This window comes from Wenzhouxiangella indolica (genome assembly GCF_042310355.1).
Classification (GTDB): Bacteria; Pseudomonadota; Gammaproteobacteria; order Xanthomonadales; family Wenzhouxiangellaceae; genus Wenzhouxiangella.
Genome location: NZ_JBHJMR010000003.1, coordinates 1 through 115,343, shown reverse-complemented (window position 1 = coordinate 115,343; position 115,343 = coordinate 1). Strand labels below are relative to the sequence as shown.

At 64.8% G+C, this 115,343-nt stretch carries 92 protein-coding genes, 1 tRNA gene and 1 other RNA gene (1 of these 94 running past the window's edge); 33 read left to right on the top strand and 61 right to left on the bottom strand.

Translation table 11 applies throughout. The features are described 5' to 3' along the window. The 9 genes from ACDC67_RS05610 to dusA all read right to left on the bottom strand — a co-directional run. Positions 1-2,562, bottom strand: partial view of a bifunctional acetate--CoA ligase family protein/GNAT family N-acetyltransferase gene (locus tag ACDC67_RS05610; protein ID WP_376691337.1) — the 5' portion only. 108 nt of this gene lie to the left of the window's left edge; 2,562 of the gene's 2,670 nt are visible here — the first part of the coding sequence; it begins with the start codon at positions 2,560-2,562; its stop codon lies off the left edge, out of view. A 70-nt stretch (positions 2,563-2,632) separates the two neighbouring features. Then, a complete protein-coding gene (gene mazG / locus ACDC67_RS05605) occupies positions 2,633-3,436 on the bottom strand; it encodes a nucleoside triphosphate pyrophosphohydrolase (protein ID WP_376691336.1) in 804 nt (267 codons plus the stop codon). 56 nt (positions 3,437-3,492) lie between these two features. Then, positions 3,493-5,973, bottom strand: a complete 2,481-nt coding sequence (locus ACDC67_RS05600; protein ID WP_376691335.1) for a Mur ligase family protein — start codon at positions 5,971-5,973, stop codon at positions 3,493-3,495. 6 nt (positions 5,974-5,979) lie between these two features. Continuing rightward, positions 5,980-6,828, bottom strand: coding sequence for a methyltransferase domain-containing protein (locus tag ACDC67_RS05595; RefSeq protein ID WP_376691334.1), 849 nt, complete (start codon positions 6,826-6,828; stop codon positions 5,980-5,982). A gap of 47 nt (positions 6,829-6,875) precedes the next feature. Continuing rightward, positions 6,876-8,240, bottom strand: a complete 1,365-nt coding sequence (locus ACDC67_RS05590; protein WP_376691332.1) for an ATP-binding protein — start codon at positions 8,238-8,240, stop codon at positions 6,876-6,878. A gap of 9 nt (positions 8,241-8,249) precedes the next feature. Continuing rightward, positions 8,250-8,927, bottom strand: coding sequence for a response regulator transcription factor (locus ACDC67_RS05585; protein WP_376691331.1), 678 nt, complete (start codon positions 8,925-8,927; stop codon positions 8,250-8,252). Then, complete coding sequence (locus ACDC67_RS05580) at positions 8,928-9,161, bottom strand: PepSY domain-containing protein (RefSeq protein ID WP_376691329.1); 234 nt, start codon at positions 9,159-9,161, stop codon at positions 8,928-8,930. Positions 9,162-9,313: 152 nt separating this feature from the next. Further along, the gene (locus tag ACDC67_RS05575) at positions 9,314-10,231 is read right to left on the bottom strand and encodes an arginine deiminase-related protein (RefSeq protein WP_376691328.1); all 918 of its coding nucleotides are present in this window, start codon (positions 10,229-10,231) and stop codon (positions 9,314-9,316) included. Positions 10,232-10,316: 85 nt separating this feature from the next. Further along, entirely contained in the window at positions 10,317-11,321 is a 1,005-nt protein-coding gene (gene dusA, locus ACDC67_RS05570; RefSeq protein WP_376691326.1) for a tRNA dihydrouridine(20/20a) synthase DusA, read from the bottom strand. 126 nt (positions 11,322-11,447) lie between these two features. On the opposite strand from dusA, the gene ACDC67_RS05565 reads away from it, so the two are divergent. Beyond that, a complete protein-coding gene (locus ACDC67_RS05565; RefSeq protein ID WP_376691324.1) occupies positions 11,448-12,482 on the top strand; it encodes a GGDEF domain-containing protein in 1,035 nt (344 codons plus the stop codon). A gap of 20 nt (positions 12,483-12,502) precedes the next feature. Here ACDC67_RS05565 and rpiA read toward each other — a convergent pair whose 3' ends face one another. The 6 genes from rpiA to ACDC67_RS05535 form a co-directional block, all read right to left on the bottom strand. After that, positions 12,503-13,156 carry a ribose-5-phosphate isomerase RpiA gene (gene rpiA, locus ACDC67_RS05560; protein ID WP_376691322.1) on the bottom strand — a complete coding sequence of 218 codons (654 nt, stop codon included), beginning with the start codon at positions 13,154-13,156 and terminating at the stop codon, positions 12,503-12,505. Then, positions 13,153-13,614, bottom strand: a complete 462-nt coding sequence (locus tag ACDC67_RS05555; RefSeq protein WP_376691320.1) for an EVE domain-containing protein — start codon at positions 13,612-13,614, stop codon at positions 13,153-13,155. The genes rpiA and ACDC67_RS05555 overlap by 4 nt, the downstream gene beginning before the upstream one ends. Positions 13,615-14,009: 395 nt before the next feature. Next, positions 14,010-14,600: a 5-formyltetrahydrofolate cyclo-ligase gene (locus tag ACDC67_RS05550; RefSeq protein ID WP_376691318.1), complete on the bottom strand. Its 591-nt coding sequence runs from the start codon at positions 14,598-14,600 to the stop codon at positions 14,010-14,012. 39 nt (positions 14,601-14,639) lie between these two features. Further along, a non-coding RNA gene (ssrS, locus tag ACDC67_RS05545) (6S RNA) lies at positions 14,640-14,824 on the bottom strand. 13 nt (positions 14,825-14,837) lie between these two features. Then, complete coding sequence (locus ACDC67_RS05540) at positions 14,838-15,137, bottom strand: cell division protein ZapA (protein WP_376691317.1); 300 nt, start codon at positions 15,135-15,137, stop codon at positions 14,838-14,840. A 5-nt stretch (positions 15,138-15,142) separates the two neighbouring features. Then, on the bottom strand, positions 15,143-15,367 hold the full coding sequence (locus ACDC67_RS05535) for a TIGR02449 family protein (protein ID WP_376691315.1): 225 nt from the start codon (positions 15,365-15,367) through the stop codon (positions 15,143-15,145). Positions 15,368-15,492: 125 nt separating this feature from the next. On the opposite strand from ACDC67_RS05535, the gene ACDC67_RS05530 reads away from it, so the two are divergent. From ACDC67_RS05530 to ACDC67_RS05510, 5 genes are read left to right on the top strand one after another with little or no spacing between them, the layout of a single operon-like run. Next, positions 15,493-16,032: a UPF0149 family protein gene (locus tag ACDC67_RS05530; RefSeq protein WP_376691313.1), complete on the top strand. Its 540-nt coding sequence runs from the start codon at positions 15,493-15,495 to the stop codon at positions 16,030-16,032. A 14-nt stretch (positions 16,033-16,046) separates the two neighbouring features. Further along, positions 16,047-17,348: an aminopeptidase P N-terminal domain-containing protein gene (locus tag ACDC67_RS05525; RefSeq protein WP_376691312.1), complete on the top strand. Its 1,302-nt coding sequence runs from the start codon at positions 16,047-16,049 to the stop codon at positions 17,346-17,348. After that, complete coding sequence (locus tag ACDC67_RS05520; RefSeq protein WP_376691310.1) at positions 17,345-18,538, top strand: FAD-dependent oxidoreductase; 1,194 nt, start codon at positions 17,345-17,347, stop codon at positions 18,536-18,538. Before ACDC67_RS05525 ends, ACDC67_RS05520 begins: the two co-directional genes overlap by 4 nt. After that, positions 18,535-19,728 (top strand): FAD-dependent oxidoreductase, encoded by a 1,194-nt coding sequence (locus ACDC67_RS05515; protein WP_376691309.1) that lies wholly within the window; start codon positions 18,535-18,537, stop codon positions 19,726-19,728. The genes ACDC67_RS05520 and ACDC67_RS05515 overlap by 4 nt, the downstream gene beginning before the upstream one ends. Beyond that, on the top strand, positions 19,725-20,618 hold the full coding sequence (locus ACDC67_RS05510; RefSeq protein WP_376691307.1) for a DMT family transporter: 894 nt from the start codon (positions 19,725-19,727) through the stop codon (positions 20,616-20,618). Before ACDC67_RS05515 ends, ACDC67_RS05510 begins: the two co-directional genes overlap by 4 nt. Positions 20,619-20,634: 16 nt before the next feature. Here ACDC67_RS05510 and ACDC67_RS05505 read toward each other — a convergent pair whose 3' ends face one another. Together ACDC67_RS05505 and ung are read right to left on the bottom strand one after the other, a co-directional pair. Next, the gene (locus ACDC67_RS05505) at positions 20,635-21,456 is read right to left on the bottom strand and encodes a formylglycine-generating enzyme family protein (protein ID WP_376691635.1); all 822 of its coding nucleotides are present in this window, start codon (positions 21,454-21,456) and stop codon (positions 20,635-20,637) included. 217 nt (positions 21,457-21,673) lie between these two features. After that, the gene (ung, locus tag ACDC67_RS05500) at positions 21,674-22,360 is read right to left on the bottom strand and encodes a uracil-DNA glycosylase (protein ID WP_376691305.1); all 687 of its coding nucleotides are present in this window, start codon (positions 22,358-22,360) and stop codon (positions 21,674-21,676) included. A 144-nt stretch (positions 22,361-22,504) separates the two neighbouring features. Between ung and ACDC67_RS05495 the strand changes: the two genes are divergently transcribed. Further along, positions 22,505-23,533, top strand: coding sequence for an NAD(P)/FAD-dependent oxidoreductase (locus ACDC67_RS05495; protein ID WP_376691304.1), 1,029 nt, complete (start codon positions 22,505-22,507; stop codon positions 23,531-23,533). A 136-nt stretch (positions 23,534-23,669) separates the two neighbouring features. Here ACDC67_RS05495 and ACDC67_RS05490 read toward each other — a convergent pair whose 3' ends face one another. From ACDC67_RS05490 to ACDC67_RS05450, 9 genes are all read right to left on the bottom strand, one after another. Next, positions 23,670-24,239: a YceI family protein gene (locus tag ACDC67_RS05490; RefSeq protein WP_376691303.1), complete on the bottom strand. Its 570-nt coding sequence runs from the start codon at positions 24,237-24,239 to the stop codon at positions 23,670-23,672. Then, entirely contained in the window at positions 24,224-24,784 is a 561-nt protein-coding gene (locus tag ACDC67_RS05485) for a cytochrome b (RefSeq protein WP_376691302.1), read from the bottom strand. Before ACDC67_RS05485 ends, ACDC67_RS05490 begins: the two co-directional genes overlap by 16 nt. A 103-nt stretch (positions 24,785-24,887) precedes the next feature. Further along, entirely contained in the window at positions 24,888-25,778 is an 891-nt protein-coding gene (gene dapA / locus ACDC67_RS05480) for a 4-hydroxy-tetrahydrodipicolinate synthase (RefSeq protein ID WP_376691301.1), read from the bottom strand. Positions 25,779-25,899: 121 nt separating this feature from the next. Continuing rightward, the gene (locus ACDC67_RS05475) at positions 25,900-28,761 is read right to left on the bottom strand and encodes a M14 family zinc carboxypeptidase (RefSeq protein WP_376691299.1); all 2,862 of its coding nucleotides are present in this window, start codon (positions 28,759-28,761) and stop codon (positions 25,900-25,902) included. Positions 28,762-28,844: 83 nt separating this feature from the next. Further along, positions 28,845-29,234, bottom strand: coding sequence for a hypothetical protein (locus ACDC67_RS05470; protein ID WP_376691297.1), 390 nt, complete (start codon positions 29,232-29,234; stop codon positions 28,845-28,847). Continuing rightward, positions 29,234-31,048, bottom strand: a complete 1,815-nt coding sequence (locus ACDC67_RS05465; RefSeq protein WP_376691296.1) for a DNA methyltransferase — start codon at positions 31,046-31,048, stop codon at positions 29,234-29,236. Before ACDC67_RS05465 ends, ACDC67_RS05470 begins: the two co-directional genes overlap by 1 nt. A gap of 41 nt (positions 31,049-31,089) precedes the next feature. Further along, entirely contained in the window at positions 31,090-33,816 is a 2,727-nt protein-coding gene (locus ACDC67_RS05460) for a restriction endonuclease subunit R (protein ID WP_376691294.1), read from the bottom strand. Positions 33,817-34,034: 218 nt separating this feature from the next. Further along, positions 34,035-34,523 carry a type II toxin-antitoxin system YhaV family toxin gene (locus tag ACDC67_RS05455; protein ID WP_376691293.1) on the bottom strand — a complete coding sequence of 163 codons (489 nt, stop codon included), beginning with the start codon at positions 34,521-34,523 and terminating at the stop codon, positions 34,035-34,037. After that, positions 34,520-34,843, bottom strand: a complete 324-nt coding sequence (locus ACDC67_RS05450; protein WP_376691292.1) for a type II toxin-antitoxin system PrlF family antitoxin — start codon at positions 34,841-34,843, stop codon at positions 34,520-34,522. The genes ACDC67_RS05455 and ACDC67_RS05450 overlap by 4 nt, the downstream gene beginning before the upstream one ends. A 143-nt stretch (positions 34,844-34,986) precedes the next feature. On the opposite strand from ACDC67_RS05450, the gene ACDC67_RS05445 reads away from it, so the two are divergent. Both ACDC67_RS05445 and ACDC67_RS05440 read left to right on the top strand, forming a co-directional pair. Beyond that, positions 34,987-36,231, top strand: a complete 1,245-nt coding sequence (locus ACDC67_RS05445) for an aminotransferase class I/II-fold pyridoxal phosphate-dependent enzyme (protein WP_376691291.1) — start codon at positions 34,987-34,989, stop codon at positions 36,229-36,231. Between the two features lie 18 nt (positions 36,232-36,249). Then, positions 36,250-38,274, top strand: coding sequence for a M3 family metallopeptidase (locus ACDC67_RS05440; RefSeq protein ID WP_376691290.1), 2,025 nt, complete (start codon positions 36,250-36,252; stop codon positions 38,272-38,274). A gap of 1 nt (position 38,275) precedes the next feature. Here the strand turns inward: ACDC67_RS05440 and ACDC67_RS05435 are convergent, their stop codons facing one another. The 3 genes from ACDC67_RS05435 to ACDC67_RS05425 form a co-directional block, all read right to left on the bottom strand. Continuing rightward, entirely contained in the window at positions 38,276-39,172 is an 897-nt protein-coding gene (locus tag ACDC67_RS05435) for a diguanylate cyclase (RefSeq protein ID WP_376691288.1), read from the bottom strand. A 274-nt stretch (positions 39,173-39,446) separates the two neighbouring features. Beyond that, positions 39,447-41,471 carry a TonB-dependent receptor gene (locus ACDC67_RS05430; RefSeq protein WP_376691286.1) on the bottom strand — a complete coding sequence of 675 codons (2,025 nt, stop codon included), beginning with the start codon at positions 41,469-41,471 and terminating at the stop codon, positions 39,447-39,449. Then, positions 41,468-42,775, bottom strand: a complete 1,308-nt coding sequence (locus ACDC67_RS05425; protein WP_376691285.1) for an MFS transporter — start codon at positions 42,773-42,775, stop codon at positions 41,468-41,470. The genes ACDC67_RS05430 and ACDC67_RS05425 overlap by 4 nt, the downstream gene beginning before the upstream one ends. A gap of 118 nt (positions 42,776-42,893) precedes the next feature. Between ACDC67_RS05425 and ACDC67_RS05420 the strand changes: the two genes are divergently transcribed. The 3 genes from ACDC67_RS05420 to ACDC67_RS05410 are packed head-to-tail and all read left to right on the top strand — an operon-like array spanning position 42,894 to position 44,470. After that, the gene (locus tag ACDC67_RS05420) at positions 42,894-43,376 is read left to right on the top strand and encodes a YiiD C-terminal domain-containing protein (protein ID WP_376691283.1); all 483 of its coding nucleotides are present in this window, start codon (positions 42,894-42,896) and stop codon (positions 43,374-43,376) included. Continuing rightward, positions 43,369-43,782: a hypothetical protein gene (locus tag ACDC67_RS05415; RefSeq protein WP_376691282.1), complete on the top strand. Its 414-nt coding sequence runs from the start codon at positions 43,369-43,371 to the stop codon at positions 43,780-43,782. Before ACDC67_RS05420 ends, ACDC67_RS05415 begins: the two co-directional genes overlap by 8 nt. A 46-nt stretch (positions 43,783-43,828) precedes the next feature. Then, positions 43,829-44,470, top strand: coding sequence for a nucleotide-binding protein (locus ACDC67_RS05410; RefSeq protein ID WP_376691281.1), 642 nt, complete (start codon positions 43,829-43,831; stop codon positions 44,468-44,470). A gap of 85 nt (positions 44,471-44,555) precedes the next feature. Here ACDC67_RS05410 and panC read toward each other — a convergent pair whose 3' ends face one another. The 4 genes from panC to pcnB are packed head-to-tail and all read right to left on the bottom strand — an operon-like array spanning position 44,556 to position 48,024. After that, complete coding sequence (panC, locus tag ACDC67_RS05405; RefSeq protein ID WP_376691634.1) at positions 44,556-45,410, bottom strand: pantoate--beta-alanine ligase; 855 nt, start codon at positions 45,408-45,410, stop codon at positions 44,556-44,558. Next, a complete protein-coding gene (panB, locus tag ACDC67_RS05400; RefSeq protein ID WP_376691279.1) occupies positions 45,410-46,213 on the bottom strand; it encodes a 3-methyl-2-oxobutanoate hydroxymethyltransferase in 804 nt (267 codons plus the stop codon). Before panB ends, panC begins: the two co-directional genes overlap by 1 nt. Positions 46,214-46,225: 12 nt before the next feature. After that, a complete protein-coding gene (gene folK / locus ACDC67_RS05395) occupies positions 46,226-46,747 on the bottom strand; it encodes a 2-amino-4-hydroxy-6-hydroxymethyldihydropteridine diphosphokinase (RefSeq protein WP_376691277.1) in 522 nt (173 codons plus the stop codon). Further along, positions 46,744-48,024, bottom strand: a complete 1,281-nt coding sequence (gene pcnB / locus ACDC67_RS05390) for a polynucleotide adenylyltransferase PcnB (RefSeq protein WP_376691276.1) — start codon at positions 48,022-48,024, stop codon at positions 46,744-46,746. The genes folK and pcnB overlap by 4 nt, the downstream gene beginning before the upstream one ends. A 156-nt stretch (positions 48,025-48,180) precedes the next feature. On the opposite strand from pcnB, the gene fdxA reads away from it, so the two are divergent. Beyond that, entirely contained in the window at positions 48,181-48,504 is a 324-nt protein-coding gene (fdxA, locus tag ACDC67_RS05385; protein WP_376691275.1) for a ferredoxin FdxA, read from the top strand. A 13-nt stretch (positions 48,505-48,517) separates the two neighbouring features. Here the strand turns inward: fdxA and ACDC67_RS05380 are convergent, their stop codons facing one another. Then, complete coding sequence (locus ACDC67_RS05380) at positions 48,518-49,144, bottom strand: hypothetical protein (RefSeq protein ID WP_376691274.1); 627 nt, start codon at positions 49,142-49,144, stop codon at positions 48,518-48,520. Positions 49,145-49,491: 347 nt separating this feature from the next. Between ACDC67_RS05380 and ACDC67_RS05375 the strand changes: the two genes are divergently transcribed. The 6 genes from ACDC67_RS05375 to ACDC67_RS05350 all read left to right on the top strand — a co-directional run bounded on the left by ACDC67_RS05375 (position 49,492) and on the right by ACDC67_RS05350 (position 57,713). Beyond that, entirely contained in the window at positions 49,492-49,956 is a 465-nt protein-coding gene (locus ACDC67_RS05375) for a peroxiredoxin (protein WP_376691273.1), read from the top strand. Between the two features lie 33 nt (positions 49,957-49,989). Next, entirely contained in the window at positions 49,990-51,381 is a 1,392-nt protein-coding gene (locus tag ACDC67_RS05370) for a PhoH family protein (protein WP_376691271.1), read from the top strand. Between the two features lie 129 nt (positions 51,382-51,510). Further along, positions 51,511-52,857, top strand: coding sequence for a hypothetical protein (locus tag ACDC67_RS05365; RefSeq protein ID WP_376691269.1), 1,347 nt, complete (start codon positions 51,511-51,513; stop codon positions 52,855-52,857). Then, on the top strand, positions 52,854-53,873 hold the full coding sequence (locus ACDC67_RS05360; RefSeq protein ID WP_376691267.1) for a hypothetical protein: 1,020 nt from the start codon (positions 52,854-52,856) through the stop codon (positions 53,871-53,873). The genes ACDC67_RS05365 and ACDC67_RS05360 overlap by 4 nt, the downstream gene beginning before the upstream one ends. Further along, on the top strand, positions 53,857-55,932 hold the full coding sequence (locus ACDC67_RS05355) for a protein kinase domain-containing protein (protein WP_376691265.1): 2,076 nt from the start codon (positions 53,857-53,859) through the stop codon (positions 55,930-55,932). Before ACDC67_RS05360 ends, ACDC67_RS05355 begins: the two co-directional genes overlap by 17 nt. Before the next feature lie 107 nt (positions 55,933-56,039). Next, positions 56,040-57,713 carry an IPT/TIG domain-containing protein gene (locus tag ACDC67_RS05350; RefSeq protein ID WP_376691262.1) on the top strand — a complete coding sequence of 558 codons (1,674 nt, stop codon included), beginning with the start codon at positions 56,040-56,042 and terminating at the stop codon, positions 57,711-57,713. A gap of 53 nt (positions 57,714-57,766) precedes the next feature. Here the strand turns inward: ACDC67_RS05350 and ACDC67_RS05345 are convergent, their stop codons facing one another. Both ACDC67_RS05345 and ACDC67_RS05340 read right to left on the bottom strand, forming a co-directional pair. Further along, positions 57,767-58,522, bottom strand: coding sequence for an NRDE family protein (locus ACDC67_RS05345; protein WP_376691260.1), 756 nt, complete (start codon positions 58,520-58,522; stop codon positions 57,767-57,769). A 2-nt stretch (positions 58,523-58,524) separates the two neighbouring features. Further along, complete coding sequence (locus ACDC67_RS05340) at positions 58,525-59,433, bottom strand: radical SAM protein (RefSeq protein ID WP_376691258.1); 909 nt, start codon at positions 59,431-59,433, stop codon at positions 58,525-58,527. 148 nt (positions 59,434-59,581) lie between these two features. Here ACDC67_RS05340 and ACDC67_RS05335 point away from each other — a divergent pair, with 148 nt between their 5' ends. Further along, entirely contained in the window at positions 59,582-60,601 is a 1,020-nt protein-coding gene (locus ACDC67_RS05335; RefSeq protein ID WP_376691257.1) for a UPF0149 family protein, read from the top strand. Positions 60,602-60,621: 20 nt separating this feature from the next. Here ACDC67_RS05335 and ACDC67_RS05330 read toward each other — a convergent pair whose 3' ends face one another. Continuing rightward, positions 60,622-62,184: a glutamate synthase-related protein gene (locus ACDC67_RS05330; protein WP_376691255.1), complete on the bottom strand. Its 1,563-nt coding sequence runs from the start codon at positions 62,182-62,184 to the stop codon at positions 60,622-60,624. A 133-nt stretch (positions 62,185-62,317) separates the two neighbouring features. Between ACDC67_RS05330 and ACDC67_RS05325 the strand changes: the two genes are divergently transcribed. Next, the gene (locus ACDC67_RS05325; RefSeq protein ID WP_376691254.1) at positions 62,318-63,316 is read left to right on the top strand and encodes a UPF0149 family protein; all 999 of its coding nucleotides are present in this window, start codon (positions 62,318-62,320) and stop codon (positions 63,314-63,316) included. A 97-nt stretch (positions 63,317-63,413) separates the two neighbouring features. Here the strand turns inward: ACDC67_RS05325 and ACDC67_RS05320 are convergent, their stop codons facing one another. The 8 genes from ACDC67_RS05320 to ACDC67_RS05285 all read right to left on the bottom strand — a co-directional run bounded on the left by ACDC67_RS05320 (position 63,414) and on the right by ACDC67_RS05285 (position 80,194). Then, entirely contained in the window at positions 63,414-64,877 is a 1,464-nt protein-coding gene (locus ACDC67_RS05320) for a hypothetical protein (RefSeq protein WP_376691252.1), read from the bottom strand. A gap of 62 nt (positions 64,878-64,939) precedes the next feature. Then, a complete protein-coding gene (locus ACDC67_RS05315) occupies positions 64,940-67,909 on the bottom strand; it encodes a hypothetical protein (RefSeq protein WP_376691251.1) in 2,970 nt (989 codons plus the stop codon). A 240-nt stretch (positions 67,910-68,149) separates the two neighbouring features. Continuing rightward, positions 68,150-68,485, bottom strand: coding sequence for a hypothetical protein (locus tag ACDC67_RS05310; RefSeq protein ID WP_376691249.1), 336 nt, complete (start codon positions 68,483-68,485; stop codon positions 68,150-68,152). Between the two features lies 1 nt (position 68,486). Further along, positions 68,487-74,921 (bottom strand): NHL domain-containing protein, encoded by a 6,435-nt coding sequence (locus ACDC67_RS05305; protein ID WP_376691248.1) that lies wholly within the window; start codon positions 74,919-74,921, stop codon positions 68,487-68,489. A 215-nt stretch (positions 74,922-75,136) separates the two neighbouring features. Beyond that, complete coding sequence (locus ACDC67_RS05300) at positions 75,137-75,529, bottom strand: type II toxin-antitoxin system VapC family toxin (RefSeq protein ID WP_376691246.1); 393 nt, start codon at positions 75,527-75,529, stop codon at positions 75,137-75,139. Continuing rightward, the gene (locus ACDC67_RS05295; RefSeq protein ID WP_376691244.1) at positions 75,526-75,750 is read right to left on the bottom strand and encodes a plasmid mobilization protein; all 225 of its coding nucleotides are present in this window, start codon (positions 75,748-75,750) and stop codon (positions 75,526-75,528) included. The genes ACDC67_RS05300 and ACDC67_RS05295 overlap by 4 nt, the downstream gene beginning before the upstream one ends. 119 nt (positions 75,751-75,869) lie before the next feature. Continuing rightward, entirely contained in the window at positions 75,870-78,467 is a 2,598-nt protein-coding gene (gene clpB / locus ACDC67_RS05290) for an ATP-dependent chaperone ClpB (protein ID WP_376691632.1), read from the bottom strand. A gap of 299 nt (positions 78,468-78,766) precedes the next feature. Then, positions 78,767-80,194 carry an aldehyde dehydrogenase family protein gene (locus ACDC67_RS05285; protein ID WP_376691242.1) on the bottom strand — a complete coding sequence of 476 codons (1,428 nt, stop codon included), beginning with the start codon at positions 80,192-80,194 and terminating at the stop codon, positions 78,767-78,769. A 121-nt stretch (positions 80,195-80,315) separates the two neighbouring features. Between ACDC67_RS05285 and ACDC67_RS05280 the strand changes: the two genes are divergently transcribed. Next, a complete protein-coding gene (locus ACDC67_RS05280) occupies positions 80,316-80,879 on the top strand; it encodes a cob(I)yrinic acid a,c-diamide adenosyltransferase (RefSeq protein WP_376691240.1) in 564 nt (187 codons plus the stop codon). Next, positions 80,879-81,790, top strand: a complete 912-nt coding sequence (locus ACDC67_RS05275; RefSeq protein WP_376691238.1) for a histone deacetylase family protein — start codon at positions 80,879-80,881, stop codon at positions 81,788-81,790. The genes ACDC67_RS05280 and ACDC67_RS05275 overlap by 1 nt, the downstream gene beginning before the upstream one ends. Before the next feature lie 23 nt (positions 81,791-81,813). Here ACDC67_RS05275 and ACDC67_RS05270 read toward each other — a convergent pair. The 6 genes from ACDC67_RS05270 to ACDC67_RS05245 all read right to left on the bottom strand — a co-directional run bounded on the left by ACDC67_RS05270 (position 81,814) and on the right by ACDC67_RS05245 (position 87,228). Next, a tRNA-Gly gene (locus tag ACDC67_RS05270) sits at positions 81,814-81,887 on the bottom strand. A gap of 113 nt (positions 81,888-82,000) precedes the next feature. Then, positions 82,001-83,611, bottom strand: a complete 1,611-nt coding sequence (locus tag ACDC67_RS05265) for a BCCT family transporter (RefSeq protein ID WP_376691236.1) — start codon at positions 83,609-83,611, stop codon at positions 82,001-82,003. Positions 83,612-83,713: 102 nt separating this feature from the next. Beyond that, positions 83,714-85,090, bottom strand: coding sequence for a carbohydrate porin (locus tag ACDC67_RS05260; protein WP_376691234.1), 1,377 nt, complete (start codon positions 85,088-85,090; stop codon positions 83,714-83,716). A 219-nt stretch (positions 85,091-85,309) separates the two neighbouring features. Further along, positions 85,310-85,849 (bottom strand): gamma-glutamylcyclotransferase family protein, encoded by a 540-nt coding sequence (locus tag ACDC67_RS05255; protein ID WP_376691231.1) that lies wholly within the window; start codon positions 85,847-85,849, stop codon positions 85,310-85,312. Positions 85,850-85,854: 5 nt separating this feature from the next. Further along, positions 85,855-86,877 (bottom strand): deoxyguanosinetriphosphate triphosphohydrolase, encoded by a 1,023-nt coding sequence (locus ACDC67_RS05250; RefSeq protein ID WP_376691229.1) that lies wholly within the window; start codon positions 86,875-86,877, stop codon positions 85,855-85,857. Between the two features lie 9 nt (positions 86,878-86,886). Beyond that, positions 86,887-87,228 carry an arsenate reductase gene (locus ACDC67_RS05245; RefSeq protein ID WP_376691631.1) on the bottom strand — a complete coding sequence of 114 codons (342 nt, stop codon included), beginning with the start codon at positions 87,226-87,228 and terminating at the stop codon, positions 86,887-86,889. A 133-nt stretch (positions 87,229-87,361) separates the two neighbouring features. Here ACDC67_RS05245 and ACDC67_RS05240 point away from each other — a divergent pair, with 133 nt between their 5' ends. Both ACDC67_RS05240 and ACDC67_RS05235 read left to right on the top strand, forming a co-directional pair. Continuing rightward, the gene (locus tag ACDC67_RS05240) at positions 87,362-88,387 is read left to right on the top strand and encodes an efflux RND transporter periplasmic adaptor subunit (RefSeq protein ID WP_376691227.1); all 1,026 of its coding nucleotides are present in this window, start codon (positions 87,362-87,364) and stop codon (positions 88,385-88,387) included. A 17-nt stretch (positions 88,388-88,404) separates the two neighbouring features. Then, positions 88,405-91,620 carry an efflux RND transporter permease subunit gene (locus tag ACDC67_RS05235; RefSeq protein ID WP_376691225.1) on the top strand — a complete coding sequence of 1,072 codons (3,216 nt, stop codon included), beginning with the start codon at positions 88,405-88,407 and terminating at the stop codon, positions 91,618-91,620. On the opposite strand, the gene dapD is transcribed toward ACDC67_RS05235, so the two are convergent. The 4 genes from dapD to map form a co-directional block, all read right to left on the bottom strand. Beyond that, the gene (dapD, locus tag ACDC67_RS05230; RefSeq protein ID WP_376691223.1) at positions 91,603-92,436 is read right to left on the bottom strand and encodes a 2,3,4,5-tetrahydropyridine-2,6-dicarboxylate N-succinyltransferase; all 834 of its coding nucleotides are present in this window, start codon (positions 92,434-92,436) and stop codon (positions 91,603-91,605) included. The two genes, ACDC67_RS05235 and dapD, sit on opposite strands and share 18 nt — an antisense overlap. 53 nt (positions 92,437-92,489) lie before the next feature. Next, complete coding sequence (locus tag ACDC67_RS05225) at positions 92,490-92,993, bottom strand: hypothetical protein (protein WP_376691222.1); 504 nt, start codon at positions 92,991-92,993, stop codon at positions 92,490-92,492. Positions 92,994-93,126: 133 nt separating this feature from the next. Continuing rightward, positions 93,127-95,772: a [protein-PII] uridylyltransferase gene (gene glnD, locus ACDC67_RS05220; RefSeq protein ID WP_376691220.1), complete on the bottom strand. Its 2,646-nt coding sequence runs from the start codon at positions 95,770-95,772 to the stop codon at positions 93,127-93,129. Then, positions 95,769-96,542, bottom strand: coding sequence for a type I methionyl aminopeptidase (gene map, locus ACDC67_RS05215; protein WP_376691218.1), 774 nt, complete (start codon positions 96,540-96,542; stop codon positions 95,769-95,771). Before map ends, glnD begins: the two co-directional genes overlap by 4 nt. 178 nt (positions 96,543-96,720) lie before the next feature. Here map and ACDC67_RS05210 point away from each other — a divergent pair, with 178 nt between their 5' ends. From ACDC67_RS05210 to ACDC67_RS05200, 3 genes are all read left to right on the top strand, one after another. Further along, a complete protein-coding gene (locus ACDC67_RS05210; RefSeq protein ID WP_376691216.1) occupies positions 96,721-97,959 on the top strand; it encodes an efflux RND transporter periplasmic adaptor subunit in 1,239 nt (412 codons plus the stop codon). Continuing rightward, positions 97,956-101,117, top strand: coding sequence for an efflux RND transporter permease subunit (locus ACDC67_RS05205; protein ID WP_376691214.1), 3,162 nt, complete (start codon positions 97,956-97,958; stop codon positions 101,115-101,117). The genes ACDC67_RS05210 and ACDC67_RS05205 overlap by 4 nt, the downstream gene beginning before the upstream one ends. 153 nt (positions 101,118-101,270) lie before the next feature. Further along, positions 101,271-101,927, top strand: a complete 657-nt coding sequence (locus ACDC67_RS05200; RefSeq protein ID WP_376691212.1) for a DUF2959 domain-containing protein — start codon at positions 101,271-101,273, stop codon at positions 101,925-101,927. 77 nt (positions 101,928-102,004) lie between these two features. Here ACDC67_RS05200 and ACDC67_RS05195 read toward each other — a convergent pair whose 3' ends face one another. Further along, on the bottom strand, positions 102,005-102,649 hold the full coding sequence (locus ACDC67_RS05195) for a fatty acid hydroxylase family protein (protein WP_376691210.1): 645 nt from the start codon (positions 102,647-102,649) through the stop codon (positions 102,005-102,007). A gap of 243 nt (positions 102,650-102,892) precedes the next feature. Between ACDC67_RS05195 and ACDC67_RS05190 the strand changes: the two genes are divergently transcribed. From ACDC67_RS05190 to ACDC67_RS05170, 5 genes are all read left to right on the top strand, one after another. After that, complete coding sequence (locus tag ACDC67_RS05190; RefSeq protein ID WP_376691208.1) at positions 102,893-104,539, top strand: acetolactate synthase large subunit; 1,647 nt, start codon at positions 102,893-102,895, stop codon at positions 104,537-104,539. Positions 104,540-104,658: 119 nt separating this feature from the next. After that, on the top strand, positions 104,659-105,306 hold the full coding sequence (locus ACDC67_RS05185; protein ID WP_376691206.1) for an isochorismatase family protein: 648 nt from the start codon (positions 104,659-104,661) through the stop codon (positions 105,304-105,306). Then, complete coding sequence (pncB, locus tag ACDC67_RS05180; protein WP_376691204.1) at positions 105,303-106,472, top strand: nicotinate phosphoribosyltransferase; 1,170 nt, start codon at positions 105,303-105,305, stop codon at positions 106,470-106,472. The genes ACDC67_RS05185 and pncB overlap by 4 nt, the downstream gene beginning before the upstream one ends. A 58-nt stretch (positions 106,473-106,530) precedes the next feature. Beyond that, complete coding sequence (locus tag ACDC67_RS05175; protein WP_376691202.1) at positions 106,531-107,454, top strand: patatin-like phospholipase family protein; 924 nt, start codon at positions 106,531-106,533, stop codon at positions 107,452-107,454. 24 nt (positions 107,455-107,478) lie between these two features. Next, positions 107,479-107,775, top strand: coding sequence for a hypothetical protein (locus tag ACDC67_RS05170; protein WP_376691200.1), 297 nt, complete (start codon positions 107,479-107,481; stop codon positions 107,773-107,775). 968 nt (positions 107,776-108,743) lie between these two features. Here ACDC67_RS05170 and ACDC67_RS05165 read toward each other — a convergent pair. The 5 genes from ACDC67_RS05165 to ACDC67_RS05145 form a co-directional block, all read right to left on the bottom strand. Continuing rightward, complete coding sequence (locus ACDC67_RS05165) at positions 108,744-110,480, bottom strand: M28 family peptidase (RefSeq protein WP_376691198.1); 1,737 nt, start codon at positions 110,478-110,480, stop codon at positions 108,744-108,746. A 50-nt stretch (positions 110,481-110,530) separates the two neighbouring features. After that, positions 110,531-111,172 (bottom strand): response regulator, encoded by a 642-nt coding sequence (locus ACDC67_RS05160; protein WP_376691196.1) that lies wholly within the window; start codon positions 111,170-111,172, stop codon positions 110,531-110,533. After that, positions 111,169-112,353 (bottom strand): sensor histidine kinase, encoded by a 1,185-nt coding sequence (locus ACDC67_RS05155; RefSeq protein WP_376691194.1) that lies wholly within the window; start codon positions 112,351-112,353, stop codon positions 111,169-111,171. Before ACDC67_RS05155 ends, ACDC67_RS05160 begins: the two co-directional genes overlap by 4 nt. A 157-nt stretch (positions 112,354-112,510) precedes the next feature. Next, positions 112,511-113,788 (bottom strand): choice-of-anchor D domain-containing protein, encoded by a 1,278-nt coding sequence (locus tag ACDC67_RS05150; protein ID WP_376691192.1) that lies wholly within the window; start codon positions 113,786-113,788, stop codon positions 112,511-112,513. Positions 113,789-113,832: 44 nt separating this feature from the next. After that, a complete protein-coding gene (locus ACDC67_RS05145; RefSeq protein ID WP_376691191.1) occupies positions 113,833-114,660 on the bottom strand; it encodes a hypothetical protein in 828 nt (275 codons plus the stop codon). Between the last annotated feature and the right edge of the window lie 683 nt (positions 114,661-115,343).

Genomic DNA, 115,343 nt, shown 5'->3' with positions numbered 1-115,343 from the left:
CTGCAACACCTGCCCGACGACTTCACGCACACCGGTCTCGCGGCAGTGGCGAATCAGTCGCGACAGCAGGATGCGGCCCAGGCCGCGTCCCTTGATGTTCGAACGTACGACAACCGCGAACTCGGCCCGGTGCCCGACCGAATCAAGGGCAATGCGCGCAACGCCGAGCGTACGGCCATCCTCGTCGACGGCGATGAACGCCATTTCGCGCTCGTAATCGATCTGGGTGAAGCGGGCCAGTTGCGTGTGCTCGGGCTCGCGAATCACCCCGAAAAAGCGGAACCGGATGTCTTCGGCCGCCAGGCTGTTGAAGAAGTCGCGATGGGCCGGCTCGTCCTCGGGCCGGATCGGTCGCAGGGTGATCTCGCCGTCGGCAAAGGGCACGCGCTCGATCAGGTGGGTCGGATACGGCGCGATGGCCGGGCGGGTTCTCGGGCCGGCGTCGGCGCTTCTCAGCTGCACCCTTGCGTCCAGGGCGACCACGCCCTCGTCGTCGGCCAGCAGGGGATTGATGTCGATCGACTCGACCATGTCCAGATCGGTCATCAGGCGTGCAACGCGCACCAGCACATCGCAGACCAGGTCGGCCCGCGCCGCCGGGTGGCCGCGGTAGCCGGCCAGCAGCTTCGACACGCGGGTTCGATCGATCATCTGCCGCGCCAGGCTCATGTTCAGCGGCGGCAGCCCGATGATCGTGTCGCCGACGACCTCGACCGCCGTGCCACCGCTGCCGAAGAGCATGACCGGGCCGAAGACCGGATCGGTGCTGGCCCCGACGATCAATTCGACGCTGTCGGGCCGACGCAGCATCTTCTGCACCGAAAAACCGTCGAGCCGGGCGTGAGCCAGTTGCTCGACCCGTCTCGCGATACCGCCGGCGGCCTCGCGCACCGACTGCTCGGATTCGAGATCCAGCACCACGCCGCCGACATCGGACTTGTGCGTGATATCGGCCGAGATGACTTTCAGCGCCACCGGGAAGCCGATCTCCGCGGCCAGGCGGGCGGCCTCCTCGGGCGACCCGGCCCGGCGGGTCTCGACCGCCGGGATGCCGTAGGCGGCGAGCACGCACTTGGCCTCGACCTCGCTCAGCCAGGTGCGCGCTTCGCGCCGCGCGCGCTCGAGAATCACCGTCACCGACTCGGGATCCATGCGCGCGGAAGTCGGCATTTCCGGCGGCGTTTCCATCAGGGCGACCTGGTTGGCCCGGTACTCCTGCAGCGTCAGGAAGGCGGCCACGGCGTCGCCCGGCGACAGGAACCCGGGCAGGTCGGCGGCGGCGAAGGCCTCGTAGGCCTCGCGCGCGGACGCACCACCCAGCCAGCAGCCGAAAACGGGCTTGGCCAGTTTCGCGGCCTGCGGCGCCAGGGCCTCGGCGATCTCGCGACTGCCCGCCATCGCGGTGGGCGCGTGCACGATCAGCACGGCGTCGACTTCCGCCGCCTCGGCCAGAATCGCCAGGGCCGACTGGTAGCGCTGCGCGCTGGCGTCGCCGATGATGTCGACCGGGTTGCCGTGCGACCAGTTGCGCGGCAGCACCTCGTCGAGCCGCGCCAGGGTGTCGGCTTCGAGCTCGGCCAGCTCGCCGCCGTTGAGAACCAGCTCGTCGGTGGCGAGGATGCCCGGCCCACCGCCGTTGGTGAGAATGGCCAGGCGATTGCCGTCGTGCGGACGCACCCGGGCCAGGAATTCGGCCGCGCGGAACAGGTCCTCGATGCCGTACACGCGCAGCGCACCGGCGCGGCGGATGGCCGCGGCATAGACTTCATCGCGCCCGGCCAGCGCCCCGGTATGCGAGGCGGCGGCCTTCGCACCCGCGGGCGCGCGGCCGGACTTGACCACCACCAGCGGCTTGTTGCGCGAGGCCGCCCGCGCGGCCGACATGAACTTTCGCCCGTCGGTGAGCGCTTCCATGTAGAGCAGGATCGATCGCGTGCGGGCGTCCGAGCCCAGGTAGTCGATGACGTCGCCGTGGTCGACGTCCAGTCCGTTGCCGAGGGAGACGAAGGCGGAAAAGCCGATCTCGCGTTCGGCCGCCCAGTCGAGCACTGTCGTGGCCAGGGCGCCCGACTGCGTGACGAATGCCAGGCGCCCCGGAGCCGGCCGGCCCGGCGCGAAGCTGGCGTTGAGCCCTTGGCCCGGCACCATCAGCCCGACGCAATTGGGCCCCAGGAAGCGCAGCCCGTGGCGGCCGGCGTGCTCGAGCATTTCGGCGGCGAGATCGCGACCGGCGTCCGCGCTCGCCTCGTCGAAGCCGGCGGTGATGATCACCGCCGCGCGCGTACCAAACGCGCCGAGGTCTTCGATGAGGCCCGGCACGGTCTCCGGCGGCGTGCAGATCACGCCCAGGTCGGGCACTTCCGGCAGGTCCTTGGCTTTGCGGAACACCGCGCGCCCGGCAACCTCGCGATGCCGCCGGTTGACCGGGTAGAGACCGCCCTCGAACCCGCCGTCGAGCAGGTTGGCGAACACGGCCTGGCCGATGCTTCCCGGTCGATCGGAGGCGCCGAAGACCGCGACCGAACGCGGTCGGAACATCCGATCGAGATGGCGAATGGACATGCCCGGCTCCCAGGGTCAGGAATTGCAGTCGCCGGAGCAGATTAGCACGGCGGCTGGGGCGGACGGCCGCTCAGCCCTTCTTGCCCAGCCGGGCCTTGGCGGCTTCGTAGACGGCCTCGAGTTCGTCGTGGTCGAGATCGGCCAGGTCCACCGCCCGCTCCCGCGCCATCGCTTCCATGCCGCGAAATCGGCGTTCGAACTTCTGGTTGCAGCGCCGTAGCGCCGCGCCGGGGTCGACGTCGAGCTTGCGCGCCAGGTTGGTGATCACGAACAGCAAGTCGCCGATCTCTTCCTCGATGTTGTCGTCGTCGGCCTTGGCGAGCGCAGCCCGCAGCTCCTCGGCTTCCTCGTGCAGCTTGTCGAAGATCGGATCGGGCCCGGGCCAGTCGAACCCAACCCGGGCAGCGCGCTTTTGCAGCTTGACCGCGCGGCGAAGCGCCGGCAGCCCGCGCGAGACGCCGTCGAGTGCACTCTCGTCGGCCTGCCCCTTTTCCGCCCGCTCGGCGGCCTTGATCGCCTCCCAACTGGCGCTCTGCTGCTCAACGCTGTCGAAGGACGCGTCACCGAAGACGTGCGGGTGGCGGCGGACCAGCTTGTCGGAAATGGCCTCGGCGACATCGTCGAAGTCGAACAGCGACCGCTCCTCGGCCATGCGGGCGTGGAAGACCACCTGGAACAGCAGGTCGCCGAGCTCGTCGCGCAGGTCGTCGAAGTCCTCGCGCTCGATGGCGTCGGCCACTTCGTGCGCCTCCTCGACCGTGTAGGGGGCGATCGTGCGGAAGGTCTGCTCGACATCCCAGGGACAGCCGCGCTCGGGATCGCGCAGGCGCGCCATGATGTCGATCAGTCTCTCGATGGCGTTGCGTTCAGACATGATGGCGGCAGGATACCCGAAATCGCGAGCAACCCGTGGCGAGCGCAACGGGCCGTTCAGCCACCGGGCCAGTCGTTGATTAAGCGCCACAAAGCCTGCCGCCGCTTCCCGCCCACGATCACGACCAGGTCGCCCGGGCGGCCCATCCCGAGCGCCGCTTCCACGCCCTCCTCCTCGCTGCCTTCCACGCAAGTCACGGCACCCGGCGACACGCCGGCTGCAAGCAGGCCTTCGCGCAACAAACGCGGTCCGTCACCGGGGGCGCGATCGAATATCTTGCCGAAGTTCTTGCAGACGTAGTGGTCGAAGTGGCCCGCCGCCGCCCCGGCAGTCTCGCGAATGAAATCATCCTCGTTCTTGTTGTTGCATGAAAGGCAGACAATGCACCGGCCCGTGACCGAAAGCCGATCCACGAACTGGCCAAGCGCGCTGACGCCGTCGGGATTGTGGGCAAAGTCCACGCAGACGTCGAAGGGCAATTCCCGGAAGAAATTGAGCCGACCCGGCGTTGTCTCGAAGCCGGCCTGCAGCCCGCGCAGGCCGGCCGCAATCGTCTCGGCCGACTGATCCATCAGCCAGGCAACCATCGCGGCGCTGAGCGCGTTGGACACGTTGTGCCGGGCTGCGCCGTCGAACGCCATCGGGATATCGTCGACGGCAATCACCGCGACGCGGCGACCGCTGTCGCTGATCACCAACCACTCACGCCCATCGAGAAGCTCGACCGCGCCGACGGCGACCGCCCGCCCGAACAGCTCATGCAGTTCCGCAGCCGAGCGTGACATCGACACCATGCCGGACACACGCGCACCCAGCGGCTCGATCATGGCGCGGCATTGCTCGTCATCCGCGTTGAGAACGACCCGGCGGGCCCGCTCGAGGATGCTGCGCTTGAGCCGCGCCAGGTCCGCCACGCTGCGCAGACCCAGGAAGTCATTGAGATGGTCGGCGGTGACATTGAGGCATACAGCGACATCGCAGCGATCGAATCCAAGGCCCGCGCTGCCTGCACCGCCTCGCGTCGTTTCCAGCACCGCCACTTCCGTGGCGGGGTTGTCGAGCACGGTCAGGTGCCCGGGGAGAAAGCCGTCCTCGAACTCCGAGATCATGGTCCCGCCAACGTAGGAACCGTCGGAACAAGCCAGCCCGGTGGCGTGCCCCGCGGCGCTCATGATGCGCTCGAGCATGCGCGTGGTGGTTGTCTTGCCGTTGGTGCCGGTCACGGCAATCACGGGAATCCGGGCGCGGGCCGAATCCGGGAAGATCCAGTCGACGAATGCTCGCGCCGCTCGCTGCAGGTCGCTGTCACCGGCAGAGAAAACGCGATCGAGTTCGGGCGCGAGCTCGACGTCGATCACCGAGCCGGCACCATCGATGGAAGGACCGGGTTCCGGCTGGACGAGGGTCACCATCGCCAGGCCGACACCCAGCGACCGGGCCAGTTCGAGCGCCAGCCGCTGCGCATCGGCGTGACCGTCCACGCGCCGCCAGTGGTCACCATCCGCTTCGATTCGCTCGAATACCGCGATCGCGGTCTGTCCGGCAACAAGAACCCTGAGCGTCGTCCCCGCGAGCCAGGGCTGCACCAGCACTCGCGGACTGTACTGCAGCGCCCACCCCGCTTCCCGCACCACGGCTTCGCGATCGGCCAGCGGCCGTGCCCCTGCGGCCACGCGACCACGCTGGCTGGTTCGCAGACAGACCGGATAGCCGAGACGATCCGCCGCCCGGGCCGCCTTCAGCGTCGCCCCGAACCAGCTTCCATTCTCACCACCGGGCAGGGAAAAGCCTCGCGCCGCGAGCCATCCGAAAAGGGCCTCACGGTCGCGAACCAGCGCGAACACGTGCTGCGACCGGCTGACACAGAAGGTGCCGTCGACCGTGTGCTGGCGATGGCCGTAGCCGAGACGAAGCAGGCCGTTGGGCCGGATGCGAAAATCGCCTTCGACCGGGTGGAACGGTGGCCGGTCCATGCGCAGGCAGGGTATGCCGCACGATCGGGCCGCGTCGTGGATGGCCCGGGTATCGGCCGGCATGGCCGTCGCAACTGCCTGCGCCAGAAAGCGATCGATGCGTTCGGTCAGGGCCGAGAAGCGCCCTCCAGCCGGCGCCTCTGGATGGTCCTCGTCGAGGAAGGATTCCACGATGGCCTGCGCGATATCGGCGGCATCCCTGCCGACATCGGGCGCTTCGTATTCGAAGAAGACGCGAAAGGAGTCGTTCGCAGCAGCTGCCAGCACACCGACTTCCGCAACCGGATGACGGGCGGCTCGTTGCAGCGAAATGCAGAGCCCGGCGTAGACATGCCCCAGCAGCCCGACCTCGGTCCCGCTTCCGTCCACAGAATTCTCGTACGCTGCGACTTCTTCTGCCAGCGCCGGGTGAATGGATTGCAGGCGGCGGCTCAGGCGCGCGGCGGACCTGAAACCGGCAAGCCCTTGCCATTCAGCCGGCTCGAGCGCGAAAGCCTTTTCGATCACCGTCAGGTCGCTGCGCCGATTCGGTCCCGCATACGTCAGACAGCTGGTCTCACGCATGAACAATCAGCCTGGCGTACGCAGCAGCAAGCTGGGGCAACGATCGCCAAGCTCGTAATCGGGAACGTGACACTCGAGCTCTTCGAAGGTCTCTGCCAGCACCTCGCGCGCCTCCTCGAGGGTCGGAAAGGTGTAGCGGGCCGGGCTGTCGCGGTAGACCTCGATGGTGCGGATCGCGTCGAGCGACCAGCCCAGGCGAGCGGACAGGTCTTCGGCTGCCACTCCGGCTTGAGCCCAGCGACGCCAGATGTCGCGGACCGGAACGCCTTCATCCAGGTTGTCGTGAAGCGCCATGGCCAGGCGCCACTTGAACACGTGAAAACTGCCGATCGACCCGGCCGCAAGGTCATCGAACACGGCTGCGGGCGACTCGCGCTCGGGCGATTGGACAAACAGGCGGATCACGAAGCAGCCGCCGGGGCGAAGCACCCTGCAGAGCTCTCGACACAGGCGGCGGTGCGCCTCGACGTTCTCGAGCACCGTGAAACAGCCGTCGCCGACGACGCAGTCCAGGCTGTCGTCGCCAAGCGGCTGCTCCAGCCAGCTGGCGCACACCGGCATCATGGGCACGGCAGCCCGGCGCGGCAGAATTTCACGAATCATCGCGACGCTGCGATCGACCGGCAGGAGCCGGCTGCCTTGCGGCCACGCCATGCCGGCGAGTTCAGGGGTGACGCCCAGAAGCGCGTTCCGGATCGATCCGCCGCCGACAATCCGACACGCCCGATGCACCAGCTGTTCTGCAACCGCAACGTCTTCGCGATGCGGACGCAATGGCGGCCCGACACTGTCCCACTGCAGGGCGTGCCGGCGCCAATGGTCGCCGCTCGGCCCGGGGCTTTCGCCCGAATCCATTGAGCTGTCCGACTCCAATGCAGCCACCTCGGTGTCGATGTCTTCTGTCAACGTGGCGGAAGGATAACCCGGAAATTCGCGCCCCCGAGTTCGCTGCGCTCGAGCTCGAGCCGGCCGCCGTTGGCCTCGACCAGCTCGCGCACGATCGACAGGCCCAGGCCCTGTCCGTCGCGCCGCTCATCGCCGCGTTGCCCGCGCTGGAACAGGCGTTCGGCCTCCGCCGCCGCGATGCCGGGGCCGTTGTCCTCGATCTCGATGATCACGCCGTCGCGGCGCCGGCCCGGCTCGCCGGCCCGCACGCTCGCGCGCAGGCGGCCGTTGCCGTACTTGGCGGCATTCTCCATCAGGTTGCCGCAGACCTCCCACAGGTCGCGCTCGTCCATGTGGGCGACCCGGTCGGCCCCGCCGGAGACCTCGGCCCGGAGTTTCGAATCGACGTGCAGGCGCTCGAGCGATTCGGCCATGCGCTCGAGGATCGGGCGCACGGGCACGGCCGCCGGCAGGGCGCGCCGGGTCGAACGCTGCGCCCGTTCGAGCTGGCGGCGGATGATCTGCTCCATGTCGTCGAGGTGACGGGCCAGGTCCGAGGGCCGCGCCGGCTCGCTCGACTCCAGCCGCGCGCGCAGCACGGCCACCGGGGTCTTGAGGGCGTGCGCCAGGTCCGCCAGGGCCTCGGAGTAGCGCCGAGCGTTGTCGCGCTCGGCCGCCAGCAAGGTGTTGAGATTGTCCGTCAGCGGGCGAAGCTCGCGCGGATAGCGCCCCTCGATGCCCGCTCGCCGCCCCGATTCGATTTCGCTCACCTCGTGCGCCACGCGCCGCAGGGGTCGGAGGATGAGCAGTAGCAACACGACCTGCCCGATGATGACCAGCACGGCCGCCAGGCCCAGCCAGCGCCAGAGGTCGCCGCGGAATCCGGCCAGTTCCATGCGCAGGCGATTGGGGTCCTCGGCCGCCCAGATGGTCAGGTCGATGATATCCCCGCCGGGCATCTCCCAGCCCAGGCCGATGGCGAACACGTTCCAGCTGCCGTCTGCCTCGAGACCGCGGAACAGCTCGGCGTTGCGCTCGATCAGGCGGGCGTTGGGCTGCGGCTCGACCCCCATCAGCGAGGGCGAGCGCCACTCGCCTTCGGGCGTCATCGCGCCGCCGTGAAGGCTCGATCCGGGACGATTCAGCCGCGGCTCGGCGAGGGAATCCGACAGCCTCGGCTGCCCGTCGGCGTCGACTTCGATGGTCGACAGGATCAGGTACACCACCGCCTCGAGACGCTCGCGCATGTTCGCCTCGGCAGCGTTGGTGAATACGCGATCCATCGCCGCACCGACCGCGGCCAGCGCGATCAGCAGGGCCAGGCCGGCACCGACGAGCAGGCGAAGCAGCAGCGAGGGTGACCGGGCCGTGCGTTCAGCCACGCCCGGTCATCAATCGTCGTCGCGGCGAAAGCGGTAGCCGCGCCCGCGCAGGGTTTCGATGGGCTGCCAGCCGCCTTCGGGATCGAGCTTGCGGCGCAGCCTGCCGATGATCACCTCGATGACGTTGCTGTCGGGGTCGGCATCCTCGTCGTAGAGGTGTTCGTTGAGCTCCATCTTCGACACCACCTGGCCGGGATGGAGCATGAAGTACTCGAGCACCTTGTACTCGAAGCTGGTCAGATCCATCGACTCGCCGTCGAGCTCGACTTGCTGGCTGGAGAGATTGACCGTCAGCGGCCCGGTGCGCACTTCCGGCGCCGCGTGACCGGCCGAACGCCGCAACAGGGCGTTGACCCGCGCCATCAGCTCCTCGATGCGGAAAGGCTTGGTGACGTAGTCGTCGGCGCCGATCTCGAGCGCCTCGACCTTGTCCTGCCAGTCCGAGCGGGCGGTCAGGATCAGGATCGGGTACTTGAGTTCGCGCTCGCGCACCTGCCGGGCGATTTCCATGCCGCTCTCACCGGGCAAGCCCAGGTCGATGATGGCCAGGTCGATCGGGTACTCGATAGCGAAATGCAGCCCGTCGGTGCCGTCGGCGGCCAGGTCGACCGCATGGCCCTGGCGCTTGAGCGCACGGCCGAGCAATTCGCGCAGTTCGGTTTCGTCTTCGACCACCAGGATTCGCATTCAATCGTCCCCTGCCGGAACACGCACCGTGCGCACCACGCCGTCTTCGGTCACGATGCGGATGACGTGAATGCGCCGCCCGTCGCGCTCGACCGTCTGGGCCGAGACGACCTTGGCGTCGTACTGCTGCGCCACACGCCGCGCCGCCTCCTCGAGGGTGATCGCCCAGGCCGAAACCACCAGCGTGGCGGCCAGCGTGAGCGCGATCAGAAGCTGTTTGAGCAAACGGCACATGGCGGTTCTTCGGTTGATGACGCGACGATTCTAGCGCGGCGGGATAAATCGGTGCTGAACCCCGGATCGGGTTCCGGGTTCCGGGTTCCGGGTTCCGGGTTCCGGGTTCCGGGTTCCGGGTTCCGGGTGCCTGGTCTGGAAACCGGAAACCGTCAATATATTTCCGCCACACAACACCGCAGGCTGCCACCGGCCTTCTCGATCTCGTCGAGCTCGACGCCGTGAATCGTGAATCCCCATTCCTCCAGCCTGGCCAGCTTCTCCGGCGCCAGCGCGTCGACCGCGGTCTGGCTCATGAACAGGTCCGAGAAACTCAGGGCGATGACGTTGCCGGCGAAGGCTTCCTTTTCCTCGGTCGTGATCTCGAGCACGTGACCGGGGAAGGCCTCGGCAATCGCCCTGGGCACTTCGGGGTCGACAAAGGAGTCCGGGCAGATCACCAGCGCGCGCGAAGCGAGCACGGCCATGACCACGTTGGTGTGATACTCGTGCTCATTGAGATCGAACTGGAAGCTCAGAGCCAGATCGAAGGCGTCGTGCATCGCCTCGCAGCCGGCGGCGTCGACACGCTGCGTGATGCCGCAAAAGCCGATGCGGCGGGCCCGGTCGAGCACCAGCGCGCCGGTCAGCTCGGCGACCAGGTCGCGGCCGGACAGGTCGATCGTCTCGTAGTGCATCAAGTCGCTGAAAAAGGCGCGGATATCGGCCCGTTCGGCCTCGCGCTGGCGTTCGGGGTGGAACATCGCACCGACGATCAAGCGACCCGGCGAAGTGGCGAAGGTGTTGTTGGGAAACACATCGTCGGGGGTTTCCGGCTTGCCGGGAAAGCGCACCAGCGGGATGCCGCAGGCGGTAATGCGTTCACTCAGGGCGCGGTGCTGGTCGAGGGCCCGCTGCGGATCGACATCGACGGCAAGATCCATGTACTCGTTGTCGCGCGACGTTTCGGTCGACAGCCGGAATCCACTGGGCTCGACCAGGAAAACCGCGCGCGGCACGGCCGGGCCGTCGGCGATGAGCCAGCCGGCTTCGATCTGCTTTCTGAACTCTGCGGGGGTACGGACGATCACCTTGGAAAACTCTCTGATGGGAACGCGGGGCTGCACAATATGCGGCTCATGTCCCGACGCGTCAATAGCCGGTTTTCTTCCGACGTCAGACCGCCGCGACGCGCTGGGGCAAGGACGGAACCGCCTCCAGAAGCAGATCGGCGCTCGCGCCGTCGAGGTGCATGTTCTGGCTCAGGTGGCGGCGCCAGTGCCGGGCGCCGGGCTGGCCGTGGAACAGGCCGAGCATGTGACGGGCGACCTGGTTGAGGCGGCCGCCGGACTCGATATGCCGTCGGGCATAGTCGACCATCGCTTCGACCACCGCCTCGCGCGAGACCGCCGCCGGCCAGCCCAGGTCATGGCTCAACTCGGCCAGTAGCCAGGGATTCTGGTAGGCGGCGCGGCCCAGCATCACCCCGTCGACGTACTCGAGCTGGCGGTGCACGGAGGCCGCGTCGGTCAGGCCGCCGTTGAGGATCACGGTCAGATCGCCCCGGCGGGCCTTGAGCGCGTGCACGCGCTCGTGAACCAGCGGCGGGACCTCGCGGTTTTCCTTGGGGCTGAGCCCGGACAGCCAGGCCTTGCGGGCGTGGACGATGACCGTGTCGATCCCGCTTTCGGCCACCGAGTCGATGAAGTCGAACAGGAACTGGTCGCCCTCGAACTCGTCGACGCCGATGCGGGTCTTGACGGTCACCGGCAGATCGACCGCTTCGCGCATGGCCGCCAGGCAGTCGCGCACGAGCGCGGGCTCTTTCATCAGGCAGGCGCCGAATCGACCCTTCTGCACGCGATCGGAGGGGCAGCCCACGTTGAGGTTGATCTCGTCGTAGCCGAACTCGGCCCCGATGCGCGCCGAGCGCGCCAGCTCGTCTGGATCGCTGCCACCCAGCTGCAGGGCCACCGGATGCTCGGACGGATCGAATCCAAGCAGGCGATCGCGATCGCCGTGGATGACCGCACCAGTGGTGACCATCTCCGTGTACAGCAGCGCACGCGGCACCAGCAGGCGATGGAAGTACCGGCAGTGACGATCGGTCCAGTCCATCATCGGGGCGACGCTGAGCGTGTGGGGACCGCGCGGGGACAAGGCTTTCGGACTCATGCTCATGACAGGGCGGCATTGTAACCGGGCCGGCGACAACGAGCTTGCCGAGGATCGAGGCCTTGTGGCATATTTCAGAACATCATGATTTGAGAATCAGTCACATCGGGCTGGTTCACTCAGGGGGTCGACATGCCGTCTCGCGAGGAGCCCGAATCCGGACCACCGGAGCGACACCACCCGTCGCTGGAATGGCCCATCGGGATGGCCCGGCGCAGTATCGAGATGACGGTGATGAACTACTGCGGCGTCACCACCGTGATCGTCGTCGCCGGGTTCGTGTTCTATCGCTACTTCACCGGCGACACGGCCGGCGCGATGATCAACGCGGTCATCGTGGCCATGCTGGTTGCCGTGCTGCTTATGGGGCGCGTGGGGCGATTGCGACCGACCGCCCTGATCCTGTTCGGCTTCATCATCAGCCTGTCGTGCCTGCTCAGCGCCATGCTGGTCAGTCCCAACGGGCTTTTGTGGACCTTCCTGGTGTTGTGGGTCAATTTCCTGGTGCTGCCGCGCGCGGTCGCGATTGCCTGCAACCTGATCATCACGCTCACGCTCACCGCCAGTTTCAACCTGTTCGATTCACTGCTGCACCAGATCAGCTGGGCTACCGTCGCCGTGTTGATCTCCGGCTTCGGGCTGGTCTTCACCAACCAGCTGCGCGAGCAGCGACGCATGCTCTCTGAGCTGGCCACGCTCGACCCACTGACCGGCGCGGGCAACCGCCGGCTGATGCAGCACGACCTGGAAAAGGCGGTTGCCGAAAGACGCCGCAGTCGGCGATCGGCAACGCTGATGGTGCTCGACCTCGACCACTTCAAGCGCATCAACGACGAGCACGGGCACGAGGCCGGCGACCGGGTCTTGAAGCAGTTCGTGGATATCCTGCGCGAGGCCCTGCGCACGGAGGACGGGCTCTACCGCCTCGGCGGCGAGGAGTTCGTCATCTTCCTGCGCGAAATGGACGCCGGTTCCGCGCAAGCCAGCCTCGATGAACTGCACCGACGGCTCAGCGGCAAGGTCAATGGCCCGGACGGCCCGCTACGCTTCTCGGCCGGGGCCGCGGTGCTCAGGGATGGAGAGAACTGGTCGCGCTGGCTCGCGCGCGCCGACCAGGCGCTCTATGAGGCCAAGCGCGCCGGCCGCGACCGCTTGATCATCGCCTGAATGCCGGCGCCGGATCGACGTCAGCGGGTTTCGATGCCGTCCTCGGTGGCAACCAGCACCACGTCGGCACCCCGCTTGGCGAACAGACCACAGGTAACCACGCCGGGAATCTGGTTGATATCGCGCTCGACCGCGACCGGGTCGACCAGGTCGAGATTGCGCACGTCGAGAACCAGGTTGCCGTTGTCGGTGGTGAAGTCCTCTCGCAGCTCCGGCCGGCCGCCCATGCCGACCAGCTTGCGCGAGACAAGGGCACGGGCCATGGGAATGACCTCGACCGGCAGCGGAAACTCGCCCAGCACCTTGACGCACTTCGAGGCATCGACGATGCAGACGAACTTGCGGCTCGCCGCGGCAATGATCTTCTCGCGCGTGAGCGCACCACCGCCGCCCTTGACCAGGCGCTTGTGCTCGTCGACCTCGTCGGCCCCGTCGATGTAGAGCTCGATATCGCCGGAATGGTTGAGGTCGATCACGCGCACGCCGATTTCCTTCAGCCGCCGGGTCGTCTCTTCCGAGGACGATACCGCCGCCTCCAGTCGCTTGCCGGACGCGGACAGCTCATCGATGAAAGCGTTGACGGTGCTGCCCGTGCCCACGCCCAGGGTCATGCCGTCCTCGACGTATTCCAGGGCCGCGCGGGCGACTTCGATCTTGAGTCTTTGCTGGCTCATAGCTTTTCCATTCCAAGAATGTAGTCCCAGTGGCCCTTGTCGATGGGCATCACCGACAGGCGGTTGCCGCGCTTGATCAGCTGCAGCCCGTCGAGCGCATCGGCGTGATCCTTGATCTCGCGCAGCGACAGTGTGCGCTTGGTGTGGCGCTTGTACTTGATGTCGACGAGCATCCAGCGCGGATCGTCCGGATCGCTCTTGGGATCGTGGTATTTCGAATCCGGGTCGAACTGGGTCGGATCCGGATAGGGCTTGCTCGCCACCTCGGCGATACCGACAATGCCCGGCTCCTTGCAGTTGGAGTGGTAGAAGAAGATCTTGTCGCCCAGCTTCATGTCGTCGCGCATGAAGTTGCGCGCCTGGTAGTTGCGCACCCCGTCCCAGGGTTCGACACCGACGCGTTCGAGATCGTCGATGCCGAAGACGTCGGGCTCGGATTTCATCAGCCAATATTGCATAAGACCAAGGTTTCAGGGTTCAGGGTTCAGGTTTCAGGGTTCAGGAAAACAATACCTAGTGTACCCCGTCACTCATTCTGTAACTTATAGCGAGTCGGAAAGCGTTTAGCTGCAAGGCCTGTCTCGCAGGGAATGGTGGGGCCATTTTCAAGAGACAGAACGCCGCAGATGAACGCTTTCCGGCTCGCCCTTCGGGAGCGCGCCTGAACCGACATTGCGGCGTTGCGCCCCTTGTAAAGGGCCCCACCCTTCACTGCGGGTCGCGCCTTGCACTGTCGGCTCAGGCGCGCTCTATAAGTTACACAATGAGTGACGGGGTACACTAGTTTAATCCATGGTGCCGTGGGCGACTGTTCGGTACCCGCCACACGACGTTCATGCGCGTTCTAACCCGTTCAAAACCACCGCAGGCCGTCCTCGGTGACGATCCCGTCGAGCGGTACGTCCCACTCGTCCACGGGTAGGACTTCGACTTCCTGTACGGCGTAAGCCACACCGACCAGGCGCGGCAGCCGGCCGATGCGTTCGGACTGGAACGCGAAAGCGCGATCGTAAAAGCCCGCGCCCATGCCCAGGCGGGCGCCATTCGGCGCGAAACCGACCAGCGGCACCAGCACGAGCTCGAGCGCCGCCGCCGCGAGGTCTTCGCCGTCGACGGGCTCCGGGATGCCGTAACGATTGGGCGCCATCTCACCATCGGGCCGCCAGCGACGAAAATGCATCTGCCGCCCGCGAACCACCGGCAGGAAAACCTGGTGCCCGCTCCGGTGCAGCCAGTCAGCCACCGGCATGAGGTCGGCTTCACCGCCATGGGCCACGAAGGCCGCGATCCGCTGACTGCGGGTCTGCCGGCAGAGTCGTTCGATATTGCGCCCGATCGCGGCGTCAGCCGACTCGCGGGCGAGCGCGGGCAGCGCCTTTCGCCGCGCCACCAGGCGCCGGCGCAACTCGGCCTTGGTTTCTGGCTGGCCGTGCTGGGAATCCATCAACCGGGGAGAACCGAATCTGCGGTGGGAAAAGGAGTGGCGCTCTCCACCTGTGCCGCTGCAGGTCTGTGACCTTGAACCGAAGGTTCAGGTGGGTTGGCTCTTCCAGCCTTCAGGCAATTCGCCTAGGGCGGACTGCACACCAGCTGAAAAGTCGCCATCCCGAGGTCGATAAGTAGGGACAAGGCATATTACGTTCCTGCTGGCGAACACCGCAGAGAGCGCCTGCCATCCAGTCTAGTCCTGTGCCAGGGCCCGATCAAGTCGATCCGCCAAATCATTCACCCGGGCATCGACCTGGTCGCGGCGATCATGCATCTGCTGGCGCAACTTGAGCACTTCCTCGGCCAGGTTGAGCGCCGCCATGACGGCGATCTTGTCCATCGACGAGATCTTGCCGGAATCGCGAATCTCGCGCATCTGCTGGTCGAGAAACAGGGCCGACTCCATCAGGGTTCGGCGCTGATCGGGCGTGCACATCACACGGTATTCGCGGTCGACGATGCGAACCGTCACCGGTTCCGGGGACTGAGTCATGCGTTCTATCCTGCGTTTTCCAGCGCCTTGAGGCGCTCGATCATGGCTTCGACCCGGGTTCGGGCCTCCTCGTTGCGCTGCACCAACGTAGCGCGCTCGGCGACCAGCGACTCCTGCCTTGCAAGCAGGGAACTGTTCTCGTCTTCCAGTCGCTCCAGGCGCTCAACCATCTCCTTGATGCGCTGCTCCAGGCGATCGATGCTGCGGACAGTCTGCTCCAGCGAATTCATGCGGGTCCCCGTTTCGAAAACTATCAAGGGCTTAATCATAGAACTTGCCAAGCCGCTTCACAACTCTCCGGTTCCGGGAGCGGGCCGGTGATAAACTCACGCACTCATTCGCAGCACCCGAATTCATGACAAGCGAACAGGAATCCAAGCTGGCCTGGCTGCTGGCCGTGGCCGCCGACAGCGCGCCCGAATCCGTTGCCGAAACCCACGCCGTGGTGACCGGGCTTCTCTGCGGAAAGCCCGGCCAGGACGAGACCGAGCTGGCCACCCACCTGGCCGCCCTGCAGGTGGGCGACTGGACCTCCGAGCGCATCCTCGACCAGCTCGGCCCGGCCCTCAACCAGCTCAAGAGCGAGCTGGCCTCCGAGAGCATGGACTTTCAGCTGCTGCTGCCGACCGAGGATCGGCCGCTGCAAGAGCGCACGCGCTGCCTGGCGCACTGGTGCTCGGGTTTCCTGACCGGCTTCGGCGCCGCCAGCCCGACCATCCGTTCCGAGGAAGCCGGTGATGCCCTGCGCATGGTCGAGCAGATCGCGCGCGCGGATACCGACCCGGACTCCGACCAGGAGGCCGAGGAAGGCGCCTACACCGAGCTGGTGGAATTCGTGCGCGTGGCCATCCTGATGCTGCGCGAGGAATGCCGGTCCGGCGCCACGAAACACTGAATCGACGGGCGAAAATGATTCGAAACGAGGAGTTTTCCAGGCGCCGCCAGCGGTTGATGGAAGAAGCCGGCAAGGGCGCCCTGATCGTACTGGCCGCCGCGCCCGAGCGTTTGCGCAACGGCGACGCCTTCTACCCGTATCGCCAGGACAGCGATTTTCTCTACCTCACCGGCCTGGACGAGCCCGAGGCCGTCCTGGTGCTGCGCCCGGGCCGCGACAGCGGCGAGCAGATCCTGTTCCTGCGCGAACGCAACCCCGATCGCGAGCGCTGGGACGGTCCGCGCCTGGGCCTGGACGGCGCGGTCGAACAACTGGGCATGGACGACGCCTTCCCCATCGGCGACCTCGACGAGATCCTGCCGGGCATGATGGAAGGCTGCGAGCGCATCTACCACCTGGTCGGCAAGGACGTGCAGCTCGACCAGCGCATCATCGGCTGGCGCAACCGCCTGCGCGCCGAGCAGCGCGGCAGCCACGGCCCGGGCGAGATCGTCGCGCTCGAACCCCTGCTGCACGAGCAGCGCCTGATCAAGTCGCGCGAAGAGATCCGCTGCATGCAGCGCGCGGCCAGGGTCTCGGCGGCCGCGCTCATGCGCGCCATGCGCGCTTGCCTGCCCGGCATGAACGAAACCGAGCTGATGGCCGAGCTGCACTACGAATACACCCGCAACGCCTGCCCCGCCGCCTACCTGCCGATCGTCGCCGGCGGCGCGAACGCCTGCGTGCTGCACTACATCCGCAACGACCAGCCGCTGCCGAACGACGGCCTGGTGCTGATCGACGCCGGCTGCGAGTTCGCCGGCTATGCCGCCGACATCTCGCGCACTTTCCCGGTCAGCGGGCGCTTCAGCGCCGCGCAGCGCGATCTGTACGAGGTGGTGCTGGCCGCGCAGCACGCCGCCATCGACCAGGTTCGTCCCGGCAAGCCCTTCGAGGCCTTCCACGAGGCCGCCGTGGCCACGCTCACCCGCGGCCTGATCGACCTGGGCCTGCTCGGCGGCAGCCTGGACGAGAACATCGAACAAGGCCACTACCGCCGCTTCTACATGCACAAGACCGGCCACTGGCTGGGCCTGGACGTGCACGACGTGGGCGACTACCGCATCGACGAGCTCTCGCGCGTGCTCGAGAAGAACATGGTCACCACGGTCGAACCGGGCCTCTACATCGACGACGGCGAGGACATCCCCGGGCACTTCCGCAACATCGGCATCCGCATCGAGGACGATATCCGGGTCACCGATGACCGACCCGAGAACCTGACCTCGGCGGTACCGACCGACCCGGACGACATCGAGGCGCTCATGCGGTCATGAACGACTTCGACGTCATCATCGTCGGCGGCGGTCTGGCCGGATCCGCCCTGGCGCTCGGGCTGGCGCAGGCCGGTAATCGCGTCGCGCTCATAGAAGCCTTCGAGCCGAAGGCCGACGCGCGGCCGAGCTTCGACGACCGCACCCTGGTGGTCAACGCCGCGTCACTCAACATCCTCGCCAACCTGGGAATTCTCGACGACGAGCTGAGCACCTGCCCGCTGAAACACATCGAAATCAGCCGCGCCGGGGCGCCGGGTCACCTGGGCCTGCACTCGGCCGATCACGGCTGCGAGCGCTTCGGCGCGGTTATCGTCGCGCGCGAGCTGGGCAGCGGCATGCTGCGCCGGCTCGAATCGGCCGGCGGCATCGAATCCTTTTGCCCGGAGAAACTCGCGCATATCGAGGTGGATGAAGACCACGTCACGGTCGAACTCGACAGCGGCAAGCGGCTGAGCGGCCGGCTGCTGGTCGGCGCCGACGGCACGAATTCCACCGTCCGCCGCCTGGCCGGGATCGAGAGCCGTCGAGTCGACTACGGCCAGTCGGCCATGATCTTCAACGTCGGCTGCCCGAAGCGTCCGGCCGACACCGCCTGGGAGCGCTTCACGCCGGCCGGCCCGCTGGCCTTCCTGCCGCAGCCCGAAGACCGCCTGGGCGTGGTCTGGATCGACGACAGCGCGGCGGTCGATGCCGCGCTGGGCATGAACGACGACGAACTCATCACACGCCTCGAGGCGCGCAGCGGACGCACGCCCGGCGGCTTCACCACACCCGGCAAACGCGCGAGCTACCCACTGGCGCTCACCCGCACGCCACGGCCGATCGCCGCGCGCGTGGCCCTGGTCGGCAATGCCGCCAACACCGTGCATCCGGTTTCCGCCCAGGGCTTCAACCTGGGCTTGCGCGATGTCGCCGCCCTGGTCGATCACGCCGGCAAGGCCGAGGATCCGGGCCGGGCCGAGGTCCTGGACGCCTGGTTCGACGACCGCCGGGACGACCAGGCAGCCACCGTGCGCTATACCGACACCCTGGCGCGAGCCTTCTCCAACCCCTCGACGATCGTGCAGTTGGGCACCGGCCTGGGCCTTTTCGCGCACGCCGCGGTTCCCGCGCTTTCAAGGCGGCTGGTGCGCGCGGCCATGGGGTTCCGCGAGCCGGTCAGCTCGCTTGCACGGGAGAACGCACGATGAGGGTCGATCACGATATCGTCGTCGCCGGCGGCGGGGTTGCCGGGGCCACCGCCGCAGCCCTGCTCGCGCAGTCGGGCCACAGCGTGGCGCTCGTCGACCGCCGTCGGCCCGACGCGCCCGATCCGGATTCGGATTTCGACCCGCGCGTGGTGGCGATCGCGCCCGGCTCGGCCGCGGTGCTCGGCGCCGCGGGCGCCTGGCAGCGACTGCCCGAGGAACGCCTCGGCCCTTACGATCGCATGCAGGTCCACGCCGACGGCGGCGAGATCAAGTTCCGTGCCTCCGAGCACGGCCTGGGCCGGCTTGGCTGGATCGTCGAGGTGCCCTGGCTGCAGGCCTTTTGCTGGCAGGCGCTGGAAACAATGAACGACGTCGAGCTGATCGCCCCGGGCAGCGTCAGCGGCTTCAGCCAGCGAGACGACCACGTCCGCCTCGAGCTCGAGGGTGGCCAGTCGCTTCGATCGCGCCTGCTCATCGCCGCCGACGGCGCCCGCAGCCGCCTGCGGCGCATGGCCGGCATCGAGACCGACCTGTGGCACTACAACCAGCAGGCCCTGGTCACCCACATCGAGACGGAAAAGCCCAACGAAGGCCTGGCCTGGCAGCGCTTTACCGAATACGGCCCGCTCGCCCTGCTGCCGCTGGCCGACGGGCGCTCCTCGATCGTCTGGTCCCAGCCCGAACGACGCGTCCGGGAACTGATGGCGCTTGACGAAGCCGGCTTCCTGGCCGAACTCAACGCCTGCCAGGACAGCCCCTTCGGCGCGGCGAGCGCGGCGGCGAAACGCTATTCCTTCCCGCTGATCCGTCGCCAGGCCAAGCACCTGGTCAGCGAGCGCCTCGTCCTGCTCGGCGATGCCGCCCGCAACGTCCATCCCCTGGCCGGCCAGGGCCTCAACCTGGGCCTGATGGACGCCGCGGCACTGGCCGAAGTGCTGGCCGAATGGCGCGGCGAGGCCGACCCGGCGCGCGCCCTGGCCCACTACGAGCGCTGGCGCATCAGCGGCGGCAGCCTGGTCGCCGGCGGCATCCACGCCATCAACGAATTCACCCGCGCCGGATCCGGTCGCGCCCTGGCCGCCCTGGGCTTTTCCCTGGCCGGCAGGCTCTGGCCGCTGCGCGAGGCCTTCGTCGAGCACGCCTGCGGCCTCGACCGCGACAGCCCGAAGCTGGCGCGCAGCGCACGATGAGCGCGCCCTCGCCCCTCAAGGCGGCGCTGCTGGTACTCGCTGGCGCCATCATGCTCAGCTTCGCGGCGATCTTCGCGCGCCTGACCGGCATGCCGCCGACCACCTCGGGCTTCTACCGCATGGTCTTCGGCTGCCTGGCCTTCGCCGCCCTGCTCGCACTACGCCCGGAAATGCGCACCGGTTGGCGCGACAACTGGGCCGGCTCCTTCCTGATCGGCGCCTTCTTCGCCGCCGACATCTGGTTCTGGCACCGCGCCATCGACTACATCGGCCCGGGCCTGTCGACCCTGTTGGCCAACTTCCAGGTCTTCTTGCTGACCGCCATCGGCGTGATCTGGATGCGCGAGCGCGTCGGCTGGCGCTTTGCCACGGGCCTGGGGCTCGCCATGGGCGGCCTGTGGCTGCTGTTCGGCCGCGACTGGGCCAACCTGCCGCCGGATTACCGCATGGGCGTGATCCTCGGCCTGCTCACCGCCCTGGCCTACGCGCTCTACCTGCTCAGCCTCCGCGGCTTCCAGATCCGCCACGGCCATATCCGGCCCGAGGCGCGCCTGCTGCAGTCGACCTTTTTCTGCGCCCTGATCCTGGGGGCGGCCAACCTCGTCGAGGGCAACGGTTTCGCGATTCCGACCTGGCAGGCGCTGGCCGCCCTCGTCGGCCTGGGGCTCGTCTGCCAGGTGCTGGGCTGGCTGTCGATCACCCGTGGCATGCCCTTCCTGCCGGCCGGCCTGGTCGGCCTGCTGCTGCTCATCCAGCCGGCCTCATCGGTGCTGTGGGACTACATCATCTTCGGCCTCAGGCTGGACGCCTGGCAACTGACCGGCATCGTCCTGGCCCTGGTCGGCATCTACTTCGGCCTGCGCTCGGCATCAAGGCGGAAGCTGGGATAACGCGCGTGGTGGTCGTTCAGGGCAAGATCGATCTGACCACCCGGAATCCGGCCATTGGCGCGCCCACAGTCCGGGTTTCCGCTCGCACTCGGTGCGCGGACCGAACTTGCCGGTCTTCGTTGAGATAGGAACCGCCGCGAGCAACCAGGGCCTGGCAATCGCCCGCCATCCACGCGCTTCCGTCAGTTGGCGCTCCCTGATAGTCGTCATTCCAGCAATCGTCGACCCATTCCCACACGTTGCCATGCGTATCCTGCAAACCGAAGGCGTTGGGCGCAAAGCTGCCCACCGGCACGGTCTGCATACGATATTGTCCCGCGGCACATCCCTGGTCCATCTGAAGGCCATTGAAATTGGCCTGGTCGGTCGAGAGACATTCTCCCGTATTGAAACGACCGGACGAACCGGCGCGGGCAGCGTATTCCCATTCGGCCTCACTGGGCAGGCGATAACTCTGGCCCGTCCTGGCGCTCAACCAGGCCACGTATTCCTGAGCATCTTCCCAACTGACATTGATGACGGGACGTGCACCTCGGCCCCAGCCCTGATCATTCGGATCATGGGTACAGCCACCGTCGGCCAGGCAGGCATCCCATTCATCGAAGCTCACTTCTCGCTGGCCGATGGCGAAAGCGGGCACGTTGACGGCATGTACGGGCCGCTCCCAATCGTTGCCACCCGGCTCCGAGAACGGAGCACCCATCAGGAACTCGCCGGGCGGAACGCGCACCATCCTGGGGCAATCGGCGCAGTCCCGGAAAGACAGTTCGAAGTAGTCGCGAAAGATGGTCTCACCCGACGCAAGCGCTGCACCCAACAAGCCTGTCAACATGATCACGAGGCGCAAGGATGTCGCTCGCCTGCCACCTCGAATCTTTCCACCCACGTTTTTCACTGCACCACCTACTCGAACGAAACCGCGCCTGACGGAGGCCGCGAAAACAATACTAATGACCGCATGCCAGGGGCTCAACCAGAATCGACCGCGACCTACGCGATCCCAAGCCGCTCTTCCCTCTGCGGCCCTGCGTGAAGCCTGAAAGACGCTCAGCTTGCTAAAGACTCCAATCGATCGGCGCCACCGCACGGCTCTCGAGCCAGGCATTTGCCTTCGAGAAATGCCGGCAACCGAGAAATCCTCGGTGAGCCGACAGCGGCGAGGGATGCGGGGCTTTCAGCACGAGATGGCGCTGGCGGTCGATGCCGGCACCCTTTTTCTGCGCCTGGCTGCCCCAGAGCAGGAACACGACGTTTTCGCGGCGTTCGTTGACGGCCTGGACGACCGCGTCGGTGAACGACTCCCAGCCCTTGCCCTGGTGGGCGCCGGCGTTGCCCCGCTCGACGGTGAGCACGGCGTTGAGCAGCAGCACGCCGCGGTCGGCCCAGGCCTGCAGGCAGCCGTGGCGCGGCACGGGCAGGCCCAGGTCGGACTCGATTTCCTTGAAGATGTTGACCAGCGAGGGCGGCGGACGCACGCCCTGCTGCACCGAAAAACACAGCCCGTGCGCCTGCCCGGGCCCGTGGTAGGGGTCCTGGCCCAGGATCACCGCCTTGACCTTCGACAGGGGCGTGGAGTCGAGCGCGCTGAAGATCCGCGGCCCCGGCGGGTAGACGGTGGCGCCGGCGCGCTTGCGTTCCAGCAGGAAGGCGCGCAGGCGCTGCATGTAGTCGCGGTCGAACTCGGCGCCGATGGCTTCGAGCCATTCGGGGTGGAGCTGGATGTCGCGGTGCTGGTCGGGCATGGGGTTTGGGACTAGGGACTAGGGACTAGGGACTAGGGCGTCAGGATATCGCAACCAGCCAACCTTAAACCTGAGACCTCATCCTCGGCGGTTATCATAGGCCACCAAACCCAGAATTCACTGCACCACAACCCGGAGTCACCCATGGCAATCCAGACCGATGCGGTCATCGTCGGCGCAGGCCCGGTCGGCCTGTTCCAGGTCTTCGAACTCGGCCTGCTGGGCCTGAAGGCCGAGCTGGTCGACTCGCTGCCGCAGGTGGGCGGCCAGTGCGCCGAGCTCTACCCGGAAAAGCCGATCTACGACATTCCTGCCTGCCCGGAAATCGGCGCGCAGGAACTCATCGACAAGCTGATGCAGCAGATCAAGCCCTTCAACGCCGGGATCCACCTGGGCCAGCGCGTGGAGAAGTTCGAAAAGCGCGACGACGGCCGTTTCACCGTGGTCACCTCGGCCGGCACGGAATTCGACGCCGGCGCGGTCATCATCGCCGCCGGGCTGGGTGCCTTCCAGGCCCGGAAACTCAAGGCCAAGGGCATCGACGAGGTCAGCAGCGACCAGATCCACTACAAGGTGACCAACCGCGAGCACTTCCGCGGCAAGCGCCTGCTGATCCTCGGCGGTGGTGATTCGGCGCTGGACTGGACCATGGACCTGGCCGAGATTGCCGAGTCGGTGGAGCTGATCCACCGCCGACAGGAATACCGGGGCGCGGCCGCCTCGGTGGAGAAGGTGCGCGCGCTGGCCGCCGAGGGCAAGGTGCGCGAGCGCCAGGGCATCATCACCCAGGTCCACAGCGAGGACGGTCGCTTCACCGGCTTCGACCTGATGGATCTCGAGCGCAACAAGACCACGGTCGAGGGCGACGAAGTGCTGGTTTTCTGGGGCCTGGCGCCGGACCTCGGACCAATCGCGGACTGGGGCCTGGACCTGGAGAAGAAGCAGATCCCGGTCGACACCGAGAAATTCCAGACATCGATCGAGGGCGTGTTCTCCATCGGCGATGTCAACACCTACCCCGGCAAGAAGAAATTCATCCTGTCGGGCTTCCACGAAGCCGCCCTGGCGGCCTTCGGCGTACAGAAGCACGTCTACCCGGACGCGCGCCAGTTCGTGCAGTACACCACCACCTCGCCGATCATGCACAAGCGATTGGGGGTGGCTGACGAGTGAGATGACGCTTCCGGGAAGCGTCTCCTAGCTGGAACCAAAAAAATTCCAAATTCGAAGCACCAAGTACCAAACAAATTCGAATGACCGAAATCTCAATGACCTAAACAGGTCTCAGCCTGGTGTTGCTGATGGCTCTCTATCCTTTGGAGTACGGCTGGAGTTGCAGCTCGAACTCGAGGTCGACGCGGTTGCGGATGAAGTCGGTATCCTCAAAGTCCTCGTCACCGGTGCCGACATTCCAGTCGAGGCGCATGATTTCCGCACTGCCGGAGAGCACGGGCACATCTTCGTCCGACAGATTCAGGCGCACCGGCTGGCTGGCGCTGACGCCGCGCAGCTTCAACTCGCCCTCGGCGACCACGCCGTCACCGTCGGCGCTCACGTCATCGCTTTTCCAGGTCGCCTCGGGGAACTCCTCGACATGGAAGAAGTTCTCGCCGTGCAGTTCGCTGTCGCGCTGGCTGTCACCCGTATCGGCCGACGCCGTCTTGACGACGACCTCGATCCCGGCGGTGGTCAGATCGCGCTCGTCCATGCACAGGGTCACCGAGAACTCGCCGAAGGTCCCCGTGAAGCGATTGCCTTCGGCCACGCCGACGAACTTCAGCTCGCCGTCGTCCTGGTCGGCGCGAAAACAGTCCGCCAGGGCAAGGCCCGGCAACAACATCAGCAGCGTCAGCGCCGCGGTCTTCATTCCTTTCGCCATATCGGCAACATCCTCTTGAGTACGTCGTCCTTGAGCCAGAAGTGGTGCCGCAGTGCGGCCAGCGCGTGGCCGATGGCCACGATCGCCAGTGCATCGGTCAACCACTCGTGCATGTCTTCGAAAAAGTCTTCCAGTTCCCCGCTCTTCGCCACGATGCTGGGAAAGTCGATCGGACCCCACCAGTAGTCGCCGTAGCCGGCGGCCGAGGAGTACGCCCAGCCCGACAGCGGGATGGCGAAGATCAGGCCGTACAAAATCCAGTGACCCGCATGCGCGGCGAATCGTTCCCAGCGCGGCATATGCGAAGGCAGCGCCGGCGGCCGGTTGAAAAACCGCCACAGCAGACGGAGCACGGCAATCGCCAGGATCGTCATGCCGACGGTCTTGTGCTGCGTGATCAACTCCAGTCGCGCGCGCAGCCCGTCGACCTCGTCGATCCGCCAGGCCCAGATGTACTGGACGATGATCAGGGCCACGACCAGCCAGTGAAAGCCCTGGCTGACCAGTCCGTAGGCCCGTTCGGTGTTGCGAAGCGGCAGACTCACGTACGACTCCCTGCAAGCGTCACCGAAAGACTATAGCGCTGCCATGAAGTTCATGTCACCAGTCAGCCGCCCGCGCCCGAGGGCAAGCGGCTCCGGTCCGGGCTCAGACGAGCTGCATCGCCTGGAGGGTCGTGGCGAGCCGCCTCGCATTGGCCTCTTGCAAGGGCGCCAGCGGACTGCGCACGCCGCCGACGTCGAGGCCGCACAGGTTCATCGCCGCCTTGATCGGCACTGGGTTGGTCTCGATGAAGCTGGCCTTGAACAGGGGCAGCAGCTCGAAGTGAATGCGGCGGGCGGTATCGAAGTCGCCTTTGGCCGCAGCATTGACCAGCGCGACCATGCGCTCGGGCACCAGGTTGGAGACCACCGAGATGACGCCGTGGCCACCAACGCTCATCAGCGGCAGGGTGAGCGCGTCGTCGCCGGAGACCACCCAGAAGGGATCGTCGTGTCGGTGACAGATGCGGTCGATGACGTCGGTCATCTGGCCGATGTCGCCGGAGGCTTCCTTGACGGCGATGACGTTGGGAATCCTGGCGATCTCGGCCAGGGTCTCGGTCTCGACGTTGACCGCGGTCCGGCCCTTGATGTTGTAGACGATGATGGGCAGGTCGGTCGACTCGGCGATCTCGCGAAAATAGCGCTCCAGGCCGGCCTGGGAGGGCTTGTTGTAGTAGGGCGTGACCACGAGCACGCCGTCGGCGCCGGCTTCCTGCGCCTCGCGCGTGGTGCGGATCGCCTGCTGCGTGTTGTTCGAGCCCGTACCGGCCCAGACCTGCACGCGGCCGGCGGCCTGCTCGACCGTGCGACGGATGACTCCGTCGTGCTCGGCGTTGAACATCGTGGGTGATTCACCGGTGGTGCCCATCGGGACAAGGCCGGACACACCCGCGGCGATCTGTTTTTCGACCAGCTCGCCCAGCACGTCGTAGTTGACTTCGCCCGACTCGTCGAAGGGCGTGACCATTGCGGTGTAGACGCCTTTTACCTGCACGATTTCGCTCCGTTGCTGTTGTGGCCTGATGGGGCCGCCCAGATTAACGCCAGGCGGCCCACCCGTGTTCCTTCGGCAAGATTCGGCGCCCGGAGTTTCCCGAAAGCGACCGGCCCGTGGATCAAGGCAGCTCGACCGGCTGATCCGCGCCCAGCCCGGGCCCGTAGATCAGGGCGTTCTCGAGGATGCGCATGGCGCCCAGCTGGGCCGCCCGGAAGGCCGGCGGATGCGCGAACAGGATGACCTGCCCTTTCCCGACCGACTCGCGCGTGACCCCGGCGCCGTTGGCGATGCGCTCGCGCGCCTCCGGCCACAGCAGGCCGCCGGCGCGCACGCGCAGTTCCCGACCTTCCGGCACGGGCGACCAGCCCACCAGGCGGGCGGGCGCCTGGCCCGCTCGGCGAGCCTGTTCATCGGCCTCGGAATAGACGCCCAGGCGAAGCGGCGCCTCGGCCGGCGGCTTGCTCATCAGCACCGGCGAGTCGGAAAACAGTAGCGTGAGAAAGTCGCCGGATCCGGAAGCGAGCCAATGCTCGGTATCCACCCGCGCGGCGACCAGCGCGCCGGAGGGCATGAACTGCTGCTGCCAGGCTTCGCGGCGCTTGCGCTCCTCGGCATCCGCGGAAGACTCCTCGATATCCGCCCAGGGATAATCCGGCGCGGCATCGGCCGAATGCCCCCAGATATCGGCCGGCAGCGGATCGTTGACCGACAGCCATTCACGGTGCAATTCGTCCCGGTACTCGCTCAGATCCTCACCCACCACCTGCGCAAGCGTGCGCACCGAAACCAGCGGCTCGTCGCCGCTGGTCAGGGCCGCGGCCGAATTGCCCGAAGCGATCAGCGTGCCGCCGGATTTCACCCATTCTCCAAGTGCTTCCCGAAGGCCTTCCGGCAGCGACCCGCCCCAGCGCTCGGGCAGGTAGAGGGTGTTGTAGCGACGCAGGTCGGCACGCCCGACGCGCGACTCGTCCAGGTGGCTGTGGCGCAGGCCGAGGCGATGGTCGAGCAGGTACCAGACCGCGCCGAAATCGAGCATGTTGGTGCTGCCCCGGCCGATCAGCGCGATCTTCGGCTGCGCCAGAACCTGCCAGTAACCGCCGCCGAGGTCGGCCTTCTTGCCCGGCGCGCGACCGTGACCGACCGGTTCGACCGCCAGGCCGAGCTGCGAGGCCGTTTCGGCCACCTGTTCCTGCCAGTCGTCCCGATCGCGGTTGTCGTCGCGGGTAATGGCGATGGAGCCGACCGGCAGGGCCCGGCCGTCCAGTTCCGACTCGCGCGTGTTGGCGCGCACGTTCAGCCCCCGCTCGAGCAGGCGGGCGGCCAGGGCGAGGGTTCGATCGTCGTCGCCCGAGGCGACCAGCGCGATGGCCTCCGGCGCCGTTTGCGCTTCATCGACGACACGCTGCGGCTCGATCGGCTCGAGCGAACGGGTCAGGTGCTCGGGCACGCTCAGGGCTTCGAGATCGAACATCATCGGAATATTCCAGCCGGTGGTGTCGTAGATCGTGCTGCGACCCTTCTTGAGCACGTTCTTGCGCTCGGCCGTCAGTGCCGATTCGCTGATCTGCGGGTCGAACTCGAACATCGCCGCCACCAGCCGGGCTTCGGGCTGGCGGTTTCGGATCACGAGGCTGCCGGCCGGCAGGGTCACGTTGCGCCGCTGCCGCCCGAGCCGGTCGATGGCGCGCGAGACGCGCAGGTCTTCGCTCAGGCGGTGCGTCTCGATGCCCTGGATCGCGAGCAGTTCGAGCAGATCGTTCATGCGGCCCTGGTTGTCGCTGGGCAGGATGACGAAACTGCGACGGCCGTAGGGCGCCTGGTCGGAAACCAGGCCGGCCTTGTCCTCGGCGTAGGCGGCAAGCATTTCGCCGCGATGCGCGCGCAGGGTCTGCAGGTTGGCGAATGTCGACAGCACCTGGTGATGGACCGACTGCCGGTAGCTGAGCAGGTGCGTGGCCCGCTGCACGCCATCGTCGGCGATGCGCGCCTGCTCGTAGAGTATGCCGTGGGCCCCGCGCAGCGCCGCCCAGGCGTCGGAGTAGCCCGGAAACCAGTTCTCGTTCCACTCACCGGAATAGTAGGGATAGCCGAACCGGTCGAAGGCCGCGGCCTGATCGTCGGCGAATCGATTGCCCATGTCGCTGCCCTGGTGCGGCAGGTGCGGGTTGTAAGGTTCACGCGGGGGCGAGAACAGGAAGCTGTCCTGCGAGCCCATTTCGTGAATATCGACGAACAGCAGCGGCTTCCAGTCGATAACGTGCGGAATGCGCCCGCGGGTTTCGGGCTGGCGCGCGTAGAGCCAGTCGCGGTTGAGGTCGAACAGGTAGTGGTTACCCCGACCGTAGGGCCAGTAGCCGGTGTGCACCAGCGACTGGTCGTCGACATTGGGCTGCGCACCGCGCGACTGCTGCACGCCGTTGACGAAGCGCTCGCGCCCGTCGGGATTCATGTTGGGATCGACGATCACGACCAGGTCTTCCAGCAGCGCCGCGGTTTCTTCCGAGCGGTCCGCGGCCAGCTGATACAAGACTGCCAGGGAGGCGTCCGAGCCAGAGCTTTCGTTGCCGTGAATCGAATAACCGAACCAGCCGGTCGCGGGCAACTCATCGATCAGCCGGTCGCGCTCGTCCGATGATGACTGGCGCGGATCGGCCAGGCCCGCCATGCCCGCCTGGATGTCGTCGATGCGAGCGATGTTGTCCGGCGAGGAAACGACCAGGTAGACCAGCGTTCGGCCTTCGAAGGTCTGCCCGTATTCGACCAGCTCGACTCGATCCGAACGCTCTGCGACCAGGCAGGCATACTCCAGAATCTGGGACGAAGTGGCAATCTGCTGTCCCACCGGAAAACCGAGCACCGACGCGGGCAGCGGAATCGCCGGATCATGGTCCGCAGACTCGGGGAACAGGGACTGCGGATACTCGAGCCCGGCCAGCGGCGAGGGCGTGGGCTCAGGATACGGCGTTTGGGACTGCGCCACAGCCAACGTTGTTCCAGCAAACGCCAGAATGGCCATCAGCGGTGAAAATAAGGGCTTGGAGTGCATGTGGTGGTTGACCTGACTCAGGAAATCATCGGTTGGTGACTATAGCGAAGCTCGACCAGCTTTACGCGTCGCTTTTCAACATCGGGATCCAGCGCATTTACCAGCACAAATCGTAGCTCACCGCTTTCATCCGGATCATCCGTGTACTCGAACTCGGCGGGATACCATTCGTTGGACCTCAAGAGACGCAAAACGAAGGGCCCGACGTCAATCTCTCGAAGGCGATCCACATCATCTTCAGAGAGACAGCCGTGCTCAGCCGGTAACACACCGTGATCCTCAGAAATATCGAGCAACTTGAATACGGCTTCAAGATACCCCTCTGGGGCCCAGATCAAATCATCGGCCTGGTGCGCATTGCGCTGTTTCTGGTGCCAATGAATGGCATACACGGTTTCTGCCGCCATTATGCTTCGGAAGCCACAATCAGCTCCTCGCCGAGCATGTCGATGATCTTGACTGCGACCGTACTGCCTTTTTGGGGCGCCGGCAGCTCGTAACGCCCATCGACCAGATCCGTCTTTTTCTCGGGAATGTCGGACAGCGCAACGTTGAATACTTCGCCGTCGTAATCCGTATCGATCAGAATGCAGTCGACCACGGCGCGCCAGTCGTCGATGCGGGCACGGAAAACGCCGGACTCCATGTTCAGGCGCTGGACGATGGTCGGTGAGAAGACGTCCTCCAACGTGACCTCTATCATGTCACCTTTGCGTGAGACCGAAATACTGGCTTCAAGCGGCTCGTGCTTGATAAATCCGCCGTACTTACTATCAGTGCGCAGCTCGATAATGTGATAGCGATTGACCGGCCGATTGCGGTTGTGCTGGTCTACCCAGTGGCGAGCAGCCAACTCCATGCCTAGGGCTACCACGGTCACGTCGCGTTCTTCCTCAGGCCGGCGCTTGAGCTCGGCGTCGATGTCCTCCAGGTCCAGCGGCGAGAGCGGATGGTTGAAGGGAATGATCTTGACCAGCCGGTTGCCCAGGTGGCCGTCAAAGAAGCCGTCGGTGCGCGAGCGGGTAATGCCGATATGCTCGCAGGCCAGCGCCACGGCCTCGTTGTGCTGAATCTGCAGATCGTAATCATTGACCCGCCAGGTGGTGAACGAAAGCTGGGCCGGCCGAGGCGCGGCCTGATCGGTCTCATCCAGACTGGCCTGTAGAGGGTCGGCGGCGGCCTCGGCCTGCTGCCGCATCAACGACTGCAGGCGTTTGGCCGTCGTATGGATGGCGCCCTTGTTGATATCGCAACCGATCCAACGGCGACCGAGATTTTGTGCAGATACGGCGGTCGTTCCAGATCCGATAAAGCAATCAAGAATCAGATCGCTCGGACGAGTCAAAAGCCCTGCAATCCGATCAAGCAGCGCAACAGATTTCTGAGTGGGATAATAGGCTTTCTCCGGGTCATCGGGGCTGGTGATTTTTTGGACGTCATCCCACCAGTCATTTACAGGGGTGCCCTCGTCGCGAAGCTTCGCACCTTCCCCCTTAACTCGAGTCCTCCCTCGTTGCACCGTCCCTTCTGAATAGGGTCTAAAAACGGGCTTATAAGTCCAAATATCTGACTTTGAGTACCAGAAAAGACTATCATGCTTATGAGGGAGTTCAGTTTTTGGAATCCCTCCACCTGCATAGCCCCAAATGATTTCGTTGCGAAAATTCTGAGCACCGAAGACTTCGTCAAGCAAGCACCGCAAATGATGTGATTTAGCGTCATCGCAATGAAGAACTATTGATCCATCTTCTGACAAAAGCTCCTTCAATAGAAGGATGCGCTCATACATAAACTGCAAGTAGTTGTCATTGGCCCAGATATCGGTGTACTGCACCTGCTCGCCAAGCGTGTATTCTTCGCCTTCAATTTTCGATGTATCGAAATTGCCACGGAGCTGCACCTTACGCACATAGTCCGCCCCAGAGTCGAACGGCGGATCGATATAGATGAGCTTGACCTTTCCCCGAAAGCCGTTGGCCAGCAGATGGGCCAACACGTCCTTGTTGTCGCCGTGAAACAACAGGCCACCGCGCTCGTACTTGTCGGGCCAGTCGGACCAGTCAAGCTCGTCCAGGGCATCGTCGGGCGCTTCGGCCTGAAAGCGCTCCACGTGCTGGGCTGGCCAGGCAGTTACACGATCGAGCGGCTGCTTGCCCACCCACATCAGCATGGGCCGGCCCTTGGCTTTGCCGATCTTCAGTTCATTCTGCTTCTTGCTCATACCGTGTTGGCTCCACTTTCTTTCTGTCGTCGGTGACGCTACTACTGCTCGCTGACAAATCGCCGAGTTTCGTCCAGGGCATTAATCGCCAGGCCATCATCGGCAAAAATGACCTCGTAGTGCAGCACCCCTGGATTGAGATCCTGCCATTTTCTCAGGGCGACCGCCTTGCGTCCTTCGGCAGTTTGCGCCGCCTTTCCATTGCCGTGGCGCTCCAGATCACGGTTGACATCGGCCTTGAAACGGTCACTCTTGATCTCCACCACCAGGTGTTTGCCGTCCTTTCGCTGGATGACGAAGTCGGGGGTGTAGCGATGCCAGCGGCCATCTTCGCCCCGGTATTCGGCAAACAGATCGGTCTTGTTCGGATCGGTCAGTCCACCGGTAAACCAGACACCAGCGATGTTGTCCGCGTTCTCGCCCAATAGCGCGAGCACGCGCTCGAGATACTCGGATTCTGGCGCGGAGTCGAAATTGTAGCCCTCGTAGTGAAAGGAGCGCTCCCGCGCTCGCTCGGCGTCGGGCAGGTTCTCGGGCAATTTGTAAAGATGCGCCCGATCCTTGGCAAAACTGATGTGCGCGGTGTAGACGGGCCTTCCCCGCACTTGGTGTGTAGCGAAACCATCCGGTTTAACCAGCGCCAACGCCACGTCGAGCTCCTCCCACTCCTGTTCGTAGTCGCTGCACTGATTCTCGATCTGTCGCGACAGGGCTTCCAGGTGGTGCTCGGGCACGCCGTTTTCGTCGCGGTAAACCGCACGCAGCGCCTGCAGTACCCGGCCGGGCTTGAGGTGGTAGTTGGCTGCCAACTGGCTGGCGGCCGTGTAGCAGTCGATCAGCGGCGGCTCGGCCGAAACTTCATCGGCATTCGAATCGACCCGAGTCATGCGGGCAGCGCCGACTTTCGGCTGCGCAATCGTCCAGGTCTGCATGGTTGCTGCCGGCTGATAGGGCAAATCAGGCAGATCCAGCGCCAGGATCTGCGCGGCATCCTGAGCAGATTCCTTTCGCCGGTATCGCGCGATCTGCTTTTTGATATACACCGGCGGCATCTGCCACTTTCGCAGGGTGATTTCCTTGTGCACACGCTCGGCCTGGTTGCCTCCCAGCTCCTGAATGGTTGTGCCGTAGGTCTCCTGAAGCTGTTTCTCCAAAACCTTTCGGTTGTCCTGGGTGAGGTAGATGCGCGCCGGCTTTTCGTTCCCCGGCACCTGGCGCAGACAGCGCGTGGCTGCCTGAAGCACAAAGTTGTTGCTGGTCTTGAGCTTGCGCACCAGCGCGGTAGCAAACAGGCTGGGGCAATTCCAGCCCTCTGTGCCCATGTTGACCAACATCATGATCCGGTAGGGCGAGTCCGGGTCGTTGCCGACTCGAAAGAAGGCGTCACGCTGCTCTTTCGATGCGTTGGCGTGGACGGGAAGGACTACTGTCGGGTCGATACCCTTCAGCGCCAGGGCCGATTCAACGACCGGGCGAGCCTTGTCCATTACATCGGTCTGGGGAAAATACAGCGCGATGCGCGCCGGCGAACCGTCGTCGGCACGAACGGACCAGTAGTGATCGACAAAGTCATGAACGATGCGGGTTAGCAGATCATCAATGTCGTCGCCGTCCAGGTCAAAAACCTGAATATTATTTGCGACTTCCTTCAGGATGCCGTCTCGGATACCCTCTCCCAGGCCGTACCATACAACCACGTCGCGCAGCGGCTGGCGCTCGAAATAGGGTGTGCCGGTTGTGTTGACGACCACCTTCAGGCTGGTCTCCCGGGCCAGGTAGTCGACCGTCCTTCGAACTTTTTTGATGCCATCCGCCTTGAATTCGCGCTCGCCGGTATCGGGATCCTTAACCCACTTTCCGAGCAGCTTCTGACCGTAGGTGTGATGGGCTTCGTCGGAAAAGATTGCCAGGTTAGGCAGCGAGGCAATCGCCTGAAGTCGAAGATTGGCAATTTCCGCGTCGTGATCTTCGGTCTCGATCGGCAGGGCTAGCTGGCTGTCTGCCGCCTTGCGGCGGTTCGATTTCTGAATACGGATCTTCTCGGTATTGGTGACTACGACGTTGTAGCGGCTACCCCAGACCACGCCGGAGAGCTCTTTGTCGCCGTCGCGCGTAAAAGTCAGCTTCAGGGCGGCGGCGAAGGGCTTGTACATGCGCTCGGGAAGGATCCGATCGAAGGGAATGTCGGCAATCTCGCGCAGTGATTCGATAATGGTCTTGCCGGGTGCGAAAACCAGCGCATTTTGGACAAATGGCCCCTCGGGATACTCTTCGGCCATGGCAAATTCGGTTGCCACGATGGTGCCAATCAGTATGGTCTTGCCAGCCCCCATGGCCAGCGCGAGGATGTAGCTGGGGTAGTCCAGCGACAGAGTCTCGCGCAGGCTTTCGAGCTTGTGGGTGCGTACGAAGGCGTTATCGGTGGCGATTCGGTCCTGCAAGGCCTCAAAGTCGAAATCTACATCCGCGAATACTTCGGGAGATATGCCCATGGCCGCCAGACGATCATTGCGACTGTTATAGAGCTGCTCGTAAAGCTGCGGAATGCTGGGGGTATCCAGCACCACCCTGAGATACCAGTAAGTTTCGAGAGCGACGAGCTGTGCCTGGCGCAGATATCGCAGTTGCGGCTCGGGCCCATCAACCCAGGCGTAACGCAGAATCTCTGCGATGGTCGGCCAGGATTCCGACGGGTATCCCGCCTTTCGCCACTGCACGATCCGTTCGGCGAGTCGTTGGTGCAGATGTTCGATGGCTTTCTCCGGCATTGGTAGTCGGCTCCCAAATAGTGACCACTGCGGCCACCCTTGCAATAACTAATCTCGAAACCCGAGAATGATAGCCGTGGATTCAATGCGATTTATGACCGGCGCATGCTTTCCGCGCCGGGACCACGCCCCGGGCCCCTCAGATTGAGACCCCAAATCTAGCACGGCCATCTAGCAGATATTCCAGCGATCATTTACGTTGTGGGACAGCCTCCTGGTCAGAGCGCCGCCCGATCGCTGCGCATGAATTGCGCAGCTTTCAGCAGGCTATCCCAGTCATCCGGCGGGTTGCCGCCGTCGAGCATCTGGCGGAACACGCGGTAGGCGTCTTCGGCACTGTCATAGGCGCGGAGCGAACTCTCGTCGTTGACCCAGGCATAGACGATGAGCCTGCTCGAGGAGTGGAAACGAAAGAAAAGCCGATACTGCTGGAGAAATTTCGCCCGGAACCAGTGCTTGTAGTCCTTGCCAAGCGTTTTTCCCTGTCGATACTCGGGCCGCGCCGGGTCGGCAGGGATGACCTCGAAGGCCAGCTTGCGGATCGCTGCGAGCCGCTTGGTGACGTTCTTTCGCTTGTAGCCCGCGGGGTCCCTGGCGCGCAAGGCTTCGGCTTTTTCAGTCAGCGCCTCGAGCTGGCTCAGGAATAACGGGGGTGCGTAGAGGATCCAGCCATTGACGACCAGCGGCGCCGAATCGCGCCGACTCATTCGTCCTCATTCGAAAGCGGTGAATCCAGATCGATTTCGACTCCCTCGACCAGGCCATCGATGCGCCGGACCAGGTTCGGGTCCATTCCACGCAGCCGCTCCGGGTGGCGGGTCATGTCATCGGCCAGAAAGTCCAGGAAGGCACCAAGCGCCGGGTCATCATTGTCCCTGGAGCGAGTCAGCACGACCTCGCCGTTGGGCCGAACCTGGTAATGCAGGCGATCGCGCTTCTCCAGCGCAAGCGCCTTGCGCACATCGGCAGGCACGGTGGTCTGGTAGCGATCGGTCAAACGGGATTCGGCTTCGATGGTGCGGCTCATGACATTGCCTGATTGACTTGATGACTCGAAAATAATGCAAATGCATTGCCAATGCAAGTGCATTGTGGGGTGCCAGCATCGCTTGCGGGCCGACCGGTCTGAATTCGCCCGCCAGTCGCGGGCCGAAACGGTATGATTACGCCATGAAACCGTCATTCCAGACCGCCGGCCGGCTCGAGGCGGTGCGCTACGAGATTCGCGGCGCGCTGGCTCGCCGCGCGCGCGAGCTCGAACAGCAGGGCAACGACATCCTGCACCTGAACATCGGCAACCCCGGCGCCTTCGGCTTTCGCACCCCCGAGACCATGCGCCGCGCGGTCATCCGCAACCTGCCCTTTTCCGAGGGTTACGGTCCGCAAGCCGGCATCTTCCCGGCACGCGAGGCGGTCGCCATGCAGTTCCAGGCGCGTGGCCTGACAGAAACGCGCTACGACCAGGTGGTCATCGGCAACGGCGTGTCCGAACTGGTCGACCTGACCCTGCGTTCGCTGCTCGAACCCGGCGACGAGGTGCTGGTCCCCGCGCCCGACTACCCGCTGTGGACGGCCGCGGTGGTGCTCAACGGCGGCAAGGCGGTGCACTACCAGTGCCGGGAATCGGAGGGCTTCCTGCCCGACGTGGCGCGCATCGAAGAGCAGATCACGCCCAGGACGCGCGCCATCGTGGTGATCAACCCCAACAACCCGACCGGCGCGGTCTACCCGGAGGAAACGCTCCGGGCGCTGGCCGAGCTGGCCACCCGCCACGACCTGATCATCTTCTCTGACGAGATCTACGACAGCATCTGCTACGAGGATGCGCGCTTCGTGCCGATGGCGCCGCTGGCGCCCGAGACCCTGTGCGTGTCCTTCGGCGGCCTGTCGAAGGTCTACCGGGCCTGCGGCTGGCGCGTGGGCTGGGCGGTCTTCACCGGCGCGCTGGAGCGTGCCGAGGATTACATGCTGGCGGTCGAAAAGCTGGCCGCGCTCAGGCTCTCGGCCAATGTGCCCGGCCAGTGGGCGGTGCAGACCGCGCTCGGCGGTTACCAGTCCATCGCCGACCTGGTCGGCCGCGACGGCCGGCTGTTCGAGTCGCGCCAGGCCGTGATCGAAGCCTGCGACAAGAGCCGCTTCCTCGAACTGGTCAAACCGATGGGCGCCATGTACGCTTTCCCCTCGGTGCGCCCCGAGGTCTTCGGCGACTTCGACGATCATCGCTTCGCCGCCGAACTGCTCGAGCACAAGCACATCCTCATCGTGCCCGGCTCGAGCTTCAACATTCCCGAACGCAATCACTTCCGGATCACGCTCCTGCCCGAGGCCGAGCAGCTCACCGAGGCCTTCCAACGCATCGAGAACCTGCTCGAGGAACTGGCCGACGAGCCGCAGCGCATCCGGGCCGTCAGGTAGCACGAGATAAAGGACACCATGGACAACCCCCTTCTGGCCGGCGGACTGCCGGCCTTTTCCGAGATTCGACCCGAGCACGCGCTGCCCGCCGTTGAGCAGCGCCTGGATGAGTACCGAGCCGTGATCGAACAGATCGAAGCGCTCGGCGATGCCGTCGACTACGCCAGCGTGGTCGAGGCGGAGACCCTCGCGGACAACGCCCTGGCCAACACCTTCTCGACCGTTTCGCATCTGCACTCGGTCGTCAACACGCCCGAGTGGCGAGAAGCCTACGAGGCCTGCCTGGCGCCGATGACGCGCTTTGACACCGAGCGCGGGCACAACCGGAAGTTGTGGGCCGCCTACAAGGCCCTGGCCGGCCGCGAGGATTTCGCCGGGCAGGATGACGCCCTGCGGGCGACCGTCGAGCATGAACTGCGCGATTTCCACCTGGCCGGCGTCGACCTGCCCCGGGCCGAACGTGAACGCTTCGGCGAGATCAGCCTGCGCCTTTCGGAGCTGGGCAACCGTTTCGGCAACCACGTGCTCGATGCCACGGAGGCCTACAGCGAAACCTTCGACGACGTCGAGCAACTCGCCGGCCTGCCCGAGGCCGAACGGGAGCTGCTCGCCGGGATGGCACGCGATGCCGGCAAGGAAGGCTGGATGGCGAACCTCAGCTTCCCGGCCTTCCGCGCCATCATTACTTATGCCGACGATCGCAAGCTGCGCGAGCGCTTCCACCGCGCCTTCGCCACCCGCGCCTCGGAAACCGGTCCCCAGGGAGGCGAGTTCGACAACGGCCCGGTCATGCGCGAGATGCTGGCACTGCGCGATGAACAGGCGAAACTGCTCGGCTTCGAACACCATGCCGCGATGCGGCTTTCCACGCGCATGGCCGACTCGGCCGACGAGGTCGAATCCTTTCTCGACGACCTGGCCGAACGCGCCCGGCCGCAGGCGGCGAGGCAACTCGAGGAACTGACCGCGTTCGCCGCCAGGCACGGTGCCGATACACCGCTCGCGCCCTGGGACATCGCCTACTACAGCGAGAAACTGCGCGAGGACGCACTCGGCATCAACGAATCGATGCTCAAGCCCTGGTTCGAGCTCGAGCGCGTCTTCGACGGCCTGTTCACCACCGCCGGCGAACTGTTCGGGCTGCGCTTCGAAGCCGACGAGACGGTCGATACCTGGCATGAGGACGTGCACTTCTTCAACGTCTTCGGCGAAGACGGCCAGCGGCTCGCCGGCCTCTACCTCGACCTCTACAGCCGGCCGCGCAAGTCCGGCGGCGCCTGGATGGACGTGTGCCGGGCGCGCATGCGCGTCGGCGGTGTCGAGCAACTACCGATCGCCTACCTGACCTGCAACTTCGCGCCACCGGCGAAGGGGCGGCCCAGCCTGCTCACGCACGACGACGTGGTAACGATCTTTCACGAATTCGGGCACTGCCTGCACCACCTGCTCACGCGCATCGACCTGCCCGGCGTGGCCGGCATCAGCGGGGTGGAGTGGGACGCGGTGGAGCTGCCCAGCCAGCTGATGGAAGGCTGGGCCTGGGAAGGCGAATCGCTCGAACGCTACGCGCGACACGTGGAAACCGGCGAACCCCTGCCGCAGAAACTGATCGACGGGCTCAGGGCCGACCAGCAGTTCCAGGGCGCCATGGCGCTGGTGCGACAGATCGAGTTCGCCCTGACCGACCTGGCGCTGCACACCCGACCGGGCGACGATCCGATTGCACTGATGCGCGAAGTCCACGACCGCGTCGCGGTCCTGCCGATGCCGGAGTACAACCGTTTCCTGATGAGCTTCAGCCACCTGTTCGACGGCGGCTACGCGGCCGGCTACTACAGCTACCTGTGGGCCGAACAGCTGGCCCGCGACGCCTTCGAGTTGTTCCGGAAGAACGGCTTGTTCGACGCCGAGACCGGGCACCGGCTGGCGCGCGAAATCCTGCAGGTCGGTTCCAGCCGCCCCATGCAGACGTCCTGGGAAGCCTTCCGCGGGCGCGATCCGGCGCTGGAGTCGCTGCTGGCCGCCTACGGCATCGCCGCGTGATTCAGCACACGCGGTTGCGGCCCGAGGATTTGGCCTCGTAGAGCTGGCGATCGGCCGCCTGGAGCAGCTCGCTGATGCTCTGCATGCCGGCCTGCCAGGTCGCCACCCCGGCAGAGAGCGTGATGATGTGTTCCTCGTCGTCGATGCGGAATCCGGCCTCTTCGACCGTGGCACGGATCGCGTCGGCCAGCCGACGGGCCTCCTCCGCTTCGGCATCGGGCAGAATCAGCGCGAACTCCTCGCCGCCGATGCGCGCCAGCGTGTCGCTGCCGCGCACGCGCTCTCGCGCGATTGCGCTGAGCTGCCGCAGCACACCGTCGCCGGCCAGGTGCCCGTAGTCGTCGTTGATTTCCTTGAAGAAATCCAGGTCCAGAATCACCAGCGCGAGCCGATAGTCCGCATCTCGCTGTGCCCGCGAGGCTTCCTTCTCGAGCACGGCCATGGCGTGGCGCCGGTTGTACAGCCCGGTGAGCGTGTCCCGAATAGTGCTCTCGTGCAGTTCGGAATGGTAGCCGGCCTCGATGTTGCCCTCGTCGACGAACTTCAGCACCGACTGGCTGATGCGCAAGTGATCCCCGTCGCGCAAGACGGCGCGATCGATCTGCTTGTCGTTGAGCCAGGTGTGATTGGTCGAACCCAGGTCCTCGACCCAGTAGCGCCCGTTCTCGCGAAAGATGCGACAGTGTCGACGCGAGATGCTGCGATCCGAAATCTGGAAATCGGCATCGACGGATCGTCCGATCACCAGCGGATCCTCACCCGGAACGATGCGCGAGCCCAGGCGCGCACCACGGATGATCACCAGGCAGGCCTCGTGGCGCTCGTCCCCGGCGCGCGTGGTGCCGAGCAACACGGTCTCCCCGTCGGTCGGCGGCTGTCTGTCGGTATCCTTGCTCAAGTTCCGTGTCTCGGTGTCCTGCGTCCTGAAGTGCGGGGATCGACGACAACCGAACCTGCCGACATCGTCGACCCGTGTTGCCATTATGCATACCCATTCGGGCCGGAGTGCTTTTACGCTGCTGTTCCTGCCGGTGTGGACCTCGTCCCACGGCCAAGTGGAGCGGCCTCGAAGATGTCCGGAGCATCGAAAGCGGCGTCAGCACCCCGTTCCAGGCTGCCTCGGTCACCGACCAACTCCAGACCTCGCCGCCCATTCTGTAACTTGCAGCGAGTCAGTCCCCCGGCGTCCAGTCCAGCGACACGAAGAAACTGCGGCCGGCACCGGGAAAGTAACGATAGTTGCCGAAGGCGAAATCCGCGCGCTCGGCGTAGCGGCGGTCGAGCAGGTTGCGAACGCGCAGCCCGGCTCGCCAGTTCTCGTTCAGCGCATATTCGCTGGACAGGTGCAGCAGGGTGTGGCCACCGTAGCGACGGGTATTGGCTGCATCGAGCCAGTACTCGCCGGTGTGCTCGAGCGCCAGCTGTCCCTCGAACCGGGAGTTCGGACGCCAGGTCAGGTCGGCACTGGCCAGGCGGCGGGGGGCCGCCGGGACGGTCCGGCCGGACAGGATGCGCTCGCCGCCGAGATCGCGGTCGAAACGGTACCAGTGAACCGCGTAGCTGCCGCGCGCGGCCGCCACGAGCGTTTCGGTAATCGGATAGCGCAGCGATAGCTCGATGCCGCGATGCCCCGACTTGCCGTCGCTGACGTTGAAGCCCTCGCCATCGCGAAAGATGTAGTCACGCTTGTACTGGTAGAAGGCGACCACCTCCCAGTCCAGCGCGCCGCTGCCGCGGATCCCGAGCTCGAGGGCATCGAGCCGCTCGGACTCGAGGTCGGCAACGTCCTGGCCGCGCTGCAGGCGGTACAGTTCGGTCGCCTGCGGCGCCCGGAATCCGCTGGCCAGGCGCGCCCAGACCTGGCTGGCACCGACCGAACGGCTGAGCGTGAGTTCGGGCGCGGCCTCGAGAAAATCATCGCTGCGGTCGGCCGGGCGATTGTAGAGGCAGCCGCCGGGATCGCAGGGCTCGCCGTCCTCGGTGAGATTACCGACGGACATGCGATTGTCGTAGTCGTAGCGCACCCAGTCGGCGTGGATGCCGGCGCGCAGCGTCCAGCCGCCGTCGAACGCAAATCGCCGGGCGAGGTAGCCGCCCAGGCGCTGGCCGTCGACCACGTAATCGTAGTGCCGTCCGGCCGGGCGAATCCCCGCCACCGGCGGCGGCCCCTGCGCCGGACCGTCCTGGATCTGGGACAGATCGCCACGGAACAACTCGGCGTCAACCCCCCAGTCCCAGGCGTCGTCCGGGCTGCTGCGATCGTATTGCAGGCCGGCCGAAACCTGGCCGTTTCGCTCCAGCGGCTGGCCCGGCAGGAAATGCTGCAGAAAGTTCATGCGCGAGCGACGGGCGAAGCCGCTGAGACGGTGCTCCGTCCCGTCTCCGTCGAGCCACTCGCGCCGCGAGATCACGCGCACCGCGCTGGCCTGTCGATACGCTTCGGGGTTGAGGTTAGCGCGCCGCAGACCGGGGTCGGCGTAAGCCCGCTCACCCAGGATGTAACCGGCCGTGTCCTGATCGAGGCGGGCGGCGCTGATGATCGTCCGCCACTGCCCGCCTGCCACCGGAACGGCGTGCTGGAACGTAGCGAGCTGGTGTTCGTAGCCCTCGTCGACCCGGAAGCTGCCCGCGTCCGTAACCGCGAAATCGACGCCGATCGCACCGGCGCCCACTTCGCCGGTCAACTCGCCGGAGACCCGGTAGTAGTCGTTGCTGCCCGCCTCGAGTCGCACGCCGTTTACCGGGTCGATCAAGGGCGATCTGGGCGTGATATCGATCACGCCGTGCAATCCGCCGGAGGCATGGCCGATACCGCCGGGACCGCGCAGCACGCTGACCGCCTCGGCCTGCGCGAGATTGACCTCGAAAAGATTGTTGACGTTGCAGAAACCCGGCGGCCGGATCGGCACGCCCGCCTCGAGGATCAGTAGTGCACCGCAGCCACCGGCGCCCGACAGGATCGGTGAGCGAACGGCGGTGAGATGTTCCTGACCGCTGCCGCGCGTGACCCAGGTACCGGGCAGGCGCGAGAACAGCTCGGAAGGATGCGTGGGGCGCACGAGCTCGATCTCGGCCTCGCCCAGCGATCCGGTCGCCTGCGCTGCCTCCGGCGCGATGTCGCGGCCGCGAACTTCCAGCTTCGGCAATTGCTCGCCCTCGGCTGCCAGGGCGGCCGCAACGAGGAACTCGATCATCATGAAGCTTCAATCTCCTTTCGGCGCCAGCGCGCCAGCAGAACGAAGGTAACGGCTCCGCCCAGGGTCAGCGTGAAGGGGAACAGGAGCACGAAGCGGCCGAGACCGGTCCCCACGGCTTCGAGCAGCTGGTAGACGCTCACGCCCACCAGGGGCGCGAGCAGGCCACGAATGCCGGTCAGGGTGACATGGATGCCCATGTAGAGCGTCGATTGATCATCACTGGCGAAGTCGTTGTGCCCCAGGTTCCAGCCCAGCTTGCCGCCGGCAAACGCAGCGCCCAGGGCGAGCGCGCCGACCCAGAACAGCGGCTCGAGGCCGAACACGGTCGCCGTCACGAACAGCAGCAGTGCGAACACGAACATCCAGGCCTGGCGGGCGCGGTAGTCGAGAATATGCGCGGCATCGAGCCGCTTTGCCCAGATCGGCGTGAAGATCGACAGGGTCACCAGCGGCAGGGCCGTGGTGATGAGCACCTGTTCGAAGCGCCCGAAACCGAACTGCTCGTTGAGCAGCACCACCAGCAGTGCGATCACCATCAGGTTGCCGCTGCCGAAGGCGAACATGGTGAGCATGTAGCGCCGGTACCAGCGATCCTTCTTGAGGATATCGACGGCGGCCCGAAGCTGGCCGCCGCGGCGAACCCGACGCTGGTTGAGCTCCTCGCTCTGTATCCGCCGGCCCTGGCGCACGCGCGTGGCCAGGTAGCGCCAGGCCGCGAACAGACCGGTCAAACCGGCGAGCGGAAAGGTCACACGCCAGACTTCCGGCCACCAGTTCATCAGCAGGCCGGTAACGGCGGCTGTCGCCGAGATGATCAGCGAATAGATGATGGTGATCCAGCCCGTGATCCGGGCCCGCACCTGGCGCGGAAAATTGGCCCGCCAGATGGCCGCGCGCAGGGTGATCACGCCGGCCCAGGCCAGGCGGGCGGCGATCATCGTCAGCGTGATCATGACCAGCCCGACCGGGCTGGTCGGCGCCAGGGCCATCAGCACGAGAAAGACGCTGGTCGTGGCCATCAGGCTCGCGACCCAGGCCGGCTTGTTGCGCCCCTCGGCCAAACCGGAAATCCACAGGCTGACGATGTTGGCGAACGCCGGCGCTCCGGCGACCAGGGCGACGGCCAGGTTGACCCAGGCCGGGCTTGCAACCGCCGCGAACTGGGTCTTGACCACGATGCCGACCAGCCCGCCCTCGAGCGCACCCAGCGCCACGGCCATGGCCGCGTTGGTCCGCACCTCGCGCGGCATCAGTTTGCGGGCGACGTACGGAAGCGCGGCGGGTTCGCGAGCGGCGGGCGGCATGGGGGTATTTTACGGTTTCCGGTTTCCGGTTTCCGGTTTCCGGTTTACGGTTTACGGGCTCCGGTTTACGGGCTCTGGACCACATGCCATCCGCCATCGTGGAAGATAGAATGATCGCATGAACTCCGATATCGACGAAGCCGCCTGGCTGGAAAGCACCCTGACGACGGATATTCCCCTGGGCGGGGCGATGGCGTTGTCCGTCAGCCGCCTCGACAGCGAGGGCGTGGAATTGACCCTGCCGCTGGCGCCGAGCATCAACGACAAGGGCACCGCCTTCGGTGGTGCGCTGGCCAGCGCCATGATCCTGGCCGGCTGGTCGCTGCCGCGCCTGATCCTGCTGCGCGCCGGCATCGACGCCGACCTGGTCATCGGGCGCTGCGACATCCGCTTCCTCGCGCCCGTCAACCGGGCTTTCCAGGCGTTCTGCCCCTGGCCCGACGAACAGGCCGTCCGCGGCTTCCTCGACCGACTCGACGAGCGCGGCCGCGCCAGCCTGGTGCTCGAGCCGCAGCTGCGCCTCGATGGAGAGGTGGCGGCGACGCTCTCGGCGAAGTATGCTGCGCTCATGCGGGACAGGAAGCCACGGACCGATGCGTAAGTCATTGCTGCTGCTCATGGCGGCCCTGTTGCTGGCGGCGTGCGCCGGGGGCAACCAGGGGCAGCGGGAACGCCAGCAGACCATGGACCAGTGGCAGTCGCTGCTGCGCTGGAGCGAATATGGCGCGCTGGCCAACCACATCCACCCCGACTGGCTTGCCGACAACCCGATCCGCGACCTCGACCTGGAGCGCCTGCGCCAGTTTCGGGTTACCGAGTACCGGGTACAGCAGGTCACCAGCGACCCGGACGGAATGGCCGTCGAGCGGCAGGTCCGGATTCGCATGTATCATGTCCACACGGCACGCGAACGGGTCATCGAACATCGCGAGGTGTGGCGCTATGACGAACAGCGCGAACGGTGGCTGCTCCATTCGGGGCTCCCCGATCCGCGCCGCCGGACCTGACGGGGACACTGTTATCGGGTCGAACTGACAACGGAGGGCGCCAGTCATGCGAACCATCGCCATCGTCAACGCCAAGGGCGGCTGCGGCAAGACCACCATTGCCACATCGCTGGCCGCGGCACTGGCCTGGGAGGGTCACGCCGTCGCGCTCGGCGACATGGATCCCCAGCAGTCGGCCTCCGACTGGCTGTCACAGCGGCCGGAAGAGTACCCCGAGATCATCCCGGCCGAGCCGCACAAGGGGCAGCTGCGGGCGCCGGCCGAAGCGGACACCCTCGTTCTCGACACACCGGCTGCGGTCGCCGGCCATGAACTGGGCAACATCGTGCGCCGTTCGCAGACCCTCCTGGTCCCGGTCCTGCCCTCCCCGGTCGACATGCGCGCGGCCTGGCGATTCCTCAATCACCTGCTCGAACTCAAACCGGTCAAGAAGGGGCAGGTCCGCGTGGGACTGATCGCCAATCGCGTCAAGCCCCACACCATCATCTTCCGCGAACTGACGGGTTTTCTGGACGATTTCCGGGTACCGGTGGTCGGAAATCTTCGCGATACCATGAACTACGTGCGCGCCTTCGAACGCGGCCTGACCGTCTCCGACCTGCCGCCCTACCTCGCCTGGCCGGACTGGGAGCAGTGGGAGGACATCATGAGCTGGATTCGGAGCAAGAAGTCGGTGGGGAAGGGTTAGACGAAGGTTTCAGGTTTCAGGGTTCAGGTTTCAGGAAGAGCGGGTTCCGGGTTCCGTCTTGCAACCACACCCCACACTCTCCCGCTCACGCAGTAGCTGCCGCGGGCACCGGAATATTGTCGATCAGCCTGGCCTTGCCCAGCCACGCGGCGCCGAACACCCGGCTGGGTTCACCCGGCTTCGGCTCGCCGAGGTCCTTGGCCGAGTGCCATTCCAGGTAGTCCGGGCTGAAGCCGGCTGACTGCAGCTGCGCCAGTGCACGCTTCTTCAAGCGCTCGAAGTCCTCGCCGGCGATCAACCCGTCCGCCGTTTCACGGAGTACGCGACTCAGCGCGGGCGCGATGGCGCGCTGGCGGTGGTCGAGATACCCGTTGCGCGAACTCATGGCCAGGCCGTCTTCCTCGCGCACGATGGGCGCCCCGACAAGCGCGACCGGCAAGGAGAAATCCTGCGCCATCTGCCGGAGAATCAACAGCTGCTGAAAGTCCTTCTCGCCGAAGACGGCAACATCCGGCTGGACCTGGCTGAACAGCCGCAGAACCACGGTCGCCACCCCGTCGAAATGGCCCGGGCGGCTGCGGCCGCAAAGTCGGTCGGAGAGGACTTCGGGCACGCGCAGCATGAACGGCTGGTCGAGCGGATACATGGTCTCGACCGGCGGCGCCCAGACCAGGTCGCAGCCGACCGACGCCAGGGCCTCCAGGTCGGCTTCAAAGGTGCGCGGATAGGCCTCGAAGTCCTCGCCGGGGCCGAACTGCGTGGGGTTGACGAAGATCGACGCCACCGTGGCATCGCAATGCTTCCAGGCTTCCTCGAACAGGCTGAGATGGCCGCGATGAAGGTTGCCCATGGTGGGCACGAACCCGATCCGGCCAGCGCCGGCGCGCAAGTCAGCGACTGATCCGCGCAAACTCGACAGCGTCTCGATGACGCGCGGCATCACTGCCAGGTGTGTTCGTCGCCCGGGAAGCGACGTTCCCGCACGGCTGCGACATAGGCGGCGATCGCCTCGCGCACGCCGCCGGTGTCGGCCAGGAAGTCATGGACAAATTTCGGCGCGCGGCCCGGGGAAAGCCCCAGCATGTCGTAACTCACCAGCACCTGCCCGTCGACGTCCCGCCCGGCGCCGATGCCGATAACGGGAATGGCCAGCGACTGCGCCACTTCCCGCGCCAGCGTTGCCGGAACGCACTCGAGAACCAGCATGCCGGCGCCGGCCTCGGCCAGCGCCCGGGCATCGGCCTTGAGGCGCTCGGCCGGACCTGTCTCGCGGCCCTGCACACGATAGCCGCCGAGCTGGTGGACGTGCTGCGGCGTCAATCCGAGGTGCGCGCAGACCGGCACACCGTTGGCCACCAGCGCCGCCACGGTCTCGGCGTGGGCGCTGCCACCCTCGATCTTGACCATCTGCGCGCCGGCCCGCATGACCGCCGAGGCCGCCTTCATGGCGCTGCCGCGATCGTGATAACTCATGAACGGGAGATCGACCAGCAGCAGGGCCCGCTCCAGCCCGCGGCGCACGGCGCGCGTGTGGTAGACCATGTCGTCGACCGTCACCGGCAGGGTGGAATCGCGGCCCTGGATGACATTGCCGAGGGAATCTCCGACCAGCACACAGTCGACACCGGCAGCGTCGACCAGGCGCGCGAAGCTGGCGTCATAGGCGGTCAGCATGGTGATCACGCGGCCCTCGGCCTTCATGGCGGCCAGGGCGGGCAGCGTCACGGCACTGGCGGCGTTCATCAACGCATCTCCCTATTGATCTGGCGAAACTCGGTAGCCCGATTCCGGGCCCGGGCGCACACCCGAGCGCTCATTATCCTCCAGCGCGCCGAGCAATGCATCCACCCGGCCCTGTCCGGGCACGACGCGCTCCGGCGCCAGCTCGGCCAGTGGAATCAGAACGAAAGCGCGCTCGTGCAGGCGTGGATGCGGCACGACCAGGTCGTCGCGCTCGATGCGCTCGTCGCCGAAAAGCAGCAGATCGAGGTCGATGACGCGCGGCCCCCAGCGGGACCCGTCACGCGTTCGGCCCAGCGCGGACTCGATCGCCAGCAGGGCGCGCAGCAGCGCGTCGGCCGAAAGCGAGGTGCGAACGCAGGCGACGGCATTGATGAACTCCGGTTGATCGGTCTCGCCCCAGGGCGCTGTACGGTAGTAGCGAGAGACGCCGACCACGCGGCTGGACTCAATCTGATCGAGCCGTTCCAGCGCCGCATCTAGGGTCGCGACCCGATCACCGAGGTTGGATCCCAGCCCGACCCAGGCTCCGGTCAAGACGCGGCCTTCTTCTTTCGCCGACGCGGGCGACGTCGCTTGCCCCGCCCCTTGCCGGGCGCGGCCTGGGCCAGCTCGCGGCGTTCTTCACCGTCGACTTCCTGGAACGTCGTCCACCAGTCGGCCAGCTCCTGCAGATCCGGGTTCTCCAGCGCGCGCAGCAACAGAAAGTCGTAGGCCGCCCGGAACCGGCGCTCGGCGGCCAGGCGCTGGGCACGCTTGCCGCGGCGGTTCTCGAATCGCGGCTGCAGGCACCAGATTTCCTTCGCCATGCTGGAGAAGCGGCGATGGATGGCCACGCGCTCGGCCTGCGCCACGATCGCTTCCTCGCCGGCGATGGCCAGCGCCTCGACCGGCGGCACTTCCTCGGAAACCAGGACCTCGGCGCGTTCTTCGACGCGGCGCCACAGGAAGGCGGCGAACAGGAACGCCGGTGTGACCGGCTTGCCCTCGGCCACGCGCTGGTCGGTATTCTTGAGCGCCTGTTCGACCAGCACGGGCGGCTGGCTCGGGTCGTCGAAGAGCCTGGGAAACAGCGGCTCCCAGAGATTGAGCCGAACCAGCGCCTGGAAGGTATCCCAGGCCCGTCCACCCATGAACAGCTTGAGAATCTCGTCGAACAGGCGGGCGGGCGGAATGTCGTGCAGCAGATCGGCCATTTCCGGAATCGGGCCGGCCGTGGGCGGATCCAGCTCCAGGTCGAGCTTGACCTTGAAGCGCACCGCGCGCAGCAGACGCACGGGGTCTTCGCGGTAGCGGGTGACCGGGTCGCCGATCAGGCGCAGGCGCCGCTTGAGCAGGTCGTCATAGCCATCGACGTAGTCGCGGATCGTCGACGTCTCCGGGTCGTACATCAGCGCGTTGATGGTGAAGTCGCGCCGCTTGGCGTCTTCTTCCTCGCTGCCCCAGACGTTGTCGCGCACCAGCCGGCCCTGGTCGACCTCACGGTGCTCGTCATCCCCGCCCTCGCCGGTTCCGCGGAAGGTGGCGACCTCGATGATCTCGCGGCCGAAACGCACGTGCGCGAGCCGGAAACGCCGCCCGATCAGTCGCGCGTTGCGAAACACTGCCGCGACCTCATCGGGCGTGGCATCGGTCGCCACGTCGAAATCCTTGGGATCGTGACCCAGGACGAGATCGCGGATGCTGCCGCCAACGATATACGCGAGGTAGCCGGCTTCCTGCAGCCGCTCCACCACCTTGCGCGCGTTGGCGCTGACGCGCTCGGGCTGAATGCCGTGGCGTGATTCGGGAATGATGCTTGCCTTCTCAGACAATGGTCGGGTATCCGTATGGGGTTTTGTTATTGATGGCGCCTGCGGTCAATGGCAGGCGGCGCAACTGGTAAAATACAGTCTATCACCTGCCCGTCGTCCCTCCAGTCGATGCCGCGAGGACGGGCATCCCATCGCCAGCAAGCCGGAAGAGCCATCATGACCTTCGTCGTTACCGAGAACTGCATCAAGTGCAAGTACACCGACTGCGTTGAAGTCTGCCCCGTCGACTGCTTTCACGAGGGCCCGAACTTCCTGGTCATCGATCCCGAAGAGTGCATCGATTGCACTTTGTGCGAACCGGAATGCCCGGTCCAGGCCATCTATCCCGAAGACGACCTGCCGTCCGATCAAGTCGAGTTCCTGAAAATCAACGAGGAACTTTCGCGCGAGTGGCCGGTGATCTCCGAAATGAAGCCCGCGCCGGACGACGCCAAGGAATGGGAAGACGTTCCGGGCAAGATCAAGCACCTGGAGCGCTGAGCGACGCCGACCTTCAGCCCAGGCGTTCACGCAGGCGCGCCAGGACGAACTCGGCGCGATCCATTTCGACGACATCGCCGTCGTCATCGAGCAGCTCCACGCGCGTGACGCCGCCCTCGGCCTCCGAAGCCACCCGTGCGACGTACTCGCCGCTGTAGTCGATGGCCTCGGGCCGGCTCCAGAAAGTGATGCGGTCGAAAAAGCCCATATCCGGCCGGATCGGCTCGTGGCTGAAGCTGAAGCGGTAGCGACGCTCGGTCTCGTCGATCTGCCGCAGCTGCATTTCACCCCGGTCGAGGGAGAATCCCAGGCGCCGCCAGACGCTGTCGGGCTGATCTTCGACCGCCAGGTAAAGGCCTTTGCGGCCAAAGCGAATCTGCGAGCGCGAGCGTTCGGCGACCGAGCTCGGCTGAACCTCCGGCGGCCGCTCCTGTTGACCCTGGGCGGCGAGCTCCGGCAGCGAATAACCGGGCACGTCGTAGGTATCGCGCGTGGCCGGCTGATCGAGTCCGGGCGGCGCCTCGATGGGCGAGATCTCCTCGCTCGAGACGTAGACCGGATCGCGCTCCCGGTTGAAGCAGCCGCCCAGGAGCAGCGTCGCGGCGAGCAGAAGAACGAAAATGGTTCGGGTTCGAGTCATACCCCTTGAATCCGGTCAGAAATGGGAAACGATACCCGCCGTCTCATGCAGCGGCGGCGTGACAAACAGCCCCGCAGTTTAGGCAACATGTTGGCTCTCGTCCAGCGACGTCATGCCAGGCGGGTGGCGATTGATCAAGATTGTCTCAGTATTCAACGGTCTATTCGGCCTCGCTATGCCGATTGGCGCCCCGGTCAGCGGACAGCGCATCGACGAAGCGCCGGAATCTCTTGCGGACCCTCAGGGCCACAAGTATCCTGATTTCGTATCGATTGTAACCCATCGGCGACCCGCGTCGGGTCGACAATGCCTCACAAATGACTGATTAAACGAATATTTTACTTTTCATGAGCCCATCGAATATCACACTGACCTCTCCACCGCTGGAAGCCACCGGCGGCACCTCCATCCAGCTCGACGACTTCGTCGGCAAACCGGTCGTGGTTTATTTCTACCCGCGCGACAATACGCCAGGCTGCACCCGGGAAGGCGAATCCTTTCGCGATCATTTCGAGCAATTCGAGCAGCTCGGCTGCCGGATTCTCGGCGTCTCGCGCGATTCGCTCAAGAGCCACGAGAAGTTCGCCGAGAAGTTCGATTTCCCCTTTCCCCTGGTCGCCGACCCCGACGAGGTCCTGTGCCGGCACTTCGACGTGATCAAGGAAAAGAACATGTACGGCAAGAAAGTGATGGGCATCGAGCGCAGCACCTTCCTGTTCGACGCCAACGGAGCGCTGGTGCGCGAGTGGCGCAAGGTGCGCGTTCCGGGGCACGTCGAGGACGTCCTCGCAGCCGTGCGCGAACTGAACTGAACCCGCTTTTACCGACTTCGGAGATCAATTGCCATGGCGGAGCGCCCGCGCCTGTACATCCTCGACACCAACGTGCTGATGCACGACCCCACGGCGCTGTTTCGCTTCGCCGAACACGACATCTTCCTGCCCATGATCGTGCTCGAGGAACTCGACCGGGCCAAGAAGGGGGTTTCCGAGGTCGCGCGCAATGTCCGGCAGGTCAGTCGCTTCATCGGGCAGATGATGGGCAGCGAGAAGTCCCTCGACGAGGGCCTGGCGCTGACCGAACCCGACGGCCTGCGACTGAACGTCGGCACCGGCCGGCTGTACTTCCAGACCGAACCGCTCGGCAGCGGCGAAGAGCTCATCGGCGACCGCGGCCTGGCCGACAACGAAATCCTGCTGGCCGCGCTCACGCTCGAGCATCGCCACGATGAGCGGCAGGTAATCCTCGTTTCCAAGGACATCAACCTGCGCATCAAGGCGGCGATTCATGGCATCACCGCCGAGGACTATCACAATGATCGCGCCCTCGACGACCTGAGCCTGCTCTATTCCGGCGTTCGCGAGCTCGACAACCGCTTCTGGGAAGAACGAGACACGCGCGACTCCTGGACCCGGGAAGGACGCACCTTCTACCGCATCGGCCGCAGCGCCGATGACGAGTGGTATCCCAACCAGTGCCTCCGGCTCGACGACGACAACGGCCTGGAAGCCATCGTTCGGCAGGTCGAGGACGGGAGCGTGGTGCTCGAGGTCGCGCGCGACTTCTGCCGCTCCCAGCAAGGCGTGTGGGGTATTCATGCCCGCAACCCCGAGCAGAATTTCGCGCTCAACCTGCTGATGGACCCCGATATCGACTTCGTCACGCTGCTCGGCACGGCCGGCACCGGCAAGACCCTGCTGGCGCTTGCGGCCGGGCTGTCCCAGACGCTCGACGACAAGACTTACCGCGAGATCATCATGACCCGCGCCACCGTCTCGGTCGGCGAGGAAATCGGCTACCTTCCCGGCACCGAGGAAGAGAAGATGACGCCCTGGATGGGCGCATTGACCGACAACCTCGAGGTCCTGACCGAAACCGACACGGGCGCCGGCGACTGGGGACGCGCGGTCACCAACGAGCTGGTTGCCTCGCGGGTCAAGATCCGCTCGCTCAACTTCATGCGCGGTCGCACCTTTCTCAACCGCTACCTGATCATCGACGAGGCGCAGAACCTCACGCCCAAGCAGATGAAGACCCTGATCACCCGCGCCGGCCCGGGCACCAAGATCGTGTGTCTGGGCAACGTCGAGCAGATCGACACGCCCTACCTGACCGAGACCACCTCCGGGCTGACCTTCGCGGTGGATCGCTTCAAACACTGGCAGCACGCCGGCCACATCACGCTCAGACGCGGCGAACGTTCGCGCCTGGCCGATTTCGCCTCCGAACAACTTTGACCGCACGGCCCGGCAGGTCAAGGGCGGCAATCGACCAATGTTGTAGCATTGGACACTGATAAAGGTCGGTTCGACGGGCCGAAAGGCCTGACCGGGTCGATCACGAGGGACCGAACGGGGAGGTTCGCCATGCAACATATTCAGACTTCGCTCGGGCGCGTACCGCTGCTCGCAGCGCTGCTCACCGCCTCCGCGGCAGCTCCGGGCCAGGAGGCTTCTCCGGAATGGAACGCGGATTTCGGGATTGAGGCCAGGATGCACTACCGCGACAGCGAATCCACCCGTGTCCCGGTGAATTTCCCCTTCACCCCGGACATGCTGCCGCCCGGCGAATCACAAGGCTTCATGGAAACGGTCGAGCCCGGCGGGCACTTCGAAGTCTCGCTGGTGAGCTTCATCGCCAACATCGGCCACGGCGAGCGCTTTCTCGCCCACGCCAGGGTGGATTTCATCGACCGCCACGAACGCAACCCCACCTCCGGCGACCGGAAGGTCGACGTTGACCAGCTCTGGCTGCGCTGGGGACGAGAGATCATGCCGGCCCTGCCGGACGAGGGCTTCGACGGCTACCTGAAACTGGGCAAGTTCCAGAAGTTCGAGCGCCAGGACGACCGGCATCTCGAGAGCTACGGCCTGGTCTCGACCGCCTTCAACCGACTCGAAGACCTCGGCGCCGAGTTCGGCCTCGACCTGGGCGGCAACTTCTACCTGAAGGGTTCCATCACGCAGGGCAACCCGCTGTTCATCCGCGACCCCAACGCGCTGGCCGGCGACAACGGCATCGAAGCCCTGCTCGGACCCAACCCCGACCCCGAGCTCAAGACCGGGATCCCCATCCTCTACGATGCCGAGATCGAAGGCCTGGATTTCGACGGCGATCCCGAGCTGGGCGCCGCCGCCGGCTATCGCTGGGCGGACGACTCCGGCCAGCGCGCTTTCGACCTGATGCTCTTCGGCTACCGCGGGGAGCTCCAGGAGACCGCATCGCTCAAGGGCACCTTCTACGGCGGCGACCTGGACCTTCTGCGCGGCCCGGCCAACCAGTTTCCCTACCCGGGCCTGGACGGCGACGACCGCGAGGAATACGGCCTCAATGCGCGCGCCTACCTCGGCGATCTCTCGCTTTTCGGCCAGTACGTCGACCAGGAGCTCGCCGGCCTGCCGCGCAGCGGCGTGGAAATCGAAGCGGCCTGGTCGTTCGACCTGCCGCTGATCTGGGCCTACGACGGCCAGCAGATGTTCTCGCGCATCCAGCCGGCCATGCGTTTCTCGCGCCTGGACAACGATTTTGCCAATCCCGACGTCACCCCCTTCCCCAGCGGCGCCTGGGACTGGGAGAAGATCGATATCGGTGTGCGCCTGACCATCCTGCCCGGCCTGGACCTGACGGCGGAATACGCCGACAACCGCATGTTCGCCAGCGCGGGCACGATCGACAACGACGAGTGGCTGCTTACCCTGAGGTGGCGTCCGTGAGAAGAATCAGCGCCACCGCCCTTATCGCGATCGCCCTGGCGCTGTCTGCCTGTGTCCCGATGGAACCGCGCCCGGTGCCCGACGATCGGGAACCGACCGCGCCGGAACCCGCCGAAGACACGGGCGCTCCCGAGCCCACCCGGCCCGAGCAGCCCGAACCGCCACCTGCGCCCGAGCCGGAACCGGCCAGCCAGGACGAGTCCGTTGACCGGGAATCCGAGGCCGCACCGCCAGCCGAGGCTTCCGGAAAAGGTGACGAAGCGGTTGCGCCCGCAACGTCGAAGCCACCCGAACAACTCGAGCCCGACCCCGAACCCGCAACCGCTGAAGACAAGGCGCCATCGCAGCCGGATCCAGCGCCGGGGGAAGAGACGGCACAAGCGCGAACCGCGGCGGCAGCGCCGCAGCGAAACGACCTCGATGGCCGAATCCGGCTCGTGGGCGGCGATGCCGATGTCGACGAGGCCATGGTCTACTTCATCGCGCAGTCGCATGGCGACACGGCCGATGAAAAACCACCGCCCGACCCCGCCGAGATCGTCACCCGCGACAAGGAGCTGTCGCCGACCGTGCTGACGGTTTCGAGCGGGACGGAAGTCCGCTTCCCGAACGACGATCCCATCCTGCACAACCTGTTCTCGGTCTCTTCCGACAACGAGTTCGACCTCGGCGTTTACGGGCCCGGCGAATCCCCGTCGGTGCGGTTCGAGCAGCCCGGCGCGGTCAACATCTACTGCAACGTGCACCACGACATGCACGCCCATGTCCTGGTGGTCGACACGCCCTGGTACACGAGCGCCGACAGCGACGGTCGCTTCAGCCTGACCGGCCTGCCCGCGGGCGAGGGGGAACTGCGCATCTGGCATCGGCAGAGCGAAGCCTGGTCGCGCCCGATCAGGCTGCCCGTCGACGAACCCATCGAGGTCACGCTGGAGGTCAGCAAGCCCAGGCTGCCGCCGCATCGCGACAAGACCGGCCAACCCTACAATCGCCGAGACCGTGACCCCTACCGCTGAACGCAACGGGCTCTCACTGGGCGCGCGCCTGTTCCTGGCCTTCGGGCTGGTGCTGGCGCTCGCCGTCGGCGGCGCCATGGTGGTCACCCTGCAGGTGGTGCGCGACATCGCCGCCGACACGGTCGAGACCTCGCTGTCGAACAGCCAGTCGGTACAGCGCTACTTCAGGCAGTTTCGGGCCCGGCAGCTCGAACTGATCACCGAGCTGGTCTCGGCCGACCCCTACTTCGGCAGCTACGTCGACGAGGCGGTCAACGCCGACGACCCGGACCTGGCCGCGCGCTCGGTCGCCGACCTGTTGCAGTCGCGGCGCAACGAGTTCGGGATCGATATCGCGATGGTGCTCGACCCCTCCGGCAATGTGGTGGCGCGAACGGATCGCCCGCAGGCGCTGGCGGTCGATCTGTCCGGCAACCCGCTGGTCGCACGCGGGCTGGAGGAGCTGGGGCCGGTCAGCGGCCTGTGGTCGAGCGGTGACACCCTCTACCAGGCATCGGTCACGCCGATCGCGCGCGGTCGTACCGTCGCCGGCTTCCTGGTCGCCGGGCTGGCGCTCGACAACTCGCTGGCCAACGACGTCAAACGCGTCAGCGGCGCCGACGTGGCTTACCTGACCGCCGGAGATCGCATCCGCGTGGTCGCCACGACCCTGGACGTGCCGGCCACCGATCGCCTGGTGGACCAGATCGACGCCGACGGCGAGCTGGGCCGCGCTCTGCTCGAGACATCCGAGTCAGGTCGCACGTTTCGCATCGAGCTCGGAGACGACCGCTGGCTGGCCCAACTGTCGCCCCTGATCGACGCGCGCGGCGAAGCCTTCGGCACGACCGTGGCAATGACCTCCCTCGACCGTGAGCTGGCCGCCTACCAGAACATTCCGATCGTGGTTCTGATCACCGGCATCGTTGCCATTGTTGTCGCGCTTGTCCTCTCCTACGCGATATCGCAGCGCATTCTCCAGCCCGTGCGCCGCCTGACGACCGCGGCGGAAGCCGCGATGGACGGCAATTACCGTCACCAGGTCGCAACCGACGGCAGCGACGAGATCGGACGTCTCTCGCGCGCCTTCGACAGCCTGCTGAGCAGCCTGCGCGAGAAGCGCGACATGGAAGACTACATGGCCGATATGGCGCGCCACGCCCCATTGGAGGCGCACCGACAGAACAACGCCGAGCCGCACGAACAACCCGAAGGCCACGCCACCGAGCCGATGGCCGGCGCCACGCTGCCCGACTCACCGTCGGGCAAGCTGCGCCGCCACCTCGGCGAGCGCTACGAACTGCTCGCCGAGATCGGCAGCGGCGCCATGGGCGTGGTGTTCAAGGCTTACGACCAGAAACTCGACGAGATCGTCGCCATCAAGATGATCAAGCCGGGCAGCGTCGACGAGCAGAGCCTCGAGCGGCTCAAGAGCGAACTGAAGCTGGCGCGGCGCATCACGCACCCCAACGTGCTGCGCACCTACGATTTCGGCGAAGCGGGCGAGGCGCCCTACCTGTCGATGGAGTTCGTCAGCGGCCTGACCCTGCGCGAGCTGCTCGACCGCCGCGGGAAGCTGCCGTATGGCGCCGCGCTGAGAATCGCGCGGCAGCTTTGCGCGGGACTCGAAGCCGTGCACGAAGTCGGCGTCCTGCACCGCGACATCAAGCCCGGCAACGTCATGCTCGAGCACCGCGGCAACGCCAAGCTGATGGACTTCGGCATCTCGAGGCCGGCGCGCTCGGGCGAGGACACCTCGAGCGACCAGCTCAGCGGAACGCCCCACTACATGGCCCCGGAACAGATACAGGGCGGCCGTCTCGACGTGCGCACCGACATCTACTCGCTGGGCGTGGTCCTGGAGGAGCTTTTCACCGGCGGCATGCCCTTCAGCGGTGAAAGCGGCATGGAAATCGCGGTGGCACGGCTCCACCACAAACCGACGCCGCCGTCGCACTTCTGGCCCGCGATCCCCGAAGAGCTGGAGACGATCGTCCTGCGCTGCCTGGCCTTCAAGCCCGCAGACCGCTACCCCGACACCGCGTCGCTGGCGGCAGCGCTGGGCGAGCTCAGGGGTTAGTGCACCTCTAACCCCCCCACTTGACAAACCCCATCATTTTGTTGCACGCACCCGGGAACGGTGCTATAGAAGACTCTCGAGGGAATCGATAGCCACGGGAGTGGGTCATGTACAGAAAATTCATATTGGCCGGACTGGCCTGCGCGGGACTGGCGCTGGCCGCACCGATCGCGGCCCAGAAGAGCGCCGAAACAACGCTGGGCGGCGCGACCGGCACCATTACGGACGGTGCCGCCAGCTTCGAATTCACCGGGACAACCGACGCGGCCGGATTCAACGTCAATTTCACGGCGGGTGGTGACGACCAGGCATTTTCCTACGGCTTCTCCTACCGCCTGGATGGAGAAACGCAGGAATCCCAGCTGCAGGGACCATCGACGTCGGATTTCACGGGCGACACCGCCACGCTCAGCTGGACCGATTTCAACGGCACCGGCCTCGACGCGACGATGCAGCTGGTCATTTCCGAGCCCGCGGCCGGCGAGGCCATCCTCACGACCACGCTCAGCGTCGACAATCCCGGCGGCACCGATCGCACCCTGGACCTGTTCATCTACACCGACTTCGACGTCAACGCTTCCGCCGCTGGCGATTCGGCAACGCTGATCGCGTCTCCGGACCACATCAGCATCACGGAAACCGACACGGTCGAACACCGCGCCGGCGGTGCGGACGCTTACCAGGTGGCCGTGTGGCCGAACATTCGCAACCTGCTGTCGGACACCGCGGCCGACGACCTCGACAACAGCGGCCTTCCCTTCGGACCCGACGACTTCACCGGCGCGATGCAGTGGCAGGCGCTGGATCTGTTCGCCGGCGGCTCGACGACCGTTGAAACGATTTCGTCGATCAACGTCACCGCACCCGCGCCGGCCGACCCGGTCATCATTGGCGGCACGCCGCCGCCGACGGTCGACAGCATCGCGCCCAGTAGCGGCCCGGAAGCCGGCGGCACCGCCGTCACGATCACCGGCAGCGACTTTCAGAGCGGGGCCACCGTCGACATCGGCGGCAGCGCCTGCACCGGCGTGACCTTCATCGACGCCACCGAGCTGGACTGCACGACGCCGGCCGGCACCGGCACCGCCGACGTGGTCGTCACCAACCCCGACACCCAATCGGACACGCTCGCCGGCGGCTTTGAGTACGTCGCCGTACCGCCTCCGAGCATCGCCAGCATCACGCCCGCCAGCGGCCCGGAAGCCGGCGGCACCGCCGTCACGATCACCGGCAGCGACTTCCAGAGCGGGGCCACCGTCGACATCGGCGGCAGCGCCTGCGCCGGCGTCACCTTCATCGATGCCACCGAGCTGGACTGCACGACGCCGGCCGGCACCGGCACCGCCGACGTGGTCGTCACCAATCCCGACACGCAATCGGACACGCTCGCCGGCGGCTTTGAATACGTTGCCGTACCGCCTCCGAGCATCGCCAGCGTCACGCCCAACAGCGGCACGGAAGCGGGCGGCACCGACATCACCATCACCGGAAGTGGTTTCCAGAGCGGCGCCACGGTCACGATCGGCGGGGCGGCATGCGCCGGCATCGTCGTCGTCGACGACACCACCATCACCTGCACGACGCCACCCGGGGCGGAAGGTCCGGTCGACGTGGTGGTCGAGAATCCCGACGCGCAGATCAGCAGGCTGCAGGGCGGCTTCACCTACACGGGCGTCCCGGCCGAAACACTGTCGGTGCCGGTAGACACCCCTTGGGCACTGCTGCTGCTCGTGTTTATGTGCCTGTCCGGTGGGCTGCTCGTGCTCCGATTGCGGAGCTGATCAGGCAACACGCACGAGCGGGAAGCCGCCGGACATCCGGCGGCTTCTTGCGTTCAGGATCGCAGATCGAAGGCGAAAGCGACTTCTCCCATCGACCGGCCCGCGGCATCGAAGCGCCGCTCCGCGACTCGACTGCGCGCGCCCAGCGCCAGAATGGAAGTGCAGCGTGTTCCATAGCGTTCGCCGACGATGAACGGCGGCGAGAGGAATCGTTCCAGCTCGACGCCGACGCCTGTATCCGGCAACTGCTCCGGCGGCGCGGGCTCGCGGTCGTTCATCAGCTCGAAAAGTCGATCGGCGTCGACGGCCTCCGCGGACGCCAGACCGCCCAGGGCCTTGGACACTCGACGCGTTTTCGGCCAGGGCTCGTCGAGCAGGCCGTTCGACAGCGCGTGCACCCCCGGGGCAACGACCGCGGGCGAAGCGCGGGACGAGCCGTACCACAGCGTTGCGCGATCGCCGGCGAGCAGGTTGAAAGGGCCGTAGTCGGCGCGCCGGTCGTGCACCCGCCGAACGAAGGCCTCGGGCGCCAGATCGCCTGCGAGAAACTGCGAGGGCAGCTCACCGCGCGAGCGACGGGCGCCCTCGGACCGGGGATCCCGAAAATTGGTCACCGCCGCCCAGCGCCCATCGGGCCCGACCGCCAGCCAGGTGCCACCGGCGCGCTCGTCTCGTCCCGCCAGCGGCCCCTGCGGCCATCGCCACCAGCTCATCGAACGCGCCGGCCGCTCGTGGAACTCGTCACGGTTGGCGGCCAGCAGCAGGTGCCGCTCGCGGCCCGGGGTGAAGCTGAACGCAATCAGGCACATCGCTACAAGCCGCGGGCCCACTCCGGGCGCAGCGCGGCCCGGTCGGGGCTGCGGATCGCCTGCTCGAGCTGCTCGAGCAGGCGCGCCTTGTCGGTACCGAGGGTACCCTTGAGCACCAGCCAGTTGGAGGCGTGATCGGATCGGAAGACCGTGCGGTCGAGTTCGAGCGCTTCGAGAAATCGACGCATCTCCCGGAACAGCCCGACCTGGTCGAGCGGCTCCCACTCTGGATAGGACGCCCGAAACCGCTCCTCGCCCTGCGGAAAGCTCACGACCAGGGTCGCCAGGTATTCCGGTTGCGTGGCGTTGATCAGGCGCGCGGAGTTGTCGGCGTGACGGACACTGTGGACCCGTCCGCCAAGGCCGTTGAGAATCATCACCGAGCGCCGGATTCCGGCCGCACCCAGCTTGTCGAGGGCCGCGCGCATCGACTCGAAGGTCTCGCCCTTGTTGACGCGCTCGAGCACCGTCTCGTCGCCCGTTTCGGCGCCCAGGTAGGCCATGGCCAGCCCGGCCTCGCGCAGTTCGGTCAACTCCGCGACGGACTTGCGGCGCAGGTTGCGAGCCAGGCAGTAGCTCGAAACGCGCTCGACCCCGGGCATGTGCCTGGCCGTCGCCTCGAGAATGCGGAGTAGCCGGTGGGTGGGCAACACCAGCGCATCGCCATCGGCCAGGAAGACGCGCCGGACGCGGTCGCCGAACAGCTCGCCGCAGCGGCGGATCATTTCCAGCACTTCGGCCTCGTCGCGCGCCCAGAATTTCTTCTGCGGCGCCGTGTACATCTCGCAGAAACTGCACTTGTTCCACGAGCAGCCGTCGGTGACCGGCAGGATGAGCGAGTTGGCCTCGCTCGGCGGGCGAAACACCGGTTCGACGTAGCGGATCGGGTCGGTATGAGGCGAAGCAGACATGTGCGATTCAAACGGCAGGCGGACCTGACCGGATTGTAACCGTCAATCCGGAAGGCAAAGCGTTCGCGGCTGCATCCGGCGGTTTTCGCGCGTGACCACGCCCGGCATTGCATAATGAGCGAGAGTTTCCGAAAGGGCCGGTCATCCGATGTTCGACAACGCCAAGCGGCTTGAATACGATCCGCGCAGCGGCCCCGACCGCTCGGCCTGGCTGGCCGCACCGGAAGCCGAGCGAACGCTCGCCGTACGCCGGTGGCTCAAGCACAACGACATGCCCTTCCCCTGCTGCGCACCGCGCAGCGCCGACGAGTGGCGCGAGGTCGAGGACCAGCTGGCCTCGGGACTGCCGCCCGAGACCGCTCGCCTGATGGCGCGCCTGCGCGAGGCCGGAATCGATCGCGTGGTGGCGCTGTGGGCGATGGCGGAGGCGGTCGGCAGCCGTCAGTACGATGAGCTCGGGCGCGAGGCCAGGCGTTCCGGCCGGCCGGAGATATTCGACATCGAGCGCCTCTTCGATCAGGCCGACACGGCCATCCTGCCGGCCGCCTTCGAGGTTTCGGCGGGCGGATTCGGCCCGTCGCACCAGACCGTGATCGACTACTACCACCGCCACCATGATCCGGAGGGCGCGATGCCCTTCGCCGAGGCCGCGGGATTCTGCTTCGGCTGCGCTGCGTCGCCGAAATTCATTCGCAATCACACGCTCTACGAGCACATGTACGGCAACCGGGTGGCCGACTCGGCGCCGTTCTACCTGCCCGTCGCCGATGCCTACCGCGAGCTGTTCCGCTTCGTCTCCGACGCCGTGTTCGAGCAGGATGACCCGATCCCGCCGGCCGTGCGTCCACCCGCGGAACCGGAAGCCTGTTTCGACTTGGCCTTCGCAGGCTGGTGCCGGGGTTTCCTGGCAACGCAGCCGGTGGTCGCGCCGGGCTGGGAGTCGCATCTTTCCGGCCACCCCGACCTGCACGCCGAGTACCTGGAAACCATCGCCACCCTGAGCTTCTTCGCCGGGCGCGACCAGGCCCGGGCCATTCTGCGCGAGCGCGGCAACGGTGATGACCTGGCCGAGGCGGCCCGGCGGATGCACGCCGGACTGGCCGACGCCATACGGCGCCTGTTCCGCCTGGCACACCCGATCATGGAACGCGAAGACGGCACCGATTGAAGCGCCGCGGGCTCGGCGTTCTAAGAATCCGCGACGCCGCCGAACGCCACGCCGCTGAGCCGGGCCATGTCGCGCTTGAAAGTCGTCAGGTCCGCAGGTGAGAAGTCGGCGATGGCCGAATGTCCACAGGCTCTCGCCAGCATCGCCATCAGGTGCACCGAGGCATCGAAGAAGCGCGCCAGGCGCTCGGCACCCTGATCCACTTTCAAGCGCTTGCGCAGCTTCGGATCCTGCGTGGCCACGCCCGACGGGCAACGGTTGGTGTGACAGATGCGGGCGGCCACGCAACCGATCGCCTGGATGGCGGAATTGGCCAGCGCGACCCCGTCGGCACCCAGCGCGATCGCCTTGGCGAAGTCCTCGGGTGTACGCAGGCCACCGGTGACGATCAGGGTGACGTCGCGACCGCAGCGCTTGTCCATGTGACGCCGCGCCCGCGCCAGGGCCGGGATGGTCGGCACGCTGATGTGATCGCGGAAGATCGCCGGTGCCGCACCGGTACCGCCGCCGCGCCCGTCGAGAATGATGTAGTCCGCCCCGGCATCGAGCGCGAAATCGATGTCGTCCTCGATGTGGTTGGCCGAGAGCTTGAAGCCGACCGGGATGCCGCCGCTGCGCTCGCGCACCCTGTCGCCGAAACGGCGAAAATCCCGGGCGCTTCGCAACTCCTCGAAGGTCGCCGGGGATACCGCGTCCTTGCCTGCCTCGATACCGCGGGTTTCGGCAATCTTGTCGGTCACCTTGCTGCCGGGCAGGTGACCGCCGGTACCCGTCTTGGCCGCCTGACCGCCCTTGAAGTGAAAGGCCCGCACCTCGTCGAGCAGCGACTCGCGCCAGCCGAACATCGCCGAGGCGAGCTCCAGCAGGTAGCGCGAGTTGGCTTCGCGCTCCTCGTCCATCGACCCGCCCTCGCCCGAGCAGATACCGGTGCCGGCCATTTCCGCGCCGCGGGCCAGGGCAATCTTGGCCTCGGGCGACAGCGCGCCGAAGCTCATGTCGGAGACGAAAAGGGGAATGTCGAGCTCCAGCGGACGCTCGGCCTTCGGCCCGATGACCAGGCGCGTATCGACCACGGCCTCCTCTTCGAGCGGCTTGCGCGCAAGCTGCGCGGTGAGTATCTGGATGTCGTTCCAGTCGGGCAACTCGCTCCTGGGCACGCCCATGGCGACCGTCTCGCCGTGCGGCCCGGACTTCTCCAGACCGTGCCTGGCCATCTCGTGGATGCGTGCGACGGTCGGCTCCTCCGGCGTCGCCTCGGCTTCGGGCGCATTGTCCCCGTCACCCCCATCATCGTCGGAAGACTTCAGGGCATCCTCGGGCACGGGATCGCCGACTTCGACATCCAGTTTGGCGTGCGTACCGTCGCAAAGCGGCTGATCACCGGTAGCCTTGCAGCGGCAGAAATACAGTTCTTCATCCTTGTCCGCTTCGAATTCGACCGGCGTGATGCCCGTGCCTTCGTGCGAGCCGTCGCAGAACGGCTGGTTCTTCGAGCGCCCGCAGCGGCACCAGAAGTAGGTTTCGCCCTTTTCGACCTTGACGCCCTGGGGCGAAAGGGCGGCAACGACCGGTTGCTCCGACATGTCTGCTTCTCCTCTTTTTCTCCACTTTTCAAACTAGCATGCCGGGGTGAAGGAGGGCTTGGACACGGCCAGCTCCTCCCGGTATCGTTTCAGGAAAATCACTTCGTCCCGGCCGCAATCGCAAGGTAGAGCCATGCCCCGAATCGCCAAGCCCCTAGTCTATGATCCCTGCACGCCCCCGCCGGCCCAATGGCTGGCGGCCTCCGAGAGCGAACGCGAGCTTGCCGTGGCCGGCTGGCTGCAGGCGAACCGTGGCGGCCTGCCCTGCACGGCGCCCGGCGCGGGTCGCTGGCGGCAGGTCGAAGACCAGCTTGCCGCCGGCTATCCCCCGGAAACACGGCGCTTGTTCGATCGCATCCTGGCCTCGGGGGTGGCGCGCACGGTCGCGGTCTGGGCGTTGGCGGAAGTCGGGGGCTCGCGGGCATTCGAGCAGCTCAATCGGGTCGGGCGAAAGGCCGCCCCTGGCGAAGTCTTCGGCACCGAACGCCTGCTCGACGAGGACGACATCGCCATCCTGCCGGCGGCCTTCGAAGCCGGGCGGGCACGGATGTTCACCCCGGCGCACGAGGCGGTCATCGAGCACTACTGCCGCCACCACGCTGAGCCTTCGGCCATGAAGCTCGCCACCGCCGCCGGGTTCTGCTTCGGCTGCGCGGCCGCGCCCACGCTGGTGACCGGGTCCGTGCGCAGTGAATACCTTTTCGGCGGCTACCAGGCGCTCGATGCGCCCGCCTACCTGCCGGTCATCGACGCCTACCAGTCTCTGTGCGAGCGCGTCTCGGAAGCCCTGTTCGAGGGCGCCGACCCGATTCCCGCCTCCTGCAAGCCCGGGGCCGAAGCCGAAGACGGCCTCGAGCCGCCCTTCAGCGACTGGTGCCGCGGCCTGCTGAGCGCCCTACGCCTTCTGGAGCCCCAGTGGCGCAGGCATCTGGAGAAGCACCCGGAACTGCGTGCTGACTGGCAGGAAAGGGCCGCGATCCTGACCCGCTTTGCCGACCCGGAACCCGCGGGCCACAGCGCGCCCTCGGCGCTCCCGCACGAGGACATTCCGCTCGAAGCAACGATCCGCAACGCCACGCGCCGACTCCACCTCCTGGCCCATCCCATCCTGATGCAAACGCGATCACGATAGAACCAACTCCGCAACGCTCGATCACTCTGATGCTTGCCTCACGAATCAGGGCGCGTACAGCAATGGAACCCGATTGTGAAAACCAAAGCGTGACGGATCAACCATCCAGCAAGATTTGACGACCCGTGCGTGTCGTGAGCACGGTTTTCGAATTGCCGGAAGCGTCCGTTTGCACACTGACCGTTTTCACCAGCTCGCCCCCCGTGGCTTGCTGAAGTAGCGCCTGCTGCTGGGTGTCTTCCGCCACTTCGTAGCTGACGGTCGCCATCAATACGCTCGGGCCAGCAGGCAAATCGACCTCAGTCGAAGCGGTCGCCAAGGTCTCGTTGCCTGACAGCGCGTCGGAAATGTACTCGTTGAAGTCACCATAGGCGGGCGTGACGCGCACTGTCACGGTATTGCCGACGGGGATTCCGGTTGTCTCGAACTCAACGTCGACCGGGTTGGTTGTCGATTCGGGAAGCTGGATATCACCACTGCCCGTGGGTTGATCCGGCGCATCGACGCCGGCTACCGAAGCAATGCGCACGGTCGGCATCCCGGCGACAAACACCGGCCCGGGCTCGCCGAAGGTATAGGCGGGATCGGTTCCTGACGTACGGTCCATGGATTCAGCTTCAAGACGAATACGGCCGTCACCGCCAGCTCCACCCCGGGCATAGTTACTGTCGGGTCCCGAACTTCTCGCTCCACCGGAGGCCGTGATCGCACCTTCCCCCTCGATCACGCTGGCCATCAACTTGATGGCCCCGCCACTTCCACTGCCACCGGCACCCCCCGCGCCTTGACCATCGCTGGCCCCACCACTTCCGCCATTCGCGAGAATCTCGCCATCGACGGTAATCGTGCCCGATGAAGCAAGCAGAATGGCTCCACCGCCGGCGCCACCACCGCCTCCGATGTAGTTCAAATAACCCACGCCGCCAGCGCCTCCAGAGCCACCGACTAATGGCAGAAGCTCAGGTTGACCATAGCTATGACCGCGCTGTGAATAGCCGTCATCTTCGCATCTGCTCGAATAGTTGCCAGCAATTCCACCTTGGCTGCCAAAGCCACCACCAGAACCGCCACATGCGTACTCAGTGTTCTGCCCAGGATCATGTATCGTGCTCCTGCCAGCAGCTCCCGGGCCAAAGCCTGCTCCCGAAATATTCTCTTCGGGCGATGAACTGGCAGCACCGCCGCGCCCACCATCAAAGCCCCCTGGACCTCCCAGACCGGGCACACCGTCATCGCCGATATTCCCATCGCCGGCGGCACCGGATGCCGGGGCATCGCCACCGCTGACATCGATGATGCCACTGATGGTGACTGAACCGGAGGCGAGCATCACGACCGGCGTATTAGTTGTGTTGCGAGAAAATGTGACGACCACGCCCGGCGGAATGTTGACCGACGTGTAGTTGAGCACACCGTTCTCCGGAAGCTGCACCTCGGTGTTGACGGTCGGATTGAACGCACCATCCTCGCCGGTGCTGCCGCTATCAAATGCATGGGCCTGCCCACACACGGCCGCCAAAGCGAAAAGCAACGCGGTTGCCAATGGTTTGTGCTGACTCATGAGTCTGTCCTTTCTTGCGTCTGAATGCTTGAACATGATGAATATCCCTCCACTGGATACGGCTAGTCTCCGAGAATGTTGAGTGTGTTGGCCGACGTGGCCAGTGATGGCGTCACGCCGCCGGCGGCATGCACGCGAATGGCGCGCGGCCCGGACGAGGCAGCGGGATCGACCGTGACATTGACGATCACCTCCGTGCCGGCGGCATTGCCCTGGGGGTTGACGCCGAAGGTCAAACCGCTGGCCGGCTCGGCGCTCACCGCGGTAACACCGAAGAGGTTGTAGCCGCGGATGACCAGGCTGATCGTCTCACCCGGAATTGCCTGAATGGGTGCGACCGAGGTGATCGCCGGTTCGGTACCGACCACTTGCACGCGTGCGTCGGCCGGCCACGCAACCGGAATCGATTGATCGTTCTCGATGACTGAAACCCGTCGTGTCGTCTGGAGCGCATCGGGCTCGATCGTCACGGCCAGGCTGACATTGCTGCCGTCCGCTGCCGCACTCGGTCCCGCGATGGTGGCAATTCCCTCCGGGGGATCGAAGGCCACCGTCCCGACATTCTCGAGTCCCACGCCTTCAATCAGAATCTCGTGCTCGGCGTCGACCGGCAAATACTGCGGCTGCAGTGCCGTCACGACGGATCCCACCGTCGTGCCCAACAAGCTGGATCGGACGGCCCGGATCGGCGATTCCGGATCGATCGTCTCGGCCACTTCAACGCCCAGCAGTGGTGCAACCAATGACACTTCCAAGTCGTTCGACGGGGGCGTACTGACCATATCCACGCCGACCAGCGAAGAGACCAGCGGCGTTACCGTTGTATCGACTCCCGTAGCCAGGTTCACCGTATTGGCCGAAGTGGGCAAACCCGCAGTGGCACCGGCCGGCGTATGCACAACCAGCGCGCGTGGACCGACCTCGGCAGCCGCCGACGCCGAGACATCGACATCCACCCAGGCGCCATCGGCGGCGCTCTCCGGTACGCCGACTTCAACATCGTCGGGCGGCAGCAGCTCGACAGAAGCCGCGTCGTGAAGATTGCTGCCGCGAATCCGTAGTGACGTGGGGCCCGAATCGACCACCAGCAAAATCGGGGCGACGGAATCAATCTCCGGCATCTGTTCGGTGACGCGGAATCGATCATCATCGCCCCCCGACGACGGCACGATACCCTCTGCAGTCTCGACCACCAGGCGGCGCACCGTGCGCGGTGCATCGGCGGCAATGGCCACATCCATGCTCAGCGCGCTTCCGTCCGGGGTGCTGGACCAGGCGGATATCGTCAGGCCGGTGTCCGGCTCGAAACGCAGTTCCGTAGCTGCCTGCAAGCCGGAACCCGAGACGGTTAAGGTCACATTCGTACCGGCCCCGCCGGCGGCGGGAAAGATCCCGTCCATTACGGCGCCGAGCGTCACCCCGACTTCGGGGGAGCGCAAAGTTACAGATGATCCAGTGCCAGTGTCCCCGCCGTCGAGCACGATGCCGAGCAAGGGCGCGACTACGGGTGTGACCCGGCCGACCAGTTCGTCCACGACCTCGACGGTGTTGTAGGCCGAAGACGTCGCCTCGGAACTTCCCGCCGGTGATGTCACCACAACGGTGCGCGGCCCCAGAGGCGCATCGCCTGCCACGGCAAGGTCGATTCGAAGGCTGCGTCCATCGGCCGCAATCTCGGGCGTGGAGCCGACGGTCACGCCATCTGCCGGGACCAACTGAACGGTTTCGACTTCGCCCAGCAATCGGCCGCGCACGGCCAGTTCGACGTTCTGTTCGCCACGCACCAGATGCAGGGGAGAAACGGACTCCACCACCGGCACCGGATCGGTAATCCGCAGCCGATCCGAAGCGGAGTCAGCAGGCGGCAGAGTCTCACCACTGCCGGTCAATAGACGCAATCGACGCGAGCCCAGCTCGGCCTGTGCTGCCGCCTGGACCTCCAGGCTCAGACTTTTTCCGTCGGTCGCCGCGGATAGCACGCTCACGACAACATCTTCGGGCGGTAAGAGCTCGGCGCTGGCAACCTGGTCCAGACCAACGCCTGTCGCCGTCACACTCACGGGATCCCCACCACGAACGACATTCGACGGACTCAGACTTTCAAGAACCGGGCCGACATTGATACCTAAAAGCGGGGCGACCAGGGGCCCTCTACTCCCCGGTGTCACATCCGGGGTGCCGGGCATCACCACACCCAGCATCGACACAAATGGTCCGTACTCAATCAACCGCGGCGGCGACGGCGGCTCCCCGAGAGAAACCCCCACGGCCGGCGAGAAGAACTCGACACCACCGGGAGGAGGCTGCCAGGACTCGGTGACATAAACCGGCACAGAGCGATCGACGATTTCATCGCTTTCAATACGAAGCACGGTCGTCCCCAGGGCCGTGCCGTCCATCGTCACCGCAGCCTGTGGTTCGAGCTGTCCGGCTTCGATAACGACCGCCCCATGAGACACCTGGGCGACCGAAGGATCGACAACGGAAAGCTCAAAGACATGATCAATCACATCAGCAGAGTCGATGCCGATATTCAGCGCCACCTGGCCTCCGGGAGAGATGGCCGCCGGATCCGGCGATACCTGGAGCTCCGGCAAACGCGGATAGACTTCGACGCCCACAGTATCGCTGCCAAGCGACGTTGTCAGCGTCAAGGTGCGGGAACCAAGCGGCACGGACTCATCCGCCATCAACTCGAGGCTGACCCAACTCGCGCTGGACGTGACACTGGAAACAGAGAGTCCAGGATGATCCGCCTCAATCTGCGCCTGTCGCAGCCCACTACCATGAATCATAGCCGCCACCGCCGGCCCACGACGGACGATCGCGGGATTAATATGCGAGACCTCGGGCGGTGACTCATCAACCACAGTGATGATTCCAATGATACGACCCGAGTCGTTGTACTCATACTCGGTGAAATGACCGCTGCCCGATCGATCGTCGCCATCGGTCTGACCCGGAATCGCTGCCAAAACGAGAGAGGCAGCAACCCCAATACCCAACCATTGAATATATCTAACCAAAACCAAGCAATCCACTCAACGAAAAAGAGGCCAAGCCTACCCAGTTACTTCCCTAGGCCCGGGAGTCAAAAACTCACGTACATCCAACCATGCATCAACAATAGGCCAAATAATAAGAAATATGGCTTTCTTGTAACCTGAATACACATGGCTCGCTGCATGAGATATAACCCGATCATGCGGGCTGGGCAGGATCTTTTTTTCTCCCTCAGCATCAGGTATCAAAAATCACCAATACACGATAGCCTATCCCGACCGCCGCAGGCTTCTAGATCGAAACACTTCAATGAACAGCGCAACCAGAAGGATAACTGACAAAAATAACCACGCCAAAGCTTCGTACAAGGCATAGACTTTGAACTTTTCAAATGAACGCAGCAACTTCTCATGAACCTCTGCGGCAAGTCCCGACCAATACTCAAGTTCTCCTGAGAAATCTTCATTCGAAATACTATCCGGAACAAGGAGTTCCGAAACCTTCTGCTCGAGAGTGTATGTCTTAAAGGCACTCAATGAGTTGGCTACACCAAAGCAGCTAACAACCACACAAACACACAACAGCACACTGGTGAGCTTGGACATACTAAGGAACCGGGGCAAAGATCAATGCCACACAACCGGCTTCTATTGCGGCGGCCTTTGGCACGTCAATAAACGCTGCATTAGAAAAAAGTCCGCTGCGCCCAATATCTTCATTTACCATATCAGTCAACCTCTTTCGTTCACTGTAAAGAAATAGCCGTGTTTCTGTATCTGGACAGTTCTCCAGTCGCTCATCTATACGACTAATCTGATCTCTAAGGAGTTCTGTTCCTTCATAGAGTGCATTGATCTCATTTCTAGTGGAAAAATATGACCATGCGGCATTTGCAACTGTACAACCCAAGAACGTCCATCGCACCAGCCCGCGCTCATCCTGGTAGTTGACAGGATCGCTGATAACGTATCCGTACAGATTCGAGTCGCCCCCCACAAATTTAATCGGATCCTTTGTCATCCAGCGCCCCGCGTTTGGATCATAGTCCCTAGCCCCAAATCTGATTAGGCCGGCATCTTGATCATGTATCCCTCCGGCAAACGCAAACGGCTGAAACCCAGGGTTAGTATCATAGACAACACGCCCCCAAGCATCATACTTTTTCTCTTGCACGACCTGCCCAGTATTCACGTCTATCAGTTGCCTCACACTACCTACCTGATCGGTCAAGACTCGGTAAGTAGAGCTGCCCTTCTGAATCATAGTGGGTATATGACTGCCTTGTCTGTAAACAAATGTAGCCGTGACATTGCCGTCGCTATCGAGCTCGACAACCGGATTAATCTGATCTCGGTAGAGAAAGCTCTGAACGACCTCCCCATCGACTCGCTTTCCCAGCCGTCGACCGCTACCGTCAACGATGTATTCGATCTGTGTGCCGTCAGGCATAGCGACGGCCGTGAGATCGCCAAAAAGATTGTATGTGTATCGAGTTGTGCCGTCGGCGCAATGCTTGGCTTGTAGTTCGCCATTGGGCGTGTAGTCGAAGGTGCATTCGCCGTAACTTTGCATCCGGTCCTGGGCATCGTAGGTGCCTGTGACGGTCGTTCCCTCATCGGGGCGGTGCAGGCTCAGGCGATTGCCGTTGTCATCGTAGGTGTATTCCTCGTCGATTTCACCATCGATCCAGACGCGTTCCAGGCGGCCAGCGAGGTCGTAGTCGTACGCGTACTCGGTGGTGACGCCGTCGATGGTCTCGGTCTTGGTGGTGATGCGGCCGGCATCATCGCGCTCGTACTGTGTGACGAAATAGGGCTCGCCTTCGATCTCGACTTGATACTCCGTCGGCTCGCCGAATTGGTTGTAGCTCCAGTGATCATCGACCACGCCGGCACTGGTACCGGTCAGCAGACCGTTGTCGGGATCGCGATGAAGCTGCATGGACTGGCCGTCGGTCACGGCCTCAATCAGGAGCCCGTCGGCATCGTAGTGGTAGTCGGTCTCGGCGCCGGCCACGTCGAGGCCGATCAGCCGGAAGTCGTTGTCATAGTGGTAGTCGACCTGGCCTTCAACCGCGCCGGTATAGGTTTCGCGAGTGACGAGCGGGCCGTCGTAGGCATAGCCCAGCGCGACTTCGTTACCGCCGTCACCGTCCAGGACCGGGCGTGACAGGCTGGTCAAACGACCGGCGGCGTCGTAGTCGAAATTGAGGTCGATATTGCCCGGGACACTGTGAGTCGTAATATTGCCGTCGACGTCGAAAATCGATTGTGTGGCTGTGGGCTCGGAGTCGAGCTGGGGCGCCTCGTAGCGTGTCTCGCGATCCATCGGGTCATATTCGAAGGTGTGCTCGCTGTCCGAAGGCGTCGTCAGGGCCGTGACGTTGCCGTTGGGGTCGATCTCCAGGTCGATCTGGCGTTGATCGGGTAGCTCGACGGTATGGGGGCGACCGTCCTGGTCGGACTGCAAGGTGACCGTTCGTCCCAGCGGATCGGTCACGGTTTCCAGATACCCGTTGGCATCGTAGGTGAAACTGTGCGAGCGCTGCGTGTCGCCCTCCCCCTGCACGATGGCCGTCAAACGCCCACTGGCGTCGTATTCATACTCGACCGGCGTCAGGCCCGGTACCTCGGTGCGTACTGGACGGCGATACTCATCGACCTTCTGAACCCTGCCGCGTCCGGCCGGTGTCACCCGGGTGAAGGTACGCTCGACCTGGTCGTATTCCAGGGTGTACTCGCGCCCGTTGACAGCAACCGTCTCCGTCCAGCGCTCGATCTCCTCGGGAGCGACGGCTGTCGGCGGCAGGACGGACACATCCTTTTCGACGTTCAATTCGAGCCCCGACGGCGTCCTGACCGTGGTGGCGGCCTCGCGCATCACCTGCACGCCGAAACGCGGATCGGGCGCTTCGATCGTGGTCACTTCGGTGCCGTCGAACAGCGTGGCCACCTGGTCACCAGCCGCACCGATCCATGTTTCCGACTGGGCGCCGTCGGGGCGCTCGACCGTCCTGAGTTCCGAGCCGTCGGCGAACTTCTGCATGCCGTAGGTCGTGGTGCGGCCCAGTCGCGTCGTGAAATCGGTTTCCCACCAGGCACCGCCGCCGCGGCGGGTGATCGTCCAGCCGCCGCCGTCCGGGAAATCGTCGGCCACGAGCCGACCGTCGTCATCGTACTCGTAGTCCCAGCGATGACCGCGCGCGTTGGTCTTCGACTGCATGAGACCGTCGCCGTCGTAGCTGAATTCAGTGACGTGCCCGGCCGGTGTCGTGACCGTCTCGAGGCGTCCGCTGGAGTCAAGCGAGAACTCCGTGCGCAGCCCGTCCGGAGAAATCAGGGCCGTGGGGTGGCCGACGGCGTCGCGTTCGATTGTCGTGACGTTGCCGTAAGCGTCGGTTCTGGAAACGACCCGACCCTGACCGTCGTACTGAAGCGTATACAGCGTGCCGCCCGTCAGCGCGTCTCGCGTGGCCAGGTGCCGGCCGTCGAGATCGAAGACATGCAGTCTTTCCCCTCCCGGACCGGGGACGACGTACTCCCCTTCCGAAGCCGTCGGAAAGGGCCGTGCGATTCGGCGAACGGCATGGGCTTGCGAAAACAGGACCAGGTTGTCGGGCGTGACGGCCACGCCGTTGGGCCACCCCAGCGCCGCGCGTCGCGCCACGGATTGTTCGAGCGCGAAGCCGTCGTCTCCGTTGCCCGCCAGGGTTGCAATCGTGCCGTTGGCATCAACCTTTCGGATCCGCCGATTCTGCGGATCGGCGATCAGGAGCTGGCCGCTGCGATCCAGCCCGATCGCACTGACGGTTATGTTGGCCTCTTCAGCCGGAATGTTCTCGCCGTTGTAGTCGGTCTGACCGCTGCCGGCAGCCGGTTCGACGCCACCATCGGGTGTGAGGCGCCAGATGCGATGTTCTCCGCTTTCGGCGACATACACGTTGCCTTCGGCGTCGGCAACGACACCCGTGGGTGCGATCAACTGAAGATCGCGGGCACGATGCGCACTGCGGCTGGTGCCGGCACCGGCCCAGGTTTCGATCAAACCGCCGGGCGGCACCACGCGCAGACGATCATTGCCGGTATCAGCGATATAGAAATAGCCCGCTGGATCCGCGGTCACGTCCTCCGGGGCATTCAACTGGGCGGCGGTCGCGGGCCCACCGTCACCGGCGGCCCCGGCTGTGCCGGTTCCCGCGAGGGTCGAGATGACGCCATCCTCACTGATTACCCTGATCCGGTGGTTGCCCGTATCGGCAACGGCCAGGCGCCCATCGGGCAGCAGCGCCAGCCCCGAGGGGGTGTTCAATTGTGCGTCGACCGCCGGTCCGCCGTCGCCGCTGTCACCGGGCACACCGTCGCCGGCTACGATCTCCAGGTTACCCAGGCGATCAACGCGAACGATGCGGTGATTGCCCCGGTCCGCGACGTAGAGTTCTCCGGCGGCGTTGACGGCAACACCGGCCGGGTCGTCCAGGGTGGCGCCAAGCGCCGGATCACCCGAAGCGCCAGTGCCGGCATCTTCAGAACCGGCTAGCGTACGAATGATCTCGGGACGATCGAACAAGCTGACGCGCTGTCCGCTACCCAAATAGAGCGTGCCGGTTTCGACCTCCAACATGTGCTGGAACGGCAACCGCCAACTCATGGTTTCGCGCGAGCGCTGCGCGCTCTTGAGCGTCAGTTCGTCTTCCCAATCCCACCACAGGGTGACCTCGAATCGTTCCCGGTCGCCGGTGATCGCCCCGGCACCCGGCCGACCGAAGCCGCCCCCGCTGCCGCCGCCGGAGCCACGCGGCACCGGCCTGTAAGCGTAGCCGATGCGGACCTTGACCGGGAAGCTGCCGTCTCTTTCCCTGAAATAGGGATCGAGCAATACCAGAGGAATACTTGTGGTCTGGTTGGGGAGCGGCGGATAGAGCGACTCGAAGCGATTGCCCAGAAACTCCACCTGCAGCACCACGTGCTTGAGGGACTGGGGCAAGTCCGCTGGCGTCAACCGGATATCGAGTGACGGCCCCGAGCCCGCAGCCCCGACCATGTATTGCGAGTCATAGCCCATCGACCCGCCCGGCATCCCGGGGATATCGACGGTTTCGGACATCGACTGCGTGAAGGCGTTGATTTCGCAACCATCGACCGTGCAGGGATCGTCTTCATCGCCGTCGTCAATATCGACGTCCGAATCCGGCGGAATGGCATCATCGTCCGGCCCAAACGGCCAATTGCAGTCCCAGGTGGAAAAATGATCGAGCTGCACGCGCCAAAAGCTGTCGCCGGGCTCGAAACGCTGGGCGAGCATGGCACGCTCTGCATCGGTAATCTGCCATTCGGCCAGCTCCGCCGGTGTGGCAGGAACGCCGTCTCCGTTTAGATCAAGAACCAGCATTCCGTCATCAACATCCAGCACGCCGATGATGATGCCGTCGGGCACCGCAACCCAGGCTGAAGCATCATTGTCGTAGTATCCGGTGGGGACGCCGCCGCCCACGGGATAGTCCATGAAGTTGTCGACGTGCAGGGCAACGGGCTCATCGAACACCACGTCCCGGCCGGCGACCTTGCGCCCTTCGGCCTCGTCGACCGAGATTTCCACGGCATAGGTGTAGGCGGAATTCGGCGGCAACGGCGAAGGCATGGCCTGACGCCCGAACTCTCCAACGGTGTATTCGCTGAATCGAACATTGATCTCTTCGACGTCGTTGAGACGGCCCTGCTCGTCGAAAACGCGTGCCCGAGTTAGCGGTGGAAAGAAGACCGAAGGTTGACGCGACCCCGTATCATCGCTTTCCACGGCCCCCGTGGCTAACTGCGGCTCGTCGCTGCCCAACTCGATGGGTGTCGCTTCCGCCGCCAATCTCACAAGCCCCACCTCAGGTGCGACGACATAGTCATTCCAGCGCATCGCCACGCGGCGTTGAGCCGGCAGATAGCCGCCTTTGCGATACTCCAGAACGACGTTTCCGCCGCCATTGACGACGAGATCGAACCAGCCGTCGTCGCGCGTCAGGGTGTAGCCGTACTCAGGATGATCCTTGATCGTCACGCGCACCCCGGGCAAGGGTTCGCCGCCGCGATCGGTGACCTGGCCTCGGGCTACCGCAACCTGCACGGGATCGAGCACGTCTGGATCGAGCCCGATCTGAATCGGGTTAGGTGGCTGGTAGATGAAGTCGACGTCATCACCAAAGCCGCCTTCATCGTCTTCCGGAGCGGTGTCTCCGGGATCAGGAGGCAAGTCGTAAGTGTACAGATAAGGCTGACCAGCATTGTCTGCTGAGCTGATCAGCCGCAGCTCGACCGTGTCGCCCGGTGAGACCGCAATGGTCAACTCGAACTCGCCATTCGAATCAACCAGGGCCTGGATTCGCTCGCCAGTCGCAATATTGTGCGCCTCGACCCAGGTTCCCGGCCGCGTCGTGCCTGCGTTGCCCCTCAAATGCAGAGCGTCATCCAGTTCATCGATCCGCAGCAGCTCGGGATCGAGCACTGGCGGCACCCATGTATTGATGACAACTTCGATCTCAGCCGGCGAAGAGCTCTGTCCGGCCCAATCGGAAACAGTCGCAGTTATCTGCCTCCGCCCGTCGCCTAGTGGTTCGGCGGGAACACAGTCCGCTTCGAGATCAGAGAATTGACAATCGAAAGAAGCCGGCTCCGCATCGACCGTAAAGGTCAAACTATCCGTGTCGACACCACCACCCTCGTCGACAAAGGCGAGCGACAGCTCGGGCCTTGAGTCTCCGATCAAAGCACCATCTTCCGGGGATAAAAAAATCAGTTCGGGCGGTGAAGGAGCCTGGTCGGACTGCTCGAAGCGATCAAGGAAAACCTCGTCATCGAACTGTATCGCTGAAGCTAACCACCAGGAGGCACCGGTCGTCGGTGCATAGGCAAGCGCGGTGTCTGCATCGTAGCCAACAGACGCGTCAAGATCCGGACGTTCAACCGACGTACCGGCGCAGGCGATAATGAGCAGCGTCACCCATAAAACAAGGCCGACGCGCAGGGTCCCTCCAACGTTCAAGGCCAACTCCCTCAAGTTCCACGCTTCGCCCCCAAAGCTTGTTTTTTAGGCTAGCAGATTTTCGAAGGAACCACAAAATGCCGTAAATGATGCGTGGAACCGAGGAGGTATCAGGCGATATCTCGTCAACCACTACAAGGATCTGCTTCGTGCCTCGCAAACAAACCGGGAGGCCGCATAGAGTCCGGTGGGAGTACCGAGGCGTCGTCCGTCGACGATGCAGTGCCGACCTACCAGACATCCACAGGCAGATCAGTGATGCGCTCGAACTCGCGCTGGCTTCGAGTGACAAGGGTGGCGTCATTGGCAAGCCCGATCGCTACAATAAGGGTGTCGTTCGGTTCGATCGGCCTTCCCTGGCGAGCCAATTCCGCCCGGACAATCCCGTAGTGCTCTGCACAGCAATCATCAAATGGCAATGATTGAAGCGGCTCGGCAGATCGTCGAACCCGCTCGAGATTGGCTTCCACGCGGCGACTGTTACGCGCTCCCCAGAGCAACTCCGCGCTAACGATGCTGCACAAGGCCATATCCATTGGAAGATGCGCCCGAAAGTGCTCAAGCAACGCCGGTTCTCGCGCGTTGAGCAGGTGAATGCAGATATCCGTATTGAGTAGCTTCATTCAAGCCCGGCGCGCCGCTCGAACTCGCCCTGCGGCCCACGTTCGATCGGCTCGACATCACCGCCGAAGACGCGCTCGAAATAGCCCTTCGGCCAGTGTGTGAGGCCGTCACGGCGAGCGAGTTCGGCCAGGTATCGTGAAACGCTCATACCGGCCCGCTCGGCGCGGCTGCGCAACGCCTCAGCTTCCTCGTCAGGCAGATAGCAGCAAAGTCGAGCCATGAGCGATTCTGCCAATGTATGTGCTTATAGGCTAGCCTGGATATCGATGGCAATTCGCGGCGACACCGGGCCGTGAAGGGGCTAGGTGGGGTCCGGATGCCGAACCCGACCTGGTGCAATCAACCCGCGGCGGCCGCCTCGGCGCCCGGCTCGCGCACGAAGACCAGCTCGCCGTCGGCGGCGTCGACGCGGATGGTGTCACCCGGGCCGAACTCGCCGGCCAGGATCTGCTGGGCGAGACTGTTCTCCAGGCGATTCTGGATCGCGCGCTTGAGCGGTCTTGCGCCATAGACCGGGTCGAAGCCGGCTTCGCCGAGCAGGTCGAGGGCGGCATCGGTGATTTCGAACGCAATGTCGCGGTCGGCCAGGCGACCTTCCAGGTACTTGATCTGCACCGCCGCGATCTCGCGGATCTGGGCGCGGTCGAGCGGGTGGAAGACCACGATTTCGTCGACGCGGTTGATGAACTCCGGCCGGAAGTGCTGGCCGACGACTTCCATCACCGCCGACTTCATTGCCTCGTACTCCGAATCGGCCATGGACTGGATGCGATCCGAGCCCAGGTTGGAGGTCATGACGATGACGGTGTTGCGGAAATCGACCGTGCGGCCGTGGCCGTCGGTCAGGCGGCCGTCGTCGAGCACCTGCAGCAGGATGTTGAAGACTTCCGGATGCGCCTTCTCGACCTCGTCGAGCAGGATCACCGAATACGGCCGGCGGCGGACGGTTTCGGTCAGGTAGCCGCCCTCTTCGTAGCCGACGTAGCCCGGCGGTGCGCCGATCAGGCGGGCGACGGCGTGCTTTTCCATGAACTCCGACATGTCGATGCGCACCATGGCGTCCTCGGTGTCGAACAGGAAGTTCGCCAGCGACTTGCACAGCTCGGTCTTGCCGACACCCGTCGGCCCCAGGAACAGGAAGGAGCCGTTGGGCCGGTTGGGGTCGGCCAGTCCGGCGCGGGAGCGACGGATGGCGTCGGCGACGGCCTTGACTGCCTCGTCCTGGCCGATGACGCGCTCGTGCAGGGCTTCCTCCATCTTGAGCAGCTTGTCGCGCTCGGCCTCGAGCATCTTCGAGACCGGAATGCCGGTCCAGCGGCTGACCACCTCGGCGATTTCCTCGTCGGTGACCTTGTTGCGCAGCAGCTGGAAATTGTCGGTCGTCTCGCTCGACTCGGCCTGCTCGAGCTGCTGCTCCAGTTCCGGGATGCGCCCGTGCTGCAACTCGGCCATGCGCGAGAGATCCTGCGCCCGGCGGGCGTTGTCGAGTTCGGCCCGGGCGCGCTCGAGTTCCTCCTTGATGTGCGTGGCGTCCTGCACCGAGGCCTTTTCGGTCTTCCAGACTTCCTCGAGGTCGGCGAACTCGCGTTCGAGCTCGTCGATCTCGCCCTGGAGGTCGGCCAGGCGCTTTTTCGAGGCCTCGTCGGTTTCCTTCTTCAGGGCCTCGCGCTGGATCTTGAGCTGGATCAGGCGTCGCTCGAGCCGGTCCATGGACTCGGGCTTGGAGTCGATCTCCATGCGGATGCGGCTGGCCGCCTCGTCCATCAGGTCGATCGCCTTGTCGGGCAGGTTGCGATCGGTAATGTAGCGATGCGACAGGGTCGCGGCAGCCACCAGCGCCGGGTCGGTGATATCGACGCCGTGATGCACCTCGTAGCGCTCCTGCAGGCCGCGCAGGATGGCGATGGTGTCCTCGACGCTCGGCTCCTCGACCAGCACCTTCTGGAAGCGACGCTCGAGCGCGGCATCCTTCTCGATGTTCTCGCGGTACTCGTTGAGCGTGGTCGCGCCCACGCAGTGCAGTTCGCCGCGGGCCAGGGCGGGCTTGAGCATGTTGCCAGCGTCCATCGAGCCCTCGGTCTTGCCGGCGCCGACCATCGTGTGCACCTCGTCGATGAACAGGATGATCTTGCCTTCCTCGCGCTTGATCTCGTTGAGCACGGCCTTGAGGCGCTCCTCGTACTCGCCGCGGTACTTCGCGCCGGCGATCAGCGCGCCCATGTCGAGCGAGAGCACGCGCTTGTTCTTCAGGCCCTCGGGCACCTCGCCGTTGACGATGCGTTGTGCCAGGCCCTCGACGATAGCGGTCTTGCCCACGCCGGGCTCGCCGATGAGCACCGGGTTGTTCTTGGTGCGCCGCTGCAGCACCTGCACGGTGCGGCGGATCTCCTCGTCGCGGCCGATGACCGGATCCAGGCGCGACTGCTCGGCTTTCTCGGTCAGGTCAATGGTGTACTTCGAAAGCGCCTCGCGCGTGTCCTCGGCATTGGGGTCTTCAACCTTCTCGCCGCCGCGGACCGACTCGATGGCGTCCTCGACCGCCTTGCGGGTCACGCCGGCCTGGTGCAGCAACTCGCTCAGGCCGACCTTGGCTTCCAGCGCGGCCAGCACGAACAGCTCGGAGGCGATGTAGGCATCGCCGCGCTTGGTGGCGATCTTGTCGGTCAGGTTCAGGACGCGGCCGAGATCGTTGGACAGGTTGATCTGGCCGGCCTGGCCGGTGACTTTCGGAAACCCCTCGACCTTCTCGCCCAGGGCCGAGCGCAACTGGTCGACCTGCGCGCCCGATCGCGACAGCAGGCCGCGAATGCCGCCACCTTCCTGGTCCAGCAGCGCCAGCATCAGGTGCTCGGGTTCAAGCAGGTTGTGATCGAGGCTGACGGCCAGGCTTTGCGCTTCGCCCAGTGCCTGCTGGAACCGGGCGGTCAATTTCTCCATTCTCATAACAGGTTGGCTCCCCTGTGAATTTTCAACTTATCCACAGGGTTGGGGCGCTTGGCGCACGAATCAAGCTGCCGGAGTTCGGAAGAGGGGGGATGGTGAAGGCGTATCGGCTTCGGTCGGCGCGATAGGTTTCAGGTTTCAGGTTTCAGGTTTCAGGAATAGAATACGGCAGCCGAGCAAACGGGTGGGGCTGGTGCCGTTCGACGTTCTCGGGATGCACAGCGACGTGCTTTTCGGCAACGCGTTTTCGGCCTCTGCAGGCGCTCCTGAACCCTGAAACCTGAAACCTTTTTTTAGACGTCTCGAATGGCCAGCAGTCGGATCTCGGTCATGTCCTCGATGGCGTAGCGGATGCCTTCTCGGCCCAGGCCGGAGTCCTTCACGCCGCCGTAGGGCATGTGGTCGACGCGGAAGCTGGGCACGTCGTTGATGATCACGCCGCCGACCTCGAGGCGGTTCCAGGCCTTGTTGATCTTCGAGATGTCGCGGATGAACAAGCCGACCTGCAGGCCGTAACGCGAGTCGTTGATCGTCTCGAGGGCCGCGTCGAAGTCCGAAAACTTCTCCAGCGTGACCAGCGGACCGAACACTTCCTCGACGCGCAGCTTGCTGTCGGCCGGCGGGTTCTCGACCACGGCCGGGCGCACGATGCTGCCTTCGCGTTCGCCGCCGACCAGCAGCTTTCCGCCGCCGTCGACCGCCTCGGCAATCCAGTCAACCACCCGCTTGGCGTCATCCTCGCTGATCAACGGCCCGACCCAGGTGTTCTCGTCGCGCGGGTCGCCGCCGGGCAGCTCGCCGACCTGCTTGCACAGCTTTTCGCTGAATGCCTCGTAGATCTCGTCGTGGACGAGCACGCGCTGGACCGACACGCAACTCTGACCCGATTGGTAGAAGCCGCCGAAGACCACGCGGGCGACCGCATCGTCGATATCGGCATCGTGGTCGACCAGGCAGGCGGCGTTGCCGCCCAGCTCCATCACCACCGGCTTCTTGCCGGCCTTGCTCTTGAGCATCCACCCGACCAGGTCGGAGCCGGTAAAACTCATCAGCTTGAGACGCTCGTCCTCGGTGAAGCGCGCGGCGTCGTCGCGATCAACGCAAAGAATCGAAAACGCCCCCTCCGGAAGATCGCACTCGGCCAGGATCTCACCCATCAACAGGGCGCCGACCGGCGTCTTCTCGGCCGGCTTGAGAATGAAGGGACAGCCGGCCGCGATCGCCGGCGCGATCTTGTGGGCGACCAGGTTGTAGGGGAAGTTGAACGGCGTAATGAACGACACCGGGCCGATCGGCACGCGCTTCCACATGCCGGAATACTTTTCCGAGCGCGGGCTGATGTCCATGGGGATCACCTCGCCGCCGATGCGCGTGGCTTCCTCGGCCGCGACCTGGAAGGTCTCGATCAGCCGCGTGACCTCGCCCTTGGCGTCGCGCCGCACCTTGCCGCCCTCGACGATCAGCACCTCGATGAGTTCTTCTTCGCGCTCACGGAATCGCTTCACACAGTGCAAGAGCGCGTCGCGGCGCTTGTACGACGGCAGTTCCGCCATCGGCCGAGCGGCCGCCTCGGCCGCGGCAATCGCCTTGTCGACGATCGCATCGTCGGCCTTTGCCACGCGCCAGGCAATCTCCCCGGTGTGCTTGTCCAGCACCGCGAGATCCTCGTTGGCGAAAACGGCACGGTTGGCCAGGTAATAAGGCAAGGCGTTGGATGACATGTCTCGGCTCCAGGTGAAGTACTATCGCCACATTAACCTACCGCCCGTTAAGTTTCACCGCACGCGGCGCAACCAGCCAACCAGCCAACCAGCCAACCAGCCAACCAACTATAATTCCCCCATGGGTAACAGACTTTCGAAAATCTACACGCGCACCGGCGACGACGGCACCACCGGGCTGGGCGACGGCAGCCGCACGGCCAAGGACAGCCTGCGCGTCGAGGCCTACGGCACGGTCGACGAGCTCAACTCGGTCGTCGGCGTTGTCCTGGCCGAACTCAACGATATCGACGGGCTCGACGGGCTGGCCAGCCTGCTGCTCGACGTCCAGCATCACCTTTTCGACCTGGGTGGGGAGCTGTGCATTCCCGAAAGCGAGATGATCGGTGACGCGCATATCGAGCGGCTGGAGCAGGAGCTGGACCGACTCAACGAGTCGCTGCCCGTACTCAAGGAGTTCATCCTGCCCGGCGGCTCGCCGGCCGCCGCCCATGCACACCTGGCCCGCACGGTTTGCCGCCGCGCCGAACGGCGAGTGATCGCCCTCGCCCGGCACGAGCCGGTCAATGAACCGGCCATCCGATACCTGAACCGCCTCTCTGACCTGCTGTTCGTGCTCGCACGCACGGCCGCGCGCGCCTCGGGCGCCGGCGAGGTCTTCTGGAACCACGAGCGCAAGCGCTGATGCTGCGGATTCTCTCGCACCCCGACTGCGCCGGCCACATCACGCCGAACGAGCATCCCGAATCACCGGCACGCCTGGCCGCGGCGATGCGCGGCCTGGAGCGCATGAGCAACGTGCATTTTCGCCAGGCCACGCCGATCGACGAGGCCACGCTGAAACTGGCCCACACCCCGCATCATCTCCGCTACATCGAGGAACTGGACGCGGAAGGCAAGGCACAGGCCATCGACCCGGACACCTGGTTCGGCCCCGGAACGCGGCAGGCGGCCCAGCTCGCCGCCGGAGCGGCCTGCGACGCCGTCGACCAGGTCATGGAAGGGCGTTGCCAGCGCGCCTTCGCCGTCGTGCGGCCACCGGGCCACCATGCCGAGTCATTTCGCGCGATGGGTTTTTGCATCTACAACAACATCGCCCTCGCCGCCGCGCGCGCCATTTCCCGGCACGGCCTGGAGCGGATTGCCATCTGCGACTTCGATGTCCACCACGGCAACGGTACGGAGGAAATCGTTTCGGGCAACGAGGAAATCCTGTTCGCCTCCTCGCATCAGTCTCCCCTGTTCCCCGATACCGGCGACCCGGAAACAACCCTCGGCGGCAATATTCACAACGCCACGCTCTCGCCGGGCGCGACCAGCGACGCCTTTCGGGACATCTGGCTGTCGCGGCTGATCCCCAGCATCGAGGCCTTCAGGCCCCAACTCGTCCTGGTGTCGGCGGGCTTCGACGGCCACGCCGCCGATCCGCTGGCGCAACTTCGCTTGAAGGATGACGACTACTTCTGGATCGGACAGGAACTGCGACGCGTGGCCGACCGACACGCCAGCGGCCGACTCGTGGCCTCACTGGAAGGCGGATACGACCTCAACGCCCTGGAGCGCTCGGTACAGGCCTTCGCCGACGCGTTGGTCTGAGGGGTCAAGAGCCAGGGAGCGAGTGGAGCGGGCGAAGGGAATCGAACCCTCGTCACGAGCTTGGGAAGCTCGGGTAATGCCATTATACGACGCCCGCACTTACGGTTATCGTAGCGCTGCCGCTTGCCTTTGGCAATCACCCTGAAAACAAGAAAGCCCCGCACCTTTCGGTAGCGGGGCCATTTCTTGTTGTTATTGACTGACTGCGCGTCAGGCGTGGCCGTGCTTGATCAGCGTCAACTCGTGGTTGAGCGCCTTGGCCAGGCTCACGCACATGAACAGCAGCACGACGGTAAACGGAAGCCCCGTACTTACCGCACCGGCCTGCAGGGCGTTCAGCGCCGCGTCGCCACCAACGGCCAGGAGCACACCGGCCACGACACCCTCGGTCACCGCCCAGAAGATGCGCTGGGGAACCGGTGCATCCAGCTTGCCGCCGGAGGTAATGCTGTCGATCACCAGGGAGCCGGAGTCCGAAGATGTAATGAAGAACACCAGCACCAGAATGATCGCCAGGAAGGAGGTGATGCTTGTGAACGGCAGTTCATTGAGCATCTGGAACAGCGCCAGCGAGGAATCGCCGATACCACCGGCAAGCTCACCGACACCTTCCTTGACCTGGTCGATACCGCCGCCGCCGAAGGTGCTCATCCACACGACCGTCACGATGACCGGAACGATCAGCACCGCGGTCATGAACTCTCGCACCGTGCGGCCGCGCGACACGCGGGCAATGAACATGCCGACGAAGGGCGACCAGGAAATCCACCAGGCCCAGAAGAAGATGGTCCAGGCGTGATAGAAGGTGTCGTCCTCGCGACCAATCGGGTTGGAAAGCGGAATCATGTACTGGACGTAACCCCACAGTGTCGTGCCGGTATTGACGGCGAAAGCAATCAGACCGCCGGCGATCATGGTGAAGATCAACAGTGCGGCCGCCACGAACATATTGAGGTTACTGAGGACCCTGACGCCACCATGGATACCGCGCACTACCGAAACGACGGCAATGGCAGTCACGCCGATGATGATGGCGATCTGCGTCATCAGACCACCGTCGACACCGAACAGGAAGGACATCCCCCCGGCAGCCTGTTGCGCGCCCAGGCCCAGAGATGTTGCCAGGCCAAACAGCGTCGCCAGCACGGCCAGCGTATCGATGAGGTGGCCGAACCAGCCCCAGACACGATCACCCAGCAGCGGGTAGAACGTGGAGCGAATGGTCAGTGGCATGCCCTTGTTGTAGGTGAAAAATGCCAGGGAGCAGGCGACCACGCCGTAAATGGCCCAAGGATGCAGACCCCAGTGGTACATGGTTGCGCCCAGCGAGGCTTCCGCGTTGCCGCCACCCACGTTCAGCGGGGTGCCGTACCATTCGGTGAAGTAGCCTACCGGCTCGGCCACGCCCCAGAACATGAGGCCAATCCCCATGCCCGCGGCAAACAGCATCGCGAACCAGGACAGGTAGCCGAACTCGGGCTTCGCGTCCTGTCCGCCAAGCCTGATCTTGCCGACTGGAAAGATGATCAATGCCAGGCAGAACAGCACGAAAATGTTGCCGGCGGTCAGGAACAGCCAATCGAACGTCTCGCCAATCCACACGCGCGTAGCGTCCAGCGCCGAGTTGGATGTCTCCGGAAAGATCAGGGACAGAACGACGAACAGCACGATCAACGTCGCGCTGATGGCGAAAACGGGATGGTGGATATCCATCCCCATGGCTTCTACGTTGTCTTGCCCGATCTCGTAATCGGTATCGTAGATTTCCTCGATTTCTCGTATTTCTTTTGGTTTCTGATTTTTCTCGTCAAACTCGCTCATGACTTGCTCTCCCTTCAGTAGGAACCCGAATCAAATCGGCCCAGCGCCGCCGCCAGGCGCTTGCTGGCTTGCGGACACTGGGCCGGAAAGGTTCACTGCGATTTAGAAGTAATAGCCGAAGTTGATATTGAATCGCGTATTGGTACCCGGCTTGGTAGCCGAGTCCATCGTGCCGCCGATGAACGGCTGGTTTTCGGCCAGGATGAGATCGATGTAGGTGTACAGGCCGCCGGAAGTCACGGCAACACCGGTCACGTTCATCCAGGTATCTTCGAGATCGGCCGACTTGTCGGTCACCAGTGAGTAGTCGTTGTAGAAGGTCAGGTTCGAGACCGGCCCCCAGTTGACGGGGAGGCTGTAGGCGACGTTGGCGGTATACGAAGTCGCTTCCGAAGCGATGGTGTCGTAGAAGTCATACGCGCCCACGGCCATGCGGCCGGAACCGTTGTCCATGTCGTACTCGTATTCGGTGGCCTGCAGCTGCAGGTTCCAGGGGCCGTAGTTACCGACCACGTGAGCCGCAAAAGCCGACTGCGAACCAATGCCGTCGGCGCTACCGCTCTTGACGTCGCCGTACTGGGCGGAGAAACCGAGCTCGGTGGAGTAGTCCGTTCCGTGGCCCAGCGTGTAGGCAACGCGAGCATTGGCGACGTTACTGTCGAAGGCGAAATTCGACGGGGTTGCGTAGGTCCCTTCACCCGGATCCCGCACACCGACGATGTCGTAGGAATAGCGATCGTTGAAGTCGGCACCGTCGTCGCCGAGGTAGCTATCGGCGCCGCCGAGCTCGTCGCTCCAATAGAACCCACCCTGAATGTTCAGCGGGCCTTCGTCGTAGACGAGCTTGGCACCGAAGTCATAGTCGTCCTCGAGCCCGAGGTAGTAGTTCGAGCTGAAGAAGAAGCTGTGCGAGTTGTACGGCGTGACGCCGAACGGCACCTGGTTGACGCCGATCTGGCCCTGCAGCGAGTCGCTGAAGTCATAGCCGGCCCAGGCATGGTGAATGACGTTCATGTACTGGTACCAGCGCCACTCGGCCGAGAGGATCACATCGCCCACGGTGCCGTCGAAGTTCAGGCGCACGGTGTCCATTTCGAAGGTGCCGTTGTTGTCCTTCGTCAGGTCGTTGTAGTCCTCAAGGACGTACTGGAAGCGCACCGCACCGCCGACGTTGATTTCGCTGGACTTTTTCTCGTCGTAGGTCGAGGCGGCAATTTCCTTGACCTTTTCTTCATCAGCGTCACCATCCTCGACTTCGGCCAGACGCGACTCCATTCGTTCGCGCTCTTGCGCTTCGTCGTCGCGCTCGGCGCGCAATTCGTCGAGTTGCTGCTGCATCTCCAGCAGTTGCTGCTGCATGCGGTCGATCTGTTCCTTCAGCATATCGGCCTCGTCCTGGCCTTCCGAAGCGGAGGCGGCGGAAAGCGTACAGGCCAACAGCAGGAACGCAGGCAATCTGAACCACAATGACTTGCGCATGTTCTTCTCCCTGAATTTCCGTTGATTGCAGTCACCTTCTGCAGGCGCTAACGAACCCGAAACGGACCGAGGGAAATCACTGGACGTCACTTGGCAGGCAAGTGCGACGACCAGCGAGACGACCCCTTCGTTTCCGACTCGAACGCACTGCTGAAGCTCGAGATTAATGTCACCTTAACAGACGGGAATAATCAAACGCAAACAGAGGCTTGACGCGCATTACCCGCCGTAATGCCCGGGAACGCGCAGTTTCAGGGTGTCCAGTGCCGCTCTCGCCCTGGCCGAATCGGGGTCGGGGCGAGCGGGCCGGGCCGAGATCGCCTCGACATACCATTGCGGGAAATCGTGGAAGTTTGCGCCGGCCACGATCAAGTCCACGTACCAGTCGAACGGCAGCATCGCGCGACTGATCCAATGCGAGGGCGCGAGGTAGGCGAATCCATCGACGAGGCTTCCGCGCAGGCGAAAGGTCACGGGAAAGGTCTCGTAGCCCCAGCCGCAACCCTCGAAGCGATCGAGGGCGCTCACCTGGTGGAGATCGAGCGCATAGGCGGCGGCGAGCGCCGCCTGGGACTCGCCGGGCGCGGCATGCAGATTGGCCTTGGCCGAACCGTCCCCGCCGCGTTTGTCAAAGCGCAGCGACCAGCCCTCCAGCACCGCGAGACCGAGTAGCTCGACGCGCCCCACCCGCGCTTCGAGGCGGCGCGGGTGCAGGTTGGACCCGTAAGCCAGGTAGACGGCCTGCCGTGCGGAGGGCATCGGCCCTAAACGAGCCCTCGGGGCCGGAAGAGGCGGTCATGCAGATTGAGTGCATAGCGGTCCGTCATGCCCGCGACGTAATCCAGCACTTGCGTCAATCGATCGGCCTCGGCGATGCAATAGCTTTCGGGAATGCACTCGGGGTGCTCGAGCAGGTGGTCGACCAACTGATGAATGATCCCCCGCGCGCGCTCGTTCTGCGCCACGGCTTCGGGGCGCAGATAGACGCGCTCGAACATGAACGCCCGGAATCGCTGCATGGCCTGCAAGACTTCGGCGCTCATGACCACCTTGCCGCGCCCCACCGACGCCTCGATAACGGCCTCGATCATGGCGTTGATCCAGCTGCGACCGGCCAGGGGGCCGAGCACGTCGATGACCTCCGCGGGTATATCCGAAGCCTGGATCACACCGGCCCGCAACGCGTCCTGGAGATCGTGGTTGAGATAGGCAATGCGGTCGGCAAAGCGGCAGACCCAGCCTTCGGGCGTATGGGGCGGCGGCTTGACGCGCCAGGTGTGCGCGCGGATGCCGTCGAGCACCTCCCAGGTCAGGTTGCGCGGCTCGAGCACGCGAAAGATGCGAACGCCCTGCTCGGAGTGAAGCCACTCGCCCCCGTCGACATAGTCCGACAGCGCGGCCTCACCGGTATGCCCGAAGGGCGTGTGACCGCAATCGTGCGCCAGGCAGATCGCTTCGGTCAGCGTTTCGTTCAGACCGAGCGCGGCGGCCAGTGAGCGCGCAACCTGGGTGACCTGCAGGGTATGCGACATCCGGGTGACGAAATGGTCGCCCTCGGGGTTGATGAAGACCTGGGTCTTGTGCTTGAGGCGGCGAAACGCCTTGGAGTGAAGAACCCGGTCACGATCACGCTCGAAGGCCGTGCGGTAGGGATCGGGCGCTTCTTCGCGTTCTCGCCCGCGACTCCGGGCCGAGCGCGTCGCCAGCGGCGAGAGCGCTTCCTCGCGGGCCTCACGCTGCTCGCGCGTGACGGCGCTCAGCGGTGGAGTCGACAGGGATGTTTCCATAGCCCCAGTCTACAGCGCCTGCTTGACGGAATCGTTGAAGCCAACCAGCACGCGCTCGCCCAGGTCGATGACCGGCCGCTTGATCAGGGTCGGGTGGCTCGCGAGCAATGCCGGGGCCGTGCCGACGTCCATCGCCCGCTGACGCTCGGCGTCGTCGAGGCCACGCCAGGTGGTCGAGCGACGGTTGACGAGCGCCTCGAGACCGACCGAATCGATCCACCGGCCGAGCGTGGATTCGTCGATTCCGCCGGCACGCAGATCGTGCCAGCGATGGTCGCGCCCGGACTGATCGAGCCACTTGCGTGCCTTGCGGCAGGTGTCGCAGTTTCCAATACCGTATATTTCCATCATCATGGGAACGTGGGAGCGGGTCGCAGGAAGCTCAAGTCCGCCCCGGCTAACGGGCCAGCGCCGGGCAAAAACGAGTTGCCGACCTTATATCGCGTTATGCTAATATAATGCCTTTGGAAGCATGGGGAACGTCATGAACGCGCGATTTCTTGTGGTAGCCACCGCGATCAGCGGCCTGCTGACCCTGCCGACGCCGGCCGGCGCCGTGGAATGGCAACCGGTCGAGCGGGCGACCCTGATCGAGTCGGTCCGCCTCGACGGCACGATCGAGGCCGTCCAGGAAAGCACGGTTTCGGCCCAGACGTCGGGAACCATCGTCGAGTTGCCTTTCGACGTCGATGATGTCGTGGCGTCCGGTGAACTGATCGCCCGCCTCGACGACACGGAGCAGCGCGCCCGCCTCGAACAGGCCCGGGCCAACCTGGAAGAGGCCGAGTCGGGGATGGATGACGCGCGCCAGCGCTACGAGCGCATCGAGCCGCTGGCCGAACGCGGCGTTGCCTCCCGGTCCGACCTGGACCAGGCCCGAAACGCGCTCAACGCCGCCCGGGCGCGCGTGGCGCGATCGCGCAGCGCCATCGAGGAGGCTCGCGAGCAGCTGGAATACACGCGCATCACCGCCCCCTACGGCGGCATCATCACGGCACGGCATGTCGAACTCGGCGAATCCGTGCGGCCCGGACAGCCGCTGTTGAGTGGCTTCGCGCTCGATCCCCTGCGGGTGGTGACCTCGGTGCCACAGCGATACATCGACCGCATCGGCGGCAATGGCAGCGACTTTCGCGTCCTGCTCGACAGCGGACGGGAGCTGAAGATCGGAAAGATCACCCGCTTTCCCTTTGCCGATGCCCCGGGTCACGGCGTCACCGTGCGCATTGCCGTCGACAACGGCGACCTGGGTGTCTATCCCGGCCAACTGGTGCGCGTCATGCTGCCGGTCGAGCGGCGCGAATCGCTCTGGATCCCGGCACAAAGCCTGCTCAGACGCAGTGAGCTCCGGGCGGTCTACGTTCGCGACGAATCCGGCGAACCCCGACTGCGCCAGGTCCGCATCGGCGCGCGCCAGGACGACCGTCTCGAAGTGCTTTCGGGTCTGAGCGAAGGCGAGGAGATCGCACGCGACCCCGAAGCCATCTTCTCGCGGAGCCGGTCGCAGTGAGCCGGGAGAACCAAAGCATGGGCCCGTCGGGTTACATCGCACGCGCCTTCCAGGACTCCCGACTGACACCGCTGCTGGCTGCCGTAGGCATCATCGCGGGCCTGATGGCCGTGGTGATCACGCCCAAGGAGGAAGAGCCGCAGATCGATGTCACGATGGCCGACGTGTTCGTCCCCTTCCCCGGCGCCAGCGCCGAAGAGGTCGAATACCTGATCACCAACCCGGGCGAGCAGATCTTCGACGAGATCTCGGGCGTGAAACACGTCTACTCGACCTCGCGCCAGGGCCAGGCGGTGATCACGGTCGAGTTCGAGGTGGGCATCCCCCGCCAGGAAGCGCTGGTACGGCTTTACAACAAGGTCTACTCCAACAGCGACTGGTTCCCGGCCGACCTGGGCGCCGGGCAGCCGGTGGTCAAGCCCAAGGGCATCGACGATGTCCCGATCGTCACGCTGACGCTCTACGACCCAACCGGCCGCCAGACCGGCGAGGAGCTGACCCGCCTGGCCCACACCCTGGAAGTCGCGCTCAAGCGCGTGCCGGGCACGCGCGACGTCTACACCATCGGCGGCGTACCCGATCGCGTGGACGTGGTCTTCGACCCGGCCAGCCTGGCCGGCTACGGCCTGACCCTGGCCGACCTGCGCGATGCCATCCAGGCGGCCAACAGCAGTGCGGGCGAGTCGCGCATCGTCCGCGACGGAGTCTCCATCCCGCTGCAGCCCGGCAGCCTGCTCGAAACCGCCGAACAGGTACGGCGACTGGTCGTGGGCATTCACGGCGAGACCGCCGTTCGCCTGGGCGATATCGCCGAAGTGCGGCGCGGCGAGACGGTGCCGGACCGGAGCGTGATGCTGGGATTCGGGCCGGATCGAGACGGCGGGCAGGCCCGAGTGCACCCGGCCGTGACCCTGGCCGTGGCCAAGAAGCCCGGCGAGAACGCCATCGACATCGCCGACGCGGTCAAGGACCGTCTCGACGTTCTCGAAGGCCGCGTGATTCCCGACAACACCGAAGTCCTGGTCACCCGCAACTACGGCGAGACCGCCTCGGACAAGGCCCGCTCGCTGATTCGCGACCTGGTGTCGGCGACAGTTGCCGTGATTCTTCTCGTGCTCGCAACCATGGGCTGGCGCCAGGCGCTGATCGTCGGCCTGTCGGTGCTGGTCACATTGCTGCTGACCCTGGTTTTCTCCTGGGCCTGGGGCTTCACGCTCAACCGCGTATCCCTGTTTGCCCTGATCTTCTCGATCGGCATCCTGGTCGACGACGCCATCGTGATCGTCGAGAACGTCCACCGTCGCATCAGCATCTCGAAACGGCCCATTCGCGACATTGTGCCGGCCGCCGTCGACGAAGTGGGCACCCCCACCATCATGGCCACCCTGACGGTCATGGCCGCCCTGCTTCCGATGGCTTTCGTCACCGGCCTGATGGGCCCCTACATGAGCCCCATTCCGATCAACGCCTCGGCCGGCATGGTGCTCTCGCAGGTCGTCGCATTCGTGCTCGCGCCCTGGCTGGCCGTACGGCTATTGCGCCGCGATCGCGGCTCCGAAGGGGCCGAAAGCGGGGCGCGCGAACGCTCGACCGAGGGCATCAACCCGCGCCTGCACCGTATCTTTTCGTCCATATTCACGCCGTTCCTGGGCGTCGACCGATCCGGTCGACGCAACCGCTGGCTGCTGGCCGGTGGCGCCGTCGGCCTGACCCTGCTCATGGCCCTGCTGCCGGTGTTCCAGGCCGTTGTCCTCAAAATGCTGCCCTTCGACGACAAGTCCGAGCTGCAAGTGGTCGTCGACATGCCCGAGCACACGCCCATGGAGCAGACCATGCGCGTGTTGATGGCAATGGGCGCCCATCTCACGACGATGGACACGGTCGACGACTGGCAGGCGTACGCCGGCACCGCCTCGCCCATCAACTTCAACGGCCTGGTGCGCCAGTACTACCTGCGCGGCGAGCCCTACCACGGCGACCTGCAGATCAACCTGGTCGACGATCGCGACCGGCAGTCGCACGAGATCGCCCTGGAACTGCGCGCGCCATTGACCGAGATCGGCGAGCGCTACGGGGCAGCGGTCAAGATCGTCGAGGTCCCGCCCGGGCCGCCGGTGCTCTCGCCGGTGGTGGCCGAGGTCTACGGCCCCACACCCGAAGCCCGCGCCGAAATGGCCCAGAAGCTGGCCCGGCAAATGGCCGGCATTGACGGCCTGGTCGATATCGACACCACCGTGACCGCACCGACCGAGCGCTGGCGGGTGGTCGTCGACCGGCATCGTGCCGCCACACTCGGCGTATCCCAGGCGCAGGTGGTCGACGCGCTGGCGATCGCGCTCGGCGAACGCAACGTCGACTACCTGCGCGACCCCGGAGCCAAGCATGCCGTGCCCATCCGGGTGATCCTGGAAGAAGGCGGCAAGGCGCAGCCGTCGGCGCTGATGTCGCTGCCGGTGACCAGTCGCGACGGCGAGATGATTCGCCTGGCGGACGTGGCAAGCGTGGAAGAATCCCGGTGGCCGGGCGTCATCCAGCACAAGGATCTCCTGCCGGTCACCTACGTCACCGCCGACATGGCCGGACGGGTCGACTCGCCGCTGTACGGCATGTTCGCCTTGGCGTCCGAACTCTACGGCCAGGCGGATGCACCGACCCAGTACTGGATCAACCAGCCCGAGTGGGCCGGGCAGCCGGCCCTGAAGTGGGATGGGGAGTGGCAGATTACCTTTGAGACCTTCCGCGACATGGGCATGGCCTACGCCGTGGGCGTGTTCGTGATCTTCCTGCTGCTGGTCGCGCAGTTCCGTGCCTACCTGATCCCGCTGATCGTGATGGCGCCGATCCCGCTGACCCTGATCGGCATCCTGCCCGGCCATGCCCTGCTCGGGCGGGAATTCACCGCCACCAGCATGATCGGCATGATCGCGCTGGCCGGCATCATCGTGCGCAATTCGATCCTGCTGGTGGTCTTCATCCGGCAGCTGCTCGACGAGGGCGAATCGCTGGAAGACGCGGTCGTGCTCGCCGGCGTGGTCCGGCTCAAGCCGATCGCGCTGACGGCGGTCTCGGCCATGCTTGGCGCGGCCTTCATCCTGCCCGACCCGATCTTCAACGGCCTGTCGATCTCGCTGATCTTCGGCCTGGCGGTGTCGACGGTGATGACCGTGCTGCTGGTTCCCCTGCTCTACTACGTGTTCGTCGGCAAGAGGGAGGTATCAGCCGGCGCGCAATAGCTCGTTGACCGACGTGCGGGATCGCGTCTTCTCGTCGACCTGCTTGACGATCACGGCGGCGTAGAGACTGTGGCTGCCGTCGTCGGCCGGCAGGCTGCCGGCCACGACGACCGAACCGGCCGGCACGCGGCCGGTCGTGACTTCGCCGGTTTCGCGGTTGTAGATGCGCGTCGACTGGCCGAGAAACACGCCCATGCCGATCACTGCACCCTTCTCGACGATCACGCCTTCGACCACCTCCGAGCGCGCGCCGATGAAACAGCCGTCCTCGATGATGGTGGGGTTGGCCTGCAGCGGCTCGAGCACGCCGCCGATGCCGGCGCCGCCGGAGATGTGAACACCCGAACCGATCTGGGCGCAGGAACCGACCGTCGCCCAGGTGTCGACCATGCTGCCCGCGCCGACATAGGCGCCGATATTGACGTAGCTGGGCATCAGCACCGTGTCGTTGCCGATATGCGCGCCGCGACGAACGGTGGCCGTGGGCACCACGCGGGCCCCGCACTGCTCGGGCGAATCCTTCCCGTCGGCAAAACGCAGGTCGACCTTGTCGAAGTAGTTACTGACACCCCCTTCCATGACGCGATTGGCAGTGGTTCGAAAATGCAGCAGGATGGCCTGCTTGAGCCAGCCGTTGACGCGCCAACCGCCCTCGCCGTCCGGCTCGGCCACGCGCAGCTCGCCGGACTCCAGGCCCTGCAGGCAGGTATCGATCTGGCCGCGCAGCTCGTGATCCGCCGTCTCGGGAGAGAGATCACCGCGGCGATCCCAGGCTGATTCGATGGCGAGTTGGAGTTTATCGAGGTCGTTAGACATAGGGTTCAGGGTTCAGGGTTCAGGGTTCAGGAAAGAAAACAACGGTTTACGGTTTACGGTTTACGGGAAACAGTGTAGCGCTGGGCGCGGCTGGACTCCACGCTCGCCTGGGTTCGAGCGAAGTCCTCGCCCCACAGATCGCTCCAGACTTGGAAGAGCAACAGGGAAAGCGGAAAATGAATGTCGCTGTAGATCGTCTCCGAATCCAGTCGCACCAGGTATCGGTGCGCCAATTCGTGCACCAGCGTGGCGCGCTTTGTGGAGGCCGGATAGCTCGCTCGGAGATACATCGGCCGTCCCGCGCGCCCCGATCGGCTGATACCTTCATACACGATGATGCGGATGTGTTTCTCGCGCAATCGCACACCGGTCGCATCTCTCAGCGCCTCGAGAATTCGCGCACCGTCCTCCCGCCAGATTTCCCGATACTCTTCAGCCGCGGGCCGATGCACCTCAGGATCCGCAACGAACTCGACCTCCAGAGCGAACGCCGCCGGCCGAGCAGTAAGCCCGATCAGCGCCGCGACAAGAACTACCACCACCTGAGTTAACCGCATTCCTGAAACCCGAAGTCTGGAACCGTGTGTCTGTGCGTCCGTGCACCCGTAGTCCGTAGTCCGTAGTCCGTAGTCCGTAGTCCGGAACCCGGAACCCGTTAACCGTAACCCGTAACCCGTAACCCGTACCCCGTCAAACATCCAGCCGCTTGCGCAGCTCCGCCTCGAGCGCATCGCAGGCATCCCGGTCGAGCGGTCGGCCGTCGGCGTCGGTGACGGTGAACATGTCCTCGACGCGCTGGCCGAAGGTGGCCACGCGGGCGTCGTGCAGGCGCAGGTCGTGAACGACCAGGGCTTCGGCGATGGCCGACAGCAGCCCGGGTCGGTCGGTGGCGGCGATTTCGAGCTCGGTCACGCCGTCGCCGGTCGACAGCGCGATCTCGGGCCGGCCCATGAACGGCTGTAATCGGCGCGGAACGGGGCGCGACGGCAGGGGGCGGACCTCGCGCGCACCCAGCTGCTCGACGAGGGAGCGCTTCAGGCGCTCGGCGTCCGAGTCGTAGAGGGGCTGGTTGTGCGAGTCCATGACCTGGAAGATGTCCCAACTCCTGCCGTCGACGGTGGTGATCACGCGCGCGGCCAGCACGTTGAGCTGCATGCGATCGAGCTCTCGGGCGACGACGGCAAACAGGCCGGCGAAATCCCCGGCATGGACGAAGACTTCGGTAATGCCCTTGTCGTCCAGGCGTCGGCAGGCCACCAGCGGCAACGAATCGCTGGAGAGCACCTCACGCGTGGTCCAGACCAGTTGCTCGGCGTCCAGGCGCAGGAAGGCCCGTTCGGGCAGTTCGCGCCAGCAGTTCTCGACCCGCGCGGTCTCGAAACCATCCTCGCCCAGGGCCGCCAGCGCTTCGCCGCGTGTCTCGTCCAGGCTGGCCTGGCGATCCACGGGGTGCTCGAGACCGCGGCTGAGCGCATCGGTGGTTGCGACGTAGAGCTCCCACAAGAGGCTGTCCTTCCAGGAATTCCACAGCCGCGGGCTGGTCGCCGCGATGTCGGCGATGGTCAGTACAAACAGGTGATCCAGGTGGCGCTGGTTGCCGACGCGCCCGGCAAACGCATTGACCACCTCGGGGTCGGAAATGTCCTCGCGCTGGCTGGTGCGCGACATCAGCAGGTGCTCGCGAACCAGCCACACGACCAGGTCGCGATCGGCGTCGGGCAGCTCGAGCCGGTCGACGAAGCGCCTGGCATCCTCGGCACCCAGCTCGGAGTGGTCGCCGCCGCGGCCCTTGGCGATGTCGTGGAACAGCGCGGCCAGGTAGAGCACCTCGGGGCGCTCGATGCGCTCGAAGATCTCGATGGCATGGGCGAAGCGGTCGGGATGCTTGGCGTAGGCGAAACGACGCAGGTTGCGAATCACGAACAGGGTGTGCTGATCGACCGTGTAGACATGGAAGAGGTCGAACTGCATGCGCCCGGTGATCTCGGCAAACTCCGGCAGCAGGGCTGCGAGCACACCGTAGCGGTTCATGCGCGCAAGCTGGCTGTAGACCAGGCGATCGCGCCGGAGCAGCGCCAGCAGGCAGCTCAGGATCTCTGGATCCTGCCGGTAGTCGTCGTCGATCAAGTACAGGTGCTCGCGCACCAGGCGGATGGTGGCCGCGCGCACGCCGCGCACGTCCGGGTGGTCGGCCAGCACCAGGAACATGCGCATGATCAGCTGCGGGAACTGCACCAGCGAATGCGGATCCTTCAGTTCCAGGTAACCGTGATGGATCCGGAAATGCTCGTCGATATCGGCCGAGGGCAGGTGCCGGCGGCCGGCCAGCAACTCCTCGTCGAAACTCTGCAGCAGGCGTTCGTTCAGGCGCTCGAGCTGCATTACGTTGCGGTAATAGGCCTGCATGAATTGCTCGACCGGTTCGTTGCTCGCGCTGCAGTCGCCGAAGCCGAACTGCTCGGCCAGGCGGCGCTGGTACTCGAACAGCAGCCGCTCCTCGGCGCGGCCGGCGGTTTCGTGCAGGGCCCAGCGCAAGCGCCAGAGGTGCTCGCGCGCGGCCACAAGGTCTTCGTGTTCCCGCTCACTCAGAAAATCGTGCTCGACCAGTCCGTGCAGGGTCGAGGTGCCGAAATGCCGGCGCGTGACCCAGGCGATCATCTGCATGTCGCGCAGGCCGCCGGGGCCTTCCTTGAGGTTGGGCTCGAGGTTGTAGACGGTGTCCTCGAAATGCTCGTGGCGGCTGTCCTGCTCTTCGAGCTTGGCCGAGAAGAACTCGTCGGCCGGCCACAGCGCGGGGGCATCGGTGCGTTCGCGCATCTGGCGGTAGAGCCGGCCGCTGCCGGCCATCAGGCGCGATTCCATCAGGTTGGTGGCCACGCCGACGTCCGCGCGCGCCTCGCTGACGCACTCTTCCACGCTGCGCACGCTTTGCCCCGGATGCAGGTCGGCATCCCAGAGCACCTGGACGAAGTGCTCCAGCGACGCGGCATCGGCGTCCTGGTCGTCGGGCAACAGGATCAACAGGTCGACATCGGAATGCGGGTGCAGCTCGCCGCGGCCGAATCCGCCGACGGCGCACAGTTCAAGGCCCGCATCGGAGGGCGCCAGGCGGTCCCAGGCGGTGAGAATGAGCTGTTCGACGACCCAGGCCCGGGCCTGGACGAGATCCCGAATATCGGTTTCCCCGACGAACTGGCGGTGCAACTCGGCGTCGGCCTCCGCTCGCGCGGCGTCCAGCGCGCGGCTGAGCGATCCGGGCGAGGCGTCGAGCTTTGCCAGTGCCGCGAGGTCGAGGCAGTCGCGGGTGGCCGGAACTGCGCTCAGTCGATCGATCACAGCGGGTCGTCGGGCAACTGCGTCAGTACATCGTAGCCATCGTCGGTCACCGCCAGGGTGTGCTCCCACTGGGCGGTCAGGCTGCGGTCGCGGGTGATCACCGTCCAGCCGTCGGGCAGCAGCTTGGTGTAGCGCTTGCCCAGGTTGATCATCGGCTCGATGGTGAAGGTCATGCCCGGCTCGAGCACCATGCCCTGGCCCGGCCGGCCGTAGTGCAGCACCTGCGGCGCCTCGTGAAAGCCGCGACCGATGCCGTGCCCGCAGTACTCGCGCACCACCGAACAGCGCTCGCCCTCGGCGTAGGACTGGATGGCGTGACCGATATCGCCAAGGGTCGCGCCGGGCTTGACCGTCCCGATTCCCCTGAGAAGCGCCTCGTGCGCCACATCGCAGACGCGGCGGGCCTTCACCGACGGCTCACCGGCGAAAAACATCTTCGAGGTGTCGCCGTGCCAGCCGTCCTTGATGACAGTCACGTCGATATTGAGAATATCGCCGTCCTTGAGCTTCTTGTCCCCGGGAATGCCGTGGCAGACGACATGGTTGACGGAAGTGCAGATGGACTTCGGAAATCCCTTGTAATCGAGCGGCGCGGGCACGGCGCCGAGCTCGTCGACGATGTACTCGTGCGCGATGCGATCGAGCTCGCCGGTGGCGACACCCGGACGGACGTGCTCGCGCAACAGGGCCAGGACGCCGGCGGCCTGCTGGCCGGCCACGCGCATGGCCTCGATTTCCTCGGGCTTTTTGATGTGAACTTGATGACTCATGAGTGAAACTTGCTCGAACCGGCGACAGTCTACCCGAAAGCCCAGAACGTGGCGTCGCCGGGGCGCGTTTTCCAGCCAGACCATGCCTTTTGGCACTGTGTCGGCATGCAGCGAAATGGCAGGATGATGGCTACTGGATCTTCACGTTCGAAAACCGCGAACCGGGACGCGCGAACCCATGAATAAGCTCTTCCGCTACATACTGCCGCCGGCATTGATCGTGGCCTCGATCATCGTCGTCGTCATCCTGGCCAGCAACCGCCCCGAACCACCCGAGCGCGAGCCGGTGGAAACGGCCATGCCGGTCAACACGATCGCCGCCGAACAAGCCGGCGATCGCTTCGTCGTCGAGGCGCAGGGAACCGTCCAGCCGCGCACGCAGACCACGCTGGTCACCGAGGTCAGCGGCAAGGTCACGCGCATTTCGGAGGAATTCGTCGCCGGCGGATTCTTCCGCGCCGGGGAAGTCCTGGTCGAAATCGATCCCAGCGACTATGAAACCGCGGTGAAACAGGCCGAGGCCGAACTGGCCGCCGCGCGAGCGCGGCTATCCGACGAACAATCGCGTTCCGACCAGGCGCGCCGCGACTGGCGTCAGATGCACGGCGACAGTCGCGAACCCTCGAACCTGGTGCTGCGCATCCCGCAGCTCGAGCAGGCAAGGGCTTCCGTTCAGGCCGCCGAAGCGGCCCTGGCACGAGCCGAACGCGACCTCGAGCGCACCCGGCTGTCCCTGCCCTACGACGGCATGGTGCGCTCGCGTTCGGTCGACATCGGCCAATACGTCGGCGCTGGCGCCACCCTTGGCGTCACTTTCGCCGTGGATGTGGCCGAGGTCCGTCTTCCGCTGCCAGACCGCGACCTGGCCTTTATCGACCTGCCCCAGCCGGGCCGCAAAGACGGGCCGAAGCCGACGGTTCGGTTTTTCGGTGACGTCAGCGGCCAGCGCGGCAGCTGGCGCGGGGAGATCGTTCGCACCGAAGGCGTGATCGAGGAGTCCACGCGCCTGACCTATGCCGTCGCCCGGATCCAGGATCCCTACGGTCTCCTGGGCGAGGAACGCCCGGTTCCCCTGCCGATGGGCACCTACGTTCAGGCGGAGATCCAGGGCCGTTCGGCCGCCGGCCTGATCGAGCTGCCCCGCGAGGCACTGCGCGACGGCGATCGGCTGTTCATCGCCGACGAGGAAGATCGCCTGGATATTCGAAACGTCGACGTCGTTCGCTCGACCGCCAAGCGCGTTTACCTGGCCGATTCGGTCGAAGCCGGCGAACGTGTGATCACCACGGCCATCGCCGCACCGGTTGCCGGCACGAAATTGAACGTCCGTCAGCCGAGCACGGATGAACCCGAACTGCGCATCCTGCCCACCCAGGACGAGCAGGAAGTGGCGACGCAAACGGAGAACGAGCAATGACGACCGAGCGCAACTGGTACGGCAATATCATCGCCTGGTTCGCCCACAACTCCGTGGCGGCCAACCTGCTGATGCTGTGCCTTCTGCTCGGCGGTCTGGTCACGGCGTTCACCATCACCAAGGAAATCCAGCCGCGGATCGAGACCAATTACGTCACGGTCTCGGTGCCCTACCGCGGCGGCACGCCCCGGGACGTCGAGCAGGGTGTGCTGATCAAGATCGAGGAAGCGATCCAGGATCTCGAGGGCATCCGCGAGATGGTCTCGACCGGCCGCGAGGGCTCTGGCAGCGTGCAGATCGAAGTCCACCCGGACTACGACGTGCTCGAGGTGCTCGACGAGATCAAGACCCGCGTGGACTCCATTTCGACCTTCCCGGCCGAGACCGAGCGCCCCGTCTACCAGCGCAACACCTGGACCCAGGAAGTCATCTGGGTTTCGGTTTTCGGGGACGTCGATGAGCGGACACTCAAGGAAGCCGCGCGCGATATACGCGACGAGATCACCGCCCTGCCCGACATCAGCCGCGCCGAACTGGTGGGCACCCGCGCCTACGAGATCGGCATCGAGGTGCGCGAGGAAACTCTGCGCGCCTACGATCTGACCCTGGCCGAAGTGGCCCAGGCCATCCGCCAGTCCTCGCTCGATTTGCCGGGCGGGCGCATCGAGACCGCCGGCGGCGACGTGCTGGTTCGAACCATCGGACAGGCCTACGTCGGCCGCGACTTCGAAGACATCGTGGTGCGCTCCAATCCAGACGGCTCGCGCGTGCTGGTTCGCGACATCGCAACCATCCGCGACGGCTTCGTCGAGGGCGACCGCTACGCCCGCCACAACGGCCAGCCGGCAACCGCCATCCGGGTGCTGAGCGCCGGCGAGCAGAATGCCCTGGCCGTGTCCGAGGCCGTGCGTGACTACGTCGCCGAGAAGCAGGACGAATTGCCGGCCGGCCTGAGCGTCGACTGGTGGGCCGACATCTCCTATTACCTCAAGGGCCGCATGGAGATGATGGGCAAGAACCTGGTCGCCGGTGCGATCCTGGTCTTTCTCATCCTGGCCCTGTTCCTGCGCCTGAAGCTGGCGTTCTGGGTGATGGTCGGCCTGTTGATTGCCTTCCTCGGCGCACTGTGGATGCTGCCGGCGGTGGGTGTCACCATCAACCTGATCAGCCTGTTCGGATTCCTGGTGGTGCTGGGCATCGTGGTCGACGACGCCATCGTCATGGGCGAGTCGGCGTATACCGAGATCCGGGAGATGGGCCACTCGGTGGACAACGTGGTCAACGGCGTCTACAAGGTGGCCATCCCGGCAACCTTCGGGGTGCTCACCACGATCGCCGCCTTTCTGCCGATTCTGATGATCTCCGGCATTTCCGGGCAGTTCTTCGCCGCCATCGGCTGGGTGGTCGTGCTGTGCCTGTTCATGTCGCTGGTCGAATCCAAGCTGATCCTGCCGGCCCACCTCGCGCACATGCGCGTCAAGAAACACGAGCCGGACACCACCAACCGGTTCATCCGCTTCCAGCGAAGCTTCTCCGACAACATGTTCAAGTTCGTCGACCGCTTCTACCTGCCGTCGCTGGGCGTGTTGCTGCGCAACCGGTACCTGTCGCTGGCGGCCTTCGTCTCGATCCTGATTCTTTCGCTGGGCCTGATCGTCAGCGGTGCCATGCGCGTGGTGTTCTTTCCGGACTTCGCCGGGGACTTCATGCAGGTCGACCTGGAAATGAACGAGGGCACGCCCGCCTACGTCACGCATGCCAACATGGACTATCTTGCGGAAACGCTTGCAGCCACCGACGATGAGCTCCAGCAAAAGCACGGTCTCGAAGAGGGCATCGTGCGCACGGTCTTTGCCTGGTCGGGGTCCGACACCAGCGGCGGCATGCTGGTGGAACTGGCACGGCAGGAAGACAGCCCGGTGACCATCAACGAACTGGAGCGCGCCTGGCGCGAGGCCGCGGGACAGATTCCCGGCGCTCGCGGTCTACGCATCGGCAACGCCGGCGGCGGACCGGGCGGCGGCGGACCCGACCTTTCCTTCCAGCTGGTCGGCAACGACCTCGATCAACTCGAGGCGGCCGCAGCCGAACTCGAGCGGCGGGTGACGGCCTACGAAGGGACCTACGACGTGCGCAACTCCTTCGAGGGCGGCCTCAGGGAACTGCAGCTGGAAATCATGCCGGGAGCCGAAGCACTGGGCCTGAGCCAGCAGGACCTGGCCCGCCAGGTGCGGCAGGCTTTCTTCGGCGAGGAAGTCCAGCGCATTCAGCGCGGCCAGGACGATGTTCGCGTCATGGTGCGCTACCCGCGCGAACAACGCACATCCGAAGGCTACCTGGAGGCCATGCGCATCCGAACGCCCGACGGCTCGGAAGTGCCCTTCGGGGCGGTCGCCGACGTCGAAGTGGGCAGCAGCCCGTCGGTCATTCGCCGCTTCGACCGTCAGCGCTCGATCAGCGTCACCGGCCGCGTCGACAAGGAGGTAGCCGAGCCCGGCCGGATCACCAGCGAACTGCGCGAGACGCATCTGCCCGAGATCCTGGCCGGCTATCCCAGCGTCAGCTACCGGGTTGCCGGGGCGACGCGCAGCCAGCAGGAGGTCAGGCGCGATCTCCTGATGGGCACGGGCTTCGCCCTGTTCCTGATCTACGCGCTGATCGCTGTCCCACTGCGCTCCTATCTGCAGCCGCTGCTGATCATGTCGGTGATTCCCTTCGGCATGGTCGGTGCCGTCGCCGGTCACTGGCTGCTGGGCATTCCCATCAGCATGCTCAGTTTCTTCGGTATCGTGGCGCTCGCCGGGGTCGTGGTCAACGACAGCCTCATCCTGGTCGATTTCGTCAACCGCCACCGGCGGGCCGGCGAATCGCGCATCGACGCAGCCATCAAGGCCGCCCGTTCCCGCTTCCGGCCGATCATCCTGACTTCGGCGACCACCTTCCTGGGCCTGGCGCCGATCGTGTTCTTCGAGACCAGCCTGCAGGCACAGATCGTCATTCCGATGGCGACTTCGCTGGCCTTCGGCATTCTCTTCGCCACGGTCATCACGCTGGGCCTGATCCCGATCCTCTACCTGATCGGCGACGATTTCGTCCACTTCGTGCAGCGAGTGACCGGACGCGAGCGCACCGGCATGGTGGCATCGCGGGAGGGTTGAATGGGGACTCGGGACTCGGGACTCGGGACTCGGGACTAGGGACTACGGTTTACGGTTTACGGTTTACGGGCCTCGGACCTCGGACCTCGGACCAGGCCATGATCGGGAGACGACCAGTTATGATGTTGTCAATCGTTCCACGGAGAACTCCCCATGAACCCGCTCCCGAGCCCGCGCCTCCGAACCGTCCTGCTCCTGATGCTCGTCACCGCCCTGGCCGGCTGCCAGTCGATGAAATACCGCACGCTCGAAGCCTTCGGCGTCGAGAAGCGCGACATCCTGTCCAGTCGGGTCGAATCCGCTCGCGATGCACAGGGGGAAGCGAAAGAAGAGTTTTCCTCCGCCCTGGAACAGTTCCGTGCAACCGTCGATTTCGACGGCGGTGAACTGGAAGACCTCTACGATCGGCTCAACGGCGCCTACGAGCGCAGCCTGGCCGACGCCGAGCAGGTCCGTGAACGCATCGACGGGGTTCGCAACGTGGCCGAAGACCTGTTCGACGAATGGTCGGACGAACTCGACGACTACGAGAACGCCGACCTGCGCCGCCGCTCCGAAAGCCTGCTACGCGACACGCAGGGCCGCTACGAGCGCATGATCGCGGCCATGGAACGCGCCGAAGCCACCATGGACCCGGTGCTGCAGGCTTTCCAGGACCAGGTGCTGTTCCTCAAGCACAACCTCAACGCCCGCGCCATCTCGGCCTTGCGCGAGGAACTCGACGACATCGAAAGCGATACGCAAGCCCTGGTTGCGGCCATGAACGAGGCGATTGCCGAGGCCGACGCGTTCATCCAGGCGCTGGAGTAGTGGGCCATGCGGTGAATTAGGTAGCGCTCAGTCGAGCAGTGCAGCGGTCCGGTATCGGGATAGCGGGAAACCGGCCCTCAAGCCCGGGTGCGAAACAGCCAGTCGCCGACCGGATAGGTGATATTGAAATTCCTGTGCGCCATCAGCCTGGTGTCGTGATGGCGATGATGCAGCCGCCGGAGTCGGCGCAGGAGCGGCAGCTTCAGCAACCGCGATTCGTCCGGCAGGTGATAGGCCAGGTGCAGCAGCTCGTAGTTGAGGTAATAGGCCATCGCCGTGGCGACGAACAGCCAGGCCACGTTGGCCGAAGCCAGCCACGCCAGCAGCAGGCCCATGGGTGCGGCAAAAAGACCGAAAAAGAACACCATCAGCACGGCCGGGAACAGCACGACCCGGCAGTCCTGCCAGCCTTCCAGGGCCATGTCGCGATCGGTGAAAAAACGGTGGTGCTGGCCGGCATGACGCTCGTAGATCAGGCCCAGGCCGGGGATCTTGCGATGCATGACCCAGCGGTGGCCGGCGTACTCGACGAGATTGGCATACACGAAGGTCAGTGGAACGGTCATCCACTCCAGCGCCGAGACAGCATCCAGCCGCCAGACGCAAAACCCGATGCCGCCCAGGCTGAACACCAAGACAAAGGCGAAGTGCGCCTTGCCCGAGTAGCCCCGGCCAATGTTCTCCCGTCGGTAGACAACACGATACTCGTCGTTCGTGACCATCAATTTAGATTGCCACTGAGATGCGTGCGCTGCAAGCAGCGCGGCCTCCAGGGCGGTTAAGGAACCTCTGAACAACTCTGCACGGAGCGCGTTCAGACCCGATATGTCCTCCGTTGGGCGTGCAATCCCGGTCTCGGCTCAGCGGCCGAACGCCCGCATGCGGAGTGGATGCCAGAACGAAAGCCACAGCATCAGCTGCTTAACCGGCTGGCGCATTCACCCCCGTTGGGGCACCATGACGACATGAATGCTGCCGAACTCTTTGTGAAATGCCTCGAGAGCGAAGGCGTGGAATACGTCTTCGCCGTGCCCGGAGAGGAGAACCTCGACATGATCGAGGCGTTGCGCCAATCCGGAATTCAATTGATCGTCACCCGCCATGAACAAGGCGCCGGATTCATGGCGGCCTGCTACGGGCGCCTGACCGGCAAGCCGGGCGTCTGCCTGTCGACGCTGGGGCCCGGGGCGACCAACCTGGTCACGCCCGCCGCCTACGCCGAGCTCGGCGCGATGCCGCTGGTGCTGATCACCGGCCAGAAGCCGATCAAGACCTCCAAGCAGGGGCATTTCCAGATCATCGACGTGGTCGACATCATGCAGCCGGTGACCCGCTTCACGCGCCAGATCGTGTCCGCGGCAACCGTGCCCGCACGGGTCCGGGAAGCCTTTCGGCAGGCGGCCGAGGAACGCCCGGGTGCCACGCATCTGGAATTGCCCGAGGATGTCGCCAGCGAGGAGACCGACGAACAGCCCATCCGCGCCAGCCTGACGCGCCGACCGGTTGCCGAGGAGAAAGCGATAAGCCGGGCAGTCGAGGCGATCGAGCAGGCGCGCTCGCCGCTACTGCTCATCGGTGCCGGCGCCAATCGCAAGCTCACCGCCCGCATGCTGCGCCGCTTCGTCGATCGCAGCGGCATTCCCTTTGTCACGACCCAGATGGGCAAGGGCGTGGTCGACGAGACCAGCGCCTGCTGGATGGGCAATGCCGCCCTGTCCGACGGCGACTACTGTCACCGGGTCATCGACAATTCCGACTGCATCATCAATGTCGGACACGACGTGGTCGAAAAGCCGCCCTTCTTCATGGAGGAAGGGCGACGTACCGTCATCCACGTCAACTTCTTCAGCGCCGAGGTCGACCCGGTCTATTTCCCGCAGCTGGAGGTCACCGGCGACATCGCCAACGCCATCTGGCAGATCGGTGAGAAGCTGCGCGTGCAGGATCACTGGGATTTCTCGTTCTGCCGGACGGTTCGCGAGGCGCTGTCGGTCGATCTCGACACCGGCCGTGAACTCGACGGCTGCCCCGTGCATCCGCGCCGACTGGTTCACGAAGTGCGCGACGTGATGCCCGACGACGGCATCCTGGCCCTCGATAACGGCCTCTACAAGGTCTGGTTCGCCCGCAACTACCAGGCGCGACGGCCCAACACGGTGCTGCTCGACAACGCCCTGGCCACCATGGGCGCCGGCCTGCCGGTGGCCCTCGGCGCAAGGCTCGTGCATCCGAAGCGCAAGATCCTGGCGATCTGCGGCGACGGTGGCTTCATGATGAACTCGCAGGAGCTCGAAACCGCCGTGCGGCTGGACATGAACCTGGTAATCCTGATCCTGCGCGACGACGCCTACGGCATGATCAAGTGGAAGCAGCAGGACATGGGCCTGGCCGACTTCGGCCTGGATTTCGGCAACCCGGACTTTGTTCGCTATGCCGAAAGCTACGGCGCCAGCGGCTACCGGGTGGAGTCGGCCGCCCACCTCAACGCGCTCTTGCGCGACTGTCTCGCCCGGCCCGGCGTTCACCTGATCGACTGTCCGATCGACTACGGCGACAGCCAGCAGCAGCTGTTCGAATCCATCCCCGCGACCAGTGCCGCCGTCGGGCGGTAGGCATTGCGTCACAAAGTGCCGTTTCATCGCGCCCGTCGCGTTGGGCGCTCCGTCAGACGGTTGCCATAGCTGTCGCTCGGCCTCATGTCCAAGGTGAATGCATCTGGTAGCAAAGCGTTATGAAAATTCCTGAAAAACAGAAGGTTGCAAGCTTCGATGTGGATGCGCAGCGCACGTTCACGCCGCTGTGCCCGGACGAACTACCCGTCGCCGAAGGCGACACGCTCGGCCCGGAGCTCAACCGCCAGGCCGGCTTCGCCGCGTTCCGCCTCGGCTCGAAGGATTCGCACAGCCCGAAAGCCGTCTGGGTGACCGAAGATCGCGACAAGATCGGCCAGCCGGGTGTCGACGGCGACAACGTCGAGGAGCACTGGCCGGTTCACGCCGTACCCGGAACCGAAGGATTCGAGCTGATTCCCGGTCTGCCCCGCCCGGCGGAGTATGATTTCTTCGTCTGGAAAGGCGTGGAGCTGGACATGCACCCCTACGGCGCCTGCTACCACGACCTTGCCGAGAAGATGAGCACCGGCGTGATCGAATGGCTCGAGTCCCGCGGCGTCACGCACGTGATCGTCGGCGGCCTGGCCACCGATTTCTGCGTCTGGGCGAGCGCGCGCCAGCTCCAGGAAGCCGGCTTCCAGGTCATCCTCAATCGCGCGGCCTGCCGCGGCATCGCGGACGAGAGCATTACCGAGGCGCTCGAGGCCATGCGTCAGGCCGGCATTGCATTCATCGACAGCTGCGACGAACTGGAGCCGACGCAATGATCATCCAGTCCCTGCTCGACACCGACATCTACAAGTACTCGATGATGCAGGCCGTGCTGCACCAGTTTCCCGGTGCGGAGGTGGAGTACCAGTTCAAGTGCCGCAGCGAGGGCATCGATCTGCGCGCCATCCGTCAGGATCTCGAGCGCGAGATCGAGCACCTTTGCACGCTCAGGCTCGACCCCGAGGAACTGAATTTCCTCAGCAGCCTACGCTACATGAAAACCGACTTCATCGAGTTTCTGCGCCTGTTCCACCTCCAGTCGCGCTTTGTCGACATCGATGAGGACGGCGAGCAGCTCACGCTCAAGATTCGCGGCCCCTGGCTGCACACGATCCTGTTCGAAGTGCCCGTGCTTGCCATCATCAGCGAGCTCTATTCGCGCCATGCCTGGCCGGATCATCAGCTCGATGAAGGTCGGGCACGCCTTGCGCACAAGATCGAGCAGGTCAAGGCGCTGGATCGCCCGGATGAGTTCGTGTTTGCCGACTTCGGCACGCGCCGGCGCTTTTCCCGCCGGTGGCACGAGGAGGTGGTCGAGACCTTCGCGCGCGAGATTCCCGGCAGCCTGCGCGGCACCAGCAACGTCATGCTGGCCAAGGAGTTCGGCCTGGTGCCCATCGGCACCATGGCGCACGAGTTCATCCAGGCCTGCCAGGCTCTGGGCCCGCGTCTGGCCGAAACCCAGCGCTTCGCGTTCGAGGTCTGGGCCCGGGAATATCGCGGAGACCTCGGGATTGCCCTGTCGGACACCTACAGCCTGAAGGCTTTCCTGCGCGATTTCGACATGTATTTCTGCAAGCTCTTCGACGGCGCCCGGCAGGATTCCGGCGATCCGTTCGAATGGGGTGAGGCGATGATCGAGCACTACCATGCCAACCGCGTCGACCCCGCCTCGCGCAATCTCATCTTCTCGGATTCCCTGAGCATTCCCAAGGCCGCCGAAATCTGGCAGCGCTTTCGCGACCGCACCAATGTGTCGTTCGGCATCGGTACCAACCTGACCCACGACACGGGCGTGCAGCCGGCCAATATCGTCATCAAGATGACCGAGTGCAACGGCCAGCCGGTCGTGAAGCTGTCGGACTCGCCCGGCAAGGTGGTCTCGACCGACCAGCACTACCTGGCCTGGGTCCGCCAGGCCTTCGACGTGCCCGCAGAATGAACGGCATCGGCGCGCCGAAGAAGGCGACTCGCCGCTGTGATGCGATAGAATCCGGTCGATGAACGACGCAAGCAAGCCCCTGGCCGGCCGCAGCGTTTCCCTGGTGCTGGGATCGGGCGGCGCACGGGGCCTGGCGCACATCGGCGTGATTCGCGCCCTGGAAAAAGCGGGCCTCGAGATCCGGCACATCGCCGGCTCCTCGATGGGTGCCCTGGTGGGCGGGATTCATGCCGCCGGCCGCCTCGACGCCTACCAGGAGTGGGTGTGCGGGCTCGAACAGTCCGACGTGCTCGCCCTGGTCGATTGGACCTTCTCCGGCGGCGGACTCATCCGCGGGCGCCGGATCATCGACAAGCTCTCCGAACTGATCGGTCAATACGACATAGAAGACCTCGAGACCGAATTCACGGCCGTCGCGGTCGACCTGGAACTGGGACGCGAAGTCTGGCTCGATCGCGGACCGTTGTTCGACGCCATCCGGGCTTCCATCGCGATTCCCGGCGTCTTCACCCCGCACGAGTACCGGGGCCGCACGCTCATCGACGGCGGCATTCTCAACCCGGTTCCGATTGCGCCGACATTGCGCGCGATCAACGATCTGGTGGTCGTCGTCGACGTCAACGCCCCGGCGGCGCATCCACCCCCGCTCGAACAGTCGCGAGAGGACACAGAGGACAGCAACGGCATGCTCAAGCGCGTGCGCGAGTTCATGAACGGCTGGCGCGACAGCGAGCGGAAGGGCAAGGATGAGCGCCCCGGCCTGATGGCCGTCATGATGCGCGCGCTCGACACCATGGAAGCGGCCATCGCCCGCCATCACATGGCGATCTTCCGGTCGGATATCATGATCAGCGTGCCCAAGAACACCTGCTTCGTGCACGAGTTCCATCGCGCGTCGGAAATCATCGACCTGGGCGAGAAACTTGCAAATGACGCGATCGCCGCGGCCGATTTGGAACGCCGCTCTCTTTCAGACCCATAGCATCCCGATAGTGGAGAATTTCCGATGGCCAACAATGACGACAAGCTGTTCGACGAAGCCGCCGACGCCGTCGTCGATCTCGGAAACCGGCTGGCGGCCGACAATCCGGACGTCGACCCCTGGGCCCTGGCCGACGGCCTGATCGCCGGCGCCGTGCATTTCTGGCTCTACGCCCACCAGCCCGAATCCCCGGTTCCCTCCGAAGACGACCTCACCACCGCCCGCGAACGCGTCGAGGAACTCGTCGACCAGGTCATGCAATCGGCCGAGGAGAGCGAATACCTCCATTCCCCGCAGGATTCCGACGTCGGTCGGGCCTGAGTCCGAGCGGGGCGAATACACGCGCAGGTTGGGCCCCATCCCCCAAGGACGAGGGATCGGCTCCGACTGCGTTTGGTTGTCGCAATCGGCATCTGTAGGATGCGTGAAGGCCGACAGGCCGAAACGCATCGTTTCTCCCTCCGGTTGGGCTGGACCGCCCTTCGGTCGGGCTGGCGCCACCGGTCGCTGTGGTGGCCTCGACACGTCAAAGGCGTTTCGCCCGGCCTGCTTCGCAGGCACTTTCGGCGAGTACCTTTTTTCCAAAGCGAAAAAAGATACGAAAAAGCGCTTTTCAAAGTCAAAGTCCCACGATCCGGGGTTTCAGGACTGGAACTGGGAGGTGGCTGGCCCCTTCGGTGGGCGGGCTTCGCGAAGACTCGGTCGGAGGATCCGGTGGCGCTAGCGGGAATGGGACGAAGCCCGCACGAGAACGGCTCGGCTTCGAAGGTGGCGCGCTGCGCGCGCGGGGGCTTGATCCAGGCGCTTAGGATGCGTGGAGGCCCGTAGGGCCGTAACGCATCGGCCGATGCGTTGCGCTTCGCTCCACGCATCCTACGTTTCTCCGCAACCGCGCAGATGGCGCGCGCATAGCGCGCGGTGTAACCGATTTCGAGCGCAAGCCCGGGATTCCTCCCATGGCCACTTTCGGAAATTATCCCGGGCACCACGCGACCAGCCGGGCCCTCGCGAAGCCCCCTCACCGAAGGGGCCAGCCCCCACAGTCACCAAGCTCCTGAGATAACCGAGCGTTGGACTTTGACGTTGAAGAGCAATTTTTGGTGACTTTTTCTTGCTCTGGAGAAAAAGTTACTCGCCATCAGCCTGCGAAGCAGGCGGGCGAAACGCCTTTGACTTGTCGAGGCCTCCACACCGACCGGTGGCGCCAGCCCAGCTATAGACCCAAGGATTCAGGAGCCAGGGATCAGCACGACTCCGTCGGCCTGTCCCCGACTCCTGACCCCAGATTCCTACCGCCGACTCTCCTCGCGAATCGACCTGAATTCGTTACCTTCGTACCACTCCGGCCAGCGATCGCTTTCGGACACTTCGCGGCCGACGGTGTAGAGCAACTCCAGGTCTTCGGCCACGCCGCGGAAGTCCCAGTCGCCGTCGTAGGTGTCAGCCGTCTTGTGGTAGCGATTGGCGCGGTAATCGGCCTGCCACTCCAGGCCGTACTCGCGGCCCTTCTCGCGATGGTCGACGCCGCCCTTGGCATACAGGGCCGGGATGCCGATCTTGGCCAGGTTGAAGTGGTCGGAGCGATAGTAGTAGCCGGCCTCCGGGCTGGGCTCCTGCTCGATATGGCGACCCTGGCGCTCGGCGGCTTCGGCGAGTATCTCCTCGAGCTCTGAGGAGCCGTAGCCGACGACGGTGACATCGTGCGTCGGGCCGAGGACGGTCAGCGCGTCCATGTTGATTGCCGCAGCCGTCTGGCCTGGCGGGTAAACCGGGTCGGTAGCGTAATGTCGCGAGCCCAGCAGGCCGTATTCCTCGAGCGTGACGGCGGCAAACAGCTGCGTGCGCTCGGCCGCGCCGGCCTGGGCGTTGAGTCGCGCGATCTCGAGCAGTCCGCTCGTCCCCGAGGCGTTGTCGACGGCGCCGTTGTAGATGCCATCCGAACCCGAACGGGCCAGGTTGCGGCCCAGGTGATCCCAGTGCGCCATGTAGATCACCGCTTCGTCCGGGCGCTCGGTGCCGGGCAACTCGGCCAGCACGTTGTAGGAGGTTCCGCGGCGAATGTCGTTTCTCACCTGCGCGGAGGCGGTCGCATCCAGGCTAACCGAAGTGAATCCGGACTGGCGGGCGCGCGACTTCTGTGCCTCGTAGTCGAGTCCGGCGCGCGAGAACAGCTCGCGCGCGGCGTCGACCGTCAACCAGCCCTCGAGATCGACGCGCGGTGCCGACTCGTCGCTTTCCAGCACGAACTCTGCGCCGGACCAGGAATTGACCACGACCTCCCAGGGGTAGCTGGCCGGTTCGGTCTCATGCACCACCAGGGCAGCCGCGGCACCCTGTCGAGCGGCTTCTTCGTACTTGTAGGTCCAGCGCCCGTAGTAGGTCATGGCGCGGCCGTTGAACAGGTCTTCGTCGCCGGTCGCAAACCCGGGGTCGTTGACGAGGATCACTACGGTCTTGCCCTCGACGTCGAGGTCGGCGTAGTCGTTCCAGTCGTACTCGGGGGCGACGATGCCGTAGCCGACGAAAACGATCTCGGAGTCTTCGACGACGTGCGGCTCGCTGCCCAGGCGGCGGGAGTTGATGACCATCTGCTCAGGATAGGACAGGGTCAGGCTCTCGCCATCCAGCTCGACGGCGATGTCGCTGCGCTCGGCGTTTGTCAGTTCGATCATGGGCACCGGCTGCAGGTAGCTGTCGCCGTAGCCGGGCTCCAGGCCCATTTCGCTGAACTCGCGCACGAGGTAGTCGATGGTCATGCGCCCACCGCGGGTTCCGGGCGCGCGGCCCTGGTAGTCGTCGGAGGCCAGAGTCTGGACGTGCCGCTCGTAGCGCTGGATGTCGATACCGTCACCGGGCACTTCGGGCAGCGTAGACACATCCTGCTCGCCTTCCGATGCGGTTTCAACCTCGTCGCCGTCGGGCTGCGACTGCGTGGCTTCTGTTTCTTCAGCCGGTTCGGTGGGCGACTCCGCGCCGCAGGCAGCGAGCATCAGGGCGATAAGAAAAGCGGTCAGCAAGCGAATCATGCGAGGAAGCTCCGTGGGAAAGTCCCCGATTCTAGCAGGCTGACGGCGTGCTAGATCAATCCACCTTCGAGCGCCTTCAATACCGCTCGCGTGCGGTCACGCACCCCCATTTTCGAGAGAATGTTGGAAACGTGGTTCTTGACCGTGCCTTCGGCCACGCTGAGCGCCCCCGCGATTTCCTTGTTCGAGTAGCCGCCCGCCATCAACCGCAGGATCTCGGTCTCGCGGTCGGTCAGCGGGTCGGGCTGCGATAGGCTGCTGAAACTGGTGCGCATCTGGCCCAGCCCCTTCATCAGGCGCTCGGTCACCGCGGGCTTGACCAGGGTCTTGCCCTCGGCGACCGCACGCACCGCTGCGATGAGTTCTTCCAGCGCGACATCCTTGAGCAGGTAGCCCTTGGCGCCGGCCCGAATCCCGGCCAACAGCAGGTCATCATCGTCGAAGGTCGTCAGGATGATCGTCGGCGGCAATTGCCCGCGCTCCTGCAGCTCCCGCATCACGTCGAGCCCGGTCTTGCCGGGCATGCGCATATCCAGCAGCAGCACCTGGGGCTGGATTTCCGGCAGGCGTTCCAGCGCCGTTTCGCCGTCTGGCGCCTCGCCGGCTACCTCGATATCCTCCGCCAGTTCCAGCAATGAGCGAACGCCCTGCCTGACCAGCGTCTGATCGTCGACCAGCATGACTCGAATCATGATGCTTGCTCCGTGGGTATCCATGCCTTGACCTGGAACCCGGCCCCGGGCCGGGTTGCGATATCCAACCGACCACCCAGTTCACGCAATCGCTCACGCATGCCGCATATCCCGTTGCCGGGCACGAGGTTCGGCGCGCCGAGCCCATCGTCTCGGGCCTTGAGAATCACGCCGCTACCGTCCTCGCCCAGACTGATCCAGAGATTCCGGGCCTGCGCGTGACGCACCGCATTCGTGATCAGCTCCTGGGCGCAGCGAAGCAGGATCTGGGCACGCTTGGGATCCGTCTGCGCCAGGTCCGACGGAATATCGAGATGGATCGACAGATCGGGCACACCCGCGGCCAGCATCTCAAGCGCCTGCCTGAGATCCACCTGGTCGTCCCGGCGCATGTCGCTGACCACTTCCCGTACATCAGACAACAAAAGCCGCGCAATCGAGGCAGCCTGGTCGACATGCTCCCTGGGCTTGCCCTCACTCGTGTGACTCGCGACCTCCAGGTTGAGCGTCAGGGCGGTCAAGTGATGGCCAACGAGGTCGTGGAGTTCCCGCGAGATCCGCACGCGCTCGGCGATCCGGGTGTTCTCGGTCAGCAGGGACTGGGTGGCAAGCAGCTCGGAGTTCACGCGCCGCAGCTCGGCCCGCGCCTGCATCTGCTTGAGGGCGAGCAACGAGGCGATGAACGGAAAGGATGTCAGGCCGAGATTCATCAGCAGGTAGACCAGGACCAGCAGCCAGCTCCCCTCCGGACTGAAGATCACCCACACGCTGAAAACCAGGGCCAGGCAGACGACCCAGCCGACACCGACCACGAAGGGAAGCACCCAGGGCAGTAGTGCGGCCACCAGCATGGCCAGCAGGCTTCCGAGGCCTGTGTGCGTGAAGTAGGTAACCCCGTAGGCGGAGACCGACAGAATCCCCATGACGAGCACGCGTTGCCAGAAAGGCGCCGTCCTTTGCCGACTGACCACCGGATGCCAGAGCAAGAGCAGAAACAGCAGGGCCGCCGACCACCAACCCACGATATCCGATGTTGTCGGCGGTTCCGGAAGGAGCCAGGGCAGCAGGACCAGCGGTATCGCGGTGAGGAGCCAGATCAGAACGCCTACGTAGCGCAGCCAGTCGATACTGCGAATCTCCGAAAGGCTACCGAGGCGTTCGATCAGGGATTTCAGGCTCATGGAGCGATTCTAAACCCGTTCGGGCCTTCGGGTATGGGCCAGTCGTCATGCCGGCGCGCATTTCTCCAACCCCAATTAAAAAAGCCGCCGGGCAGGCCCGGCGGCTTTGTCTCTGTCGGTCGGGTCACCGCGGTGCGGTGACCGTCAGATCAGCGGATCAAGTGCGGAAGAAACGCACCGTCAGACCGCCGATCATGACCATCAGCAGGGCCAGGACGCCCAGGCCGATCTTGCTCATGGTCGGAACGGCCAGCGGCTGGCGTTCGGTGATGCCGCAGCTGATGTCGTGCGTGCCACCAAATCCGTTGTCACCGCTGCATTCCAGGGTCGCATTGAAGCTGTCGCCTTCGACGCCATCCTGCGGAAGCGCACAGCTGATGCTGAAGCCAACCGAGTCGCCCGCGGCAACCGTGATCGGGCTGCTCAGATCCGGGTCGGTCGTGATTTCCGGATCACCGGTCAGGGCGCACGAGAACTCGCCGTCGGCCGAACCGTCATTGCTCACGCTACCGTCAGCGCTGATGGTCGAACCCGGAAGGCCCTGGCCAAGATTGACCGCACCGAAGGCGGGATCAACGCTCAGGTCAGCCACGGAGTCGGCGCTGCCGGAAACTTCGACGTCCGCGGTCGGGTTGGTGTCGGCATCGCTGTCGAATGCCACACCGCCGGAGAACGTTCCGTTGGCGCCGGCATTGAACTCTACGACTACATCGCAGGTTTCGTTCTGAGCCAGGCTGGTGCCATCGCAACCGTTGGTGATGATCGAGAACTCGGCGTCGCCGGTGAAGGCTGCGCTATTGATGGTCAGCGAGGAAGCGCTGCCGCCCACGTTTTCGGCGGTGATCGTGTCGGTGACCGGCATGTTGCCAAGGTCTACTGTACCGAAGGCCAATGAGGCTGGGGTTACCGCAAGCTCTGAAAGCTCTTCAGGCGGCACGCCAATCACCTCAATCTGGCCGTCCTCCGAGTTAACATCGGGATCGTTTTCAATCACAAATGCAGCCGGGTCGTATTCTAAAAGAATGACATCGCCTTCCGAAGCCGCTGCAGAGATATCAACAGTGATGTTCCCGCTTGCAGTCGGTATCGGGCCACCCTGATTCTGGAAACTAAAGAAGACGTTGTCGCCAGTTCCACCTTGATCCGTACATGTGGACAAATCCACCACTTGATCCATTTCCGTCGTGCAGTCACTAAAATCAATGTTTTCGATCAGTGACGGATCGGAGAAATTAATCCTGGCGTCAATTGAACGGGCATCGTCGTTTCCAACGTAGTGCCAAGAGAAGGTTACCGATTGGCCCGGAAGGGCTTGTACGGAATCCACGTCAAAGCTCACCGGATCTTGAGCCAATACAACGGAGCTTGCCAATAGCGCTCCAGAGGCCACCACTGCGGAAACGACAGCTTTACCTCGTGAAAGATACGAGTTCATCACATTCACCTCATGTTTATATATAAAAAGCAAGTTCTTGTAGTTTACTGGGCAAGAAGATCAAGAACGCACAGCGAGTCCAGCCCATCAATACTGCCATCCTCATTGCAGTCGGGCTGACCGGGAGCCATCGCGGCACCAGCAAGTTCATCGAGGATCGCCAGTGCGTCCGTTCCCGCAATTGAGCCAGAGTCATCAGCATCGCCAACCATCAAACGACCCGGCCGCTCAATCCGGCGGGAATCGAAGTCGTCAAAGTCGATCGTGCCGCCGGTGTTGGCCGCGTTGGCGTTACCGAGGTTGGCATTGGCGATGGCGATTCCGCTGGTATCTGCGGAGATGGTCTGGTCAGCAGCGCCGTTCACGCTGAATGCGATTTCGGCGGCCGCATCGGCTTCCCATGCAAACTCGACCGAGTGCCAGCCGGAACCGACACTGCCAAAGGTGGCATCGTTCTCGTCGCCATTGGAATCGAAGACGCGAAGGGTCAGGTCGTCAGCATTGGGGAAGTTGTACCAGACCTGAATCTGGTCTTCGGTGTCGTCATCGGCCGCAAAGATCACCACCGGATCAGCGCCAGCGTCATCCAGGAAGGTGTAGAAACGGGCGATATAGGTGGATTCACTGGCCGGCGAGTCGTCGGCCACATAGCGGTCGGTGCCGTCGAGATCGACGCGCAGGCCGCAGGGACCGCCGTAGCGGCGGTTGTCGCCGCCCTGGGTGCCGGTGTCGGCATTGGCCACACCCGTGCTGGCACCGGTCCAGTTGTCGATGGTGCAGGTCTGCGCCTGGGCGTTGAACGCGAAGCCAAGGCAACCCACCAGGGCAACACCGGTGAGAAGTGCCTTGCGGCTATCAGTCTTCAGATTCATGGTCATCATTCCTCTTTATTTTGGCTGTATCCGTTGCAGGTTCGGCCAGTCCCCGTCTGCGGCCATCGGCACCGTCAAGACGATGCAGCGAGCGGCAGACAGATTCGAATGCCCTGCTCGGACCTTGCTGAGCGAGTGTAGCCCAGGATATTCCAGGCTGCAACCCGCGCTCACGGTCGGATCAGGGCTGCCTTCAGTGTGAATATACGCATTCGGATCGTAAACCGTGTCAGTTATTTTTAGAAAAGTTCCGGAATTTTGGCGGCGCCAGTGGGGCGCGAACGACGATTTCGGCCTAGGCCGGGCCGGTGGCCTCGGGATAGGCCAATGATCGCTGAGGGCTAACGGGATGGACTGCGCGCCTGCGGCGCTTGCCCTCCGCTCCGCTCCGGGTTGCTCCGGCCGCTGCGCGGCCTTCGCATCGATCCCTCTCCCCCAGCCATATACGAAAAAACCCGGCCATTGGCCCGGACCAGGGGCCTCGGGATAGGCCAATGATCGCTGAGGACTAACGGGATGGACTGCGCGCCTGCGGCGCTTGCCCTCCGCTCCGCTCCGGGTTGCTCCAGCCGCTGCGCGGCCTGCGCATCGATCCCTCTCCCCCAGCCATATACGAAAAAACCCGGCCATTGGCCCGGACCAGGGGCCTCGGGATAGGCCAATGATCGCTGAGGACTAACGGG

Coding starts and splice junctions, on each gene's coding strand:
- ACDC67_RS05345 (WP_376691260.1), bottom strand. CDS start 58,522: ATGTGCCTGATTGCGTTCAGCTTCACCCCGGGCCGCGAGCGGCACCTG.
- ACDC67_RS05145 (WP_376691191.1), bottom strand. CDS start 114,660: ATGAATCTGAAGACTGATAGCCGCAAGGCACTTCTCACCGGTGTTGCC.
- ACDC67_RS05175 (WP_376691202.1), top strand. CDS start 106,531: ATGAACGACGCAAGCAAGCCCCTGGCCGGCCGCAGCGTTTCCCTGGTG.
- ACDC67_RS05375 (WP_376691273.1), top strand. CDS start 49,492: ATGAGCCCATCGAATATCACACTGACCTCTCCACCGCTGGAAGCCACC.
- ACDC67_RS05165 (WP_376691198.1), bottom strand. CDS start 110,480: ATGATTCGCTTGCTGACCGCTTTTCTTATCGCCCTGATGCTCGCTGCC.
- ACDC67_RS05325 (WP_376691254.1), top strand. CDS start 62,318: ATGCCCCGAATCGCCAAGCCCCTAGTCTATGATCCCTGCACGCCCCCG.
- ACDC67_RS05200 (WP_376691212.1), top strand. CDS start 101,271: ATGAACCCGCTCCCGAGCCCGCGCCTCCGAACCGTCCTGCTCCTGATG.
- clpB (WP_376691632.1), bottom strand. CDS start 78,467: ATGGAGAAATTGACCGCCCGGTTCCAGCAGGCACTGGGCGAAGCGCAA.
- ACDC67_RS05600 (WP_376691335.1), bottom strand. CDS start 5,973: ATGCGTGAGACCAGCTGTCTGACGTATGCGGGACCGAATCGGCGCAGC.
- ACDC67_RS05525 (WP_376691312.1), top strand. CDS start 16,047: ATGATTCGAAACGAGGAGTTTTCCAGGCGCCGCCAGCGGTTGATGGAA.
- ACDC67_RS05280 (WP_376691240.1), top strand. CDS start 80,316: ATGGGTAACAGACTTTCGAAAATCTACACGCGCACCGGCGACGACGGC.
- ACDC67_RS05335 (WP_376691257.1), top strand. CDS start 59,582: ATGTTCGACAACGCCAAGCGGCTTGAATACGATCCGCGCAGCGGCCCC.
- ACDC67_RS05445 (WP_376691291.1), top strand. CDS start 34,987: ATGAAACCGTCATTCCAGACCGCCGGCCGGCTCGAGGCGGTGCGCTAC.
- ACDC67_RS05580 (WP_376691329.1), bottom strand. CDS start 9,161: ATGTGCCGTTTGCTCAAACAGCTTCTGATCGCGCTCACGCTGGCCGCC.
- ACDC67_RS05160 (WP_376691196.1), bottom strand. CDS start 111,172: ATGATTCGAGTCATGCTGGTCGACGATCAGACGCTGGTCAGGCAGGGC.
- fdxA (WP_376691275.1), top strand. CDS start 48,181: ATGACCTTCGTCGTTACCGAGAACTGCATCAAGTGCAAGTACACCGAC.
- ACDC67_RS05410 (WP_376691281.1), top strand. CDS start 43,829: ATGCGAACCATCGCCATCGTCAACGCCAAGGGCGGCTGCGGCAAGACC.
- ung (WP_376691305.1), bottom strand. CDS start 22,360: ATGCCCGACCAGCACCGCGACATCCAGCTCCACCCCGAATGGCTCGAA.
- ACDC67_RS05490 (WP_376691303.1), bottom strand. CDS start 24,239: ATGGCGAAAGGAATGAAGACCGCGGCGCTGACGCTGCTGATGTTGTTG.
- ACDC67_RS05420 (WP_376691283.1), top strand. CDS start 42,894: ATGAACTCCGATATCGACGAAGCCGCCTGGCTGGAAAGCACCCTGACG.
- ACDC67_RS05340 (WP_376691258.1), bottom strand. CDS start 59,433: ATGTCTGCTTCGCCTCATACCGACCCGATCCGCTACGTCGAACCGGTG.
- ACDC67_RS05595 (WP_376691334.1), bottom strand. CDS start 6,828: ATGGATTCGGGCGAAAGCCCCGGGCCGAGCGGCGACCATTGGCGCCGG.
- panC (WP_376691634.1), bottom strand. CDS start 45,410: ATGCCGCGCGTCATCGAGACGCTGTCGAGTTTGCGCGGATCAGTCGCT.
- ACDC67_RS05320 (WP_376691252.1), bottom strand. CDS start 64,877: ATGAGTCAGCACAAACCATTGGCAACCGCGTTGCTTTTCGCTTTGGCG.
- ACDC67_RS05430 (WP_376691286.1), bottom strand. CDS start 41,471: ATGATGATCGAGTTCCTCGTTGCGGCCGCCCTGGCAGCCGAGGGCGAG.
- ACDC67_RS05530 (WP_376691313.1), top strand. CDS start 15,493: ATGACAAGCGAACAGGAATCCAAGCTGGCCTGGCTGCTGGCCGTGGCC.
- pncB (WP_376691204.1), top strand. CDS start 105,303: ATGATCATCCAGTCCCTGCTCGACACCGACATCTACAAGTACTCGATG.
- ACDC67_RS05195 (WP_376691210.1), bottom strand. CDS start 102,649: ATGGTCACGAACGACGAGTATCGTGTTGTCTACCGACGGGAGAACATT.
- ACDC67_RS05470 (WP_376691297.1), bottom strand. CDS start 29,234: ATGGCGGCAGAAACCGTGTATGCCATTCATTGGCACCAGAAACAGCGC.
- ACDC67_RS05465 (WP_376691296.1), bottom strand. CDS start 31,048: ATGAGCAAGAAGCAGAATGAACTGAAGATCGGCAAAGCCAAGGGCCGG.
- panB (WP_376691279.1), bottom strand. CDS start 46,213: ATGAACGCCGCCAGTGCCGTGACGCTGCCCGCCCTGGCCGCCATGAAG.
- ACDC67_RS05285 (WP_376691242.1), bottom strand. CDS start 80,194: ATGTCATCCAACGCCTTGCCTTATTACCTGGCCAACCGTGCCGTTTTC.
- ACDC67_RS05565 (WP_376691324.1), top strand. CDS start 11,448: ATGCCGTCTCGCGAGGAGCCCGAATCCGGACCACCGGAGCGACACCAC.
- ACDC67_RS05240 (WP_376691227.1), top strand. CDS start 87,362: ATGAACGCGCGATTTCTTGTGGTAGCCACCGCGATCAGCGGCCTGCTG.
- ACDC67_RS05425 (WP_376691285.1), bottom strand. CDS start 42,775: ATGCCGCCCGCCGCTCGCGAACCCGCCGCGCTTCCGTACGTCGCCCGC.
- ACDC67_RS05170 (WP_376691200.1), top strand. CDS start 107,479: ATGGCCAACAATGACGACAAGCTGTTCGACGAAGCCGCCGACGCCGTC.
- ACDC67_RS05260 (WP_376691234.1), bottom strand. CDS start 85,090: ATGCGCAAGTCATTGTGGTTCAGATTGCCTGCGTTCCTGCTGTTGGCC.
- ACDC67_RS05585 (WP_376691331.1), bottom strand. CDS start 8,927: ATGCGAATCCTGGTGGTCGAAGACGAAACCGAACTGCGCGAATTGCTC.
- ACDC67_RS05540 (WP_376691317.1), bottom strand. CDS start 15,137: ATGACTCAGTCCCCGGAACCGGTGACGGTTCGCATCGTCGACCGCGAA.
- ACDC67_RS05225 (WP_376691222.1), bottom strand. CDS start 92,993: ATGCGGTTAACTCAGGTGGTGGTAGTTCTTGTCGCGGCGCTGATCGGG.
- ACDC67_RS05460 (WP_376691294.1), bottom strand. CDS start 33,816: ATGCCGGAGAAAGCCATCGAACATCTGCACCAACGACTCGCCGAACGG.
- ACDC67_RS05185 (WP_376691206.1), top strand. CDS start 104,659: ATGAAAATTCCTGAAAAACAGAAGGTTGCAAGCTTCGATGTGGATGCG.
- ACDC67_RS05515 (WP_376691309.1), top strand. CDS start 18,535: ATGAGGGTCGATCACGATATCGTCGTCGCCGGCGGCGGGGTTGCCGGG.
- ACDC67_RS05440 (WP_376691290.1), top strand. CDS start 36,250: ATGGACAACCCCCTTCTGGCCGGCGGACTGCCGGCCTTTTCCGAGATT.
- ACDC67_RS05330 (WP_376691255.1), bottom strand. CDS start 62,184: ATGTCGGAGCAACCGGTCGTTGCCGCCCTTTCGCCCCAGGGCGTCAAG.
- ACDC67_RS05275 (WP_376691238.1), top strand. CDS start 80,879: ATGCTGCGGATTCTCTCGCACCCCGACTGCGCCGGCCACATCACGCCG.
- ACDC67_RS05510 (WP_376691307.1), top strand. CDS start 19,725: ATGAGCGCGCCCTCGCCCCTCAAGGCGGCGCTGCTGGTACTCGCTGGC.
- dapD (WP_376691223.1), bottom strand. CDS start 92,436: ATGTCTAACGACCTCGATAAACTCCAACTCGCCATCGAATCAGCCTGG.
- ACDC67_RS05250 (WP_376691229.1), bottom strand. CDS start 86,877: ATGGAAACATCCCTGTCGACTCCACCGCTGAGCGCCGTCACGCGCGAG.
- ACDC67_RS05210 (WP_376691216.1), top strand. CDS start 96,721: ATGAATAAGCTCTTCCGCTACATACTGCCGCCGGCATTGATCGTGGCC.
- ACDC67_RS05380 (WP_376691274.1), bottom strand. CDS start 49,144: ATGACTCGAACCCGAACCATTTTCGTTCTTCTGCTCGCCGCGACGCTG.
- ACDC67_RS05365 (WP_376691269.1), top strand. CDS start 51,511: ATGCAACATATTCAGACTTCGCTCGGGCGCGTACCGCTGCTCGCAGCG.
- ACDC67_RS05495 (WP_376691304.1), top strand. CDS start 22,505: ATGGCAATCCAGACCGATGCGGTCATCGTCGGCGCAGGCCCGGTCGGC.
- ACDC67_RS05245 (WP_376691631.1), bottom strand. CDS start 87,228: ATGATGGAAATATACGGTATTGGAAACTGCGACACCTGCCGCAAGGCA.
- ACDC67_RS05255 (WP_376691231.1), bottom strand. CDS start 85,849: ATGCCCTCCGCACGGCAGGCCGTCTACCTGGCTTACGGGTCCAACCTG.
- ACDC67_RS05535 (WP_376691315.1), bottom strand. CDS start 15,367: ATGAATTCGCTGGAGCAGACTGTCCGCAGCATCGATCGCCTGGAGCAG.
- ACDC67_RS05155 (WP_376691194.1), bottom strand. CDS start 112,353: ATGAGCCTGAAATCCCTGATCGAACGCCTCGGTAGCCTTTCGGAGATT.
- ACDC67_RS05235 (WP_376691225.1), top strand. CDS start 88,405: ATGGGCCCGTCGGGTTACATCGCACGCGCCTTCCAGGACTCCCGACTG.
- rpiA (WP_376691322.1), bottom strand. CDS start 13,156: ATGAGCCAGCAAAGACTCAAGATCGAAGTCGCCCGCGCGGCCCTGGAA.
- ACDC67_RS05555 (WP_376691320.1), bottom strand. CDS start 13,614: ATGCAATATTGGCTGATGAAATCCGAGCCCGACGTCTTCGGCATCGAC.
- ACDC67_RS05520 (WP_376691310.1), top strand. CDS start 17,345: ATGAACGACTTCGACGTCATCATCGTCGGCGGCGGTCTGGCCGGATCC.
- ACDC67_RS05310 (WP_376691249.1), bottom strand. CDS start 68,485: ATGTCCAAGCTCACCAGTGTGCTGTTGTGTGTTTGTGTGGTTGTTAGC.
- ACDC67_RS05350 (WP_376691262.1), top strand. CDS start 56,040: ATGTACAGAAAATTCATATTGGCCGGACTGGCCTGCGCGGGACTGGCG.
- ACDC67_RS05295 (WP_376691244.1), bottom strand. CDS start 75,750: ATGGCTCGACTTTGCTGCTATCTGCCTGACGAGGAAGCTGAGGCGTTG.
- mazG (WP_376691336.1), bottom strand. CDS start 3,436: ATGTCTGAACGCAACGCCATCGAGAGACTGATCGACATCATGGCGCGC.
- map (WP_376691218.1), bottom strand. CDS start 96,542: ATGAGTCATCAAGTTCACATCAAAAAGCCCGAGGAAATCGAGGCCATG.
- ACDC67_RS05265 (WP_376691236.1), bottom strand. CDS start 83,611: ATGAGCGAGTTTGACGAGAAAAATCAGAAACCAAAAGAAATACGAGAA.
- ACDC67_RS05205 (WP_376691214.1), top strand. CDS start 97,956: ATGACGACCGAGCGCAACTGGTACGGCAATATCATCGCCTGGTTCGCC.
- ACDC67_RS05190 (WP_376691208.1), top strand. CDS start 102,893: ATGAATGCTGCCGAACTCTTTGTGAAATGCCTCGAGAGCGAAGGCGTG.
- ACDC67_RS05455 (WP_376691293.1), bottom strand. CDS start 34,523: ATGAGTCGGCGCGATTCGGCGCCGCTGGTCGTCAATGGCTGGATCCTC.
- dusA (WP_376691326.1), bottom strand. CDS start 11,321: ATGAGCATGAGTCCGAAAGCCTTGTCCCCGCGCGGTCCCCACACGCTC.
- ACDC67_RS05370 (WP_376691271.1), top strand. CDS start 49,990: ATGGCGGAGCGCCCGCGCCTGTACATCCTCGACACCAACGTGCTGATG.
- ACDC67_RS05550 (WP_376691318.1), bottom strand. CDS start 14,600: ATGGATTCCCAGCACGGCCAGCCAGAAACCAAGGCCGAGTTGCGCCGG.
- ACDC67_RS05415 (WP_376691282.1), top strand. CDS start 43,369: ATGCGTAAGTCATTGCTGCTGCTCATGGCGGCCCTGTTGCTGGCGGCG.
- ACDC67_RS05450 (WP_376691292.1), bottom strand. CDS start 34,843: ATGAGCCGCACCATCGAAGCCGAATCCCGTTTGACCGATCGCTACCAG.
- ACDC67_RS05300 (WP_376691246.1), bottom strand. CDS start 75,529: ATGAAGCTACTCAATACGGATATCTGCATTCACCTGCTCAACGCGCGA.
- ACDC67_RS05150 (WP_376691192.1), bottom strand. CDS start 113,788: ATGAACTCGTATCTTTCACGAGGTAAAGCTGTCGTTTCCGCAGTGGTG.